Here is a 103,206-nt window from a genome sequence, read left to right as displayed (position 1 = left end):
ACAATAATCAGGACTTGACTTAAGGGAGTGCTGCTTTTGATTGAAAAAGAACGATTTGTACCCATCCGAATTCAGAAAAATCATGCCCTGCTGAAGAGAATCCCGAAGAATCATCCAAAAAGGACTGATATCGAGTCTGATCAAACCAAAAGATTAGCAGGTTACAAAGGAGAGCAAGCAATTGATTTCCACCTCAGCAAACTCCCGGAAAAAGAGTACGTAATCCTCCATGATCTCCGGCTCTCAAACGGAAAATACTACTTTCAAATTGACACCCTGCTCCTCAACTCCGCTTTCGCCTTGATTTTAGAAGTGAAAAACTACGGGGGAACGTTATATTTCGACTCTGACTTCAATCAATTAATTCAAACGAATAGCAAGGGTGAAGTCAAAGGATATCCCAATCCGATGGAACAGGCCAGCCAACAGTGTGCTGAACTGAAAAAGTGGCTCCAGAAACGCCATTTCAACATTCCGGTCGAATTTCTTATCATAATCAGCAAACCCTCAACCATCCTCAAATCCGCTCCAGGCTATGCCAAAATGCTGCAAAAAGTCATGCATGTCCAATTCCTCCTGAAAAATATTGAAAAAATCGAAGCTGCATACAAAAATGAGGTCATAACATTAAAAGACTTAAAGAAGGTTTCACGTGCCCTGATTAAAGAGCATACACCCAGCCCTTTTAATATCTTAAAACACTATGAAATACAATTATGCGATATTCAAACAGGTGTCATATGCAAAGCTTGTTCATACAAACCAATGAAGCGCCACTTTGGAACATGGTATTGCCCGCAATGTAAATCCAAAGATAAGAATGCTCATATCCAAGCCCTCATAGACCTTTTTCTCCTTAACAGCCATTCCCCCTTAACCAATCAGGGAATTTGCCGCTTTCTGCAGATTCCGTCCGGAGAAATAGCCAGGAAACTTATCTCATCGATGCAGCTGCCTTATTCCGGTACTAAAAAAGGCAGAGTATATTTCCCGCCGCCAAACTATCAGCAAATTAAGAACCTAGATTAAGCTGACATGTGGCATAAGTTGTCACCCCCCTCCCAAAGTGGTAATATTAATAAGAAATAATGTGAATTTTCATGGGAGGATTCCGCCGGTAAAAAGCGAATCTTTTTTAATTACTACCTTTTTTCCAGAAAAGGGCGGATCAGCAAATGACTCTCATATCCACTATAAAGGAGCGTTTTTAATGCTTGGGATTTTAAATAAAGTGTTTGATCAAAATAAACGCGAAATAAAACGCCTCACCAAAATGGCAGAACAAATTGATGGACTTGCATCTGATACCGAAAAATTATCGGACGAGCAGCTGCGCGCAAAAACGGAAGAATTCAAGGCACGCTACCAAAAGGGTGAATCCGTTGATGATATGCTGATCGAAGCATTTGCGGTTGTCCGCGAAGCAGCGAAGCGCGTTCTTGGCTTATATCCTTATCCTGTACAGTTAATGGGGGGAATCTCCCTTCACGAAGGCAATATTTCCGAGATGAAAACCGGTGAAGGTAAAACCCTGACTGCGACTATGCCGGTTTATTTGAACGCACTAACTGGCAAAGGCGTTCACGTTGTAACGGTCAACGAATACCTTGCCAGCCGTGACGCCACTGAAATGGGTCAGCTTTACGAATTCCTTGGCCTGACTGTTGGCCTTAACCTGAATGGACTTTCCAAGGAAGAAAAACAGGCTGCCTATGCTGCCGACATCACATACGGCACCAATAATGAGCTTGGCTTTGACTACCTTCGCGATAACATGGTTCTTTACAAAGAGCAGAAGGTTCAGCGCCCGCTTCATTATGCCGTTATCGATGAAGTTGACTCCATCCTGATTGATGAAGCGCGTACACCGCTGATCATTTCAGGCTCTGCCCAAAAATCAACTCAGCTTTATATCCAGGCGAATGCGTTTGTCAGCCGCCTGAAAAAAGACGAGGATTACACGTATGATGAAAAAACAAAGGGTGTTCAGCTGACAGAAGAAGGAATGACAAAAGCAGAGAAGGCTTTTGGAATCGAGAACCTTTTCGACATTTCACATGTTGCCCTTAACCACCATATTACACAGGCGTTAAAGGCACACTCAAGCATGCATCTTGACGTTGACTATGTCGTCCAGGAAGGCGAAATCGTCATCGTTGACCAATTTACTGGCCGTCTGATGAAAGGCCGCCGCTACAGCGATGGACTTCACCAGGCAATTGAAGCAAAAGAAGGCCTTGAAATCCAAAACGAAAGCATGACACTTGCGACGATCACATTCCAGAACTACTTCCGTATGTACGAAAAGCTTGCCGGTATGACGGGTACGGCGAAAACGGAAGAAGAGGAATTCCGTAATATTTACAATATGAATGTTGTGGTCATCCCGACAAACCGTCCGATTGCCCGTGACGACCGTCCGGATTTAATTTACGCAACAATGGACGGCAAGTTCCGCGCCGTTGTGGAAGATATTGCAGAGCGCTACAAAAATGGACAGCCTGTTCTTGTCGGTACAGTAGCAATCGAAACATCTGAAATTATCTCTAAATACCTCTCCAAAAAAGGTGTTCCGCATAATGTCCTGAACGCGAAAAATCACGGCCGTGAAGCTGAAATTATCGCGGACGCAGGTAAACAAGGTGCCGTTACTATCGCGACAAACATGGCGGGCCGCGGTACTGACATAAAGCTCGGCGAAGGTGTAAAGGAACGTGGCGGACTTGCCGTTATCGGTACAGAGCGTCACGAAAGCAGACGTATCGATAACCAGCTCCGCGGACGTTCCGGCCGTCAGGGAGACCCGGGTGTAACACAGTTCTACCTTTCTATGGAGGATGAACTGATGCGCCGCTTCGGCTCCGACAATATGAAATCGATGATGGAGCGCCTCGGCATGGATGACACCCAGCCGATCCAGAGTAAAATGGTTTCAAGAGCGGTTGAATCTGCGCAAAAACGCGTTGAGGGCAATAACTTTGATGCGCGTAAGCAGCTTCTTTCCTACGACGATGTTCTTCGCCAGCAGCGTGAAATCCTATACGGTCAGCGTAACGAAGTTCTTGAGTCCGAGAACCTGAGAGACATTGTTGAAAAAATGATCATGACCAGCATACAGCGCAATGTCGAAGCCTATGCGCCAGGCCATGAAGACGAAGAAAACTGGAACCTCCAAGGCATCATTGACTATGTAAACGGGAACCTTCTCCATGAAGGTGACCTGACAGTGGACGATATCCGCGGCAAAGATACAGAAGAAATCGCTGAAACGATTTTTGCCAAGGTGAAAGAACGCTACGACGAAAAAGAGCAAATGCTCCAGCCTGAGCAAATGCGCGAATTCGAGAAAGTTATCGTGCTGCGTGCCGTTGACTCCAAGTGGATGGACCATATCGACGCCATGGACCAGCTTCGCCAGGGTATCCACCTGCGCGCATACGGCCAGACAGATCCGCTGCGCGAGTACCAGGCAGAAGGCTTTGCCATGTTCGAAAATATGGTTGCTTCCATCGAAGAAGACGTGGCCAAGTACATCATGAAAGCCGAAATCCGCAACAACCTCGAGCGTCAGGAAGTTGCCAAAGGCCAGGCCGTCAACCCGAAAGAAGACGGAGAAAAAGTCAAGAAAAAGCCAGTCGTTAAGCAAATGGACGTTGGGCGCAACGACCCGTGCATCTGCGGCAGCGGCAAAAAATATAAAAACTGCTGTGGTGCAGAAAAATAAACAACCGAGCCGGCAACAGCTTTGCCGGCTTCTCTCTTTGGAAAAAAGGGGAGTGCTCCGCGTAATGCAGGTGGCAGAGGAATTTGAGCGGCGCCTAAAATTCAGGTTTCCTTCGTAGGGGAACGGGTGAAGGCTCCTCCCTTTGGACTTCGGACTCTTTTAAATCCGGTGTTGAAGCTCTATGTTGATTTAACACTGTGTTGATCGGAGCGGAGGTGCGAGATCCTCGAAAATGCATCCGCATTTTCTTCGTGCGGTGAGTAGTCGAGGGAGCTTATTCAAAGTCCTGCGGGAGAAGCGGGACAGGTGAGACCCCGCAGGTGCAGAGCGCCGAGGAGGCTCACAGCCCGCCCAGCGGTTCGCTGAGTGCCTGCAGCGGAAATCAACACTCAAAGTTAAGAGAGCCTTTATAATATTTAATCAAATATGCCTTTTCAACATAATAACTCGATAATGAGTAAAAATAATTTTTGAGGTGACAGGAATGGAATTAGCAGATATTCGCAATGAACTTGAAAAAACAGCTAAGATTTTAGCGGACTTTAGGGGGTCTCTTTGACTTAGAAAACAAAGAGGCGCGTATTGCCGAGCTTGATGATGTTATGCTGCAGCCGGGTTTCTGGGACGACCAGCAGGCTGCGCAAGGTGTCATCAATGAGTCAAATGCCCTGAAGGACCAGGTAAATGAATTTCACGATTTATACGAAACCTTCGAGAACCTGGAATTAACGTATGAGCTAGTCAAAGAGGAAAGCGATGAGGAATTGCAGGCAGAGCTTGTTGATGAGCTTAAGGATTTAGTACAGCGCCTGAAAGACTTCGAATTGCAGCTTCTTTTAAGCGAGGAATACGATAAAAACAATGCCATCCTTGAACTGCATCCAGGTGCAGGCGGAACTGAGTCACAGGATTGGGGCTCCATGCTTCTGCGCATGTATACAAGATGGGCAGAGAAGAAAGGCTTTAAAGTCGAAACGCTTGATTACCTTCCGGGGGATGAAGCGGGCATCAAGAGTGTTACGCTTAGCATCAAGGGCCACAATGCTTACGGCTACTTAAAAGCAGAAAAAGGCGTACACCGCCTTGTACGGATTTCACCATTTGATTCATCTGGACGCCGCCATACTTCATTCGTTTCCTGTGAAGTGATGCCGGAATTCAACGATGAAATCGAAATCGACATTCGCACAGAAGACCTGAAAATTGACACATATCGTGCAAGCGGCGCCGGCGGCCAGCACATCAACACGACTGACTCTGCCGTTCGTATCACGCATTTGCCAACAAATGTCGTGGTAACGTGTCAAACAGAACGCTCCCAGATTAAAAACCGTGAGCGTGCAATGAAAATGCTCCAGGCTAAGCTCTACCAAAAGAAAATTGAAGAGCAGGAGCAGGAACTGCTTGAAATCCGAGGCGAACAAAAGGAAATCGGCTGGGGAAGCCAAATCCGCTCCTACGTTTTCCACCCATACTCCATGGTAAAAGACCACCGTACGAATACGGAAGTCGGAAACGTCCAGGGAGTCATGGACGGCGACCTTGATCTCTTTATTAATGCCTACCTGCGTTCAAGATTAAGCTTGTCTCAGGACTAAAACACCTAAGGCCTGTGCCGGCAAATCACAAATTCAAAGAATTGCCGCCACCTAATAACCCAAAGCCTTTGCCAGCGAATGATTGGCAAAGGCTTATTTCGTTTATAAAAGAAATTTTTTTCCTTCAAAATTATTTTACTAACATACTATTAAAATCTCTTTTTATTAAGTAATTTGCAATCTATATAACGAAGTAATTTTTCTGAAATAACATTAATTTAAATGTTCATTTTGAATATAAAAAATAGTTTGACAATAAAACCGACTGAAGTTACAATACAATTAGTTCATGAATACAGAACAGAGTTTTATAATGTAAAACAGGAAACGGAAGGGTGATCTACATATCAAATTTTTTTAGTCGGTAATGAAAGCGTTTTATTTATCGGAAAGAATTTTAGAACTTCCAATGATAGCGCAAAAAAATAGAGCACACTATCATTTTTTTAAAATAGTTGAGGGGGAAAATTAATGAAAAAACTGTCCATTTTATTTCTTAGTATCTTAATGATCAGCACAATGGTGTTAGCAGCCTGCGGAGGAAACTCAAGCTCGACCGGCGCTTCTGAAAAAGGGTCATCAGATAGTGAAAGCGGAGAAGGCGGAAAGCGTACGCTAAAAGTTAGTATTGGAGTAAATGACAAGCATCCGGAATATGAAGCTTCGTTGAAATTCAAAGAGCTTGTTGAAGCAGAATCAGATGATTTAACAGTTGAAGTTTATCATTCCGGGCAAATTGCTGATGACCGCTCAGCGATTGAAATGCTTCAGTTCGGTACCCTTGATATTACGATTCCTTCAACGTCGCCGCTTGTAAACTTTATTCCTGAGTTTGGCGTATTTGATCTTCCATTCACTGTTCCAAATGAAGAAGTGGCAGACAAGGTATTAGATGGCGCGTTTGGAGACAAGATGCTTGAGATGGTTGACCAGCAGGGACTAGTTGGTTTAGCTTGGTGGGAAAATGGTTTCCGTAACTTAACGAACGATGTAAAGCCTGTTGCAAAGATGGAAGATGTTAAGGGTTTGAAGATCCGTACAATGGAAAACGAAATTCACTTAGACGCTTGGAAGGCGCTTGGTGCGAATCCGACTCCTATGGCTTTTACAGAGTTATTCACAGCTTTGCAGCAAGGTACAATTGATGGACAGGAAAATCCATATCCAACCATTCTTTTAAGTAAATACCCTGAGGTTCAGAAGCATGTTTCGAATACAAATCACGTATACACACCGTTTATCTTCTTATTCAGTAAGAAAATTTGGGAAGAGCTTTCAGCTGAACAGCAGGAAGTGGTTTCTAAAGCAGCAGTAGAAGCAGGTAAATTTAACAGAGAGCGTACACGTGAAGTAGCGGACGAGTCACTTGAAACATTGAAAACGGAAATGACATTTACTGAGGTACCGGAGGAAGAATTCGCAAAATTCCAAGAAGCAGTAAAGCCAGTCATTGAAAAATATAAAGATAAAATCGGTGCTGAAATTGTAGACGAATTCCTTGCTGAGATTGATAAGGCGAAATAATTTTGAAAAGAGCAGCCGGTTGTCGCCTGATGGCCGGTCTCTTTTTTAAAGAAAAGAGGCGATCCAGTTGCTGAAATCATTGAAATGGCTTGATGAAAACCTCGAAAAGTACATATTATTCCTTTTATCGGCTGTCATGGTTGTCGTTATATTTGTACAGGTCTTTATGCGTTATGTGATGTCAAACTCCCTTTCCTGGTCAGAAGAGCTTGCACGGTACTGCTTTATCTGGCTCATTTATATCGGGATCAGCTATGCGGTCAAGCATCACCGCCATATTAAAGTAGACGCGGCCCTATTGCTATTTAAAGATAAAACAAAAATCTATTTCTCACTCATTTCTAATATCCTCTTTCTCGTTTTCTGTGTGTATGTTGTGATCTATGGTTATGGAATTGCATCCCAGCTGCTATTATTTGGACAAACAACACCAGCCCTTCAGATCCCAACAGGTATCGTATACCTGGCTCCGCCCGTTGGCATGGGGCTTGCAGGAATCCGATTAATTCAAAACATTATCGGTAATTTTATAGCGATTAAGAATTACGATAATAACCAGGAACTTCCGAAAGATGTAGAGCAGAACATTAACGCGATCTAGAAGATTTTGTGAAGGAGGTAAGTTCTGAATGGCAGGGGTATTATTCGGTTCATTTGCAGTTTTTCTATTTTTCACCGTTCCTATAGGAATCGCAATCGGGTTAGCCGTATTATTCACGATTTTATATACCGGCGGAATGCCAGTTGAATTCCTGATGAAAGAATTAACAAACTCTGTTGACTCATTTCCTCTTTTAGCTGTTCCTTACTTTATTATCGCTGGTGAAATTATGGGGAAAGGCGGAATATCCAAGCGCCTATTCAATGTAGCAGATTCAATGGTCGGAAATAAAACAGGCGGGATCGCCATGGCGACCATCATCACCTGTATGTTTTTCGCAGCCATTTCCGGTTCAGGACCTGCAACTGTGGCGGCAATCGGCGGGATTATGATTCCAGCCATGGTGCAAAAAGGGTATGATAAGCGTTTTGCGACTGCCGTCGTTGCTGCAGCAGGTTCAATTGGGGTCATTATTCCTCCAAGTATTCCGATGGTTATCTACGGCGTATCTGGCAGTGTTTCAATCGGGGATATGTTTATTGCCGGGATTATCCCAGGAATTATGGTTGGTGTTGGCCTGATGATTTATTCTTACATCCATTCGAAAAAAATGGGTTATACAGGAACTGATCAGGCTACAACTATTAAAGGTGTGTTAACGGCACTTTGGGAGGCCAAATGGGCACTTCTCATTCCTGTCGTTATTTTAGGCGGGATTTACGGAGGCATTTTCACCCCGACAGAAGCAGCGGTTGTCGCTGTAGTATTCGGATTAATCGTCAGTGTTTTCGTTTACAAAGAATTGAAATTCAAGGATCTGCCGCAGATATTTGTTGATTCTGCTTTAACGACGGCCACAGTCCTTGTAATCGTTGGAGCTGCAACTGCGTTTGGGCGGTTATTAACAATCGAACAAATACCGAACCAGATTGCTGAAGCGATGATGTCGATTTCAAGCGAACCGCTCATTATTATGCTGCTCATTACATTATTGCTGCTCATAGTAGGCTGTTTTATGGATACAATTGCGGCGATTATTATCTTAACGCCAATCCTGCTTCCAGTTGCACTTCAAATTGGCTACGATCCGATTCATTTTGGGATTATTATGATTGTAAATCTATCGATTGGGTTCATCACACCGCCTCTTGGTGTAAACCTGTTTGTAGGAGCGGGGATATCCGGTTTATCACTGGAGGAGTTATCAAAAGCGATTGTGCCGTTTTTCTTTGCGATGTTAATCACATTGCTGATTATCGTTGTCGCTCCGCAGCTTTCGCTTCTGTTCTTATAAACTGTTTTAATAGGAAAATGCACGCTGCAAATCTATTCTGCTAAACAGCATTTTATAGGTCATCAAAAAAATGCTGTTCTCTTTTTGCGGATATTACAAAACACAGTTTTATATTGTAGAACAAAAACCAACTTAAGATTTACTGCAGCAAATTATGAAGGGGAGATGAAGATGAAAAAGAAAAAGTTAATTGGCTTGACTGCAACTGTATTAGCAAGCTTTTTATTCCTTGCCGGCTGCGGCGGGGAAGAAGCAGGAGGAGAGAATGGGGGAGGAAAGAAAAAGGTTATCAAAGTAGCTCACTACTTTGCTGAGGACCATCCCCAGAATGTTGCCTTAAAAGAAAAGTTTAAAACGATGGTTGAAGAAGAAAGCAATGGGGAGCTTGAAGTGCAGCTTTTCCCGAACAGTACGCTTGGTGCAGAGAAGGAATTCTATGATGGCGTGCGTAATGGAACCATTGAGATGGGAATTCCGGGCTTAATCATGCAGGCGGATATTCCGAAAATGGCAGCACCAGAATGGCCGTTTTTATTTAAAGATTTTGAACATGCCAAAACCGTATTGAACGGTCCGATTGGGGAAGAACTGACGGAAGATCTTGAATCCGAGCATGGCGTAAAGCCGCTTGCCTGGAGTGCGAATGGTTTCCGGATGTTTTCTTCCAATCAGACAATTGAAAGTTTAGAAGACTTTAACGGCCTTCGTCTAAGAATGCCGAACATTCCAAACTATATCGAACTTGGAAAACTGCTTGGTGCCAATGTAACGCCGCTTCCGATTTCCGAAGTTTTTACCGCAATGGAGCAAAACGTTGTGGATGGACAGGATAACCCGATTGCCACTGTCCGGGCATCAGGCTGGTATGAAGTGCAAAGCGATATTCTAGAATCGAAGCATATGTTTAGCCCGAACTTGTATATTATCAACAGCAATTTTTGGAATGGTTTGACAGAAGAGCAGCAGAAGATTATTGAAAAGGCTTCAAAGGAAGCCGCGAATTATGAATTTGAACTGCTTGAAAAGAGTTATGAAGAAGACAAGAAGTTTCTTCAGGACAACGGCTTAAAGTTTACAGAACCATCAGAGGAATTTTCAGCTGAAATGGAAGAAGCAGCGCAGCCTCTGTACGAAGATATTTACAGCGAATTTGATTGGGCAAAGGATCTGGCAGACCGCATCCGCGCAGAAGCAAAGTAATACTGCAATAAACGGCTTGGAGGGATAAACCCTTTTATCTCTCCAAGCTTTCATTAGCAGGGAGGAGAAAGCCGTGTTTAGTAAAATCAGCTCTTTTTCAAATAAAGTTTTAAACATTGCGATTGCCTTTTCACTGGCAGCCATGTCCCTCTCCGTCTTTGGAAATGTAGTTCTGAGGTATGTATTCAATTCCGGTCTTACTTGGTCAGAAGAAATGTCCCGCTACTTTTTCGTCTGGCTGGTTTTCCTGGGGGCGATTGCCGCATTGAAGGATAAAATGCACCTTGGTGTGGACATTGTCGTCAATGCATTGCCGAAGGGGCTTCAAAAAGTGGTCTTCATTATCAGCAATGCCATTGTCCTTTACCTGCTTTGGCTTGTATTGGAAGGAAGCTGGAAAATGACCCTGCTCAATATGAACAGTACAGGTCCGGCAACGGGAATGCCGCTTTCCTATTTATATGGCATTGGGATTGTATCAAGCATTTGGATGATGGTTCTTATTATTGCCAGTCTATTTAAAGCAATCAAAGGAACGTCAGAGCGGTTTACGATCATTCAATCCTCAGATGACGTGTTATCAGAGGTAAACCCTAATCAGGAAGATAAGATGATAGCAAAATAGCGGCGGCAAGAAAGGAGGGCATTACTCGCCATGATAGGAGTATTTTTAGGATCACTATTTGGATCACTGGCATTAGGAGTGCCGATTGCATTTGCGCTGCTGGCCAGCGGTGTCATGCTGATGGTTGTCATGGGTACTTTTGATAGCCAAATCGTTGCTCAAAACCTGATTAATGGCGCCAATAACTTTTCATTGATGGCCATTCCGTTCTTTGTATTAGCTGGTGAATTGATGAATGCGGGCGGAATTTCCAAGCGTATCGTCGATTTTTCCATGGCACTTGTGGGCCATATTAGAGGAGGCCTTGGGTTTGTAGCCATTATTGCCAGTATTTTATTTGCGGGATTATCGGGTTCCGCTGTTGCGGATACAGCAGCACTTGGAGCGATTTTAATTCCCATGATGATTGCCAAAGGTTATAACGTCAACACCTCTACAGGCATCATCTGTGCATCGGGTATTATTGCTCCCGTTATTCCGCCAAGCATTCCGATGATTCTATTCGGAGTAACCGCGGGTGTATCGATTACAGATTTATTCATGGGCGGCATCATTCCCGGAGTGATGATGGGAGTCGGACTCATGATCGGCTGGTTCTTTATGTCACGAAAAGATACAAGTGAACTGCCTCCGCGAAAATCTGCCAAAGAAATTTGGAAGGCAGTTCAGCATGCGAGTTTTGCTTTGATGCTACCGGTCATCATTATTGGCGGTCTGCGAGGCGGCGTGTTTACACCAACTGAAGCTGCCGTTGTTGCTGCATTTTATGCCTTGTTTGTTGGTCTATTCATTTACCGGGAGCTGAAGCTTGATGAGCTGTACCAGGTTTTAATTGCTTCAGCAAAGACGACGAGTGTTGTTATGTTTGTGGCAGCTGCCGCGATGGTATCGGCATGGCTCATTACCGTAGCGAATGTTCCTGCAGAAATTGCAGGTTATATGGGTTCACTTGTTAATAGCCCGCTGCTTTTAATGGTTGTGATTATGATTTTTCTATTATTGATTGGCCTTGTGATGGACCTGACACCAGCCATCCTGATTTTTACGCCAGTACTGCTGCCTCTTGTTAAAATGGCTGGAATCGATCCTGTCTATTTCGGAATTGTAATGGTTATCAATCTGTGTATTGGATTGATCACTCCACCGGTTGGCACGGTATTATATGTTGGCTGCGGAATAAGTAAAATCAGCCTGGCGGATTTAACGAAAGGCATCTGGCCTTTTCTGCTCGTTCACGCAATCGTGCTGGCACTTTTAATATTATTCCCGGAAATCATTACGGTGCCGCTTGCATGGCTTAATTAATTGAAGCTGTCAGAGTGATCATGATGAAGGAGATAAGGATATGGACATCATTAAAGAAATCTTGAAGGATATTCCCATTCCCAAAATGGTTAAAGTGAAGCAGAAATTTCATGCGCCCCAGCTTGAAGATGTAGGAGCTGAGGTTCGGAAAACACTAAATGAAACCAATGTGCTTACGAAAATAAAAGAAGGTGATTCTGTTGCGGTTGCGGTTGGAAGCAGAGGCCTGGCTGATTTGCCTGTGCTTGTGCGCGAGACAGTAAGCGAAATCAAACGTGTTGGCGGCCAGCCGTTTATCGTTCCGGCAATGGGAAGCCATGGCGGGGCGACAGACGAAGGCCAGATTGATGTGCTTCAGCAATTGGGTGTGACGGAAGAAGCTGTCGGGGCACCGATTAAATCTTCCATGGAAGTGGTCAAAATTGGCGAACTTCCAAATGGACTCCCGGTCTACATTGATCAAAACGCCTATGAAGCAGATAAAATTGTCGTCATTAACCGGATTAAGCCCCATACAGCTTTCCGGGGTCCCATTGAAAGCGGGCTAATGAAAATGATTACGATCGGGCTTGGCAAGCAAAAAGGGGCAGAAGCCGCGCATGCCTATAGCTTTAAATATATGGCAGAGCATGTGCCTGAAATGGCCAAAATCTCCTTATCGAAAGCGCCGATCATTTTCGGCCTTGCTTCTCTTGAAAATGCATATGACAAGGTGGCAAAAGTCATCGCGGTCCCGGCAGAAGATCTGGAAAAAGCCGAGCCCGAATTATTAGAAGAAGCGAAATCCTTAATGCCCAAAATTCATTTTGATGAGTTTGATGTTCTGATAGTAGATGAGCTTGGCAAGGATATTTCAGGGGATGGGATGGATCCGAATATAACAGGGAATTTTGCTACACCTTACGCCACTGGCGGACCCGATATTAAAAGAACAGTTGTGCTCGGCCTCACAGAAAAAACGCATGGCAATGCAAATGGCATTGGCATGGCGGACATGACAACCAAGGCGGTTGTGGATGAGATTATCTGGGAAAAAGGCTATGCGAACGCATTGACAAGCACCGTTATTGAAGTCATTAAACTGCCGATGGTGCTTGAAACAAAAGAGCTTGCGGTCAAGGCTGCTATTAAAACCTGCAATGCCTTTGATTTAAACAAGGTAAGAGCCGTTAGAATCAAGAATACATTAGACATCGGAGAGATTTGGATCTCGGAAAGCCTGATTGACGAAGCCAAACAAAATAGCAATCTGGACATTATTTCAGAGCTGGAAGAATTGGTGCTCGATTAATTCGAAAAATAGCTGCAAAATGATTTGCTATTTTTGCAGATTGATAGATAAGGAGTGTTGACATGAAACATTTATATCCACTTATTGATAATCCTGTAAACCCTTACCGTGATAACGTGCAGGGGAAAGCCAATGAACCAATTACGGTAGCGGGTCTGCTTGACCGTGCAAAATTGACACTTGGTTCCTCATATGAAGGCGGAAAGCCGGATTGGACACTCGAAGAAATCTATAACCGCCTGGAGGTTAATGCCCCTCGTATTGCTATTATCGGCGGTTCATCGGATCACCCGGCTCACATAATGGATTATCAAACTTCCGCTCGGGCGGCAATCCGCATTTGGCAAAACGGAGGCGTTCCCTTTTACTTTTCTACTCCGGTAATGTGCGACGGTACAGCTCAAAGCAATCAGGGCATGAGCTATTCCCTGCAAAGCCGAAACGCTGTTGCCCAAATGGTTGTCAACCAGCTTGAAGCACATAGTTATCACGGTGCATTTGTCATTCAAGGGTGCGATAAACAGCCTCTTGGTGTTGTAAGCGCATTGGCACATGTAGACCGTGTAAGGCGCGACCGCGGTGAGGCTCCGTTTTTTGCAACATTTGCACCAGCACATGTTTTGGAAGGCGGTTCGATTCCGGATGATGTCATCGCCGAGCTGGAAGAGCTGGCGAAAAAAGCAGAGGCGGAAGGTGCCTCAGATGTGGCGATTGATTTGCGCGACACAATGGCCTATATCCTGCAATGCTCATCCAATACAGCTTTCCAGGGAGTTTTCGAGCGTGCCTATGAACGGGGCATTATAACCAAAGAACAGCATAAGTATTTTGAAATGCGGCTGGCAGTTGCAACATGTGATGGCCAGGGCGGTGTGTGTGCTTTTAATGGAACGGGCAATAGTTCCCGCCATTTGGTTGCCGGAATGGGCTTAGTTCATCCAGCAGTTGAACTGCTGACAGATCCGCCAACACAAAGGCAGATCAATGCCGTTCTTGACAGTTTTGCCACCATGATCAATGAAGAAAAATATGGCGTCTCCAATATTGTTGCTGCAAACATTAAAAATGCCATTCGCATCCACAGCGCCTCTGGCGGATCCACTAACCTGATGATGCATATCGTTGCAGGCATGCTCTATGCAGGATACAAATTCAGCTTATGGGACTTGGATCGCATTCATCATGAGCACCCAATACCGGATCTGTTTGACTACAGCCTGACGGAAGGGCGCGATATTTACTCGCTCGCCATGCAGTGCTGCAGCGGTACGAGCAGAGGGATGGAAACACTCTTTTATGAACTGATTGAAAACGGGGTACCAATGGATCAGGATGCTCCGACTGTTGCAGCCAGAACATGGAGAGAAAGATTGGCTATTACACAAAGCTTGAAAGCTGTAAGTGTTAAAGAAAACCCAGTGATCCTATCAACGCCGCGCAGGACATTCAGCGGGGTAGATGTGCTGCAAGGAAACTTCTTTGAAAGCGCTGTTGTAAAAATAAGCGGCATGCCGACGCCTCAGCTTGACCAGTTCGATGACAAGCTTGCATTCGTCCTTTATTTCGAGAATGAAGATGATGCGAATAAAAGCCTGCTGGACTCAAATCTCTTGAACAGTATAAAAGAGAAAAAATTATTTGATCATAACCTGCTCCTTGAAACTCTTAAATATAACAATAAGGAAGAATGGGAACTGCTAAAAGAAGAAACATACGAAAAATTATTTGACGAAATGGCTGAAAAAGGCATTTTAAAAATTTCAGTTGTGATTGCCGGTCAGGGTCCTGTGGCATTCGGAATGCCTGAGATGTTCACGCCAATGCAGCATATTAATGCCAACCGCGTGATGAAAAAACTGGCAACCATCATTAGTGATGGACGCTATTCTGGTGTCACGTATGGTGCAGCAATCGGGCATATGACACCTGAAGCCTATGAAGATGGAGGAATTGGTTTCCTTCAGACTGGTGACGTTGTTCACCTTCAGCTTCGAGGACGCCGCATTGATTTTGTTGACAGAGCCCAGCTTTTCGCAGGAAACGTTGTTCACTTATTTTCAGACAGCGTAAAAGAAGATAGACGAACACTTGCAGAAGAGAGAAAAATGCGAATGAAAGCACGCCAGAAGCTGGTTGCAGCAAGCAATCGCATGTATGGCCATACCGATGCTGCAAATGGTGTTGTTCCATTGGCTGTTGTGGAAGATGCAGTGCTGGATTATGAGAAAGATATTATCATGCATGAAAAAAGCACGATTTCAAAATAAGGCATGCTCGTCAAATATCCTGTAAAATTAGGCTAAATAGAACTAGGAGAGTGAGCGGAAATGCCTATTATCCAATCAGTGGAACGCGCATTAAAAATAATGGATTTATTTGACGAGCGGGAGAGAGAATTATCCATTACTGAAATCAGCAAGCGAATGAACCTGCATAAAAGCACCGTTCATTCGCTCTTAAAAACCTTACAGGAACAGCGGTATATCTCGCAAAATGAGGAGAATGGAAAGTATCGGCTTGGCCTGAAGCTTTTTGAACGGGGCAATATGGTTCTAAGCAATCTCGATTTGCGCAAAGTGGCCAGACAGCATCTTGAAAGGCTATCAGCGACAACGAACTTGACGGTCCATCTGGTCATCTTGGACGGTCAGGAAGGCGTTTACATCGATAAGGTTGAAGGAAGCGGTGTTACCGTCCTTTATTCCCGCATTGGCCGCCGTGTTCCCGTTCATACAAGCGCGGTGGGCAAATCGCTAATTTCGACGAAAACAGATGCCGAACTGGACCAGTTTCTTAAAAACTATCAATACACAAAGCAAACACCAAAGTCGATATCTTCAAAGGAAGAATTACTTTCGGAGATCGACCATGTCCGGATGGCCGGATATTCAGTGGATAATGAAGAAAACGAACCAGGCATTGTCTGCTTCGCTGTTCCGATCAAGGATTATTCAGGCAAGGTTATAGCAGGCATAAGCATGTCCATGCCGGCTACAAAAGTTACAGATGAAACCCGCGAGCATTACGTAGGCATATTAAAAGATTGCAGCACGAGCATTTCACAGGATCTCGGTTATGAGTATCAAAAAATATAAAAAATGACAATCGGTCATTCAGGAGGAATAAACAATGAGAATTATTCGCTACCTAAAAGAAAATGAAAAACAACTTGCAGCTGTGACAAATGAAAATGAAGTAGCAGACCTTCCATTCAGCGATTTTATGTCGTTGATTGCCAAAGCACGAGAAGATAATAGAACGGCATTTGATATTGTAAAACAAATTGCGGCTGAAGCAGAAAAGCAGCCATTGGAAGGCCTTCAGCTAACAACTCCGATTGATGCTCCAGAAGTTTGGGCATCAGGCGTGACATACAAAAAAAGCAGAGAAGCGCGAAACTATGAAGCAACTCAAGGCAAGCTTGACCGTGAGACGTTTTATGACAAAGTCTATGATGCCGTACGACCGGAAATTTTCTTTAAATCAACGGCTGCAAGAACGGTAGGACCGAATGATCCTGTTTATCTCCGTTCAGATTCCAACTGGCAAATTCCGGAGCCTGAGCTGGGCCTGGTTATTGATAAAGAGGGAAATGTCCTTGGCTACACGGCTGGTAACGACATGAGCTGCCGTGACATTGAAGGTGAAAACCCGCTTTACCTGCCGCAGGCAAAGGTTTGGAAAAACTCTTGCTCCATTGGGCCGGCTATTGTATTGGCAGAAGCTGTTTCAGACCCTTATGAATTCCAAATTATTTGCCGCATTTACCGCGATGAAGAGCTTGTCTTTTACGGGGATGCGAAGGTCAATCAGCTGAAGCGCACGCTGGATGAGCTTGTCCATTACTTAGTGCTTGATAATGATATTTTTGACGGAACGGTACTCCTAACAGGAACGTGTGTTGTACCGCCAAATGAATTTACATTAGCCGAAAATGACCGGATTGAAATTGAAATCCCTGGAATCGGCGTTCTGAATAACCCGGTTGTCCAAAGCGAAAAAGCGAGGCAAGCCGCTAAGGGGTGAGGAAATGAGTGAGTATAAAACACTTTATTTAAACGAGAAAGATAGTGTAGCTGTCGCTCTTTCAGATATACCTGCAGAAGCTGAAGTGATTGTCAAAGCAGAGGGCATCGAAAAAACAGTCAGGATTCTTGAGCCTATCCGCTTTGGCCATAAATTCGCTGTCAGAGCCATTCCCCAGGGGGATGACATTATTAAATATGGTGAAGTGATCGGGGCGGCAGTCGTCCCGATCGATGCCGGGGAACATGTGCATGTTCATAATCTGGAAGGCAAAAGAGGAAGAGGTGACAAAGTTGTTCAATGAGAAACTTCAATTTTGGGGTTACCGCCGTCCTGATGGCCGCGTTGGGGTAAGAAATCATGTGCTTATACTGCCAACAATTACATGTGCAACGCAAACTGCCCAGCGGGTGACAGAGCTTGTCAGCGGAACGGTTACATTCATACACCAGCATGGCTGTGCACAGGTTGGAACGGACTATGACCAGACGGCCAGAACATATGCCGGAATGGGGATGAACCCAAATGTTTACGGTGTGATCGTTCTCGGCCTTGGCTGTGAAACCCATCAGGCACACCGCATTGGGGATGAAATCGCCAAATGCGGAAAGCCTGTGGAAACAGTATCGATCCAGGAACATGGAGGAACGCTTCAAACGATTGCCGAGGTGGCAAAAATAGCGGTAAAAATGGTTCAGGATGCCTCTATGGTACAGCGGGAGCTATGCGATTTCAGCGAATTAATCGTCGGTACAGAATGCGGGGGATCTGATGCATGCTCCGGCCTTTCGGCAAATCCAGCTGTTGGGCGCACAAGCGACATGATCGTTGAACAGGGCGGCACCGCGATTTTAGCCGAAACGACCGAATTAATCGGTGCAGAGCATTTACTTGCCAACCGTGCAGCGAATGACTCAGTCGCCAAAAAAGCGTATGCCGTCATTAAAATGATGGAAAATCGCTCGATCCAAATGGGCGTTGACATTCGTACCGGCAATCCGAGCCCTGGCAACATTGAAGGCGGGCTAAGCTCTCTCGAAGAAAAGTCGCTTGGGGCTGCAACCAAATCGGGTACAAGCCGATTGGAAGAAGTCATTGACTATGCACAGATTCCAACCAAAAAAGGGCTGGTCTGGATGGATACGCCGGGCCATGATATTGAACAGTTAACAGGTATGGTGGCTGGAGGCGCACAAATCGTCCTATTTACGAGCGGGCGCGGCACACCGACCGGGTCACCGATCGCTCCAGTTATTAAAATTTCAACAAATACACCGATGTTCGAACGCATGAACGAAAACATGGATCTTGATGCAGGACCTATCGTTGACGGCAAAGAAACAGTAGGAGAAGTCGGCGGACGCATCATGAAAGAAATCCAGGCTGTAGCAAATGGAAAATTGACAAAAGCAGAAATATTGAAGCAGCACGACTTCGGAATTTGGCGTATTGGTCCAACATTTTAATAAAAGGCTTGGCATTTACCGGCTGGAATTAGAAAAAAACGGCTAAATAACCTAAATTAGAAGATTTTCAGACTCGGATAGCGGGCCGGATAACATTTACCGGCCATTTTTAGGAAAATACCGGCCAAACCACCGGATATACCGGCCAAAAGGTATTTTGCAGCAAGTCAAATAGTAGTTTAACGGCCAAATTCATGAATTTATCGGCCAAAAACGGCCATTTAACGGCCAAATTCATGATTTTATCGGCCGAAACTGGCCAGTTATCGGCCAAATGCTTGTTTTGCAGAATTACTCATCAGCCGCGCCAAGGATTCTCTGACCGCCCGCGGGTGACTGAGTCCGTTAAGCATAAATTAACTAAAAGGAGAGGTAATAACATGAAAACTACAATCGAAACAAAAACGTACAGCAATTTTATTAATAATGAATGGAAAGAATCAGCATCCGGCAAAGTTATTGAAAGCATTAACCCGGCTACAAAGGAAGCAGTGGGCTATGTGCAAAAATCTACTGAGGAAGAGCTGAACCAGGCTGTAGAGGCGGCATTCAATGCGAAAAAAGCATGGCGCAAGCTTGGCCAGTCGGCAAGAGGCCAGCTATTGTTCCAGACAGCAAACATCCTTGAATCAAGACTGGATGAAATTGCGGAAAGCATGACAAGAGAAATGGGAAAGACCCTTCCTGAAGCAAAAGGAGAAACAGCCCGAGGCATCGCGATTCTTCGTTATTATGCAGGAGAAGGTATGCGCAAAGAGGGGGATGTGATTCCATCAACCGATAAAGATGCCCTTATGTTCACAAAGCGTGCGCCGCTTGGAGTTGTAGGTGTGATCACTCCTTGGAACTTCCCGGTTGCGATTCCGATCTGGAAAATTGCGCCTGCCCTTGTATACGGAAATACAGTGGTATTCAAGCCTGCCAGTGAAGCGGCTGTTACAGCTGCTAAGGTGGTCGAGTGCTTTGCAGAGGCCGGCTTTCCTGAAGGTGTCTTAAACTTTGTAACGGGCTCAGGCTCTGAGATCGGCCAGGGATTGATCGATCATCCTAAATTGAATGCCATTACTTTTACAGGATCAGAAAGTGTCGGACAAAGCGTAGCGAAAGCAGCTGCTGCTCGCGGCATCAAGTTCCAGCTTGAAATGGGCGGAAAGAACCCTGTCATTGTTGCGAAAAATGCTAATCTTGACCAGGCTGTTGAAGCGGTCATCAGCGGCGGATTCCGCTCATCAGGACAAAAATGTACGGCTTCAAGCCGCGTCATCGTAGAAGCCGATGTTTATAACGAATTCAAGCAAAAGCTTATCGAAGCTTCCGAAAAAATCACAGTCGGAAATGGCCTTGAAGAGGGCATCTGGATGGGGCCTTGTGCAAGCGAAAGCCAATTCAACACGTTCAATAAGTACATCGAGATTGGGAAAAATGAAGGTGCGAGACTGGTCCATGGCGGCGAAGTGCTGACAGGCGGAGAATATGATAAAGGCTTCTTCGTTAAACCAGCGATTTTTGAAGAAGTGACACCAGATATGGCGATTGCACAGGAAGAGATTTTCGGGCCAGTGATCGCTCTTATTCGAGCAGTTGACCTGGAAGAAGCCATTGACCTAGCAAACAATACAAAATACGGATTGAGCGCATCCATCTTTACTTCCGATATCAGCTCCATTCTGGAATTCATTGATGAAATCGAAGCAGGTCTTGTCCGTATTAATGCGGAAAGTGCAGGAGTAGAACTGCAGGCGCCATTCGGCGGCATGAAAGCCTCAAGCACAGGCTCACGCGAACAGGGTGAAGCTGCGAAAGAGTTTTATACAGCTATTAAAACGGTCTTCATCAAAGGTTCTTAATGGATCGGAAAAATTAATAAATTCATATTTTCAACTCGATTAAACAAGTAAAGCAAAAAAACGATTACCACCATAAAAAGGAGATTTCCCGAAATAGAAATCTCCTTTTTATAAAAATGTTGCGAGGTGCCCATATGAAAATTACGAAACTTTCATTATATAAAGTTCCGCCGCGCTGGCTGTTTTTAAAGATTGAAACGGATGAAGGCATTTCCGGGTGGGGAGAGCCGGTGGTTGAAGGTCGCGCCGAAACCGTGAAGGCGGCAGTCAATGAACTATCAGACTATATCATTGGCCGCAACCCCAATGACATCGAAGACATATGGCAAACACTGTACAGGGGCGGTTTTTACCGGGGCGGACCGATTCTTATGAGCGCGATCTCCGGCATTGAGCAGGCTCTCTGGGATATTAAAGGCAAGTATTACAATATACCTGTCTATGAAATGCTCGGCGGCAAAGCGCGTCAGAAAATTAAAGTGTATTCCTGGATCGGGGGCGACCGGCCAGCTGATGTGGCTGCGGCAGCTAAAGAAAAACAGGAACAAGGCTTTCAAGCGATTAAAATGAATGCCTCGGAAGAAATGAACTACATAGACAGTTTTTCAAAAGTGGATGCAGTCATTGAACGCGTTGCATCCATTCGCGAGGCGCTCGGAAAAGACTTTGGCATCGGGGTTGATTTCCACGGCCGCATCCATAAAACAATGGCCAAAACACTTGTGAAAGAGCTTGAACCGTACCGCCCTATGTTCATTGAAGAACCGGTGCTGCCGGAAAATAATGAAGCTCTTCGTGAAATAGCGCTTCATACGACCTGTCCGATTGCAACCGGAGAAAGAATGTATACGCGCTGGGGATTTAAGCAGCTTCTGCAGGACGGATATGTGGATATTATCCAGCCAGATCTTTCCCACACAGGCGGTATTCTGGAAGGAAAGAAAATTGCCGCGATGGCTGAAGCCTATGATGTGTCCATTGCACCGCATTGTCCATTGGGGCCAATGACGCTTGCTTCATCTGTTCATCTGGATGCCTCTACTCCGAATTTCATCATTCAGGAGCAAAGCCTTGGCATTCACTATAACCAGGGAATGGACATTTTGGATTATATCAATAACCCTGAAGTATTTGCCTATAAAGATGGCTATGTAAACATCCCGGATCAGCCTGGCCTTGGTATTGATATTAACGAAGAAAAAGTTAAACAGGCAGCGGAAGTCGGACATGACTGGAAAAATCCTATTTGGCGTCATGAAGATGGCAGCATTGCCGAATGGTAAGGAAAAGGAGGAGAACATAATGGGCTTTCATGGAATTATTCCACCGGTCGTCACCTTATTTGACGAAGCGGGAAATCTGGATCTGGAGCTAAACAGACGCTATCTTGATAAGTTAATTTCGCAGAATATTCATGGTATTTTGTTGATGGGCAGCTCCGGCGAGTTTTCTTCTCTTTCAATGGAAGAGCGGAAGCTTTATGTAAGGGAAATGATTAAACACATCCATGGACGTGTAAAAGTGATGGTTGGTGTAGGCCATACTGCGCTCAAGGAAGTTCTTGAATTGACTTCTTATGCAGAAGATTTGGGAGCAGATGGTGTACTGGCTGTCAGCCCATACTACTGGAAGCTTTCCGATGAGCAGCTTTACCGCTTTTATTCAACTGTTGCCAGCCATACTGAGCTGCCAGTGTTTATTTATAATATCCCGCAATTAACCGGCCAAAATTTGCCTGTTGAGCTAATCGTTAAATTGGCCAAAGATCATTCGAATATTGCAGGCATTAAAGAAACTGTCGGTGATTTTGGCCACATTCGCCAAGTGATCACAGAGGTGAAAAAAGTTCGCCCAGATTTCCTTGTTTTCTCCGCTTTTGATGAGCATATGCTCCCGGCGCAAATGATCGGTGCAGATGGCAGCATTAATGGCAGCGCCGTTTTTGCTCCGGAAATATCAGTGGATTTATATGAATCTTATCAAAGAGGAGATTTTGCTGAAGCGCAGAGGAACCATCAGCTGATTTCAAAGCTTATGGATGTTTACACCTATTGCCCGACGTTTTTTACCTCGATGAAAGAAGCTGTTCACCAGCGCTGGTTTGATACAGCAGCGGGGCACCGTGTTCCGTTTGATGTATACCCTGCCGATCTGCGTGAAAATGTTCGTAATCTATTAAAAACTATTGAAACGAAAGAAGGCGTCCAATCATGAAAGAATCCCGCGAATTGCTTGAACAATTAGGCTATCCATCCAGTGATTTCCAAGAGTTGCCGACTTCGACGAAAAGATTCCCGGACGGTGCACAATACCGGGTTGAAATTCCGAGCGTTGAAGGTCCTGAAGCGTTAAAAGCCACGCTTGAAGAAATCGATCGCCTCGGCTTGACGATTCACCGCGTCTCCCAGGGAAGCGGCATTATGCTTCAAACAGATGAAGAAATCAAAGAAATGTGTGATCTGACAGCAGAACGCGGAATGGAATTAAGCTTATTCGTAGGTCCGCGAGGCACATGGGATATCAGTGCAGCTCCGTTTACATCGGGCGGCAAATCTCAGGCGCTTCGCCACGAAGGAGCCGATCAGCTCGTCTATGCAATGGAAGATTTAAAGCGTGGTGCCGCACTTGGTTTAAGGGGCGCACTTGTGGCTGATGAAGGACTCCTTCTTTTAACAAAAGAAATGAAAAAGAAGGGACAGCTGCCGGAGGACTTTGTTGTGAAGGTTTCCGTTCAAATGGGCTCGGCTAATCCAGTATCCGTAAAATTAATGCAGGATATCGGGGCAGATACCTACAATGTACCTTCTGCATTGCCGCTGGCTAAACTGGCTGCGATCCGACAGGCCATTGATATTCCGATCGATTTGTATGTAGAGGTTCCGGATAATTTCGGCGGATTTCTGCGCTACTATGAGATCCCGGAAATCATTCGGGTGCTGGCTCCCGTTTATATTAAATTCGGCCTTCGTAATCATCCGGATGTTTACCCTTCAGGAAAGCAATGGGAAAGCACGAATATTTCATTAGTAAAAGAACGTGTCCGCCGTGCATCCATTGGCGTTCAAATGATTGAGCGCTATTATCCGGAAGCAAAAACCTCAGAGCTTGGTGCAGAGGGGCTTGGAATTCCGAAGGTTGAAAAAACGTTAGCTAAATAACAATCGATCCCTGAAGCGGCCCCATGCTGTTCCAGGGATTTCTTACTATATCTATTAGGAGTGAAATAGGATGGCTTTTAAAGTACTGTTAACAGACTATGAATTTGAGAATTTGAAATATGAAGAAGATGTATTTGCGGAAAGCGGCCTTGAAATTGAATTCGTCAAAGCGCAATGCAAAACAGAAGCTGAGGTTATCGAGCAGGCAAAACATGCCGATGCGATTTTAAATCAATATGCGCCAATATCGCGCTCTGTAATCGAATCGCTTGAAAATGCCAAGGTTATTTCCCGCTATGGCGTGGGTGTCAATACGATTGATCTGGATGCTGCGAATGAAAAAGGCATCACAGTTGCAAACGTTCCGGATTACGGGATGGAAGAGGTTTCGAACCATGCACTGGCTCTTTTATTATCATGGGCGCGCAAAGTGACTCTATTAAATAATGAAGTGAAAAAAGGCAACTGGGACTTCAAAGCCTGTGTACCGATTCATCGCTTTAACGAGCAGACAGTAGGGGTTCTTGGCTTTGGCCGCATTCCGCGCCGGTTTATTGAAAAGGTGAAGCCTCTTGGTTTTAAAACGGCTGCATACGACCCGTTTGTTTCCACAGAAGATATGGCTGCCGTGGGGGTTCAAAAAATGGAGCTTGATGAAATCATCCGGGAAGCCGACTATTTATCGGTGCATGTACCGCTTATCAAGGATACCTTCCATCTGCTAAATGCAGAACGCTTCAGCCAAATGAAGAAAAATGCCGTCATCATTAATACTGCCCGCGGTCCGATTATCGATGAAACGGCTCTTATAGAAGCGCTTGAAAAAGGAATAATTGCCGGTGCCGCCCTTGATGTTACCGAAGAAGAGCCGGTTAGCCTAGATAGTCCGCTTCTCAATATGGACAATGTACTCATCACTCCGCATAGTGCCTGGTATTCCGAGGAAGCAATGGTTGAGCTTCGTCAAAAGGCTGCGAAAAATATCGTTCAGGTTTTAAAAGGTGAAAAAACACCTTATGCCCTAACGTAAGAAAGGATAGGTGCTGAATATGAAACTAGCTGCTTTCACCATTCATTTACAACAGCATATTGGCGTGGTTCAGGGAGAGAAAGCCATCAGCTTAACCTTGCTGGGAGGAGACCGATTTCCGAAGTGTCTGAAAACCTTTATAGAAAAAAGCGAAGAGCTGCTGCCGCTTGCTGAAAACCTGATTAATCAGCGTGACAGTGATGCTGCTGTTTTTCCAATCTCTGATGTGAAGATTCTTCCGCCGATTCCAGCCCCGGAAAAAATCATTTGTGTGGGCCTTAATTATATTGATCATTGCAGGGAAACCGGGATGGAGCCGCCCGCCTCGCCGGTGATCTTTTCTAAATATGCTAATGCCATTGCCGGCCATAATGATGCTGTAGAGATTCCCATTAATTCAAGTGAAGTCGATTTTGAAGCCGAGCTGGCCATTGTCATAGGGAAAGAAGCAAAGCGGGTATCGGAAGAAGAGGCAAACGATTACGTATTTGGCTATACCATCATGAATGACATTAGCGCCCGTGATTTGCAATTTAAAGACGGACAATGGTCCCGCGGGAAAACAGCTGACACCTTTGCTCCAACAGGGCCTGTGATCGTGACAAACGAGGAAGCTGGAGATCCTCACAACCTGGCAATCTCACTCGAACTCAATGGGGAAATCATGCAGGACTCCAATACAAGCAACTTAATCTTTACCATTCCTCAGATCATTTCATTCCTATCACAGTCGATGACACTTAGACCAGGCGATTTAATTGCAACTGGAACACCGCCTGGAGTCGGAATGGGCCGGAATCCCAAGGTGTGGCTTAAAGACGGTGACAGAATGAGTATTACCATTGAAAATATCGGAACCTTATCCAATTACGTAAAAGGTGATTCACAGAAGAAAGAGGGCTGATAGACATGGATGTTGTAACAATCGGGGAAACGATGGCTCTATTTACACCGAATGAAGAGGGCATGCTTCGCCATGCCCATTCTTTTTCAATGAAATTCGGCGGGGCAGAGTCCAATGTTGCCATCGGATTGAGCCGTCTCGGCCATCGATCAAGATGGATCAGCCGTCTTGGGGAGGATGAATTCGGTGATGCCATGCTGTCATTCATCCGCGGTGAAGGAGTGGATGTGTCTTATGTGACACGCGATCCAAGTGCACCGACCGGTGTGTTTTTTAAAGAATTCAGGCGCTTGAACGACACGCGTGTTTATTACTACAGAAAAAATTCCGCCGCCAGCAAAATGAGTTCTGAATGGCTGCAGGAGGACTCCATATCTGATTCTGAATATCTTCATATTACAGGCATAACGCCAGGGCTCAGTGTATCGTGCCGTGAGATGCTGGAAAAAGCCATCGGTACCGCGAAAGAAAATGGCACGAAAATTGTGTTTGATCCAAATCTCCGTTTGAAAATTTGGCGAGATGAAGAAGAAGCGCGCCAGTTTTTGAAAAAATATGCCTCTGAAAGCGATATTGTCCTTCCAGGCATTTCGGAAGCGGAATTCTTATTCGGCACCGGCACACCGGAGGAGTATGTTGAACAATTTCACGCTCTTGGCATTGAAACAGTCATTATGAAGCTGGGCAAGGAAGGGGCGCTGCTATCTTCCTCATCTCTTCCAATGACAAGAATTCCGGGGTTTACGGTAGAGCGGGTAGTAGATCCGGTTGGAGCAGGCGATGCATTTGCAGCGGGTGTGCTGTCAGGACTGCTGGACGGAATAGCGCTGGAAGAAGCAGTGCGGCGGGGCAATGCGATGGGAGCAATGGTAACCATGGTGAATGGCGATGCAGAAGGATTGCCCAATCGATCTGATCTTGCGTCTTTTATGAATGGCGGCCTGGACGATGTTACGAGATAAAAAAGGAGGAAAATCAGTGAACAAGTTAGAAGAATTAAAGAAGCGCAAAATTGTTGCCGTTATTCGCGGTGCACGGCCAGATCAGATTTTGCCCATTGCCCATGCGCTGCAGGCTGGCGGTGTCAGCACATTTGAAATTACAGTCGAAACACCCAAGGTTTGCACGTTAATTGAAAAAGTAAAAGAAGAGTTTGGAAATGAGGTCATCGTCGGGGCAGGGACGGTGCTGGATCCGGAAACAGCGCGCGCAGTGATTATGTCGGGGGCAGAATTCATTTTTTCGCCAACCGTTAATGCCGAAACCATTAAAATGGCAAAACGCTATGGTGTCCTCAGTATTCCAGGTGCCCTAACGCCGACCGAAATTCTGACGGCTTATGAAAATGGCGGGGATCTGATCAAAGTGTTTCCAGCGGATGTAATGGGTGTCTCCTATTTTAAAAGCCTGCAGGGACCGCTTCCCCATATCCCATTAATGCCAACAGGGGGCATAGGCGTTGAAAATATCCAGGACTATTTGAACGCAGGGGCGGTGGCTGCAGGAGTGGGCAGTTCGCTGGTAAATGCAAAGAAGCTACATTCGGATGAGGATTATTTGGCCCTCACAGAAAAGGCAAAGCAATTTTCTGCATTGGCGGGAGGCTGGGTCACGAGTAAATAATGCCTCATAGCCATTTAATAAAGGAGGATACAACCTATGGATATACACCTCAGTTTAGAAAAAGAGCAGCACCTGAAAAAGATTTTATCAGATATGGAAAGCATCATCATCGCTTTTTCCGGTGGTGTGGACAGTACCTATTTATTAAAAGTGGCATTGGATACATTAGGAAAAGAAAATGTTTTGGCTATTACGGCCGATTCTGAATCGTTCCCTCGCTCTGAGCTGGAGGAAACGATACGAATAGCAAAGGCATTAAATGCCCCGCACCAAGTCATACAGATGTCGGAGCTTTCCATCCCTGGCTATGCAGAGAATGATTTGAACAGATGCTACTACTGTAAAAAAGGGCTGTTCGATGAGCTTTATCCTATTATGATCGAGCAAGGCTACAAAAACTTGACATTTGGACTTATTAAAGATGATTTAGGTGAACATCGTCCAGGCGTGAAAGCTGCTATGGAAAGAAATGTGAGAGGGCCGCTGGCGGAAGCGGATATAACAAAAGAGGATATTCGCATCCGATCCAAGGAGCTTGGCCTAGATAATTGGGACAAACCTTCGCTTGCCTGTTTATCCTCCAGAATAGCCTATGGTGAAAAAATTACGATTGAAAAGCTAAAGAAGGTGGATCAGGCTGAGCAATTTATTAAAAGCTTTGGCATTAAGCAGGTCAGAGTACGGGTTCACAATGAAATTGCCAGAATAGAAGTAGAACCGCAGGATATGGCAAACCTCCTTACCTACCATGAGCAAGTTTCTGTAGAGCTGAAACAGCTTGGCTTTAAATATGTGGCTATGGACTTAACAGGGTATAAGAGCGGCAGCATGAATCAAATGCTGCAATCCTCGGCAGCGAAATAAAGCTTCTTTGTTCTATATCTCTCACATGAACCTGGTTGACGATAAAACGGGCGAGTTGCCGATATATCAAGGAAGTTGATGATAAAATGATCAAAGTTGAAGATAATTAAGAAATTAGCAATGAAAATAGATGCGGTGGGCTCATGCCAGCTTGTTAAAATAACCCGGCTGATAAATTATTGAAGAAAATGAAGTTTTTTAAAAGAAAAAATGGAATTTATAAAAGAAATATTGTCTTATTTCATTAAAAAAAGCATTTACTGACCTAGAGTCGGCAAATGCTTTTTCTTTTTTATGGAATTAAGCTATCTGCCAGAGTGGAATGCTGCTAGGAGTGAATTCGCTTCTTGAGCTGATTAATTTCTGTTTCATGCAATCCGCTCTTTTTGCTGAGGTGTTCAATATCGATTTGCGTACCTATTAAAGTATCAGAAATTAGATGAAAGGTTTCTTCATGCTGTTCTAGCTTTGTTTCAATGTGCTTAAAATGGCTTCTAAATTCGGTTGCATTGTTGTCGATTTGTTCAGAAAGGGTCTGTAATCTATCATCAACACTGCCTAATCTGCCATCAACACTGACTAATTTGTCGTCAACACTGTCTAATCTGCCATCAACACTGGTTAATCGGTCCTCAACACTGTCTAATCTGCCATCAACACTGATTATTTTGTCCTCAACACTGCCAAGCCGTATTTTTACATCAGCTAGATCTCCGCCTATAGAATTAAAACTTTCATCGATTGAAACGAGTTTTGCATCGATTGAAACGAATCTTTCGTCAATAGAATCGAATTTTTCATCGATTGAATCAAATCTTTTAGAATGATCTTTTAAAGTACTTAAAATTTCATTAAGAATTTTCTCCATTTTTTCACCTCCTTTTTCGACATTATACCACATTAACTGAGAGATCATGCTTACATCCGCGGCTGGAAAAACAAAAAGCTGGCCGCAATTCTGGCCAGCTTCCTGATCCATTATTTATACCCCGACAGGCACTTGCTGTCCCTTCTTGATAAACGCTTTAAAAACCTTTTCTTCAAAATCTGTACGAATTAGTGTGTTGCCGGTTTTTGCACACCATGAGGTCAGGTCTTTGGTGAACCCTGGATCAGTAGCATGCACTTCAACAATGTCTCCGTCACTCATTTCTTTCAATTGTTTGTGTACCTTCATGATCGGTCCAGGGCAGGATAGGCCGCATGTATTCAGGACAGTTACAGGGGAAGCTTCTTTTTCTGCAGCTTCAGGCTTGGCAGCTTCTGCTTTTTTAGATTCCGTAGTGCTGCAGCTTTTCGCACCTGGATCGTACACACAGGAATAGGTCTTATAGCCGCCATCAAGGTTCTTCACGTTAAAGCCATTTTGCACTAAAATTCGCGTTGCCAGATATCCGCGCAGGCCGACCTGGCAGTAGATATAAATTTCCTCATCCTGCGGTAATTCAGCAAGGCGTTCACGCAGCTCGCCTAAAGGAATATTGGTGGATCCCTCAATAAAGCCCATATCGCGCTCGATCTCTTCACGTACATCGATCACCGTTTTGCCTTGTTCAATCAGGTCATTTATTTCATGCCACTGAATGGTTTCTACAAGACCTTCCGCAATATTCTTGGCTGCGTAACCTGCCATATTAACAGGGTCTTTGGCAGAAGAGAATGGCGGTGCATAAGCAAGTTCAAGATCTGGCAGATCAAAGATGGTTAGTCCGCCTTTTATGGCTGTTGCCAAAACGTCTATGCGCTTATCTGCTCCATCATAAGAAACAGCCTGGGCCCCAAAAATTTTGCCTGTCTCACGGTCAAAGATCAGTTTAAGCGCGATTGGGAATGCGCCAGGGTAGTAGCCTGCGTGAGAGCTTGGGTGCACATGAACCACGTCATAAGAAATGCCTAGGCGTTTCAATGTTTTTTCATTATTTCCTGTAGCGGCAACGGTCATATCGAATACTTTTGCGATAGATGTACCAAGAGTTCCAGGGTATTTTGCGTCAATACCGTTCATGACGTCTGCTACAATCCGGCCCTGGCGGTTTGCCGGCCAAGCAAGCGGAATTTGCGTTGGTTTGCTATTGATGTAGTCTGTCACTTCAATGGCGTCCCCAATTGCAAAAATGCTTGAATCAGCTGTCTGCATACGTTCATTTACTTTAATTCCGCCGCGTTCGCCAATTTCGAGGCCTGCTTCCTTAGCAAGCTTGCTTTCAGGTTTTACACCGATTGCTAAAATGATCATATCTGTATCAATAGCAATCCCGCTGTTTAGCATAATACGCTTTCCATTATTTTCAAAAGACTTCACGCCATCTTCCAATATCAGCTTTACCCCTTTTTCACGGAGATGCTGATGAAGGATTGCCGCCATTTCAAAGTCGATCGGAGCCATGATTTGGTTTGCCATTTCGACTAATGTTACTTCAATTCCGCGCTCCCAAAGATTTTCAGCCATTTCGATTCCGATAAAACCACCGCCAATAACGGCAGCTTTTTTCGGCTGTTTCTCGTCGACATAAGCTTTAATTTTATCCGTATCAGGAATATTCCTTAACGTGAACAAATCTTCGGCTTCTTCAATGCCGGGGATAGGAGGCTTAATTGGGCTTGCACCGGGTGATAAAACCAGATAGTCGAAAGTTTCTTCATATAATAAGCCCGTTTTCAAGTTTTTGACTTCAACTGTTTTCTTCTCACGGTTTATCTTCGTTACTTCACTTAAGTTCCGAATGTCCAAATTAAATTTTTTTGACATGCCTTCAACGGTTTGCACTAAGAGGCTATCTCTTTCGGGAATTGCACCGCCAATATAATAAGGAAGACCGCAGTTAGCAAAAGAGATATACTCTCCGCGTTCGAACATAATAATTTCCGCTTGCTCATCCAATCTTCTTAAACGTGCCGCTGTAGTAGCTCCGCCTGCAACTCCGCCTACAATAATGATTTTCTTCGCCATGATTCATTCCTTCTTTCGAATGTATTTTTAGTTATTGGTTTGTTTGAATTCGTAATGTTTTTGTCTGCATGTGAAATATATCACAATTAAAATATACCGGTAAAGGTATTTTGGAGATCTGTCATATAATGTTCATAATTTCACAAAAACACGAAGAAGCCCTTTTAATAAAAGGCTCTGTTCAAGAGTGCCTGAAGCGGAAAATCAACAGGCAAATTTAACAGAGCCTAATAAAAAGATAAATCCTTTCACATCCTAAAATAAGCAAGAGAGACAGCTTGCCTTAATCCTTTAATACGGCAGTTCATTGGCATTTACACAGCAAAAACTCCGTGCTATACTCACTGACGGTAAAATTGGAAGCAATACCTTGAAAAGGGAGTCCATGGACGTAAAAACAGGACGAGCGATTAGATGATCATCGCTTGCCTTTCATAATTTCAATAAGATTGAGACACCGGAGGGAGAAGAGGATGGGAAAGAAAAGAAGAGATTATACATATAGTACAAAGGCGGAAAGGGCGCTGGAGTATTTATACGTTTTAATAGGATCAGGAATCGTGGCGGTAGCCTTTAATGTTTTCTTGCTGCCAAACCGGATTGCGTCTGGGGGAGTAAGCGGGATCAGTACGATTCTAGATGCGGTTGCTGGCTGGGAACCGGCTTACGTGCAGTGGGCTTTTAATATACCGCTTTTTATAGCCGGAGTTATTTTACTCGGTAAGCAATTTGGTGCCAAAACGCTTGCCGGTACCATTTTTCTGCCGTTTGTCGTTTTTTTAACAAAGGACTTTGAAGCCTGGACTCTGGATCCATTATTGGCTTCCCTTTTTGGCGGAATCGGTGTAGGCCTTGGTTTAGGAATTGTCTTCAGGGGTAAAGCATCAACAGGCGGGACAGACCTTGCCGCCCAGATTATTAATAAATATACTGGCTTATCTCTCGGAACCTGTGTAGCGCTTATAGATGGACTGATTGTGCTGTCGGCAGCGATTATTTTTGACATTGAACAAGGGCTTTATGCATTGATCGCCTTGTATGTCACTAGTAAAACCATTGATTTAGTACAGCTGGGATTCAGCCGGACGAAGATGGCTATGATTATTACGGAAAAACAATCTGAAGTTCGTGAAGGAATTTTGAATAAAATTGACCGAGGTGTGACAAAACTATCAGCATACGGCGGATATACCGATCATGAACGCCCTGTCCTGATGTGTGTTGTGGATCAGACAGAGTTCACAAAATTGAAACAACTGGTTCAAAGCATTGATCATACTGCATTTATCATTGTAACGGATGCTTCCGAGGTGCTGGGCGAGGGTTTCAAAAGAGCATAGTGTTGGTATAATATAGCTGTATTTAGTATTTTTTCCTGAGGGGGAATTATTGGTGAAAAAGAAGCTACTAGCATTACTAATGGGTACTTCACTAGTACTTGCTGCGTGCGGCGGCGGTGGAGACGAAGCAACTGAAGAGAAGGATACTGCAACAAATGGCGGCGGAGAAACAACAACTGCTGACGCCGGAGATGCACAAAAGCTTTATGACCAAAAATGTTCAAGCTGCCATGGTGCCAATCTTGAAGGCGGTGTAGGGCCTGCACTTGACAAAATTGGTGCAAACCTTTCCCAAGAGGACATTGAGAACACGATTGCCAACGGTAAAGGAGCTATGCCTGCAGGCTTGCTTCAAGGTGAGGAAGCTTCACAAGTAGCTGCTTGGCTGGCAGGCAAGAAATAATTAGAATAAAGGACGACAGCAAGTCCGGCATGAAAACGTTCTGAAACAATCAGGACGTTTTTTATTTTCCCCTATATTACAAGGATTTTAAATTTCAAGTGAAAAAAATCTGCAAAAAACGACTTTTCCACACCTTAAAAACAGGAAAACATCGTCGAATGGGTGAATAAATAACTAGAATTAAAATGAAACACAGGTAAAAAGTAACAAAAAATTACAGGTTTGAAAAGAAACTGTAATAATTTTTTCCGTTATTTTGACAAACTATGATGTTATAATGGGTTGTGTGAGAATTTTAGATGGCTAAAAAGGGAGTATTTACAAATATTGTGTCATCCTCTATGTCGAAAGGATGTCGTTTTTTAGCGAAAAGAGCAAAATCTCTTTAATTCTTAATACACACTAGATACTAGGTGATATATATGATCGAAATGAAAGACGTATATAAGAGGTACCCGAATGGCGTGACCGCAGCCAGCGGAATTGACGTCCATATCAAACGGGGTGAGTTTGTGTACGTTGTAGGTCCAAGCGGAGCCGGTAAATCAACCTTTATCAAGATGATGTACCGGGAAGAGAAGCCCTCCAGCGGGATGATAACGATAGATGGAGTGAACCTTGCTACTTTGAGAAGTACAAAAGTTCCACTTTTAAGAAGAAAAATCGGCGTAGTCTTCCAGGACTTTAAACTGTTGCCTACATTAACTGTATATGAAAATGTAGCTTTTGCCCTTGAAGTAATAGAAGAACATCCTAAAACGATAAAAAAGCAAGTTATGGAAACACTGGAGCTTGTAAATCTTAAGCATAAAGCACGGATGCTTCCGACTGAATTATCAGGCGGAGAGCAGCAGCGTGTTTCCATCGCCAGATCGATTGTCAATTCTCCGAAGGTCGTGATAGCGGACGAGCCTACAGGTAACCTTGACCCGGATACATCATGGGAAATCATGAACATCTTCGAGGAAATCAACACGAGAGGAACGACTGTGGTCATGGCAACTCATAATAAAGAAATTGTTAATACGATTAAAAACCGTGTTATTGCCATTGAAGGCGGCCGGATCGTACGTGACGAGCAAAGAGGTGATTACGGCTATGAAAGCTAGAACATTAAGCCGGCACTTCCGTGAAAGTTTTAAAAGCCTCGGCCGTAATGGATGGATGACATTCGCTTCGGCAAGTGCGGTAACAGTAACCCTTATTTTGGTTGGCGTATTTTTCGTCATTATGATGAATCTCAACAAGGTGGCGACTACCATTGAAGAGGACGTGGAAATCCGCGTTCACATCGATGTTGCTGCAAATGAGCAGGATCAGCAAGTTTTACGGCAAAAAATCGAAGGAATACCCGAAGTCAAAACAGTCGAATACTCAACTAAGGAAAAAGAGCTTGATAATTTGATAGACAGCCTTGGTGAAGAAGGGGAAGCCTTCAAACTGTTCGAACAGGATAATCCGTTGAACGATGTATTTATCGTAAAGACGAAAAAACCGACAGATACAATGACAGCAGCAAAGCAAATTGAAAAAATGGAATATATATCAAAAGTAAAATACGGGCAGGGACAAGTTGAAAAGCTTTTCAAGTTTATTAATGCCAGCCGGAACGTAGGTCTGGTATTGATTGTCGGCCTCCTATTTACAGCCATGTTCCTGATTTCAAACACGATTAAAATTACCATCATGTCGCGAAGAAGAGAAATCGAGATTATGAGATTAGTAGGAGCAACCAATGCCTTTATCAGATGGCCATTCTTCCTGGAAGGCTTATGGCTTGGATTGCTTGGAGCCATTATTCCAATCGGGCTTGTTGCAACAGCCTATTATTATGCATATGACTACCTGGCTCCAAAGCTTGAGGGTCATTTTATCAGGCTGCTGGAATTCAGCCCGTTCATTTACCAGGTTTCCGGCCTTCTTATTCTAATGGGTGCGCTCATTGGTGTATGGGGAAGCTTAATGTCAGTGAGAAAGTTCCTTAAAGTGTAACCAGCTTTGAAGGGCCTGCGGGGGGAAACCTTTTCAGGCACCTTCAAGCCTCATATAATAGACGATTTAATAGAGAGAAATGTTTCAAAATAACGGTTAAAATTGAACGATTGACCTGTACATATGGTGTTCATTGAAAGGAGAAATCGGAAAATTGAAGAAATCCATTATAACCTTATCATTAGCTGCCATTTTGGGGTTTGGCAGCATAACAGTCGGACTGCCTGCTGACACGGCGGTTGCGGCCAATAAATTAAATGAGTTAAACAGCCAAAAAAATAAGATCAACCAAGAGCGCTCTGGAGTAGAATCAAAGATTAATACGACAGATCAACAGATTAATAAGATCCAAGGCGAGCAAAAGTCAGTAGAAAGCGAAATTCAGCGCCTTGATAAGGCCATCAGCGATGCTTTGGCGAAAATTGAAGAAAAAAACAAACAAATCACGGCTACAAAACAGGAAATTAAAAAGCTTGAAGGCGAAATTAAAGTTTTGGTAGAACGCATCGAAAAGCGCAATGAGCTTTTGAAAGACCGTGCCCGCAACTATCAGGAAACGGGCGGAATGGTAAGCTATATCGATGTATTAATGGGAGCACAGAGCTTCGGAGATTTCATTGAGCGTGTGGGTGCAGTTGCTACAATTGTGGAAGCTGACCAGGGGATTCTAAAAGAGCATCAGGCTGATAAAGATGCATTGGAACAAAAACAGGCTCAGGTTAAAGAAGAGCTTGCTTCTTTAGAAACAATGCGCGCCGAGCTTGAAAATATGAAAAAGAGCTTAAACGCACAAAAAGCTGAAAAAGATAAGTTATTGGCTTCCTTAAAGAAAGAGGAAGAGCATATGCATGCTGCGAAAATGGAACTTGCGGAAGAAAAAGAAATTCTTGCAGCCCAGGAAGCAGCGCTTCAAAAAGCTATTCAGCTTGAGCAGGCAAGACAGGCTGAAGCAGCTAGACAAGCAGAACTTGCAAGACAGCGTGCAGCCCAAGAAGCAGCTAAAAAGAAGAGTTCTTCTTCTGCAAAAAGCAGTTCAAGCAATAGCACTCCACAGGTTTCTTCTCCAGCCCCAGCGCCAGCAGTATCAGGCGGAGCCTGGACAAGACCAGCTTCTGGACGACTTTCTTCAGGGTTTGGCAGCCGTTCATTAGGTGACCACTTTGGTGTGGATATTGCTGCAGGCGGAACGGTTCCAATCGTAGCAGCTGCTGACGGTGTTGTAATCCGTTCTTATTACTCCAGCAGCTACGGGAATGCTATCTTTATTGCCCACTCAGTTGGCGGACAAACTTACACGACTGTTTATGCACATATGAGAAGCCGCTCTGTCGGTTCTGGTGCGACAGTGTCAAAAGGCCAGCAAATCGGGATCATGGGTAACACTGGACAATCCTATGGCCAGCATTTACACTTTGAGCTTCACAGAGGTTCTTGGAATGCAGGCAAAACAAATGCGATTAATCCAGTTGGCATCGTGCCTCTATAAAAATACTGAGTGGAAGGAGCTTAGCTTCTTCCACTTTTCTTTTACCCGTATAGAGGGACTTTAATCCTATTTATGCCCCGTCATTATATTATTTTACATTTGGCGGCGTATCATGAATATATGGAGGAGCAGGTTTTAATTTAGGTGCAGATGCAAACGGCGGGACTTCCTGCAGGTATTTAAATGTTCCCTGGCCGTCCATGCTGCGGCCGGAAGCCCAGCGGCCCTGGCTGCTTTCATCCCCTCTTGACAGATTCATAAACACATAGGAAAATTCCTCTTTCTCAAGCTCTTTTGGGAATGTGCTTGGCACGGTTTTTCCTTCCTGTGCTTCGAGTTCTTTAATGGCTGCAAGCCACTGGTTTTGGTGCATGCGATCACGGGCAATTAAGTATGAAAGCATGTCTTTTACTCCGCGGTCATCAGTCATTTCGTATAAACGAACTGCCTGAAGCCTTCCCTGGGATTCAGCGTTTAAGTTGGCGCGGAAATCAGCAAGCAGGTTTCCGCTGGCAATAATATAGCCCCCTTGCCATGGGACGCCGACACTATTGACTGGCATTGCACCAAGTCCGGATACAATCGCATGCTGGGGATTCATTCCGCCCAAAATGGCAGCCAGAACCGGAACCTGTGCCGCTTTCTCCTGTTCTTTTACAGGAGCTCCGTCCAGCAGCCGGGCTATCATGGTGGCGAGCATCTCAATATGGGCGAGCTCTTCAGTTCCTGTATCCATCAACAAGTCCCGGTACTTATCATGCTTTCTGGCTCCCCAGCCTTGAAAAAGATACTGCATAGCCACAGACATTTCCCCAAATTGGCCGCCAATCAGCTCCTGCAGCTTTTTTGCATAGACCCAATCTGGCCGTTCAGGCTTGGCGTTGTATTGCAATTCCTTCACATGGTAAAACATTGGCACACATCCCTCTCTTTATTTTTCATCCAACCCATATTATTCGTTTCTGGAAATAAAGTGCTTTTACTAAACTGTTAAAAGAAATCATAACTCGTCCAATCCCAACATAGGATGGAATGAGCAAAGACATCCCGCTTTCCTTTGCAGGGTGTTTTTTCGTTGGAAGCTGACCAGTGTTCTGCCTGCACGATTGCCTTGAGATCAAGGAGTAACGCATAAAATGAAAAAGTGGCGCATATTCGATTGTAAGTGATGCATAAAAACAAAAAGTGAAGCAGAAAGGTGCAAAAGTGGTGCATAAAATGAATATTTTTATAAAATCCATGAAAAGAAGCTGTCATGAGTTCGAAAGATGCAGATCTTCTTTTCATATATAAGAAAATTTGCATGAAGAACAGAAGAAATAATTCTCTGAGGCTCAAAATATATACAAAATGCAGCCGGAAAGGAAGATGGAGATGAGCAGAAAATGGATAGTCCTGCTAATGACAAGTTCATTGCTGACAGGAGCGGGCGGTACATATGCGGGCATGCAGTGGCTGACAAAGGAAAACCCAAATGCAGGAGCCGAAAACCAGTTAATAGATTCAGCTGAAAATAATACTCCGATAGATGAAGAGAAAATAGAGAAGGTAGAGACGGCCTACCAGCTGATTTTAAAAAGCTATGTAGAAAAGGTGGAAGAGAAGCAGCTTGTAGAGGGTGCCATTCAAGGAATGCTCGCAACACTAAAGGATCCTTATTCGGTTTATATGAATGAAGAAACGGCGAAGCAATTTAGCGATACGCTTGAATCCTCCTTTGAAGGTATTGGGGCGGAAGTTAGCATGGTGGAGGGAAAAATCATCATTGTTTCTCCTTTCAAAGACTCGCCTGCTGAAAAAGCCGGTTTAAAGCCCAAAGATGAAATTTTGAAAGTGGACGGAGAAAGTATTGAGGGATTGGACTTATATAAAGCTACGATGAAAATCCGAGGGGAAAAAGGAACGAAAGTAAAGCTCGAAATTGCCCGGCAAGGGTTAAGGGAGCCATTAACTGTCGAGGTCAAAAGGGACAAGATACCGCAAATCACGGTATTTTCAGACGTTAAAAACCAGGGTGGCAAAAAGGTTGGCTACACGGAAATCACCTCTTTTTCAGAAGACACCTCTAAGGAGTTTGCGAAGCAGTTGAAGGAAATGGAGAAGGATGGGATTGAGGGGCTTGTCATTGATGTACGTGGAAATCCGGGCGGCCTGCTCTCCTCTGTGCAGGAAATCCTCAAGGAACTCGTGACGTCCGAAAAACCTTATCTGCAGATTGAAAAACGAAACGGAGAGAAGCTGAGATATTTCTCTACGCTGGAAAAGGCTAAAGACTATCCAATTGCTGTATTAGTCGACAAAGGCAGTGCATCAGCATCGGAAATTCTTGCCGGTGCTTTGAAGGAAGCTCAAGGATATACCTTAATCGGGGAAAATACCTTTGGAAAAGGAACCGTCCAGCAGCCTGTGGCAATGGGCGATGGAAGCAATATAAAGCTTACATTATTTAAATGGCTGACACCGGATGGAAATTGGATCCATAAAGAAGGCATTAAACCAACTCTGGAGGTCAAACAGCCTGACATCTATCACACACACCCTCTGCAGGTGGAAAAGCCTTTAGTGGTAGATATGAACAACGAAATGGTGAAAAACGCGCAAGAAATCCTGGAGGGGCTGGGATACGAACCGGGCCGCAAAGATGGCTATTACAGTGAATCCACAGCCATTGCCGTCAAAGCCTTCCAACAGCAAAAAGAACTGGAACCAACCGGCCAAATCGACAAAGAAACAGCATCTGCTCTCGAACAAACAGCCATCGAAGAAATGAAAAAAGAACAAAACGACCTCCAGCTGCAAACAGCCCTGAGGTACATCGCGCAATAGGAGGTACCAGGTACCACCCGAATTTTGTCGAATCTCCATCATAATTTTTTAGGAATTGCATAGGTACCTGGTACCCATTTTCAAGCAGGAGGATTTTTCCTTCTGCTATTTTTGTTTTTGGGTGAGTTTGTGATAGGTTTTGAGTGGGGGGTTTGGTAGAATATAGAGTAATAGATCTTTCTGGCAGATACATAATTTCTTGTGAAATTCTTTATAGAGGCTGGTGGCAAGTTTGGTTGAGGAGTGGATTTTTGAGTTTTTGAAAGGGACGGGTAAGCTGTTATTAAATCCTGTATTTTATTTTCTCATTTTTGTGGCCGCATACCTGGGTGTTTCCCGTGTAAAGCGTGAGCGTAAAGACTTTTCGGTCCGTGCGGAGAATGCCTATTATGAACTGAGGCAGCTCATCCCGCTTGGTCTGCTGGCCGGTATGGCGGTATCCATCGTTGTGGTTGGAGCTGGACTCGTTATCCCAATGGAAACAGTTGTCTTTACTGCTGCCCTTACATTCCTGTGGAGCTTCACGACACAAGTAAGATGGATGGCGCCGGTTTATACGCTGGGGTTCGCCTTTTTTGTGACGATGTTTGCGGTTGAGCAGCAATGGCCATTGCCGTCTTTCGCAAAATCAGTGATATCTGCAGAGGATTCGATCTTTCCAGCCATCGCAGTGCTGCTTGCCATGCTCGTAATAGTGGAGGGCTTCCTTATCTCTAAAAATGGACGGAAGGACACATCTCCTAAACTTGTAAAAAGCAAGCGCGGGCAAACAATCGGCATCCATGAGGCAAAAAGGCTTTGGATGGTGCCCGTTTTTCTGCTCATTCCAGGACAAGCCCTCCAAATGCCGTTCGAGTGGTGGCCGGTTTTCGAGATGGGCGGTAATTCCTATTCGCTAATCCTGGTGCCGTTCGCGATCGGCTTCTATCAGCGGGTCCAGGGAACACTTCCTAAGGAAGCAGTCAAGCTTCTTGGCCAAAGGATCATTGCGTTTGGCTCGCTGCTTTTGCTGCTGTCAGCGGCCGGTTACTGGTATCCGCTTGCAGCTGTAGGGGTTGTAGCGCTTGCGATTATCGGAAGAGAATTTATATCCCTTCGCCAGCGTATGTCAGAGGACCATGCCCCATTTTATTTTTCCAAGCGTAATCAGGGTATTATGGTTCTTGGGGTCGTGCCGGAATCGCCAGCAGATAAAATGGCCCTTCAGGTTGGTGAAGTTGTCACGAAAGTAAACGGCGTGAAGATTCATGATGAAAAAGGATTTTATGAAGCTTTGCAAAAGAACGGGGCGCACTGCAAGCTTGAAGTGATTGATGCAAATGGCCAGATTCGCTTCGTCCAGCGTGCTCTTTACGAAGGTGACCACCACGAGCTGGGGCTGCTGCTCGTGCAGGATGAGAAGAAGTGGGATAGTGAAGCGGTTTGATTATGATACGATTCTTAGGCACTCCTTTTAAAAGGGGTGCTTTTTTCGTGCTCCTGATATCCACCTCACTGGCCTAATGACTATATCGGAAACCCTTATAACTCATACAATATCAAAAAGGGGGTTCTCTTAATAAGGGGATATAGGGAATTGGGGTTCACTGACCGAGCAGCTTGGGGAGAATGTGATTGCAGAATCCTGGGAAGAAGCGGTGAGGCTCTGTAAATAAAAGGGGGATTTTCATGGTCTCTATCATTTGCTGTTCGATGAGGCAGGAGTTTATCGAAAATGTTTTTCGCAACTATGAAAGTCAGATCTGTCCTCAAAAGGAACTGATTGTGATACTAAACAATGATCAGATTGACATTGAAAAATGGAGGTTAAGGGCTAAACAAACCGAGAATGTCTCCATTTTTCAAGTCCACTCAGATAGGACTCTGGGTGAATGCCTCAATCTTGGAATTGGAAAAGCGAGGTATAACACCATTGCGAAGTTTGATGATGACGATTACTATGCCCCAGCTTATCTGGTAAATTCAATCCATGCCCTTGAAAGATCCAAGGCTGATATCATCGGAAAAAGAACCATTTTTATGTACTTTGAAAATGAAAAGGTGCTGGCTGTCCATAAACCCGGCAAAGAGAATATTTTTGTAAAACAGGGGATAAAGGGAGCTACTCTTGTTTTTAAAAAAGAGGTTTGGGAACATACCAGATTTCCAGCCTTAAACCTTGGCGAAGATACTTTTTTTCTAAGTGAGTGTGCAAAAAAACAGTGTAAGATATTTTCAGGAGATAAGTACCATTACGTTTGCTTGCGTTTTTCACAGCCGGGACATCATACGTGGAATATTGGGAATCACATTCTGCTAAGAAAGTCTTCAATGGTATGTGAAACAGAGGATTTCAGGCCTTTTGCAGAAGGTTAATCAATGTGTCTGGAGTTGAATATCATGAGCGATTATCAGGTTGTCTGGAGGGGGCCGGTTCTGGATGCTACCGGTTATGGAACAGCAAGCAGAGAGTATGCACTGGCCTTGGACCGGCAAGGCGCAGATATCAAAATAGAGCCCTACACCTGGAACTTTCCTTATAAGTTCAGTGACCAGAAGAAAAGGGAGCGGCTGGCACAACTGATTGAAAAACCTTATGCAGCTCATAAATCGAAAATACTCATTTATCATTCTCCTCCTAGCAACATCACACTGGGAGAGGAGAAGAAAGATTTCGACCATATGATCCTGAATACGGTTTGGGAAACAAATAAAATACCAAGCCAATGGATCCCGATGATTCATTTATTTGATGCTGTCTGTGTTCCCAGTACGGCAAACATCAAGGCCATCCAGGACAGTGGTGTGTCTGTTCCCGCGTTCCACATTCCCCATGGAGCAGATACGGAAGCTTTTCATCCTAACATTCCAAAACTGTCTATTAAGGAAGCGGAAGACAGGTTTGTTTTCCTATCTGTATTTGATTTTCAGCACCGTAAAAACCCTGAAGGCCTTTTAAAAGCCTATTGGGAGGAGTTCAGCCAGAAGGAGAAGGTCTTGCTGATCATTAAAACATATGGGGCTTCGCGCAAATGGATTTTAAGTGCTATTTCTGAATACAAAAGAAATAACGGTTTTGGCGAAGACACAGCCCCTGTTTATATCATGACCGGGGTTTTTCCTGAAGAGGAATTAAAGGGTTTATATACACTTGGCGATGTTTTTGTTCTTCCTTCAAGAGGAGAGGGCGTGGGACTCCCGTATTTGGAGTCACTTTCCAGCGGAACTCCGGCAATGGCAGTAAGCTGGGGAGGGCATATGGATTTTCTGAACAAAGAAAATTCGTTTTTAGTAGATTATAAGCTTAGTCATCCCGGGAAAGGCAAAGAAAACGCCATCTCTAAATTGTATTCGGACTTATTTGAAGGAGAAGGGCAGTTATGGGCAGAAGCGGATATCGGAGATTTAAAAAAGAAATTGAGAACTGCATTCGAAAATCCGCATCTTTGCCAGAAAAAAGGAGCTAAGGGCAGAATCGATATGCTCTCGCGCTCCTGGGATGATGCTGGTGTCTTATTAAAAGCAGCGATTAAAAAGACCCTTGCTAAAAATTAAGGGTTTTCGCCATATCATTCTGCATTTTTTTGGCGATCGACTGCCACGAATAATTTTTATTAATGTATTGCTGACCCGATAAGGCAATTTGGCTTAAACGCTTTTCATTGTGAACAGATTGGTTTAGCTTTTCGGCAAAATCATTTTTTTGGGCAGGAATATAATGCTTTTCGGCAACAGCGTTTAACCCGCGCATTCCGTAAGCGGTCGAGAAGAGAGGCAGGCCGGCTGATAGAAACTCAAGCGTTTTTATGTTAATGCCAGCCCCTGTAAACATGGGGTTAAGCGCAAAGTTCGATGAAGCTATGAGTCTTAATTTGCTTTGGTGGGGGATTCTGCCCAACAATTGGACATTTGCCCTGCTAATCTTTGAAAAGGGATTGCTGCATCCCCCGGCAATGACAAAATCAAGCTTCGGACACTTATTGGCAAGTTCATTTACAATAAATCCGGCAGCATCAATATTAGGCGGATACTCCGAGCCGATGAAAAGCCCGACTGGTTTTTCATTGGCATTTTTTTCAGGGGGAAGCCATTCACCTGGATGGATTCCATTAGGAGCCAGCTTTACTTTAGCTGGCGCAGCTTTATAGACTTTAATAAAGCTATTTCGTTCCGTTTCGGATGTAGTAAAAATCAAATCGGCTTCTGCCCCCAGCTTCTGTTCCAGCTTAAAAACATCAGGCAGATAGGCTTTTGAATTTTCATCTTTCCAAAGCTGACTTGCCAAATGGTATTCATGATTATGGCTATTGTAGATTCTGGGTTTGCCATCAATGCCCAGGAACCGATCGTACCCCAGCAAAAAAGGGGATTCATGGATAATGAGATCGCTGGTTTCATAGAAGCGTTCGAACTGTTTTTTAAACGTGGTGTCATGCTTTGCCAGCTCCATATTCACAATCAATCCGAGTTCGTAAAGTGGGATGCTGCTTGGGAGTTTCCTTCTGACCTCATCAAATAATGAGTCTTTCCTGACCTTATATTCCCTGAACGAGGGCGTGTAATGAAAGAGACCTTCCTTCCTGCCCTTGGTTTGGGATAGAAGAGTAATGTCATAGTAACGGCTAAGCTCTTTATAAAGGTGAAAGTATCTCAAGGTACCTCCGCTGATGGGCGGATTTACGACAGGAAAATGGTTTACTACCAGAATTCTCTTCATGAGGACCTCTCCTGTGACAAAACGCTGCGGAAGACGGCTAAGGTATCTTGGGCACTCTTTTTCCATGAAAAGGTTTTGGCCCTTTCTGCCCCTTTTTTAATCAGTTCCTGCTTCTTATCATGGACCTGCAGCATTTGCAAAGCCATTTCCTCAGGATCTTCTGGATTAAACATGAGTGCAGCTCCTCCGGTAATCTCCGGGATGCTGCCTCGGTCCGAGCAAACAATAGGAGTGCCGGTTTTCATCGCCTCCACAAGCGGTATGCCAAATCCCTCATAAAGAGAAGGAAAAACAATAAAGCTTGAATTGTAATAAAGGTATGGCATCTCTTTGGCAGGAATATAACCAAGAAGTTTAACAAAAGCTTCTAGCTTATTTTTCTTAATGAATTGCAGTACTTCCTCATAAACCTTATTTCCTTTATAAAAATATCCTGTGAGAACAACAGAGAGCGGCATATTGTATTTTTCCTTTAGAAGAAGGAAGGCATTTAATAGGCTGTGATGGTTTTTATGAGGGTTATAGCTAGCTGGATAAAATGCATAGGCATCGGGTAATCTGTATTTTTCACGTACTGCTTCCTTCGTCTTCAGATCAGGCGGTGAACTAAAAACGGACGGTGCATCTTCATAAATCACATGTATCTTTTCTTCAGGAATTCCCAGGTTCCGGACAATGGCCTCCTTTGAAAAAGATGAAACAGTAATCATTGCATCAAAGTTTGGGGTGAATTTCTGATAATATTGATTATTCCATTCCAGATCGCCTGAGACAAAATCGGGATAGGATGTATGGAGGACATCATGGATGACAGCCACAACTGGAATCCTGATATTAGAAAGATAGGATTTATGCAAAGGACAGAACCAAACATCCAATTGATTTTCATGGATCGCTTTATGAATGTCGGATACATCTCTTAATCTTTTAAATAACACCTTTTTTATCCTGGCGTTGGAATCAGGAAATAGATCTCTAAAGGGATTTCTTAGAAATAAAAATAGCCTTATTTCTTCCTCGCTTTCCGCCAGACATCTTACTAAATTAGATATATATTGCTCGACTCCCCCAAACCGCTCCTGCGAAAGGTTCAGAAGATTGATTCCGATTCTCATAAATGCTCCTTTCACCTAACTTTTTTCTGAAAAATAATGAAATAGACTATTATATCGCCTGCTCATTTAGCGCTTATGAAGCATTAAATATAACAAGGACATGTTTATCCGAAATAGATTCTCCATTGTTAATTTAATGTATGTCTCTTACGGCAAAAAGTTAAAGGAGCGATTTAAAATGCTGAGCAATAAAAAACATAATGATTTTCAGATGCCGGAAATCACAACGGGTCCGTTTCTTATTCCCTTGGAAACAGATTGTGAGTATCAGGTTGGAAGGGATAATGACAGGATCATCATTATTTTAAAAAACCCAACGTCTAAAAGATTACGTGCGTCAGTGAAACTGGGAGTCTGTCTCCAGCCGCAGGCACCCATGATCCAACAGGATGGTCTAAGGGTATTTAAGAACATACCTGAAAAGGATTACAATCTTGGCACATTTGAGCTAAAGCCACATACATGCACAAGAATTGAAAGAGATATTCCGGAAGCCTGCCTTTTGGGAAAAGATGAGAGAAATGCTGTTTATCGTATTTCTGCAAAAGGTGACTTTAAGATTAGTGACCGCACAGGTGAACCGGTTTGCGGACTCCTCGAAATCTCCGTTGTGGGGGGAAGTATCTTTAACCCAAGTGAACCAGGCTTGGAACAGGCAGACTCGGCTACTTTGTTCCGGTACAAAGATTTCACAGTATGCGAGGGCGAGGATTGCTGGTGTTAGGATAGGTCATTAAATTCCTGCAAAAATACAGGAAGGAGAACAAAAAGCCGCAGTGGCGCCTCTTTATGTGTTTTAGCCTAATTTACTCTTATAAAAGGTATGCTCAAAAACAATCTCCCAATTTCGCATTGGGAGATATTTTTATGATTTTGTCAGGTGAAAAGTGGACATGTTTATGGGATATTATGCCGGGTATGGGATAAATGTAGCGATAAAAAAGGCTAAAAGATAATTGAGGTTGAAAAATAGTACACAAATAAGGAGGATTTTAAAATGGAAAAAACAATGGTTGGTGGAGTATTTAGAAACTCGGAAGAAGCAGTTGCTGCAATTGAAAGACTAAAAGAGTCGGGTTTTAATACCGAACATATTTCAGTTCTTGCCAAAAATGATGATGAAATTAATGAAATTGAGGAAAGAACAGATGTAGATGTTTTGGATGAAAGTTCGGGCCGAGGAAAAAATGCCGGCAAGGGTGCTGGAATCGGCGCCGGAACTGGCGGGGTACTAGGTGGAATCGTTGGCTTGATTGCCGAAGTCGGCCTTCTAACAATCCCGGGAATTGGAGTACTTGCCGCAGCTGGTCCGTTGGCGACAACATTAAGCGGTGCAGCAATTGGAGCTACTGGCGGCGGAATTGTCGGTGCGCTGACAGGTGCAGGAATACCGGAAGAGGATGCAAAAGAGTACGAAAGATATGTGAAGGATGGCAATATCCTTTTAATGGTTGAAGTAGACGAAGAGCAAAGATCAGAAATCGAACGAAACTTTACCGAGTCTCATTCATTAAACACTGATATGTATGTAGTGAGATAAAATTGTTCAGGCAGCAAAACCAATATAGCCACAACACTAACGAAGGAGAGGATATGAGATGAAAAAGAAAAATTTCCTTCTGGCACTTCCGTTAGGAGCAGGCTTAATATTGGGCGGCTGTGCGGAAGGTGCCCAAGAGGATACGGAAGAGCCAGCAACTGAAGAAATTGAGGTAGAAAACCAAAATAAAGAGGAAACCAACACTAACACAGAAAAAACCAACTCTGAAGACTCTACAGATAATGTTGGAGACTTAGATCAGGAAGAAGACAAGGACATGAATGCCGATTCAGTTGAGGAAGCGGAAGTCGAGAAAGATGGATCAGAAGTTGAAGAGGAAAACCTGAATCTTGAAGAAGATAATTCAAGTGAGGAAGAAGGACAATAATTAGCTGGAGGCCAGCGTCTGCGACAAGCAGGCGCTGTTTTTTATGGGAAGTGACTGGTGTTTTTTAGTCTATTTCTGAAACCTTTTAGAAATGCTGTTCGTATAGAACATATAGAAACCAACTTCATAATAGTAGAATTTAACCTCAATATGGTATTCTTTACTTATCCAAACAAGGAAAAAAGGTGACATTGTGGCAAAGAAAAAACTGCAGTACTGGACTTTGCAATTGCTTATTATTTTAACAATCATCTATGTATCAACAAAAATTTCCTTCCTGTTTGAACCGGTCGGCATTTTTGTATCCACATTATTTTTTCCGATCATTATTTCAGGATTTTTGTATTTCTTATTAAATCCGCTTGTAAAATTGCTTCAGCGGTACAAGGTTCCAAGGACGGCTGCCATTTTGATCATATATGCAGCGGTAATTGGGCTTGTCGTTCTCGTAATTGGTAACCTGGCTCCGCTTATTAGCAGGCAGGTGACCGAATTATTCAATGATCTGCCAGGATATGCCAGTACAACCCGTGAATTTATTAATTCGATGGCTGATTCTGATCAGTTTAAGTGGTTTATGGCACAGGATTACATATCGATTCAAGAAATTGAAGCACGGATTATGGATTATGCCAATACGCTGCCAAGCCGTGTAACGGAAGGGGTTGCCGGAATTGTCAGCTTGGTTACAAATATTGCAATCACCATTGTAACCGTGCCGTTCCTGCTGTTTTACATGTTTAAAGACGGCGATAAGTTCCCTGCGGCTGTTTCGAAATTTATCCCCACTTCTTATCGGGCAGAAGGTGTTAAGACTTTAAAGGAAACAGCTGAGACCCTATCTTCCTACATCCAGGGACAGATTACAGTCGCCTTGTTTGTCGGAACATTATCTTTCATCGGCTACTTAATCATTGATCTGCCGTATGCACTCGTTATGGCGCTCATAGTGGCCATAACGAATATCATCCCGTATGTCGGGCCGTTTCTTGGCGGAGCACCTGCGGTTATCGTTGCCCTTTTCGACTCCCCGACAAAAGCCTTGCTCGTTGTGGTGGTCATTGTGATTGCACAGCAGATTGAAGGGAACGTGCTTTCCCCGCTTATTCTGGGAAAAACCTTGAACACACATCCAGCCACTATTATTATTCTATTGCTGGTCGCGGGCAATCTGGCCGGCATTCTCGGCATGATCTTAGCGATCCCTACCTATGCTGTTACCAAAACGATTGTTCTAAACACAGTCCGGTTTTTAAGAGCCAGGAAAACGGCTAAGGAAGTGGCTGTAACATAAAGAAATTTTGGAAGCTCCTTTTTGATTTCTGAAAAGGGGCTTTTTTCATGAAGAGAAATTTATGCTTTGTACGGGTCCCTTTATCAACCCCGCTTTTTACTCTTCCCTTCCCAAAAGGTACAATAAAACAAAAACGAAAGCAGTGATCGTTCATGTGTTTAATTCTATTTGCATACAAGGTGCATCCAAAGTATAAGCTTGTGGTTGCAGCTAATCGGGATGAGTTCTACGAGCGGCCGACTGCCCCGGCACATTTCTGGGAAGATCATCCGAATATCCTGGCCGGACGGGACTTAAAGAAAATGGGCACATGGATGGGTGTGGCGAAGGATGGAAGGTTCGCTGCCTTGACTAATTACCGTGATCCAAACGAAGTAACAGATGGGAAGCGGTCAAGAGGAGAGCTCGTGGCCGGCTTTTTAAAAGGCAATGGCAAGCCTGAGGAATTTATGAAAAAAGCAGCAGGTAACCGCGAGCAGTACCCCAGCTATAATCTGCTTGCCGGCAACGCGGATGAGCTTTACTATTACTCAAATGTTGAAAACAAAATGGAGAAGCTGGAGCCGGGGATATACGGAGTCAGCAATCATGTGCTAAATACCGAGTGGCCAAAGGTGAAAAGAGGGAAGGAGGGTCTTGCTGAACGAATGGAAACCTCCGATAACAGCTTAACTGAAGAACTATTCACTCTTCTGCAACATGCTGATCCTGCACCCGACGAATTTCTTCCCAAAACAGGCGTTTCCCTTGAGTGGGAACGCATCCTGTCGCCGATGTTTATTAAAAGTGAAGGGTATGGAACAAGAAGCTCAACGGTCATGCTGATGTCAGATGCCGAAATTTTCTACAAGGAACGGGTTTATGCTGGCGGCAGTCAGGAAGAGCAGGAATTTACGATCCAATACTAAGAAGCCAGAAAAACTCTGGCTTCTATTTTTCATCCCTATTATACAAGCGGAAGCGTAATCCTCACCGTTGTGCCTTCATTTTCCTTGCTGTGAATATAAAGGTTTCCGCCATGGTTTTTTATAATCTTTTTACAGATCATAATGCCAAGGCCTGTCCCTTTTTCCTTCGTGCTGTAGAATGGCTCCCCCAATTTGGCGAGGCGATCTTCAGGAATTCCGATGCCTTCATCTTCAACGCTGATGATGACAAAGTTGTTGTCCTGCCGGATATCAACGTTAATTTTTCCGCCCATAGGCATCGCTTCAATCGAGTTCTTAATCACATTTATAAGAACCTGTTTGATTTTATCCTTCTCGCATTTCACATTAAAGCTGCACTGTGCTTGCGTGAATTCTATCATAATGTTTCCCATAACCGCCTGGCTATTTAGAAGCGTAATGACACTTTTCACAACCGTAATCAGGTTCGTTTCTTCCATTTCGGTAATTTGCGGTTTGGCGAGAACAAGCAAATCATTTACGATATCTTCAATTCGTTCCAGTTCATTGAGGATGACATCTGCAAAATCGCCTTGCCTTTCTTCATTTAAAAGCTGTGTAAATCCCTTTATCGCTGTGAGCGGATTACGGATTTCATGAGCGATACCAGCTGCCAGCTGGCCTACAACCGAAAGCTTTTCTGCATTTTGCAGTTTTTCTTCTGTCTTCTTCTGGCCTGTCACGTCCTTAATAATAATCTGGTAAACCTTTCTATTTTTAAAAGTGGTCGGAATCAGCTGGACTTCAGCCTTTCTCGTTTGACTATCTGTCCGGATCAAGTTCAGCTCGAAATTCACACTTTGTTTTGTCAGTAAAAAGTCATCAAGGGTGGAATGTTCGGAAGGGGGAGTGTAGTCGTGGAGGGAGGTGCCGATCATTTCTTTGATGCTGGTGAATCCAAAGAGCTTCTTGCCTTCATTATTGATATAAGTCCAAATGCCCTTTTGCGTCACCATTCCGATCGTATCTTTAGAATACTCAACAAGAAAACGGTACTTTTCCTGTGTTTCAAGAATCTCCTCTTCCATGATAATCCGCTGTGTCATATCTCTGATAATGCACATCATTTCCTTATCTTCATTAATAACGGAAAAATTCGCTTCCAGCCATAAATAATGGCCCTCATGATGCCTGAAGCGAAAGGTTACCCGTTTATTGGGAAGCAAATCGAGCTCAGCAAAAGCCTCCCGCAAAAGGTCCCGGTCACTTGGGTGGCAATATGTATAAAGGCTGCTTTTATAAAACTCCTGCTGCGTATAGCCAAGCATCAGCAAACAGGAGGGAGAGACATATAAAGCAATTCCCTCTTTTGTGACTCGCGAAATAATATCGCTTGAGTGCTGAATGGCCAGCTGTAAATTCCTCGCTTCTACCTTATCGGCAAACAGATCAGCGTGGTTTTGGGTCATGATCATTTTTTCATCCCTCCTTTTTGAAAATTGGCACTTTTCCATTATTATACATGACTTATTCTGTTTGACATATAGGATAAATTTCACCTTATTAGCTCGTAAAAATAAAAAAAGATACCGGATTAGGTACCTTTTTCATAGAAATTTTCTAATCTGCTCTCCTAATATACGAATGCCTTCTTTCAGTTCCTCCAAAGGAGCATACGCAAAAGAAATCCGTATGTAGCGGTTAGGTCCATCACTGTATATGCTTCCAGGATTAATCAGTACTTTTTTGGAAAAAGTCTTTCCGTACAATGTTCGGATCGGAATATCCGACGGAACCTTGAGCCAGATGAAAAAACCGCCTTCAGGACAGTTCCATTCCGCCAGACCGGATAAGTGAGTGTCCATTGCTTGCAGGGCTGCCCCGCGCCGGTTTCTCAACTGCTCTCGGACTGCCTCCATATGCCTCTGATACAGACCGCTCGACAGCCATTTGGCAGCCACCCTTTGCGAAAGAGAACTCGATCCGTAGTCGGTTTGCATTTTTAAATCGGCTAAACGGTCAATAACGGGTTCAGGTGCCGCCACCCAACCGATCCGCAGTCCTGGGCTTAAAGTTTTCGATAAGCTCCCCATATAAAGCACCTGACCATTTTTGTCCATTGCTTTCAGAGGGGGAGGAGGCGGCTCATCAAGCCAAAGCTCGCGATATATATCATCCTCAACGATGGGAAGCTGCTCACTCCCGCAGGCTTGAAGCAGTTCCTGCCGCCTTTTCTCAGACATTAGAATCCCGGTAGGATTGTGATAGCAGGGAATCGTATAAAGAATGGATTTCCCTTTTTCATATTTCTTAAGGGAAATACTCTCCGGCAAAACGCCCTCATGATCCATTGGCAGCCCTTTTAAGTCCATGCCGGCTGAACGGAAAAGCTGAAGAGAGTATAAGTAGGAGGGCTTTTCGAGAAAAACAGGCGAGCCTCTTTGCAAAAGGCCTAACGAGACAAGCTGCAGGGCCTGCAAGCCTCCGGAAACAATGAGAATGGAAGAAGGGGAAATACTGATTCCCGCTGTTGCCAAATAATCACTGACGGCCTGCCGCAATGGCAGATATCCCTTTGGTTCCTCATAGCCCAGCACACCCAATTCTTCTGCAGTTTCATTAAGTACCTTTTTCATGGTTTCAACCGGAAAGATCTCCGGTGACAATTCCCCTTTGCTCAGCTGGATAAAGCTAAGGTCAGATTCAGTGTCGTTAATTTCCTGGACGATTTGCTCACTTGGCTTATGAACACCAGTGTGAACATACTCATTCCAATTGGTCGGCTGTCTGGCGGCAAGCAGCGTCCAGGTATTATTGATGACTCTTGTGCCAACGCCAGTTTTCCCTTCTATTAACCCGTCTGCAGCAAGTTCTTCAAGCGCTGTAATAATGGTACTTCTATTTACACCAAACTCTTCTGCAAGCTTCCGCTGGCTCGGAATTTTGCTTCCAATTGGCCACTCGCCGTTGGAAATCTTGTCTTTAATACTTTCGACAATTTGCTGGTATTTAGGCATACGCTCTGCATTCATCACTATAACCGCCTTTATTAAAATTGGCTGGTAAAATTCATTCCTTATTGGTTGAAGACATTGTAGCAGTTATTGACTATCATGAAAAGCAACACAATCAATGGCTGGTGATTTAGGAAGGGGGAATGGACGTGAATGCTAAAAAGCTAATGATTATCGGGGCACACTGTTCCATTATATTGCTTTGGGCTTCTGCGTTCCCGGGGATCCGGGCAGGGATGCAATCATACTCGCCGGAGCATCTTGCCCTGTTAAGGCTCCTGATTGGCTCGGCAGCTTTGGCAGTGTTTGCTTTTGTGACAAGAATGCGCCTTCCTGATGTTAGAGATCTTCCTGCTATTTTCATACTCGGATTTCTTGGTTTTACTGTTTACCATACAGCTCTTAATATCGGGGAACAAACAGTCAGCGCCGGACCGGCCAGTCTAATCGTATCGTTGACTCCGGTCTTTTCGGCCGCATTGGCGGCGCTATTTTTAGGTGAGCGTTTTGGATGGGTCCGGTGGCTGGGGTCCGCCATCAGCTTTGCTGGCGTGGCCCTTATTTCAATGGGCACAGGGGATGGTTTTGAAATTCAAACAGGAATACTGTTCGTCTTGCTTGCTTCCGTTTCAGAAAGTGTCTATTTCGTATTGCAGACGAAATACTTCAACAAATACGGATTCCTAGCCTTTACAGCTTATACCATTTGGGCAGGAACAATCCTAATGCTGATTTATCTTCCGGGACTGGGAGGGGAAATTCTCCAGGCTTCAGCTGAATCTACTCTCAGTGCCGTCTATCTGGGGCTTTTTCCAACGGTCATTCCTTATATTGCTCTGGCATTTCTCGCTTCAAAGGGAGGGGCTTCCGAAGCGACAAGCTCATTGTATCTCACACCAGCTCTGGCATTTGTCATCGCTTGGATTTGGCTTGGGGAAATCCCGGCTGTACTATCAATTGCTGGCGGTGTGGTCGCACTGATAGGGGTACTGGTTATTCATGTAAAAGACAGCCATGCTGAACATGGGGCAGTCGCTGCGAAATAGTAGAGCTATCCAGGAGGGGGGATAGCTCTTCTATTTAACGTATATTAATCCTGGTTTCATTTTAATAAGGAATCTTTTCTAATGGCTCTTTTCGTATAGATTGTTGTTTTTGGACTATAAACTTGCCCGTTGATTTCCGCTCCAGTCACGCAACGAACCCGCGGGGAGGAACAGNNTTTGTAAGCAACAAACTTTGCAAAAACAGCATTAATAAAAAATTTCCACAAGTTCTTATTTTTCCTTCATCCGCTCCTGCGCCAAGCGTACAAGCTCCTTCACCATGTTACCGCCAATTTTTCCGCCAACTGTTCCAGCCTGTTTGGAAGTCAAACGGCCATTATATCCATGCTGCATAGGGACTCCAACTTCTTCAGCTACTTCATATTTCACACCATCGGGATTATCCCGGTCAACCTGGTATCCCTGGTTTGCCATTACTTGATTTTTCAGCTGGTACAGTGCTGCCCTGGACTCCGGTACAAGGGGCCGGCGCTTTCTTCTTGCCATGCTTTATTCCTCCTTCAGAAATTCTTTTTCCTTATTATGTGCTGGTTTGCCGGATTTACCCCTTATGATGAAAACACATATTAATAAGAAAAGACTTGTACATAACGGATTGAAAAGCTATTCTATTGTTATGACAATGACCTTGACCGTTTTGTGAACAAATCTGAAAAGAAGGTGTAATCAATTGGCATTAAAATACCTGTTAGCCCTGTTGCTTCCCGGTCTGCTTGTATTGCTTTTTACAAGAGTGAGCTACAATCGTGTAGTTGGCCTTGTATTGACAGTGGGACTTATTGCAGCTTCCGTTTATAAAGGTTATACGGATACACTAGGACTTATTGTGGCAGATGCGTTTTCACTTACAGTAGGTTTCTGGTACGCCCAAAAAATGAGGCCAAGTTCTAGAAAAAGTGTTTGGAAATAAGTGAATAGATTTTTTAAAGACATTCTCTTTAGAGACATTTCTCGTATTACCATCGGGAATAGAGACACTCAAATAATCAGGTAATAATTTTGGACATAATCTTCAATCAAACGATTGATTGATAAGATGATGGCTGGATGTCTGCTTCCTGAGGAGCAGCTATTTGCGTTGTGATGTATTTACAAAAGTAATAAAATGAGTTTATATAATTTCGTTTTGAGTGGTGAAAAGATGAAAATTGATCAGGTTGATAAAACAATTCTTGAGCTGCTTTCCGATAATGGAAGAATGTCTTATGTAGACATTGGAAAAGAACTGGGGATTTCCCGTGTTGCTGTCAGGGAGCGCGTGAATCAAATGATTCAAAAAGGAATCATTGAAAAATTTAGTGTTGTCATAAACTCTGATTCAGTAGGTAAAAGTGTTTCTGCGTTTTTCGAGGTAGATTGTGAGCCTGCACATTTAGTTAAAGTCGCCGAGACATTAGCGAATAATCCACAAGTTGCCAGCTGTTATCAAATGACAGGACCGAGTACCCTGCATATGCATGTTCTGGTAAATGATTTTCCAAGCCTGGAATCCTTTATTAATAAAGAGTTATATGGGTTAGAAGGGATTACCAGAGTAGAGAGCCATATTTTATTAAGGCGCTTTAAGAGCAGAACCGGTTTAAAATTATAAGAATAAGAACTCAGATTCTATATACCGGGGCGGCTGCTTCCGCCTCGGTCAATATTTATCTTTCATCCTGGTGAAAAAATATTTACACCACCTTCCTTTATAACAGATTAACCTCTGCCCCGAATCACATCTTGCTTTCTTCAGTGTCCTTTTTATTGAAATTCTTGAATGCGCCCCATACTGCTCAAATTGAAGTGCTTAAGGTTTTAAAGCAAAACTATCCTTATACCTAGTGTAAAAAATAACCCAAAAATTGAAAAATAACATTTTTATTCGGAAGAAGTCATACAAATAAGACGATAAGTTGCTTGTACCTAATGTAATAGAATGGGGGTTAGATATTTATTAGTTTAATTACTGAATCGAAAAAGTGTGTTAATTACAAGAAATCTTATTTATCTGGCGATATATCTGCAGGTATTATTGTAGCGGTTTTATTTATCCCTCAAAGTATGGCTTACGCAATTATTGCAGGTGTACCGGTTCAATTAGGATTGTATGCCGGGACTCTTCCGCTTATAGTATATACACTATTTGGAAGTTCTAAGTTTTTATCGGTTGGACCTGTTTCTATTGTTTCCCTTATAGCTTTTTCTGGTATTTCCGGTATCGCTGAGCCGGGCTCTGCTCATTTTGTAGAACTGATTATACTGCTTGGATTAATGGTTGGATTTATTCATTTAATAATGAGTTTTTTTAAAGTGGGGGACTTTTTTGATTTTATATCACCTAGCGTTATTAATGGATTTATATCTGCTGCAGCCATTATTATAATTGTAAATCAACTTAAGTCATTACTGGGAATTTCGCTGCCTGAGTATCGAAATTTTTTCCAATATGTCATGGATGTGATAGTTAAACTTCCGCAAGTAAACCCTTACACCCTGACAATAGGTTTAGTAAGTGTTTTTATATTAGTCCTTTTAAAGAAGTGTACCCCCCGATCACCTGGCCCACTACTTGTTGTTCTTGTTTCTATTTTTTTAGTCGGTGTTTTTGATTTGCACAAAATGGGTGTGGACATCGTTGGTGAAATACCAAAAGGGTTACCCAAACTAAAGATTAACTTACCGTCACTTTATACTATTCAGTTATTGTTTCCTACTGCACTTATCATCGCATTCATTTCCTTTCTCGAATCCTATGCAGTGGTTAAATCATTTAATAATAGAGAAAAAGAACCGATTAACACAAACAAAGAGTTACTTGGATTGGGACTCGCAAACATTGCTAGTTCATTTACTGGATCAATACCAGTAGCGGGAGCTCTTTCAAGAACAGCGGTTAATTATCAGTCAGGCGCAAAAAGCAGGCTTGCACTCCTTCTGACTGCTTCTTTTATTGTAATTTCACTTCTCTATTTGACACCACTTTTTTATTTTTTACCGAAGGCATCGCTGGCTGCTATTATTATGGTTGCTGTTTCAAGCCTTGTGAAATTCAAGCAAAATTCCCTTAATCATGCACCTGGTGAGCTGTTTATTTTTCTCGCAACGTTTATATCAACATTAATGCTGGATATTTTTTGGGGGTTATTAATAGGGATTATATTCTCGATCCTTCTTTCCCAGATCAGAAAAGCACTTTATTATACTGCATATAAGAGTAGTAAATAATGAATTTAAAGGCCTCTCCAAATTGGATTGAGGTCTTTTTTTATTTTTTTTGCAGGTAATAAAGGTCAAATAAGTAATTAAATAAATGTAAGTATAATTATAGAATTTTGTAAAAAAATTATGTAAGGTAATATAACATTAATATGAGAGGTTTTATATCAAATAGTAATGTAATATTTAAAATTTTCAGAATTATAATTGATAATATAACCAAGCTTTGTTACACTTGTTAAGTGAATGGTACAAAGTTTAATATTTAGTGAATGCAAAAATGACTTTTGGTTAACAAGTGTAAGTTGATTACAGTAATTTTTAACAGAAATACAGGGGGTGATTTACACATGTGAATATTGAGATCTTCCATTTGAAGACATATTCTTTTAGTTCATAAGCAATTTTTTTAGATTATTTATAAAAGAGGGGGCTTTTTAAGTGAAAAAATTTTTAGTGTTAATAGTCGCAATATTCTTTGTTTTTAGTTTGGCAGCTTGTGGATCATCGAATAGCACTTCAACTAAAGCGGATTCGAATACTGGTGAAAAACCAACTGAATCGGCCAAGTCTGATTTTCCTAAAAAGCCAATTAAACTTATTATTCCATATGGACCGGGAGGGGCAACAGATGTCATTTTCCGTTTAGTTGCTAAAGAAGCTGAAAAGCATCTTGGGCAGCCTGTTGTTCCGGTTAATATGGAAGGGGCAGGGGCGACGCTCGGAGCTCGTCATGTGAAAGATGCTAAACCGGATGGATATACAATCTTAGGAAGTCACGACACTATTGCCACGTCCCACTTATCTGGCTCTTCTGATTTTTCCTTTGACGCCTTTGAGCCGATTTCATTATTGACAAAGACGATTAACATCCCTTCTACCAATTCAAAGTCGGGTATCAAAACCGCAGCAGAGTTTGTTGAATATGTGAAAGCAAACCCGGGAAAAGCGAAGATAAGTATGATTCCAGGTTCAACCAGTCACTTTTTTATGGCGCAATTTTTGGCTGAAACCGGAATTTCTACTGATGAGATCCGCTTTGTCGGTTATCCGGGAACAGGAGATGAAGTTGCAGCTTTATATGCAAACGAAGTAGATTTCTCTATGTTAAATATCCCGTCCGGAAAAGGATTCTATGAAGATGGGTCCCTTATTCCTGCTGGTATAGCACATAATGAAAGACTGGATTTATTGCCTGATACCCCTACTCTTATCGAACAGGGAATTAACATTGAAAATGCTACAAACCGTGGAATCTTTGCACCGAAAGGAACTCCAGAAGAGCATATTGTCATCATTGAGGAAGCTTTTAAAAAGGCCCTTGAAAGTGATGAAGTCAAAAATAAAATCAACAATGAATTAGGATCTGTTACAAGTTTTATTCCTCATACAGAATACAAGGATTTTCTTGATAAGCAAGAAGCTATACTAAAAGAAATTGCAGAAGGACTCGATTTTAAAAAGTAATAGATATATTTAATCATTTTGCGAGATGGGAGTAATGATGAGTTCAAATAAATATAATGAATTAAATCTTGAACTCATCTTAGTTCCATATCGTACACAGTAACCGTACGACATTGAATGAGGGGTGATAGAAATGACAAAGGATCGTTCACTTGCTTTAGCAGTAGGGATTTTTATCGTCATAATGTATGTAGAATCAATGCAGATTGCGGAAAAGTCTAGCTGGCAAGTATACGGCTCTGCTTTTTATCCTAGAATTTTGCTTGCAATAATGGGTGCTCTAGCTGTACTGCTATTTATTAATTCATTTAGAAATAAAAAACCAAGTACCTCGGAAAAAAATATAAAAGATCTTAAATCTTTTTGGAACGAATACAATAAAATTATTTTTTTGTTTATCGCATTTTTTGTTTACGTTTTTATTCTTCCTATAGCTGGTTTCATTATTGCTACCGCTCTTTATCTATTTATCTCGCAGGCTATTCTAATGGGTGTTAAAAGGAAAAAGAAATTACTATTAAATGTTTCGGTGACTGTCATAACAACAATGTCGGTATTTATCATCTTTAATTATGGATTAAATGTTTGGTTGCCATAAATGAGGAAGGGGGTAAATTATGGGAGAGTTTTTTATTCAAGCGCTAGGTGAAGTATTAAATATTTGGACCTTGGTTCTAATTACAATCGGTGTCATTTTTGGAATTGTCGGAGGCTGCATCCCTGGATTTACTATCACGATGGCCATTTTGGTTGCTTTTCCATTTACGTTTGCGATGGATCCTATTAATGGCTTATCCCTTATGGTCGGTATCTTTGTTGGGGGTTACTCGGGGGGCTTGATCTCAGGTGTCATGCTTGGAATTCCGGGAACGCCTTCCTCCATTACAACGGTTTATGATGGCTATCCAATGGCTCAAAAAGGAGAACCTGGACGGGCTTTGGGGGTTGGTGTGGTTGCATCTTTTATTGGAACCATCATTAGTGTAGGTGTACTGGTTATATTCGGTCCTTTAATCGCAAAGTTTAGTCTTAACTTTCGCCCTTGGGAAATTACAGCAATGATCGTTTTTACCCTTACACTGGTTGCCAGTCTTTCAAACGGAGCTATGATCAAAGGGTTAATTGCGGCAGGATTCGGGTTATTTATTGCAACCATTGGACTTGATCGCAGCGGGAATTTGCGTTTCGACTTTGGGATCAATGAGTTTTCAGCAGGTTTTGAAATGCTTCCCGTTATGATTGGGATTTTTGCATTTGCGCAGCTGATGGATAATGTTCAGAAACTAAATAAAGAAAAAGAAAAGAATACAAAAGAACCAGATATGAATGTTCATATTCCATACCGTCAAATTGGAAAAGATTTATGGTCGCAAAAAATGAACACTTTCCGTTCAGCTATGATCGGAAGTATTATTGGAGCTCTTCCAGGAACAGGCGGATCTGTTGCTAATTTTGTGAGCTATGATCAATCCAAAAAGTTTTCAAAACATCCTGAGAAGTATGGGAAGGGTATTCCAGATGGAATTATTGCATCTGAAACTGCCAATAATGCCGTAGCGGGCGGTGCCTTTATCCCAACTCTTGCCTTGGGGATTCCTGGTGATCTGGTTATGGCTATTATGATGGGTGTGTTAATTTTACACGGTATCACACCTGGTCCGTTAATGTTTTCAGAGCATCCAGTACTTATAGGGGCTATTTATGTAGGTCTCCTTGTAAGTGCGGTTATCATGCTTGCGGCGCAGTTCTTATTAATCAGGGTGTTTGCCAAAATATCATTGGTGCCACAAGCTATATTGGTTCCGATAGTACTGATGCTTTGTGCAGTCGGTGCGTTTGCGTTAAATAATACTGTTTTTGATATTTGGGTCCTTTTTGGATTCGGGCTTATTGGCTATTTTCTATCGAAAGCTAAAGTGCCTTTAACCCCTTTGATTTTAGGGGTAGTACTTGGACATAACCTTGAGAATCAAATATTCCGGGCCTTGGAATTAGACTCAAGCTGGTTAACATTTTTTACAAGACCGCTATCTTTGTTATTTTTTGTTTTTGCATTACTCTCCATTATTGTTTCCATAAAGCAAAATAAAAGGGTTGCACAAACAGAGGGTGGGGGCATAGTCGGAGATGAGACAGATCAAAAGATATCTTAAACAAGTCTAGCTCGCAATATCTCTGCGTGAACTGAAAGCGAAAAAAATAAAAAGAGGAAGGAACCTAGAGCTTCCGTATTATTATTTTTATTATTTACAAATCAGTGTTAAGTATTCTTTCATTGTGCAATTAAAAGGTTGCGATAAAAGATTAATTCACTCAATAGGAACTATATCTATATAAATTAATAAATAAGGAGAATTATAAAATGCTAAATTTTGATTCTTTATATAATCCTTCCTCATCTAAAAGAATGACTGTTTTTGGCAGCAGGGGTATGGTAGCTGCCTCACAGCCATTGGCTTCTCAAGCAGGCCTTGACATTCTTAAGCAAGGGGGAAATGCCATTGATGCTGCTATTGCAACAGCGGCGGCCTTAACCGTAGTAGAACCAACTTCGAACGGAATTGGCGGAGATGCTTTTGCTATTGTCTGGGTGAAAGGGGAACTTCATGGATTAAACGCCAGCGGACCTTCACCGAAAAGTATTTCAATTGAGGAAGTTAAAAAACTAGGATATGAAGAGATGCCGCAGCACGGTATGATTCCTGTTACAGTCCCGGGTGCACCGTCAGCTTGGGCAGCATTATCTGAACGTTTTGGCAAACTTTCATTAAAGGAAACCCTGCAGCCTGCCATTGAGTATGCGGAAAAGGGGTATCCGATATCACCCGTTATTAGTCAGTTATGGGAGGAGGCTTATGCAACCTATTCTAAGGAAGAAGGTGAAGAATTCAAACATTGGTTTGAGGCGTTTGCACCAGAAGGGAGATCCCCTAAACCGGGAGAAATATGGAATTCCCCGCATCATGCAAGCACATTAAGATCCATTGCGGAAACAAATGCAGAATCCTTTTATAGAGGTGAATTAGCTGAAAAGATTGATCAATTTTCTAGACAGAATGGAGGATTCATAAGGAAGGAAGATCTTAATTCCTATAGCCCAGAATGGGTTAATCCAATAAATGTAAACTATAGAGGGTATGATGTGTGGGAAATTCCCCCAAATGGTTCTGGGATGATTGCGCTAATGGCTTTAAATATATTAAATGGCTTTGAAATCGGTGAAGGCGGTTCGGTTGACGCTTATCATAAACAAGTTGAAGCAATGAAACTAGCCTATGTGGATGGTTTTAAATATATTACTGAAAAAGACAAAATGGGTGTTTCTGTTAAGCAGTTATTATCCGAATCTTATGCTGAGGTACGTAGAAGTCTAATCACTGAAGAGGCCATGTTTCCAGAGCCGGGGGATCCTCTAGCTGGCGGAACAGTTTATTTAGCTGCAGCTGATGAGGATGGTAATATGATTTCATATATTCAGAGTAATTTTAAAGGGTTTGGATCAGGGATGGTTGTTCCTGAAACGGGCATTAGCCTGCAAAACCGTGGATTGTCTTTTAAGCTGGAAGATGACCATTATAATTGTCTGGAGCCAGGGAAAAAGACATATCACACAATTATTCCTGGCTTTTTGACAAAAGATGGTCAGCCAGTTGGCCCTTTTGGTGTAATGGGAGGTTTTATGCAGCCCCAAGGTCATGTGCAGGTTATCATGAATATGATCGATTTTCATTTGAACCCGCAAGCAGCTTTAGATGCTCCGCGATGGAAATGGGTGAATGGCAAAACAGTAGAGGTTGAACCTCATTTCCCTGATCATATTGCTCAGGCACTAGTTCGCAAAGGACATCAAATCGTAAAAAGAGTAGACAGTCTTAGTTTTGGAAGAGGACAGATAATAGTAAGAAATCCTAAGACAGGAGTATTGTCAGGAGGTTCAGAATCTCGCACAGATGGTACAGTTCTTGGCTGGTAAAAAAGCAATTCACCTTTGTTTAACCACTAAAACACCGGAAATAACAGGGGGAGATTCATTTTTTCTGTCTAAAGAATGTTCAAGGTGGTGGCTATCGCGCTTTTACTCCTGATACAGTAATAGGTTAACCAATAGAAGGAAATGAAATAAAGTCAGGCCAGGAACACTTTTTATTCGATGAAAAAGCGGTGCATACAGTGAGATGGGATCAACTTTATTTTCTTTCCGCTTTAAGGCTATTAACGGCATCTACTGCCCTTAATAGCTTGGCAAAAAATAAAATGTGGCCGGGGGAGGTGCGTATGGTAAGGGGGAAAGGTTCTGAAGCCAGAAAAGAGTCACCAGAAATAGCTTCGGTTAAAGAATCAGACGGAAAAACAGCTTTACATAATCAATTTAAACTGGCATGGGCTTTTTTAAAAGTAGGGATGTTAGGGTATGGTGGGGGTCCTTCCTCTATTCCACTTGTTCATAAGGAAGTTGTTGAACGATATAAATGGATGTCAGATGATGAGTTTGGAGATACGCTTGCCCTTGGCAATACTTTGCCGGGTCCAATTGCTACGAAAATGGCGGGTTATATTGGATATAAAGTAGGGGGAATAACAGGACTGATAATGGCGGTCTTAGCTACTGTTGTTCCAACTATAATATTAATGATCATTTTGCTCACCTCTTTGTCTGCTTTTAAGGACCAGCCTTGGGTGGCTGGAATGACACAAGCAGTAGTACCGATTGTTGGTGTTATGCTTGCTGTATTAACTTGGGAGTTTTTTAAAAAATCAAAAGAAGGAATCGGTTGGGGAGGAAGTATAGGACTTGCCGGGATGAGCGTTGTCTTAATTGAATTACTAAACATTCATCCGGGAATTTTAATATTTGTTTTATTGGTTTCCGCCCTTTTAAAAAAAGATAAAGATGATGAAATAAAGGTTGAGGAAAGGCAGGGGGTTTCTTGATCTATTGGAATATTTTTACTGCATTTTTCATACCTGGTATCCTTGGGTATGGTGGCGGCCCTGCATCAATTCCGCTTGTAGAAAATGAAGTAGTTAACCGTTATGGATGGATGTCGATTTACGAATTTAGTGAACTTCTTGCAATGGGAAATGCGTTACCAGGTCCGATAGCAACTAAAATGGCCGGATATATCGGCTTTCAACAGGCTGGAATATTAGGAGCCTTTGTAGGTGTCTTCGCAACAGTAGCTCCATCGCTCATTTTAATGATTGTGCTATTAAGTATTCTTTTCAAGTTCAAAGATTCACCAAAGGTACAACGAATGACGAAGCTAGTCCGTCCGACAATTGCAGTGCTGCTTGGTGTTATGGCCTACGAGTTTTTTGTAAATTCTTATACAGGGGCAGGGCTTTTTCAGACCTTTTTTTTAATAACCGTCGGCTATTTATTGCTTGAAAAGTTAAAAGTCCACCCGGCCTTAGTTATAGTAGGTGCCTTAGGTTATGGAGCAGTCTTTTTAGGCGGAATGATATAGGATAAAGGTTTCCTTAAAAGAGCATTCAGCTTGGGACAGCGTAATTATAAGGAAATACAATTATATTGTTGTGGAGGGAAACTATGGAAACAATTACAAATGCAAGTAGTAAGACCCTTTCAGAGAAGGATAGAAAATATTTGTGGCACCATATTTCACCGTATAACTCAAAAGCTAATCCGATGGTTGTTTCTAAGGCCAATGGTGCCTGGATAACAGACAATAAAGGAAACAAATATCTGGATGCTATGTCGGGCTTATGGTGTGTGAATGCTGGCTATGGAAGAGAAGAGATGGCACTGGCTGCGTATGAACAGATAAAAAAGCTGTCCTTCTACCCCTTAACCCAAAGTCATGAACCAGCCATCCTCCTGGCTGAAAAATTAAATGACTGGCTTGGCGATGATTATGTCATCTTCTTCTCAAACAGCGGGTCTGATGCGAATGAAGTCGCCTTTAAAATAACCCGCCAGTACCATGCACAGAATGGAGAGCCGGACAGATATAAATTTATTTCCCGTTATCGCGCGTATCATGGCAGTTCGATGGGAGCCTTGTCCGCAACCGGCCAGTCTCAGAGAAAGTATAAATATGAACCCCTCGTATCGGGCTTCCTCCATGTCCAGCCACCCGACAGCTACCGCCGTCCTAATGGCCAATCAATTGAAGAATTTAATCTGCATTGTGCACAGGATATAGAACAAAAGATTATCTGGGAAGGAAAGGAAACCATTGCCGGAGTTATAATGGAACCTGTTATTACTGGTGGCGGAATTATCATCCCGCATCCACTCTATATGAAAAAAGTTGAAGAAATCTGCAATAAATACGGCGTTTTGCTTATTATCGATGAAGTTATTTGCGGATTCGGACGGACAGGGAAAAAGTTTGGTTTCCAAAACTTTGAAATCAAACCTGATATTGTTACAATGGCAAAAGGAATCACCAGTGGGTACATGCCACTTTCTGCAACAGCAGTTAAGAAAAACATCTATGAAAAATTTAAAACCTCATCAGAATACGATCATTTCCGCCATGTTAATACATTTGGCGGAAACCCTGTATCCTGCGCGGTTGCGTTAGCTAATCTTGAATTAATGGAAAAAGAGAACTTGACTGAACGTTCAAGAACGCTAGGAGAAAGGCTTGCGGAGGAAATGGAAGAGCTTAATAGCCATCCAAACGTAGGAGATATTCGTTCAATTGGCTTCTTAATGGGCATTGAACTAGTGAAGGATAAAGATTCCAAAGAACCTGCTCCACCTTCATATCTTGGATCAATAATCAGTGAGTGTAAGGCCAACGGGCTGATTATCGGCAAAAACGGAGACACGGTTGACGGGCATAATAATATTTTAACGCTGTCACCTCCTTTATCCTGTACAGATGAGGATTTTACATTTATTGTTTCAGTACTTAAGAAAGTACTTAAAGCGCATCACTTATAAAAGTTTTCAATTATCGTATGATTAACTAAAAGATTAAAAAGAATAGAAGTTTTGATTAATCTCTCAGCTTGTAGATAAGTCTATGGTTTAGACTTCATCTACGGGCTTTTTGTTTATCAGAAGTTAGGCTAAAGGGATTTGCATTCAGAGTAGAGTGGAAGGGGAAAATTGATAAATTACCTTCCAAAGGGCATTTTGTACAGCTCTTTTAATTTAAGCCGATTAATGTTCATTGATCAGCTAAATAAGCGGATTTAAATATATACAAAAAGTTAATCAAACGTTTGATTAACTATTCTTCGACACCCCCCAGCCTTTTTCGGCATATTTCCCAAGCAATACTTTATTAATAAGGCAATTTTCGCAAATTGTGTTGCTTTTTAATCAAGTAGTGAGGAGAGGTTGATTTCCGCTATAGGATGCTCAGCGAACGCGGGGCGGGCGGTAAGCTTCCTCGGAGCGCAGCGCCTGTGGGGTCTCACCTGTCCCACTCCTCCCGCTGGACGTTGAATAAGGATCCTCGAATCATCACCGCACGAAGGAAATGCGAATGCATTTTCGCGGGATTAGCGTTCTAATCAACCTTATTTTTCAATGTTTCTATTCACAAATCTATTCAAAAACAACAATCTTTTAGAAAACATCCATTAATAAAATAAAAAAACGAATACCCGTTCGCATATTGTTGGTTTGTTTTACACTCTTTGTGGTAGAATGATGATATAAGTTTTGAGTAAAAAACTGACAAATCAGCAGCATCCCGGCCCTCAGTCATTTAACAGGCTGATTTGTGTTTATAAATAGATAGAAGTTAATTTTTGAACGGGAGGCTTTTAGGTGAAGGATCAATTCGAATTAGTCTCAAAGTATTCCCCTCAAGGCGACCAGCCGGGGGCCATTAAAAAGATCGTTGAAGGTATAAATTCCGGCAAAAAGCACCAGACCCTTCTGGGAGCGACAGGTACAGGAAAAACCTTCACGATTTCGAATGTGATTAAAGAAGTAAACAAGCCGACGCTTGTGATTGCCCACAATAAGACGCTGGCCGGCCAGCTTTACAGCGAGTTTAAAGACTTTTTTCCAAACAATGCTGTAGAGTATTTTGTCAGCTACTATGACTATTATCAGCCGGAGGCGTATGTGCCTTCAACAGACACCTTTATTGAAAAAGACGCGAGCATAAATGATGAAATTGATAAGCTTCGCCACTCGGCCACTTCCTCCTTATTTGAGAGGAACGATGTCATCATCATTGCAAGTGTTTCCTGTATATATGGTTTGGGTTCTCCTGAAGAATACCGAGAGATGGTACTATCTCTAAGAACGGGTATGGAGATAGAAAGGAATCAGCTCCTGCATAGGCTTGTAGATATCCAATATGAGCGCAACGATATTGATTTCCAGCGCGGAACCTTCCGGGTGCGCGGGGATGTTGTTGAAATTTTCCCTGCATCACGAGATGAGCATTGTATTCGTGTAGAGTTTTTCGGAGATGAAATTGACCGGATCCGTGAAGTGGATGCCCTGACAGGCGAGATCATCGGAGAACGCGATCATGTCGCGATTTTTCCTGCATCCCACTTCGTAACACGTGAAGAAAAAATGCGGATTGCGATTCAAAATATTGAAAAAGAACTGGAAGAACGCCTAGACGAATTAAGAGAAAATGATAAGCTGCTTGAAGCACAGCGTCTGGAGCAGCGGACCCGTTATGATCTTGAAATGATGAGGGAAATGGGCTTCTGTTCAGGTATTGAGAACTACTCGCGCCACCTGACGTTAAGACCTCCTGGATCAACACCCTACACCCTTCTGGATTATTTTCCGGAGGATTTCCTAATTGTGATTGATGAGTCACATGTGACGCTTCCGCAAATCAGAGGAATGTTTAATGGGGACCAGGCAAGAAAATCAGTGCTTGTGGATCATGGCTTCCGTTTGCCATCTGCCATGGATAACCGCCCGCTTACTTTTACAGAGTTTGAAAAGCATGTGAACCAGGCTGTCTTTGTTTCTGCGACGCCAGGCCCGTATGAGCTTGAGCATACTCCGGAAATGATTGAGCAGATCATCCGCCCAACCGGACTGCTTGATCCAACCATTGATGTCCGCCCGATTGAAGGGCAAATCGATGATCTAATTGGCGAAATTCAGGATCGTGTCCAGAAAAACGAACGCGTACTGGTTACAACCTTGACGAAGAAGATGTCAGAGGACTTAACCGATTATTTGAAGGAAATCGGCATTAAGGTCCAATATCTGCACTCAGAGGTTAAAACGCTTGAGCGGATTGAGATTATTCGCGAGCTGCGGCTTGGAAAATACGATGTTCTCGTCGGAATCAACCTTCTAAGAGAAGGGCTGGATATACCGGAAGTTTCTCTTGTTACCATTTTGGATGCTGATAAAGAAGGCTTTCTCCGTTCGGAGCGTTCTCTCATCCAGACGATGGGACGGGCTGCGCGTAATGCAAATGGCCATGTCATTATGTATGCCGACCGGATCACTGATAGCATGGAAAAAGCAATCAGCGAAACAAAGCGACGCCGTACCATTCAGGAAGAATACAATGAAAAGCACGGCATAACGCCAATGACGATTCAAAAGGATATTCGCGATTCAATCCGTGCCACCCATGCGGCAGAAGAGCAGGAAGAATATCAGCCTTCAGCCAAGCTCGGCAAGCTGAACAAGAAAGAGCGCGATAAGCTGATTGGCGATATGGAAAAGGAAATGAAGGAAGCGGCAAAAGCCCTCAATTTCGAAAGGGCTGCCGAGCTTCGTGATTTACTATTAGAGTTAAAAGCGGAAGGATGACGTACAAATGGCGATGGATAAGCTGATTGTAAAGGGTGCCAGAGCCCATAATTTGAAAAATATCGATGTCACCATTCCGAGAGATAAGCTTGTCGTACTGACAGGGCTGTCCGGTTCCGGAAAGTCTTCACTGGCTTTTGATACAATTTATGCAGAAGGGCAGCGCCGCTATGTGGAATCATTATCAGCATATGCACGGCAATTCCTTGGACAAATGGATAAGCCTGACGTTGATGCCATTGAGGGGCTGTCTCCCGCCATTTCAATTGACCAGAAAACAACAAGCCGAAATCCGCGTTCCACAGTTGGAACGGTGACGGAAATCTATGATTATCTGCGATTGTTATTCGCTAGGGTCGGGCGCCCAACATGCCCGATTCATGATATCGAAATCTCCTCGCAGACCATTGAACAAATGGTGGACAGGATTATGGAATACCCCGAAAGAACAAAGCTCCAGGTAATGGCTCCGCTGGTATCCGGCAGAAAAGGCACACATGTAAAGGTGCTTGAGGACATTAAAAAACAGGGCTTTGTCCGAGTCCGTGTTGATGGAGAAATGATGGATCTTGGAGAAGAGATAGAACTAGAAAAGAATAAAAAGCACTCGATTGAAGTAGTAATAGACCGAATTGTGGTAAAAGAAGGTGTGGCTCCGCGTCTGGCAGATTCAATGGAAACAGCACTAAACCTAGGAAATGGCAAGGTGCTTGTCGATGTGATCGGCGAAGAAGAACTGTTATTCAGCGCAAATCATGCCTGTCCGCACTGCGGCTTTTCAATCGGCGAACTGGAGCCAAGAATGTTCTCGTTCAATAGCCCGTTCGGCGCTTGTCCTGAATGTGATGGTCTCGGTTCGAAGCTCGAAGTCGATGTAGATCTTGTTATCCCCAATAAGGAGCTATCCTTGAAGCAGCATGCCATTGCGCCTTGGGAACCGACAAGCTCGCAGTACTATCCTCAGCTTTTAGAGGCAGTCTGCAATCACTATGGAATTGATATGGATATTCCCGTTAAGGATATTCCTGAACACTTACTTGAGAAGGTTTTATACGGATCAAGCAAAGACAATATCTATTTCCGTTATGAAAACGATTTTGGCCAGGTGCGGGAGAACTATATCCGGTTTGAAGGTGTAATCCGGAATGTGGAGCGCCGCTATAAGGAAACAAGCTCAGACTATATCCGGGAGCAGATGGAAAAATATATGGCGCAGCATCCGTGTCCTTCATGTAAAGGTTACCGATTGAAGCCGGAAACCCTTGCAGTGCTGGTGTCCGGAAAGCATATCGGCCATGTGACGGCTTTTTCAATTGAAGAAGCGTTTAGCTTTTTCGAAGATCTGACACTTTCTGAAAAAGAAATGAAGATTGCCAATCTCATTTTCCGTGAGATTAAAGAACGACTTGGCTTCCTGATTAATGTAGGGCTGGATTATCTCACATTGAGCCGTGCCGCCGGAACTTTATCCGGTGGAGAGGCACAGCGTATTCGCCTGGCAACACAAATTGGGTCACGGCTGACAGGTGTTCTTTATATTCTGGACGAGCCTTCCATTGGCTTGCATCAGCGTGATAATGACCGTTTGATCGATACGCTGAAAAATATGCGAGATATCGGCAATACATTGATTGTGGTTGAGCATGATGAGGACACCATGGTTGCTGCCGACTATTTGATCGATGTTGGCCCTGGAGCAGGTGTTCATGGCGGGCAAATCGTTTCTGCGGGGACGCCTCAGGATGTTATGGATGATCCAAATTCTCTGACAGGACAATATCTATCCGGGAAAAAATTCATTCCGCTGCCGATTGAGCGCCGTAAGAATGACGGCCGCTTTATAGAAATTAAAGGAGCTAAAGAAAATAACCTTAAGAATGTGAACGCAAAGTTCCCGCTTGGTTCCTTTATTTCTGTAACAGGCGTTTCCGGTTCCGGAAAAAGTACCTTAATTAATGAAATTCTTCATAAAGGGCTTGCCCAAAAGCTTCATAGAGCAAAGGCGAAGCCTGGTGAGCATAGGGAAATTAAAGGTGTAGAACATTTAGATAAGGTCATTGATATTGACCAATCGCCAATCGGAAGGACACCGCGATCCAATCCTGCAACCTACACGGGCGTGTTCGATGATATCCGTGATGTATTTGCAACAACGAATGAAGCGAAAGTGCGCGGCTATAAAAAGGGCCGTTTCAGCTTTAACGTAAAAGGCGGACGCTGTGAAGCCTGCCGCGGCGATGGGATTATTAAAATTGAAATGCACTTCCTGCCTGATGTGTATGTACCATGTGAAGTCTGCCATGGCAAACGCTACAACAGGGAGACGCTTGAAGTTAAATATAAAGGGAAGAACATCTCTGAAATTCTCGAAATGACTGTTGAAGATGCATTGGGATTTTTCGAGAACATTCCGAAAATTCGCCGTAAGCTGCAGACCATTTTTGATGTGGGCCTTGGCTACATTACATTGGGACAGCCGGCGACAACCTTATCCGGAGGGGAAGCGCAGCGTGTCAAACTCGCTTCCGAGCTGCATCGCCGCTCAACCGGCCGTTCACTTTATATACTCGATGAACCGACAACCGGCCTTCATGTAGATGATATCTCTAGATTGCTGGTCGTTCTTCAGCGTCTTGTTGAAAATGGTGACACTGTATTGGTTATCGAGCATAATCTCGATGTGATCAAGGCGGCTGACTATATCGTAGACCTCGGACCGGAAGGCGGAGATAAAGGCGGTACTATTTTAGCCGCCGGAACGCCTGAAAAAATTGCTGAAGTTCCGGAATCCTATACAGGCAAATACCTCAAACCAATACTGGAGAGAGACCGTCTCAGAATGAAACAGCAAATTGAAGAAAAAGAAGGCGTGACCAACGCTTGATAAATGGAAGCAGCAGCCGATGAGGCGCTGCTTCTTTTTTATGGAAGAAAGATTACTTTCATTCAAATCGGGTAAAGAAAATCAGGCTGCAGCCATCATTGATTTGACTTCAGTTGTGAACTTTACGAATAAATTAAATTTCAGCGAAGAAACGATCTGAGCTTGCGAATAAAGCTCTGGATTTCGCGAATAAATCCAGAAAACTCACGAACCAATTCTTGAATTCAGCGAATAAGTTAGTTTTATAAATAGATGAAGTTCTACCTGAAGGGAAAATGTCTGCCGGGCGCCATTCAACTTTATGAAAACTGGGTCCAGGGGTTACCGTTTCGCAGTTTATCGGCCAGATATAAATTATAACGGTCACTTTCTCGATTTATCGGTCAGAATCTAATTTTATCGGTCACTTTACACAATATATCGGTCAGAATTTCAATATATCGGTCTCTTCGCGTCCTATCAATATTTCAATACTACCAATATGAAAACAAGGAAAACTGGCGGGTAACGAATATCATCGAATACCAGTCACTTACTGATGCAAGGCACAACCAAGAAAGGAACACACATATATGAAAAAAGGAATCTTTCTATTAGCGGGAGCTCTCCTCATTGGGCTGGCACTTTATCTTTCCATTACCTATTTAGGAGAAGAGAAAAAAGCGGATGGCGGCAAGAGGATTGTGGCATTTGGCGATTCGCTTACCTATGGGTACGGAGATGAAACGAAGGAGGGCTATATCGGCAGGCTGCAGACAAAGCTGCATCGTGCTTATCCGGAGAGGAATTACCAAATAAAAAATTATGGTGTGTACGGCTATAAATCATCCGATGTATTGAAGCAAATGCTCAAGCCGAAAGTGGCGCAGGATCTTAAAGAAGCGGATATGTTCATTGTTTATATTGGGACGAATGATTTGCTGAAGAGCAATGGCGGTGATTTGTATCCACTCCACCATGAAAAACTCGTCGAAGCGAAGAATGTGTATGAAGAGAAACTAAACGGAATTCTTGAAACGCTGGAAACGGCCGATAATGAAGCTCCTATTATTCTGCTGGGGCTTTATAATCCATATCCGGATGGCGATAAAATTGAAAAATACATTGATCATTGGAACCAGTCAATTCAGAAAACAGCAGAGCAAGATGAAAACATCACCTATATTTCTACCAATGAGTTATTCAAAGGGAAAAACAAGAAGCAATATTTCTCTGATTCTCTGCATCCGAACGGAAAAGGCTATGAATTAATCGCTGACAAGATCCTGAACGAGTACTTTTTTAAATAATTATCCTTCAAGAATGACCTTCTCCATTTCTCCTTTGATAAGACAATGTAATGTTCTAGCAAAAAGCATGTAAACATACTGCGTTATAATTGTAACAAGGGTAATTTTAGACAAAATGGGGAGGTCATTTTATGGAGGACTATTTAGCGAAGTCTTTAGATGAATGGAAAGAAGATATTTCAGAGGTTTTGGATCAAATCAATAATGAGTACGAAGATGTGAAAAAAGAGCTGAAGGTTTATTCCTATAAATATGGAATCACGAAGCAGGTTATTCAATCGACAGTGAACGAAGAGATTATTGATAATATTCGCGAAATGTATCATAAGCCTTTTGAAGAAAAGTATAATGAACTGAAAGAGTACATACGTGATTTGGATGAAAAAAGAAAAGTGTTCCAAATGTTTGTGAACAAGATTGATGAAGTGAAACGAAAGGAAGCGCCGAGAACCGACCTGGCGGCTGCCTACAAATAAGCTTCAATGAAGGAAACCGTCTTTGCAGAAAGGCGGTTTTTGTCGTTGGCCAAAAGCTCTACGCCTTTTGGCCATTGAAGCCTAAGCCTGCAGATGTATTTTTGCAAAAACAGAGGTAAATACTCCTGCGGTTTCCTATAATGAAAGGGAGAAGAGGAAACGCTATTTGGTTTTACAAAAACGAAACCTTACCTGCTCCACATTCGTATTAGAGTAAAAGGAGCTGAAAACAATGGAAACGAGAAAGGTGCTATCCGCGTTAAGCTATTTCAGCATTATGTTCGCAGGATTTATATTTCCGCTAATTGTGTTTTTTGCAACTGGAGATCCGGAAGTGAAGCGGCATGCGAAGAGCGCATTCTTATCGCATTTAATTCCGCTGGTTCCTGTTCCCTTTATTATTTTTGCAGCAGTAACCCAGTTTACGGTTACCGGCCAGGATATTCCGGTATTTTTTCTGGCGGCTGTCGTCATCACGATCATTCTAAGTTTAATCGTACTAATCTGGAATATTATTAAAGGGGTAAAAGTCCTTATAGAAGAGTAGCAAATAGAGTTTGAGGAGGAGCCAAAATGAAAGAGGAACGGAAACGCATACTAAAAATGGTGGAGGAAGGCAAGCTGACAGTTGATGAAGCTTTAACGCTATTAGAGCAGCTTGAAAAATCACACCAGACAATGGAACAAAAGCAGGAAGATCTGATTAAGGAACTCTCCGCAGATGTGAAGTTTGAAGAATCCAAGAAGGAAGATCCCTACAGCTCAAAACATCAAAGTGCAAAAGAAAAGATTATTGATTTCGTAGACTCTGCATTAAAGAAAGTGAAGGACTTTGACCTTGATTTCAATTTTGGCAAAAACGTTGAGATCTCGCATATTTTCCAGCATGCAGACACATACTTGAAGGATCTGGATTTAGATGTTGCGAACGGAACAATCAGGGTTGTACCGTGGGAGCAAAGCGATGTCCGTGTTGAATGCCATGCGAAGGTTTACCGGGTGGATAACCAGGAGGAAGCACGCAAGAATTTCCTTAAGGATGTTATTTTTGCCATTGAAGGACAAAAGCTCCGTTTCTCCACCCAGCAAAAGTGGATGAAGCTTGATGCTGTCATCTATATTCCGAAGGCAGAATATGAAAATGTTAAAATTCGCATGTTTAATGGACCCATTGAAAGTCAAAACTTATCAGTGGAAAACTTTAAAGCCAAAACCGCCAACGGAAAAATTACAATCAGGGATTTGAGCAGCAAATATGTTGAGGCGGAAACAGCAAATGGGCAGATTTCTGTTCAAAGAAGCCGGATCGATAGTCTTGAGGCTGAAACGCTTAATGGCGCCATTTTAGCGGAGGGGGACTTTGTAAAGGCGGAGCTGCAATCTTTTAATGGCAACGTGACCTGCAAGGCTGAAAATGAACGCTGTGAAAGGATAGAAGCAAAGGCGGCAACCGGCAGCATTGATTTGTTTGTACCCGATTTTGCGGCTGTCAGCGGAGAGCTGAGAACCAATCTGGGCGGTTTTCATGTAGATATTGAGGGAATAGAAGTAGTAGAGGAAAAGAGCGAAGTGATACAAAAAATGATGCGCTTTAAGTCTGTAAAAGAAGCGGATAGCGGACTTAAGCTATTGGCTGATTCGAAAACCGGGACGATTACGTTAAAAAGATCATCAGCCTGGTAATGGTCATAGCCGCTTTATGATAGGAGGGAAGCTTTATGAATAAGCTTGTACGCTCACGTAATAATAGGAAAGTGGCAGGTGTATTAGGCGGTCTGTCTAAATCGATCGGGATTGACCCGACCATAACGAGGGTCATATTTATTGTCCTCTTATTTACAACAGGGGTATTTCCAATGGCTTTAATTTATGCACTATTAGTGTTCGTGCTGCCTAACGAAGAGGTGCTGTAATCGATGAGATGGATAATTGGCATATTAATTAACGCCATCCTCTTTGTCGCCATTGCTGGCTTCTTTGAGGATTCCTTTTACCTGTCTGGGTTTGGCGCTGCCATCGGGGCCAGCTTCATGCTTTCAATTTTAAATATCCTTGTGAAGCCCATCCTGATTATATTGACATTGCCGGTCACAGTATTAACGCTCGGCTTGTTCCTGTTTGTCATTAATGCCGTCACATTAATGATCACAGACGGTTTCATGGGTGATTCCTTTGAAATTGCCGGTTTTGGAACGGCAATCATCGTTTCGATCATTATGTCGATCGTCAACCTGGTTATCCAAAAAGCAGTATTAGAACCTGCGAAGGAAAAATGAAAATCTGCGCCAGAATAGGAAGTTGCGTGTTAAGTTCAATTGATTTTAGCACCCTGTTGATTGGAGATAATAACCGAAACAAACGCGGGACATGATGTTCCCATCCGAAAAAAGCCAGCACCCTTTCACGTGCTGGCTTTTTCCTATTCAATGATCATCGCATTATAGCCATCGTTCAGTAAATTCCCTGCAAGTTTTTCAGCTTCTTGCCTTTCCTCAAAAGTAACCTGCACTTTATATTGTTTGGGTCCTTCCGATTTTCTTTTTAAGCCATATTGTTCAGCTATAGCTTTTACAATGGCTTGGGCACATCGTTTGCGGTAGACAGGTGTGCGGAGCAGTGCGGCTTCTTCTTTGTTTGTCATAAAACCGCATTCCACAAGGACGGCGGTCATTTTTGTTTCCCGTAGGACATGGAAGTCGGCCGTTTTTATTCCGCGGTCACGCAAGCCGGTTGTGTGAATTAAATTCCGCTGAATCTTTTGTGCAAGTTCAAGCGCTTCCTGAGGTCTGGATGGATAGACGAATGTCTCAATTCCGCCGACCTCGTTCCAGCCGCCGGTTCCATATGCATTAGCATGAATGGACACATAGCAGTCTGCATGAAGCCTGTTTGCAAGCTCAGCCCTCTCAGAGAGAGGTACATCCTGCTCATCCGAATGGGCAAAATAAACAGTCACATTTTGATAGTTTTCCAGCAGACCCTTTGCAAGGTTTGCTACAGCTCGGTTGAATTCATATTCCCGTATGCCATCGGGACTTCTTTTTCCGGAAGTATCGTATCCATGGCCGGCATCCAGCATAATCTTCATTTTTATCTCCCCTTTCTGAGTCATTTTTTTATAAAAATATTCTCACTTATATAATATGGACAAACCCTGTAAAAGGACATGGCAAAATAAAAAAAGGAGAAAACCCCCATGGGCTTTCTCCTATTTAGTGGCTCGCTGCATCGAATGGACAAATTTATAGCGGTCTGCCCGGTATGCTGATTTTACTAACTCAAAAGGCGTGCCATCCTGCAAGAATGAAGTTCTGACAATCAGAAGAACAGGGGAGCCTGTGTCGACTTGCAAATGCTTTACCTCTGTTTCTTTTGCAATGGAAGCTTCAATTTGCTGGGTCGCTTCACTGATTGTGAGCGCCAGTTTTTCCTCAATATATTGATATAATGATTGGTTGATGATTTCTTCCGTCAACCCTTTTACCAGATTGGCAGGAAGGTAGGTCGTTTCTAGTGCCATTGGCAGGTTATCGGCCATGCGCACCCGCTTAATTTCATAAACAGGCGTATTTTCTTTTATGCCAAGCTTACGGGCAAGCTGCGGTTCAGCCGGGATAATTTCAAAGGAGATCAGGCGGCTGCTTGGCACCATGCCCCGTTCCTTCATATCCTCTGTAAAACTTGTCAGACCCTGCAGCTTCTGCTCAACCTTCTGCTTATTGACGAAGGTTCCGCGGCCTTTTTGCCTGTACAAAAATCCATCGTTCACCAGGTTGTTCAAGGCCTGCCTGACCGTCATGCGGCTGATCTGGTATTGCTCGGAATATTCGCGTTCAGACGGAATCGCTTCATCAGGCTTTAAAATTCCGTTCTCAATTAAGTGTTTAATATATTCCTCTAATTGATGATAAATCGGAATAGGTGATTGTTTATCGATCATTGGAAATTCTCCTATCACTTTGTCTTAATAATCCTGCACTAAACGTAGCGCCTCTTCATCGGCAATGATCGTCACATTGGGATGAAGCTTTAGAGCAGAGGCTGGAAACTGCTCATCAGGTTCTCCATTTACCAGGCGTCTGATTGCTTCTGCCTTAGCTGAGCCTGATGCGAGCAGCACGATTTCTCTGCTATCAAGGATGGAGGCAATGCCCATTGTAATCGCATGGGCAGGAACTTCATCGATGGATTCGAAAAATCTCGCATTTGCTTTCCGTGTGCTTTCCGCAAGCTTGACGACATGCGTCCGGCTTTTAAAAGAAGTGCCTGGCTCATTGAAGCCGATATGCCCGTTGCGGCCAATGCCCAGCAGCTGCAGATCAATATCCGCAAGGTCTTTAATCAGCTGTTCATAACGCTGGCATTCCTGGTTAATATCTTCCGCCGTCCCATTAGGGAGATGCGTGTTTTCGAGCGGGAGATTAAGATGTTTAAAAAGCTCGCTGTTCATAAAATATCGGTAGCTGTTAGGGTCAGAAGAAGGCAGGCCGATATATTCATCCAAATTAATCGTTGTGATGTTTTCATAGGAGGTGCCGTTTTCAAGATGATCTTTGATCAGCTCAGCGTACACTCCCTTTGGCGTACTGCCGGTTGCCAGCCCTAAAGTCATATCTGGATTGGAACGTATTTTTTCGATCATCAGCAGTGCCGCTTTATGGCTCATATCCTCATAATGGGCTGCTCGGATAATCTTCAAGAAGACTTCACCTCGCGTTCAAAAGCCTTTATACCTCTGCAAAAGGTCATGGCCACCTCGAGATTTTCATCCAGGATCACCAGGTCAGCATCCTTTCCTTCCGAGATGCTGCCTTTCCGGTCGTAGATGTTCATCTGTTTGGCGGGATTGCTGCTGGCAAGGCGGACGGCTTCCAATAAAGTGATATCCGTAAACTCAATCATATTCTTAATCGAATCTTTCATCTTTAAAATGCTGCCAGCCAATGTTCCATCGGCGAGCAAGGCCTGTCCGTTTTCAACGGTGACATCCTGTCCTCCGAGATCATAATGGCCGTTCTTCAGGCATTTGGCTCTCATCGAATCAGTAATCAGAATCATTCCATCCTGGCCTTTGGCATTGAGAGCAAGCTTAATCATTTCCGGCCGGACGTGAATGCCGTCTGCGATCATTTCAACAATGAGTTCTTTGAATAAAAGAGCAGCCCCGGCAACGCCTGGCTCCCGGTGATGCAAGCCTCTCATACCGTTAAAAAGGTGGGTCACATGCGTGGCGCCTGCTTTAACGGCTTCCTCCATTTCGGTAAAAACAGCATCACTATGGCCGATCGAGGCAACTACGCCATTTTCCCTTAAAAAGCGGATAAACTCGTAGCCGTTCGCTTTTTCAGGCGCCAGCGTAATAAGTTTGATTGTCTGGTTTGCAGCTTCCTGCCAGCGTTTAAAAAGCTCGATATCTGGTTCGAGAATATGGTTCCTCGGCTGGGCTCCGCCTCTTTTTTCATTAATAAACGGTCCTTCAAGATGGATACCGATGATCTCCGCTTTGCCTGGCGTGTTTTGCTCATTCTGATAGAGGGCTGCATTAGACAGCGCCGCCTCTATCTTTTCTTTTTCCTGGGTGATGGTGGTAGCCAGAAAGCTGGTTGTTCCTTCTGCCGGGAGTACGCTGGCCATTGTGTTGAGAGCTTCCTGCGTTGCATCCATCGTATCCGCTCCGCCTGCCCCGTGAATATGGACATCAATAAATCCCGGGCTGATCGTCTGTTCCGGGGAAAGTTCCATGATTTCTGTATCCTGATCAATAGCAGTAATCTCATCCATGCTTCCCACTTTTAAGATCTTTTCATTTTCTATAAAAATAAAACCGTTAGTTAAAAGGTCGTGTTCTCGAATAATTTTTGCATTTTTTATAAGAAGACGGCTCATTTTGCTTCATCTCCGTTCAAGTCTTAGTATAGGGTTAAGAGTATACTTCTATTATAAAAGGTTTGTGAATAGATGTCTATACCAGTTGATGTAAATATACAGTTGTTTATATTTGGTCTATACAACTAAAATGAAAAAGGATAGGGAGCAACAAATGAACGTGGCTTTCTATCCTTTTTATTGGGTTCGCTGATAAATCCAAAATCCCGATTCTATCCTAGTTTGAATGAAATTCTGCTATTGCTTGACGCAAATAGCCGTTATGCTTTTCCAAAAGCTCTGCCGCTGCTTCGCCTTTTAATCCGGTTAAGATTTGCAGGATGGCAGCCTTCGTATTATGCTTTTGCTCCAGCAGAGCGGCTTTGGCTTCCTCATCAGATGCGCCTGTTGCCATTTTGACGATATTTTCAGCCCGTTTGAACAGCTTTTCATTGGTCATTTGCACGTCTACCATCAGATTCCCGTACACTTTTCCGAGCTTGACCATAGACGCCGTCGTAAGCATGTTCAATACCAGCTTTTGCGCAGTTCCTGCTTTCATGCGTGTGGAGCCGGTCACCACTTCCGGACCCGTGATCGGCGCAATTGTATATCTTGAGATTTTCTCCATCTCGGAATCCTTTGTACAGGCGACCGAAACGGTAACAGCTCCGACTTCGTTTCCGTATTGAAGCGCTCCGATTGTGTATGGAGTGCGTCCGCTTGCTGCGATTCCGACAAGCACATCATTCTCAGTCAGGCTGATATCCATCACATCCTGGCGTCCTTGCGCACTGTCATCTTCAGCGCCTTCAATCGCTTCGGTCATCGCTTCTTTACCGCCGGCGATAATGCCGACAACCATTTCAGGATCGGTTCCATAGGTTGGGGGACATTCGGAAGCATCAATAATGCCAAGCCTTCCGGAAGTGCCGGCACCCACATAAATGAGACGGCCGCCTTTTTTAAAACTATCCACAATTTCATCCACCACTTTTACAATATGGGGAATTTCCCGTGCGATGGCATTGGGAACAATTGTATCCTCCTGATTGATGATTGTAATAATTTCTTCCGTTGTCATTAAATCAATTTCCATTGTTTTTGGATTTCGCTGCTCGGTATTAAGCTTCGTAATATTCATCATGAATCCCTCACTATTAATTGAAATTTTGTTCCCGCTTTGATTTCAGCCAAAAGAGGAAGGTCTTCCTCTATGACTCCGGCAACCACATTGACGCGTTCATCCCGCGGCAGGTCTGCCAGAGCAATTTGCAATTCGCCAGCATAGCGGCCGTATAGAACATTATCCACCGTCACCATGCCTTTATTACGATCCAACTGGTTAGCAGGTTCCAGTTTTGTTTGTCCCTGCTGGGCATATGATCTTGATTCCACTGATCGGACCACATCCCTGGCAGGGTCCATGCGGTTTGTATGGATTTGTTTAAAAAGGTCTTCATGGTGCTGCCCGCCAAGAGTCTCGATGCGAAGAGGAATCACACCCTCTGCGATATTGGCTAATTGCATCAATGTCTCATCATTTACCGAATGGTCACCGATTAATACTTTATTCGTATAACAGCTGTTCATTAATTCAGCAGCTGCCGCAGCAGGGGAGAAGCCCCGATGTTTTTCCAAAGTCGGCAGTCCTGAGAAAACAGGTCCGCGCCGTTCGCCGTCACCGGCAACAAACGCCATCGTTTTGATGCCCATTCCTTTTAAAAACTGATTTCTTTTGATTAAAAAATCTCTATCCAGACCTGTTTCAGGACGCGGGTAAAAGTTATGCCATGCCTCTACATTGCTTGCGTTTAAGCCAAGATCGAGCCACTCTTGCAGCTCCTCTGCCGAAATGGTGCTCGCATTTAGTCCAAGTTTCATTTTTTTCGAGAGTTCAACCATTTGAGCAGAAGAAAAGCCGTAATCAGCCCGAATGCCAGCCAGGCCCCAGTCAAGAAGGGTATCAATCGATTTCCAATTTAAGCCCAAGTGGCCTAATGATTGCGGAGAAACATCCGCCAGCAGCTCCATATCATGCTGTTTGGCCAAAGCACCAAGCTCCTGCAGCAAATCCTTATATGTACTGTGGTCGTCTTCAGGAATATGGAGGGAAGTGAAGATGGATTTTAACCCAAAAGAAGCTGCTTTCCCAATCCATTCCGCATTTTGTCCCTGCCGTTTATCAGATAAATAGACTGATATTCCAAGCATCGTGCTCACCCCAATATAAGTTTGAATTTTTAAAAAATATGCCCTCATAAGTAAAGAAGGAGGAATCGCTCCTCCTTCTTAATTTGTTTTGGCTCTGTTAAATTTGCCTGTTGATTTCAGCACGAGGCACTCGCTTTCCGCGGGCAGTCCGACGCTCCAATCAACAGGGTGCTAAAAAACTAAGCTATAACAGAGCCTTTGTTTTAAATATTTTTCGCCATTTCTTCCTTGAATCCGAACATCCATGTGAACAGGAAGCCGAATGCATAGGCGATTAGTAAACCGATTAGGTACAATACTATTTGATGTGTGTGAACGAGGAAGGCAAGCGGTATGCCTGAAACCCCGATTGCAATCGTGGCAATTTTAAAGAACGCCTGGAAGGCCCCGCCGACAGCAGCTCCTAGACATGCTGTTAAGAATGGGCGTCCCAATGGAAGGGTTACCCCGAAAATCAGCGGTTCGCCGATGCCGAGAATTCCAACTGGAAGACCGCCTTTGATAACTTTTTTCAGACGGGCATTCTTTGTTTTGAAATAGATGGCAAATGCAGCACCGACCTGGCCTGCGCCGCCCATTGCCAGGATTGGCAGAAGCGGGTCGTCGCCGATTGTATTGATTAACTCCATATGAACCGGTGTTAAACCTTGGTGCAAGCCGGTTACAACAAGCGGAAGGAATGTTCCGGCAAGTACTAATCCGGCTAGGACGCCGCCAATATCCAAAATGCCAAGCAACCCTTTTGTAATGATATCTGACAGGAATCCGCCAACAGGCTGCAGAATGAAAAACGTAGCAAATCCTGTAATTAATAAAGCAAGAGTAGGTGTTACAATAATATCAACAGCTGATGGGACCACTTTGCGGATTCTTTTTTCTAAAAAGGCGATCAGAGCAGCAGCCAGCATGACGCCGATTAATCCGCCTCGCCCAGGAACAAGCGCTTCACCGAAAAGAGTAATATTCGCAAGGCCCGGGTTGATTAACAGGATACCGGCCGCACCACCAAGAGCAGGCGATCCGCCAAACTCCTTCGCTGTATTAATACCAACGAACACGCCCAGGTAACTGAATAATCCCCAGCCAATTAAGCTCAGCATCTGTACTAGAGTTGATTCCGGATCTGCACCGGAGCGGATCACTACGTTTGTAATCCCCGCGACCAAACCGGATGCAACAATCGCCGGAATCAGCGGGATAAAGATACTGGCAATCTTTCTTAAAAATAATTTGAATGGAGTGGCATTTTTCTCATTGAGTCCGGCTTTTGTACGGGCAGCCAGACCTTCCAATGAAGTATCAATCTCTTCGTCATCATCCACAGACGCCACATTCATGCCCGTCATTTTTGATACCTCGTCAGCCACCTTTGTGACAATTCCCGGTCCCAGAATGATTTGCAGTGTTTCTGCTTCAACAACGCCCATAACTCCGTCAATATCCTTGATGCCTTCGAGGCTGACCTTGCTTGCATCAACCGGTTTCACACGAAGACGGGTCATGCAGGAAGCCAGTTCCGCGATATTTCCGGTGCCGCCCAACTGATCCGTAATCTCTTTCGCCAAGCGCTCTTCTTTACGCATGAGCTTTTCCCCCTCTTTTTAAAATAGAATACAAGTGCAAGAAACAAATATAAAAAGACAATGAATCCGCTTACATAATAATATTACCAACTAACAGTATAGTTGTCTATACCATTTATGTATATTTTTATATTGTTAAAGATTTCGAGGCTGTCTTACCATAACTATACGCTGTCCCATGTGAAAAATTGTCCATTCCGTTGCCGATTAAGCAAAAGGGCCTATAACATCCTTAAACTTTTGTAAAATTCGCTATCAGAAATTTGGTTCTGCGTTAAAAAGTGCTAAAATAAAGTGAAACTTCCGACAGCCTGTTTTAGCCTGAGTTCTATTCCGGGCCTTTACGGACAGGACAGTTAATTCATAGAAAAGGATAAATTGTTCTCTTCTATTAAAAAATGTGAATTTTACTGTCCGTTAATCAGCGATAAGAGGAACTATTATAGGACATAAAACTATTTTCATCCGAGAAGTGCCAGCATAAAGGAGGAGCTTAACTTGGTAAAAGTTCGCACAAAAGATATTATAGAAAAATTCGGTCTTGAGCTGATTGCCGGGGAGGAAGGCATTAACCGGCCGATTACGACGAGTGATATCTCTCGGCCAGGCCTTGAGATGGCGGGCTATTTTGATTACTACCCGGGAGAAAGGGTTCAGCTGCTGGGGAAAACGGAGCTAACCTTTGCGGAAAAATTAAACGATACAGACCGGGAAAGCCGACTGGAACGTTTATGTACGGATATTACGCCGGGCATCATTATCACAAGGTCGCTTGAAATTCCGGAAGAGCTGATCGAAGCTGCTGAACGCGAGTCTGTACCTCTTCTTCGCACAAAGCAGAAAACAACCCGTTTTTCCAGCTTGCTGACCAACTTTCTTGAAAGCAAGCTTGCTCCTACGACTGCAGTCCATGGCGTTCTAGTCGATATATATGGTGTAGGGGTGCTGATTACTGGTAAAAGCGGTGTCGGTAAAAGTGAAACAGCTCTTGAGCTTGTAAAACGGGGCCATCGTCTTGTTGCAGATGACTGTGTGGAGATTAGACAGGAGGATGAAGATTATTTAGTCGGAAACTCGCCGGAACTTATTGAGCATTTGCTTGAAATCCGCGGCCTTGGCATCATTAATGTTATGACATTGTTTGGAGCAGGGGCAGTCCGCAGCTATAAGAAAATCTCCGTTGTGATGAATCTGGAGCTGTGGGATCCGAAAAAGCAATACGACCGCCTCGGCCTTGATGAAGAAAAAATGAAAATCATCGACACGGAAATCACAAAGCTGACGATTCCAGTCCGACCTGGGCGTAACCTTGCTGTTATCATTGAAGTTGCGGCCATGAACTTCCGCCTAAAACGTATGGGCATGAATGCAGCCGAACAATTTACCAGCCGCTTGTCTGATGTCATTGAAGACGGCGATCATGAGGACCGTTAAGTTTGCTCTTCATTTTAATCAAACGTTTGATTGAAGTCTGATAAACGGCTTCATGAAAGGAATTAAGTGCTATAAATAGAGGAAGCAAAACTTAGATAACTGTCTAGCTCCAGGCGCCATCGGCTCGAGGGCATAAGCGGGCGCCTTGCGCTTTTTAGAGAAGGAGAAGTGATCATGGAAAACAATATACAGCCGCTTGATCCGATTGCCATTTCCCTTGGACCGATCCAAGTACATTGGTATGGCCTTATTATCGGGATCGGCATTGCGTTGGCTCTCATCATTGCAATGAGGGAAGGGGAGAGAAGGGGACTCCCTAAGGATATTTTTGCAGATTTAATGCTTTGGGCCATTCCCATTGCTATTATTTCAGCACGGATTTATTATGTTATCTTTCAATGGGACTTTTACTCGCAGAACCCGGGCGAGATTATAAAAATATGGAATGGCGGAATTGCCATTCATGGAGCTCTAATTGGTTCCGTCATCACCGCTTATATTTTTGCGAAAAACAAAAAGATTTCCTTCTGGCAGCTTGCTGATGTTGCAGCGCCAAGTATTATTTTAGGTCAGGCAATTGGACGCTGGGGCAACTTTATGAACCAGGAAGCACACGGCGGGGAAGTCAGCCGCGCCTTTTTGGAAAATATGCACCTGCCTGAATTTATTATTAACCAAATGTATATCAATGATGCTTATTATCATCCAACGTTTTTATATGAATCAATTTGGAATATAATTGGGTTTGTTATTCTTATATTATTAAGAAGAGCGAATCTGCGCCGCGGAGAGCTTTTCCTTACGTATGTGATCTGGTATTCAATCGGCCGTTTCTTCGTGGAAGGATTGCGGACTGACAGCCTGATGCTTACAGACACATTAAGAATTGCGCAGACGATTTCAATTGCTCTTATTATCGGCGCGCTTGCTCTCATTTTCTATAGAAGAAAAACAGGGTTGGCAGACGCCCGCTATTTGGATAAAGCATAGAAAATATAAACGAACAAGGGAGAAAAGAAATGCTGGTTGAATCATCGAAACGGGGGCTCATGGTTGGCTTAAAGACAACATGGACGCTTGGGAAAGTCATTTTTCCGGTCACGCTGATCGTGGCAATGCTGCAGCATACGCCAGTGCTTCCATGGGTTATCAAGCTGATCACACCCCTTATGAATCTGATTGGGCTGTCAGGGGATGCAGCCATACCGCTTGTATTGGGGAATTTTTTGAATTTGTATGCCGGGATCGGGGCGATTTTAACGCTTGATCTCACGGTAAAAGAAGTTTTTATTATCGCAGTCATGCTGTCTTTTTCGCATAATATGCTGATTGAAACGGGAGTAGCCCTAAAAGTCGGCGTCAAGCTTTGGGTTGTTTTAGCGGTAAGATTCGGTCTTGCGTTCATAAGTGCGGCAGTCATTCATTTAACCTGGCAGGGAGGTTCGGAAACGGCCAAGTACGGATTCATCCCTGCAAAAGAAGAGCAGGTATCCGGATTAGTCCCAATCATGATGGATGCACTGCAAACAGCACTACTTGGGATTTTCCAGCTTGCCATAATTGTTATACCGCTTATGGTGGCTATTCAAATTTTAAAAGACAAACAATGGCTCGCTGTTTTTTCAAAATGGATGGCGCCTGTCACTAGGGCGCTGGGTATGAAAGAAAATACGTCGACCACTTTGGCGGCTGGCTTGCTGATTGGTCTCGCCTACGGGGCGGGCGTCATGATCCAGGCTGTCAAGGAGGATGGTGTCAGCAAAAAAGATGTTACGATCGCATTTATATTCCTCGTAGCCTGCCACGCTGTTGTGGAGGATACGCTGATCTTTGTTCCTCTGGGCATTCCAATCCTGCCGCTCCTGCTCATCCGCCTGGGGGTAGCAATTGTGCTGACACTGGTTGTCGCAATAATTTGGAACCGTGCTGATCTGGCAAAAAGAAAGGAAGCAACATATGAGTATTAACACGATTTTATTTGATTTAGACGGAACATTAATCGATACAAATGAATTAATTATTTCATCATTTTTGCATACGCTGGGGCAATATTACCCGGACAGCTATCAGCGTGAGGATGTTCTCCCGTTTATGGGGCCAACGCTTCATGAGACATTTGAATCGATCAACCCGGAGAAAGTGGAGGAAATGATCGCTGTTTACCGGGAGTACAATATTAAAAATCACGATGTCCTTGTGAAGGAGTTTGAAGGCGTATTCGAAACAGTACGGACTTTAAAGGAATCCGGCTACAAGCTGGGCATCGTAACGACCAAGGTTTCCAATGTAGTAGAAAAGGGCTTAAAGCTGACGAATCTTGATCAATTTTTTGATGTGGTTGTGACGCTTGATCATGTCGAAAATCCGAAGCCGGATCCGGAGCCCATTATAAAAGCGTTGAATTTATTGGAGGCAAAGCCGGAAGAGGCGATCATGGTGGGCGATAACTCACACGATATTGAAGGCGGGAAAAACGCCGGCACGAAAACGGCCGGAGTAGCCTGGACGGCAAAAGGACGCGAGTTTCTGGCCCGCTTTGAACCTGATTATATGCTCGACAACATGGCTGACCTGCTTGATATCCTTGAGGCAGAAAAGCAATGAGAAAAACGGAACGTTACCCAGTCGAGGGCGGCAATTCTCTCTGGCATGTGTATAAAACCGTTCCGTTCTGGAAGGTCGTCAAAAACTTTGCCGTCATCCAGCTGGCGCGCTATACACCGTTTCTCGGCATGAAGAACTGGCTCTACAGGACCTTTTTACGAATGAAGGTCGGGGACCAAACGTCATTCGCACTCATGGTCATGCTGGATGTCATGTTTCCGGAAAAAATCAGCGTCGGCCGCAACACGGTTATCGGCTATAACACAACGATTCTGGCACATGAGTACCTGATCAAAGAGTATCGTCTCGGCCCAGTTGAAATTGGCAGCGAAGTCATGATCGGCGCCAATTCGACAATCCTTCCGGGTATCACGATCGGTGACGGAGCCATCGTATCCGCGGGAACGCTCGTCCACAAGGATGTTCTTGCCGGCGCCTTCGTCGGCGGCAACCCGATGCGGGTTATCTACACAAAAGAAGAACTCGCCGCTCGCTGGGCGGACGATCCGATATATGGCATGACTGAGGAGAAAGCTCCGCTGGCATAGGCTGGCGGAGTTTTTTTATATGCTTGAAACAGAAAAGTTCCAAAACCGCCTCAGATTAAGGGGTGGCGCATAAATTCGAAAAGTGACGCAAAAAACACGGAAAGTGATTCATATATTTTAAAAGTTGCACGTAAATTCGATGAACCGGTTCATATCTGTAAAAAGTGACGCATATCGGTCTTCAGAAGCATTAGATTGGAAGCAAAATTAGATGAATTTATAAGGCTGTTTTAGTAAAGTTTGCTGTTTTTTTAGGCTATATATTTTAACAACTGAGTTGATTGTAGCGGAGGGCGCTTGACTCCTGCGGGAAGTGAGGGAAGTGTGAGACCCCACAGGCGAAGCCGAGGAGGCTCGCACCCTCCCCGCGGAAAGCAAGTGCCCGCAGCGGAAATCAACGGGCAGGATTTATAAATAAAAACTATGAGGAAAGAGCCATTTATAAAGCTGCCATGTAAGCTTGTTAAAAACCGAGACAAGTCGCCAAACATACTTAATAAACCAGCAGAACCAATCAGCAAGATTGATCTCAGCATCAAGCTCCATATTCAAACCGAAGAAAAAACGCTATCGGCTCAAATAACCTCTCCTATAAAAGCGCAAACTAAAGCAAAAGCTCCTTTTTCGAACCAAAAAGGAGCCTTTTTTATGCAGGATCATCATTTTCTCCAACCTATTGGTTGACGTCACAAACGAACCGCGTTACACTACATATAACTTCAATTTGTTACCATATTAGCGAACTAAAGGATTCGGAATTTTTTAGTCATAGAGGTGAATACTTTTGAGCCGATTATTTATGTTTGAAAAACCATTAGGCATGAGAGATACATTACCTGATTTGTATGAAAGAAAAGCTGCAGTCAGGTCATCCATTCAGGAAGAAATGAAGCGCTGGGGCTACCAGTTTATTGAAACGCCTGCGCTTGAATATTACGAAACAGTGGGAGCGGCTTCTGCTATTCTTGATCAGCAGCTGTTCAAGCTCCTTGACCAGCAGGGGCATACACTTGTACTGCGCCCGGACATGACCGCTCCAATCGCGAGGGTGGCGGCTTCACGCCTGTTAAAAGATGAGCTGCCGATCCGGCTGGCTTATTCCGCAAATGTTTACCGCGCTCAGCAGCGGGAGGGCGGACGCCCGGCCGAGTTTGAGCAGATCGGCGTTGAGTGTATTGGCGACCATACGATAAGCGCAGATGGAGAAGGAATGGCCCTGATGATTTCTTCCTTAAAAGAAGCAGGACTCCAGAACTTCCAGCTGTCTGTCGGCCATATCGGTTTTGTGCGCGAATTCTTCCAGCAGATTCTTGGGACGGAAGAAAGAGTTGAAAACTTAACCAGATTTTTATATGAGAAGAATTATGTGGGGTATAGGGAGCATGTAAAAAGCCTCGCCCTTTCATCCATCGATAAACAAAGGCTTCTCGACTTCCTTAAATTAAGAGGCGGAGAAGAAGTGATTGAAATGGCTTATGGCCTTCTCGAAAACGGTACAGGCAAAAAGGCCCTAGCCGAGCTGCAGCAGCTATGGGGAATCATGCTTGATTACGGTCAGGAGGACACGGTTAAATTTGATTTAACGCTTGTTAGCCATATGAGTTATTATACGGGCATCCTGTTTGAAGTTTATGCCGGAAATGTCGGTTTTTCGATTGGAAACGGCGGCCGCTATGACCTTCTGCTACAAAAATTCGGAAAAGACACTGGAGCTACCGGATTTGCGATCAGGCTGGACCGCCTGCTTGAAGCGCTTGAAGATAACAAAGCAGCTGAACCGGTTTACTGCATTTTATATAGCCCGGAGCGCCGAAAAGAAGCATTCCAGCTTGCGAGTGAACAGCGATCCGCTGGAAAGAAAGTCGTCCTCCAGGATATCAGCGGCGTGAAGGATCTTGATGCCTGTACGAACCAGTATGAGGATATTACCTTTTTAGTCGGAAAAGCTGGAAAGGAGAGCGTAAAATGAGTGACGTTTTAACGATTGCAATGCCGAAGGGCCGCATTTTCGAAGAAGCTGCCGAATTGCTGCGCCAGGCGGGCTTCCAACTGCCTCCTGAATTTGATGATTCGCGCAAGCTGATTATAGATGTGCCGGAAGAAAAATTCCGGTTTATCCTTGCAAAGCCGATGGATGTGCCAACCTATGTGGAGCATGGCGTTGCAGATCTTGGAATTGCCGGGAAGGATGTTATGCTCGAGGAAGAACGTGATGTGTATGAGCTGCTTGATTTAAAAATCAGCGCCTGTTATCTTGCGGTTGCTGGCCTGCCAAACACAAAGCTTAACGATGTTGCTCCTAAAATCGCAACAAAGTATCCGCATATCGCGGCTGCCTATTTCCGCGAGCAGGGAGAGCAGGTTGAAATCATTAAGCTGAACGGATCCATCGAGCTGGCTCCCATGATCGGGCTTGCAGATCGAATCGTTGATATCGTTTCAACCGGCCGTACTTTAAAAGAGAACGGACTCGTTGAATACGAAACGATCGTGGGAATCACCTCAAGGCTGATTGTTAATCCTGTCAGCTACCGCATGAAGGACGAACGAATCAGCGAGCTGGTTAGCCGGCTGACAGAAGTTATTTCAGGAGAAGAAATAAGCTCTTAAAAGGATGTAGAACCCTATGAAAATTTTAAAAGTAAATGAGCAGGTTTCGATTAAACGGTCTGTTGATAATGGTACAGAGGATCAGCGGGCAATTGTTAAAGGTATCATTGAAGCGGTCCGCCAAAATGGAGACCAGGCTTTGAAAGAATACACGGAAAAATTTGATGGCATCTCCCTTGATGCTTTTGCGGTGACACAGGCTGAGATGGAAGAAGCCTACAGCCAGGTGGATGAAGAAATCCTAGAGATCATTAAGGAAGCTACTGATAACATCAAGTCCTTCCATGAAAAACAGCTGCGTCCATCCTGGATGACAACCGAGGAAAATGGCACAGTCCTGGGGCAAAAGATTACACCGCTTGATTCCGTTGGGTTGTATGTTCCAGGCGGAACGGCGGCATATCCTTCATCCGTACTCATGAATGTCATTCCTGCAAAGGTGGCGGGCGTCAAGCGGATTGTGATTACTTCGCCCCCTGATAAAAAGACCGGCAAGCTGCCTCCAGCGGTTCTGGCAGCCGCACATATCGCAGGTGCGGAAGAAATCTATAAAGTTGGCGGAGCCCAGGCGATTGCCGCCCTTGCATATGGTACTGAAACGATTGCTTCAGTCGATAAAATCACTGGACCAGGAAATATTTTCGTAGCCCTCGCCAAGCGTGAAGTTTTTGGCGATGTGGATATCGATATGATCGCAGGCCCAAGTGAAATTGCGATCCTTGCAGATGAGACGGCACACCCTGATGAGGCTGCAGCTGATCTTTTATCACAGGCCGAGCATGATCCTATGGCGAGTGCGGTGCTCGTTACACCATCGCCTGCTTTGGCAGAAGCGGTTTCAGCAGAAGTTGAACGCCAGCTTGCTGAGCTGCCGCGCCAGGAAATTGCCGCTCAGTCCATCGGGAATTATAGCGCTATTTATGTGACGGAAAGTATGGATGAAGCGGTTGAAACGGTTAACAGTCTCGCTCCGGAACACCTTGAAATTTTAACAGAGAACCCGATGGAGCTTCTCGGACAAATCCGGCACGCAGGCGCTATTTTCCTGGGAAGATTCAGTCCGGAACCGGTCGGCGATTATTTTGCTGGCCCGAACCACGTCCTGCCGACGAACGGAACCGCTCGTTTTTCAAGTCCGCTAAACGTGGAGGATTTTCAAAAGAAATCAAGTATTCTTTTATATAGTGAAAAAGCTTTAAGAAGCAATGGCGAAAAAATTGCGGCATTTGCACGACTCGAAGGGCTTGAAGCCCATGCCCGCTCCATTGAAACAAGACTAAGAAAATAAGCTGGAGGAATAATCATGGCCAGAACTGCAGAAATTTCCCGTAAAACAAACGAAACAAATATCTCACTTTCCTTAAATATAGATGGGGAAGGCAAAAGCGACCTGGAAACAGGTGTACCTTTTATGACGCATATGCTTGACCTGTTCGCCAAGCATGGGCAATTTGATTTGAACATTGTTGCCAATGGGGATACGGACGTTGATGACCACCATACGACAGAGGATATCGGCATTTGCCTTGGACAAGTGCTGAAGGATGCTTTAGGTGATAAAAAAGGCATCAAGCGCTATGGCAACGCTTTTGTTCCAATGGATGAAGCTTTGGCTCAAGTTGTGGTTGACCTCAGCAATCGCCCGCACCTGGAAATGCGCGCTGAGTTTCCAAGCCAAAAGGTTGGCACGTTTGATACGGAGCTAGTGCATGAATTCCTCTGGAAGCTTGCACTAGAAGCAAGAATGAACCTGCATGTGATCGTTCACTACGGACAAAATACACACCATATTATTGAAGCGATTTTTAAAGCGCTCGCTCGTGCTCTTGATGAAGCAACGACTATTGACCCGAAGATTAAGGGAGTTCCATCAACGAAAGGGATGTTGTAAATGATCGGCATCATTGATTACGGAATGGGGAATCTCTTTAGCGTCAGCAAAGCGCTTGAACGCTTGGAAGTGCCTTATTTTCTATCTGAAAATAAAGATGAGCTGATGAAGGCAGATGGATTGATTTTGCCTGGAGTCGGCTCCTTTAAAGATGCAATGTCCATCTTACATTCAACAGGCCTTGCTGATCTTGTAAAAGAATATGCAGAAACAGGGAAGCCGCTGCTTGGTATTTGCCTCGGGATGCAGCTTTTGTTTGATGATAGCGAAGAGAATGGGCTGACAGAGGGTTTGCAGCTCTTGCCCGGCCATGTAAGACGTTTTCCAGGCGCAACAGCTGCAGGCGAAACGTATAAAGTGCCTCATATGGGCTGGAATCGCCTTGAATTCTTACATAGCTCTCCCATTTTAAATGGGCTTGAAGAAAATTATGTTTATTTCGTCCACTCTTATTTTGTGGATACAAATGATAAAGAAGTTGTCATCAGCAGAAGCTTGTATGATGTCGAAGTGCCGGCAGTTGTCGGCAGGGGTAATGTGTTTGGCATGCAATTCCACCCTGAAAAAAGCAGTACGCTCGGAATGGCGCTGCTGCGCAACTTTACCAAGCTGGCTGAAGAAAGGATGTCTGTGAAATGAGTTTTACCATTTATCCGGCAATCGATATGAGAGGCGGCAAGTGCGTCCGGCTGCTGCAGGGTGATTACGATAAGGAAACCGTGTATGGCGACTCTCCGTTTGATATGGCAAAGAAGTTTGCTGAGGAGGGTGCGGACTGGATTCATATGGTAGACCTTGATGGAGCAAAGGACGGGAAGCGAGTAAATGATGAGTATGTAATCCAGGCTGCCCGCGAGCTTGGCGTTTCTGTCCAAATCGGCGGCGGAATCCGTACGGAACAGGACATCCTGCATTATCTCGAAAATGGCGTTACCCGTGTGATTATCGGAAGCATCGCTGTTTCCAGCCCTGAGTTTGCAATCGAAATGATTAAGAAGTACGGAAAGTCCATTGCTGTCGGGCTTGATGCGAAAAATGGCTATGTTGCGACACATGGCTGGCTTGAAACCTCTGAAGTAAAGGCAGTTGACCTTGGAAAAAGATTTGCAGGCGCGGGAGCGGAAACGTTTATTTTTACGGATATCGCAACGGACGGCATGCTATCAGGACCAAACATGGAAGCGGTTCGCCAGCTTGCAAAAGAAACAGGTAAAAACGTCATCGCATCCGGCGGTGTCAGCCAGCTGGCTGATTTGGCTCAATTAAAAGATTTCGTTTCTGAAGGTGTTACCGGGGCAATCGTTGGAAAGGCCATTTACGAAGGGCGCTTTACGGTGGCGGAAGCACTGAAAGAGGTGAAGGAATCATGCTGACAAAACGCATTGTTCCTTGCCTGGATGTTAAAGACGGCCGTGTTGTAAAAGGAATTCAGTTTGTTCAGCTGCGTGATGCCGGAGATCCGGTTGAGCTTGCCCGATTTTATGATGAACAGGGTGCTGATGAACTGGTATTTCTCGATATTTCAGCGTCTCATGAAGGCCGGAAAACGATGGTGGAAGTCGTTAAGGCGGTTGCTTCTGAGCTGGCCATCCCCTTTACAGTCGGTGGCGGCATTAATGCGCTCGAAGATATGAAGCGGATTTTGCGCGCGGGGGCCGACAAGGTTTCTCTTAATACAGCTGCTGTAAATAACCCTGATTTAATTACAGAAGGTGCGAACTTTTTCGGATCTCAGTGCATTGTTGTAGCGATTGACGCGAAATATGATGAAGAGCTGGGTTCCTGGCGCGTGTACACACATGGCGGCCGGACACCAACTAAACTTGAAGTCATTGCCTGGGCGCGCGAAGCTGCTGAACGCGGCGCCGGCGAAATTTTACTGACAAGCATGGATTCAGACGGCGAGAAAAAAGGCTTCGATCTTAAGCTTACGAAAGCAGTCAGTGAAGCTGTTTCGATTCCGGTAATCGCATCCGGCGGCGCCGGCAATGCCGATCACTTTGCCGAAGCATTTATCGATGGAAAAGCAGATGCCGCCCTGGCAGCATCGATTTTTCACTATAAAGAAACATCTGTTGCAGAAGTGAAAGCTTATATAAAGGAAAAAGGGGTGGTTGTCCGATGAATATGGAGAGCGTGAAGTTTGACGAAAAGGGACTAATCCCTGCTGTAGTACAAAATGCGAAGACTAAAGAAGTTTTAACACTCGCTTATATGAACCAGGAGTCTTTATTGAAATCAGCGGAAACAGGCGAAACCTGGTTCTTCAGCCGTTCCCGCAATGAGCTTTGGCACAAGGGGGCAACAAGTGGAAACACGCAGAAAATCGTTGAAATGAAGCTTGATTGCGACCAGGACGCCATTGTGGTATTGGTTGAGCCAGCAGGGCCTGCCTGCCATAAAGGAACAGAAAGCTGCTTTGAGGAAAGAGTATACGGGGAAGAAGCTAGCGGACCTGCATCTGATTTATCTTCATACGAAATTCTCTACACACTTGAAAAAGTCATCGCAGAACGCGAAAAGACACGTCCTGAAGGAGCTTATACGACCTACCTCTTTGAAAAAGGCGTCGATAAAATCCTGAAAAAAGTCGGCGAAGAATCGGCGGAAGTTATTATCGCTGCGAAAAACCGCGATAAGGAAGAACTAAAATGGGAATCAGCCGACTTGATCTATCACTTAATGGTACTCCTGCGTGAACAGGACCTGCCTTTTAATGAAGTTTTGAAAGTATTAAATAAGCGGCACGATAAGAAAAGTGAACCGGCCTCCGAATAAGGGAGGGCGGTTTTTTTGTATCTCCGGCTGCAAACTTGTTACATCAAGGAGTGACGCATATTTTTAAAAAGTGAAGCATATTTGCCACAAAGTGACGCATATATCCACAAAACTGATTCATAAATCGTGAAAGTGATGCATAAACCATTTTTCATACGATAATTAGTCCGAATTAGTCCGTAAAAAAGGTATTAATCCTTTTTTTATAGAATTACTAAACGACATTATATAAAGGAGTGATAATTTGATAGTAAAAAAACGAACAATTCCAATAAAAATCTTAAAGAATAATGCGCTGCTCCGGCGTCTCCCAAACAACAGTTCAAAAATCCCGGAAATTATGAGTGACCTGGCAAAGCGCATGGCCGGTTACAGAGGCGAACAGGCTTTGGACTTCCACTTAAGTAAGCTTCCAGAAAAAGACTATCATATTTTTCATGGTCTTCGTCTTACAAATGGCATTTATTTTTTTCAGATTGATACCCTTATTCTTACGACACGCTATGCTCTCATTCTTGAAATAAAAAATTATGCAGGTGTTCTTTACTTTGACCCTGTATGCAACCAGTTAATTCAAACGAATCCTGCCGGTGAGGAAAAAGGTTATGCCAACCCGATTGAACAGGCAAACCAGCAGCTGCAAGAGCTGAAAAAATGGGTAAACAAAAGAAATATTCCACTTCCAATAGAATTCCTCGTTGTTATAAGCAAGCCGTCCACCATCATTAAAACAACTCCCAATTACACTCGTATTCTCCAAAGAGTTAAACATGTCCAATACTTGAACAGTGAAATAGAGAAGATCAATCAATCTTATAAAGAGCTGATTGATACCAAAGAAATAAAAAGAATCTCCCACCAGCTTAACAAAGAACATCAGCCTGAGACATTTGATGTCCTTAACTATTATAAAATTCCCTTTAATGAAGTTAAAACGGGAGTCATTTGTCCTTCCTGCCATTCCCTGTCCATGAAACGCCAATATGCCACTTGGTATTGCCAGACATGCAAAATAGCTAATAGAGATGCCCACTATCAAGCAGTCATCGATTTATTCCTTTTAAACAATGACCAGCCAGTATCTAACCATGAGATCCGCCAATTTCTTGGGCTGGCCTCACGCACTACTTCATTAAAAATCCTCCTGTCCCTCAACCTCCCCCATACCGGCACAGGCAAAGGCCGCCGCTATCTTCCGCCGCCCCGCTATCAGGACATTCCCCATATAGATATCCAGCTGTATTAAACTGCTGCAATAACCCTTTAAAACATAACAGCGGTAAGATTTCCAATAAAAAAATCCTGCTGGAAACACTAATGTGATTTCATCCCTTCTCCGCAGGCTTGTTCATATGATATACTACTTTAGTTACTAACATTAATGGAGGATTTCATGAGCAAAGACTCTAAGGCTAGACACCAAAAAGGAAAGTTACTGTCATTTATCCCGACAGGTGAGTACTATTTTTCCAAAGGAATTAAGGCGTACCACCGCAGGGATTTTCATAAAGCGAAGAAATACTTAATGCGTGCGATGCAGCTAGAGCCGGGTGAACCGATGATTGTTTGTCAGCTGGCGATTGTCCATTCCGAGATGGGCGAGTATCAGGAATCAAATCGATTGCTTCATATGATACTGGAGGAGCTTGATGAGGATATGGTGGAGTGCCATTATTTCCTCGCAAACAATTATGCTCATTTGGGTCTTTTTAAGGATGCTTATCAGCATGCAAATACGTATCTTGATTTGGATCGGGACGGAGAGTTCACGGAAGATACAGAGGATCTATTGGATTTACTGACGCTTGAGGCGGATGATTTGGATGAGGATCTTTACGAGCAGGATGATCTAATTACGAAGCAGGAGCACGCACGAGAATTGCTTGAGTCCGGGCATTTTCCGAAAGCGGTGGAGATCCTGAATTCGGTAATTGATGAATATCCGGAGTATTGGTCCGCATACAACAACCTGGCATTGGCGTATTTTTACCTGGGTGAGGTCCAAAAGGCCTCCGATATTCTGGAGAAAGTTCTTGAGGAAAATCCGGGAAATCTTCATGCTCTTTGCAACAAGCTTGTTTTTGCCTTTTATGAGCGTGATTTCAGGCAGGTGCGTTTATTAAAAGAGGCCCTGAAAAAAATAAAGCCGCTTTCGGTTGAACATCAGTTTAAACTGGGTGCGACTTTTGCGTTAACAGGTGAATACGATGCTGCTTTTTCATGGCTGCGCAAGCTTCAGAAAAAGGGCTTTGAAGGGGACGGTCCCTTCTATTACTGGCTGTCTTACTCAGCTTATTTTACCGGCAGGGAAGAACTGGCGAAATCTGCATGGAAGAAAGCAATCGAAATCAATCCGGAGAAGGTTGGCTTTGAACCTTGGAATGATGAAAAAGTAACGAACAGCGGTTTTGAAGACCACTATTCGTCCATTCTGAAAAAGCTGGAAAGCGATTATATTGAAGAGCGCTTATTTGGACTTTTCCTAACGTCCGTTTCCAGCAGAAAAAATGACATTTTGGCATCAGACGCAATGGTCGAAAATGGCAGGTTCACACAAATGGAAAAGGATTATCTTTCATTTGTTAAGAACGAGCAGGAAACGCCGAACGGCGTACAGGATGCGCATAAAACGGCCGAGCTGCTTTATGAAAACCATCATCCAATCGGTACAGTGGAAGCCGGGTTATATTTAATGTGGTTTACCATTTTTGTTGAAATGACAAATAACCAGCAGAACGTTAAAAATAAAGAAGCCTGGGCCGCTGCCATTGAATATGTGTGGCATAAGCTCCGCAACGAAAAGGTTTCACAATCAAAAATAGCCGGCAGGTACGGAATTTCCGCTTCAACGATGGGCAAATATGTGAAATCTGTGAACGACCGTCTTCAGTGAGCAGATTTTTGGACGAAACACTCTTGGATTTTATAGGATAGCAGTAAGAAGGTCATACTATAATATGCGTAATAAAGGACTATTTAATAATAAACCTTGCGGATATTACAGGAGAGCAGATTACTGAAGGAGTGAATCGTTGTGAGTGAAGAAAAAATTTATGATGTCATTATCGCTGGAGCAGGTCCGGCCGGAATGACAGCTGCTGTCTATACATCCCGTGCCAATCTGTCTACATTAATGCTTGAACGCGGTGTTCCAGGCGGACAAATGGCGAACACAGAAGAAGTTGAAAACTATCCTGGTTTTGATCATATTTTAGGGCCGGATTTATCTACAAAAATGTTTGACCATGCGAAAAAATTCGGCGCTGAATACGCTTATGGTGATATTAAAGAAGTGATTGACGGCGAAGAGTATAAAACAATTGTTGCCGGATCCAAGCAATACAAAGCGCGTTCCGTCATTATTTCAACTGGTGCGGAGTACAAGAAGCTTGGCATTCCTGGAGAAAAAGAACTGGGCGGACGCGGTGTGTCATATTGCGCGGTCTGTGATGGTGCTTTCTTTAAAGGCAAAGAGCTTGTTGTTGTCGGCGGCGGTGACTCCGCTGTTGAGGAAGGTGTTTATTTAACTCGCTTCGCATCCAAGGTGACAATCGTACACAGACGTGACGAACTTCGCGCGCAGGCCATACTGCAGCAGCGTGCTTTTGATAATGAAAAAGTTGACTTCATCTGGAATACAACTGTTAAAGAAGTCAATGAAAAGGACGGCAAAGTGGGCAGCGTAACACTTGTGTCTACTGAAACCGGTGAAGAAAGGGAATTTAAGGCAGACGGTATTTTCATTTATGTCGGCATGGTTCCTCTATCCAAGCCGTTTGCAAGCCTTGGCATTACAAACAGCAATGGCTACATTGAAACAAATGAGCGTATGGAAACGAAAGCGGAAGGCATCTTTGCTGCCGGCGACATTCGAGAAAAATCCCTGCGCCAAATCGTAACGGCTACTGGCGATGGAAGTATCGCTGCTCAAAGTGCCCAGCACTATGTTGAAGAACTAAAAGAAAGCCTTAAAGCGAAAAATTAATCTCAAAAAGCTGCACATCGCCCAAAAGGGGTACGTGCAGCTTTTTTTATTAGAAAATTTAGCCACCTCGTGCAAAGATTAACAAAAAGTCATGTTGTTTTAATTCTCCTGTAACCTGTGTGAAATAAATATCGGGTAATATAGGAATAGAAATTGACCCCCTTTTAAAGATATAATCCTTTGTAAAGCACAGGCACTTGGCCTGTGCTCTTTTTTTTGCATTGGGAAGTTTATATGGAGAGAGGCTTACGGAATCAAGTCTTGCCAGCGGTTTGCGAAGTACTCAACAGGCCCCTCCGGTATTCTTTTTAACTTTCTTTATTGGAAATCTGTATTCATTGTGGCTGTAAGACAAAAATAGTATAATGAAAGGAATAAAGAAAAGCGTTAGCCGGCTTTTACATAAAGCGATTCCGTGCAAAAGCAGGTAACGGAATGATTCGGATAAATTAGAGGTGAATAGTGTTGCAGCGAGTCACGAATTGTGTGTTATTAAAAGATGATCAAGTATTGCTTTTGCAAAAGCCCAGACGAGGCTGGTGGGTGGCGCCGGGCGGAAAAATGGAGCCGGGCGAATCAGTAAGGGACTCGTGCATCCGTGAGTTCAGGGAAGAAACCGGGATCTATCTCCGCAATCCCAATATAAAAGGGATTTTTACCTTTATCATGAAGGATGGCGATAAGGTTGTACAGGAGTGGATGATGTTCACGTTCCTGGCCACAGCCTCCGATGGTTTAAATGTGGATGAGTCCGAGGAAGGCAAGCTTCGCTGGCATCCGTTTTCGGAGATAAAAAATCTGCCGATGGCTGCTGGTGATTCACATATATTGGAATATATGATTCACGGCCAGGGCATGATTTATGGAACGTTTACGTACACGCCAGACTTTGAATTGATCAGTTACAGGCTGGATCCTAGCTGAATTTTGACATAAACAGGGGGAAATAGAATGAGTACGGGTGCTGTGAATGATACTCAAATGGTCATTATTACGGGAATGTCGGGGGCCGGCAAGACGGTAGCCATTCAAAGCTTTGAAGACCTTGGCTTCTTCTGTGTCGATAATTTGCCGCCGACACTGCTGCCGAAGTTTCTTGAACTGATGAAGGAATCAGGTAATAAGATGAATAAGGTAGCATTAGTGATGGATTTGCGCGGGCGTGAATTTTTCGATCATTTGTTTAAGGCTTTGGATGAGTTATCGGAGACCTCATGGGTTACCCCGCAAATTCTTTTCCTGGACGCGGATGATTCGACATTGGTTAGAAGATATAAGGAAACCAGACGATCACATCCCCTTGCTCCATCCGGATTGCCCCTGGAAGGAATTAAGCTTGAGCGGGAGCTGCTGGAGGAGTTAAAAGGAAGGGCCCAGCTTATTTATAACACTTCCCAAATGAAACCAAGAGAATTGCGTGAAAAAATTCTTACGGAATTTTCATTAAATAAAAAGACAATCTTTACTGTCAATGTGATGTCCTTTGGCTTTAAGCATGGAATACCGATTGACGCAGATCTTGTATTCGATGTGCGTTTCCTGCCAAATCCTCATTATATCGAGCATATGAGGCCGAAAACTGGTTTGGATGAAGATGTTTCCAGCTATGTGCTGAAATGGACGGAAACAAGTAAATTCCTCGAGAAGGTTACGGAGCTGCTGAGCTTTATGCTTCCTCACTATAAAAGGGAAGGAAAGGCCCAGCTCGTTGTGGCGATTGGCTGTACTGGAGGCCAGCACCGTTCGGTAGCATTGGCAGAATATATAGCCAATTATTTTAAAAAGGACTACCACACGGCTATCACTCATCGTGACATCGAGAGGAGAAAGGAAAACACCAAATGAACAGACAGCCTAGAATTGTCATCATCGGAGGCGGAACAGGATTGCCCGTTCTCCTGCGGGGATTAAAGAAGCATCCTGTTGATATTACTGCGATTGTGACAGTAGCCGATGATGGCGGGAGCTCAGGAAGATTACGAACGGACCTTCGCATCCCTCCGCCTGGGGATATCCGTAATGTACTGGCAGCTCTATCAGATGTGGAGCCGCTGATTGAAGAGATGTTCCAGCATCGCTTTGCGACATCCAATGAGTTATCCGGCCATTCACTCGGTAACCTGATTCTTGCAGCCATGACCTCGATTACAGGCAATTTTGTCCATGCCATTCAGGAAATGAGCAAGGTTTTAAATGTACGGGGAAAGGTTCTGCCGGCTGCCAATCAAAGTGTTGTGCTGCATGCGGAAATGGAAGACGGGACAATCGTTTCAGGTGAATCGAAGATCCCTTACTCCGGCAAAAAAATTAAACGGGTATTCTTAACGCCTAAAAATATTAAAGCCCTGCCTGAAACACTGCAGGCAATCAGACAGGCAGATATGATTATTATTGGGCCTGGCAGCTTATACACAAGCATACTTCCAAACCTGCTAGTGCCTAAGCTTGGCAGCGAGGTTTGCCATTCGAAAGCCAAAAAAGTGTATATATGCAATTTAATGACACAAGCAGGAGAAACGCTTGACTATACAGCCAGTGACCATGTGAAGGCGTTATATGACCATATGAGCTGTGCGTTTATCAACACGATTCTTGTCAATAATGAAGAAATTCCTCAGCATATCCAGGAACGGTATAGCGAGGAAATGGCTAAGCCTGTTGTTTATGATACAGGTGCACTGACCGAACTGGGCCTTGAGATTATGCATGGCGAGATTGTCAGCCACGAAAATGGGATGATTCGCCATGATACAAAAGAAGTTGCCCAAATGCTCTATAATTTGCTTTTAGATGAAACCAATAAGCGTTTTAACGCGTAATATATATGTGTGCAAAGGCTAAGCCGATGATATTTAAATGGTGCATACGCTTGCACTGGAAAGAATATTATTTCTAAAGAATAGTTTTTATCCTGGCTTCAGTTTTTGCAGATAGGGGGTGAAGGGATGTCTTTCGCTTCGGAAACGAAAAAGGAATTGACGAACCTGGAAATAAAAGATTGCTGTGGAAAAGCGGAATTATCCGCACTCATCAGGATGAATGGATCACTTTCTTTTTCAAATAAAAAATTGATCGTGGATATTCAGACGGAAAATGCGGCAATCGCAAGAAGGATTTACACACTGATAAAAAAGAACTATCAAGTTCAGGTTGAGCTGCTTGTCCGCAAGAAAATGAGATTGAAAAAGAACAATGTTTATATTGTCAGATTGAACGAACAGGCAAGCATGATACTTGATGACCTGAAAATTTTAAGCGAGGGATTCGTTTTTACACACGATATTTCGGGTGAGCTTATTAAAAAGAAATGTTGTAAGCGTTCTTACCTGCGCGGCGCATTCCTTGCCGGGGGGTCAGTTAATAACCCGGAAACCTCATCCTATCATCTTGAAATTGCTTCGCTTTATAAGGAGCATAACGACGCTCTGTGTGAATTAATGAATACGTTCGGACTGAACAGCAAAACACTCGAACGGAAAAAAGGATATATCACGTACTTAAAGGAAGCTGAAAAGATAACCGAATTCCTGAACATTATCGGTGCCCACTCTGCATTGCTGCGCTTTGAAGATATCCGGATTGTGCGGGATATGCGAAATTCGGTTAACCGTCTCGTAAATTGTGAAACAGCGAACTTGAACAAAACCATCGGTGCAGCGCTGCGACAGGTTGAAAACATTCGGTTCATCGACCAGACAGTCGGCCTGCAGATTCTGCCTGACAAGCTAAGGGAGATCGCCGAATTGCGTGTGGCGTATCAGGATGTCACATTGAAAGAGCTTGGGGAAATGGTCTCAGGCAGCAATATTAGTAAATCGGGCATCAATCACAGATTAAGAAAAATAGATGAAATAGCTGATAAACTCCGAACAGGAGAAACGATATCACATCATTAACAAGGAGTCAGCAGGGAGGAGATAAACATGGCGGAAAAACAGGTTGAAGTTAAGCTTAAAACAGGATTGCAGGCACGTCCGGCAGCATTATTTGTTCAGGAGGCAAATCGGTTCTCATCCGATATCTTCCTTGAAAAGGACGGCAAAAAGGTAAATGCGAAAAGTATTATGGGGCTTATGAGCCTCGCAGTCAGTTCCGGGTCTGTGGTTACCTTAAAAGCAGAAGGAAACGACGAAAACGAAGCGATCGAAGAACTGGCAAAATACATTCAGAAGGAAAATTAAAACAACTCGCATCGGGAAGATGCGAGTTGTTTTTTATCTTATTTATCTTTCTTTTCTTCCAGGGAATTGCGGGTAATAATCTGATCAACCAGACCGTATTCAAGCGCTCTTTCAGCTGTCATGAAGTTGTCGCGGTCAGTGTCTCTTGCAATCACTTCAAGCGGCTGTCCTGTGCGCTCTGAAAGGATCGTATTCAGCTTTTCGCGAAGGAATAGAATGCGCTTTGCAGCAATTTCAATTTCTGTCGCCTGGCCCTGTGCACCGCCAAGTGGCTGGTGAATCATAACTTCACTGTTTGGAAGGGCAAAACGCTTGCCTTTTTCACCTGCAGCAAGCAAGAAAGCACCCATTGATGCAGCCATACCGATACAAATCGTCTGTACCTTTGGCCTGATAAATTGCATAGTATCATAAATAGCCATACCAGCTGTGATGCTTCCGCCAGGGCTATTTATGTAAATAGAAATGTCTTTCTCAGGGTTTTCAGCTTCAAGGAATAACAACTGGGCAACAATAGAGTTAGCCACATTATCGTCGATTCCGCTTCCCAGCATAATAATGCGGTCTTTTAAAAGGCGGGAGTAAATATCATAAGCGCGCTCCCCGCGGTTTGTTTGTTCAATAACTGTAGGGATTAAGTTCATTTTCAAATTCCTCCTTTAAAATAAGGGTTCAACATACAATGTGAACAAGCATGTTCTTCCAAGTGAAGAAAATTTTAAGCTGTCTAGCTTCAGCGCCTAGCTCCTCGAGTCATAAGCCAAATCACTCCAGAAATCAGGATTTCCTGCGTGATTCGTCTTATGCTTGTCGGACTTGCACAGGATGGGCTGGCTTCAACGTTCGCCACAGGACGTGGCGGTCTTTAGTTGAAGTTCATCTAGAAGGCGCTTCCGCATTTCGTTCTGTATGTACTATCATGATACACTCATGGTCAATTAAGGTCAAACAAATCGCATGGAAAGCCAGGCATATTCGTTCGACATCATTTTCTTTGTTGTCCTTTTCCATTCCATGATACCCATTGCTCCAATTTTTAAACAAAAGTATGCTTGCAAAGTTAAGGAACATATCATATAATTAGTAATCGTAACGGCTGAGCGCTTGGTCAGCCTGTGATTAACATATCTGCCCTCGTGGTGCAACGGATAGCACGTAAGATTCCGGTTCTTGAGATGTGGGTTCGATTCCTGCCGAGGGCGCTGCCAAAACTCCTTGTCTGATATGGACAGGGGGTTTTTATTTTGTCCGTTTTCCCCAATTGAACATAAAAAATTTATCCACACATAAATCGGTGATATCCACACAGAAAAACTTTTATCCGCACATAAATTCTCTTATCCCTTCTAATACCGCTTAATACTAAAGCTCTGTTAAATTTGCCTGTT

Annotated in this window: 94 protein-coding genes and 1 tRNA gene; 79 read left to right on the top strand and 16 right to left on the bottom strand. The window is 43.7% G+C overall.

Going from position 1 to position 103,206, the window contains the following annotated elements:
* The first annotated feature begins 36 nt into the window (after positions 1 to 36).
* From J7I93_RS13250 to larE, 24 genes are all read left to right on the top strand, one after another.
* On the top strand, positions 37 to 1,029 hold the full coding sequence (locus tag J7I93_RS13250; RefSeq protein WP_214726332.1) for a nuclease-related domain-containing protein: 993 nt from the start codon (positions 37 to 39) through the stop codon (positions 1,027 to 1,029).
* Positions 1,030 to 1,210: 181 nt separating this feature from the next.
* Positions 1,211 to 3,724, top strand: a complete 2,514-nt coding sequence (gene secA, locus J7I93_RS13245) for a preprotein translocase subunit SecA (protein ID WP_214726331.1) — start codon at positions 1,211 to 1,213, stop codon at positions 3,722 to 3,724.
* A 484-nt stretch (positions 3,725 to 4,208) separates the two neighbouring features.
* Positions 4,209 to 5,322, top strand: a protein-coding gene (gene prfB, locus J7I93_RS13240) for a peptide chain release factor 2 (protein WP_214726330.1) whose coding sequence is annotated in 2 segments (ribosomal slippage) — positions 4,209 to 4,280 and positions 4,282 to 5,322 — 1,113 coding nt in all. Because the reading frame shifts where the segments join, the coding sequence is not laid out codon by codon here.
* A gap of 471 nt (positions 5,323 to 5,793) precedes the next feature.
* The gene (locus J7I93_RS13235) at positions 5,794 to 6,846 is read left to right on the top strand and encodes a TRAP transporter substrate-binding protein (RefSeq protein WP_214726329.1); all 1,053 of its coding nucleotides are present in this window, start codon (positions 5,794 to 5,796) and stop codon (positions 6,844 to 6,846) included.
* 67 nt (positions 6,847 to 6,913) lie between these two features.
* Positions 6,914 to 7,447, top strand: a complete 534-nt coding sequence (locus tag J7I93_RS13230; protein WP_214988051.1) for a TRAP transporter small permease — start codon at positions 6,914 to 6,916, stop codon at positions 7,445 to 7,447.
* Between the two features lie 28 nt (positions 7,448 to 7,475).
* Entirely contained in the window at positions 7,476 to 8,741 is a 1,266-nt protein-coding gene (locus tag J7I93_RS13225; RefSeq protein WP_214726328.1) for a TRAP transporter large permease, read from the top strand.
* Positions 8,742 to 8,912: 171 nt separating this feature from the next.
* Positions 8,913 to 9,941, top strand: coding sequence for a TRAP transporter substrate-binding protein (locus J7I93_RS13220; protein ID WP_214726327.1), 1,029 nt, complete (start codon positions 8,913 to 8,915; stop codon positions 9,939 to 9,941).
* Positions 9,942 to 10,014: 73 nt separating this feature from the next.
* Positions 10,015 to 10,566 carry a TRAP transporter small permease gene (locus tag J7I93_RS13215; protein ID WP_214726326.1) on the top strand — a complete coding sequence of 184 codons (552 nt, stop codon included), beginning with the start codon at positions 10,015 to 10,017 and terminating at the stop codon, positions 10,564 to 10,566.
* 30 nt (positions 10,567 to 10,596) lie between these two features.
* Complete coding sequence (locus tag J7I93_RS13210) at positions 10,597 to 11,871, top strand: TRAP transporter large permease (protein ID WP_214726325.1); 1,275 nt, start codon at positions 10,597 to 10,599, stop codon at positions 11,869 to 11,871.
* A 40-nt stretch (positions 11,872 to 11,911) separates the two neighbouring features.
* Entirely contained in the window at positions 11,912 to 13,162 is a 1,251-nt protein-coding gene (locus tag J7I93_RS13205; RefSeq protein WP_214726324.1) for a nickel pincer cofactor-dependent isomerase, group 22, read from the top strand.
* 62 nt (positions 13,163 to 13,224) lie between these two features.
* Entirely contained in the window at positions 13,225 to 15,429 is a 2,205-nt protein-coding gene (locus J7I93_RS13200) for a dihydroxy-acid dehydratase domain-containing protein (RefSeq protein WP_214726323.1), read from the top strand.
* Positions 15,430 to 15,489: 60 nt separating this feature from the next.
* On the top strand, positions 15,490 to 16,257 hold the full coding sequence (locus J7I93_RS13195) for an IclR family transcriptional regulator (RefSeq protein WP_214726322.1): 768 nt from the start codon (positions 15,490 to 15,492) through the stop codon (positions 16,255 to 16,257).
* 34 nt (positions 16,258 to 16,291) lie between these two features.
* Entirely contained in the window at positions 16,292 to 17,188 is an 897-nt protein-coding gene (locus J7I93_RS13190; RefSeq protein ID WP_214726321.1) for a fumarylacetoacetate hydrolase family protein, read from the top strand.
* A gap of 4 nt (positions 17,189 to 17,192) precedes the next feature.
* Positions 17,193 to 17,492, top strand: coding sequence for a UxaA family hydrolase (locus tag J7I93_RS13185; RefSeq protein WP_214726320.1), 300 nt, complete (start codon positions 17,193 to 17,195; stop codon positions 17,490 to 17,492).
* Positions 17,440 to 18,654: a UxaA family hydrolase gene (locus J7I93_RS13180; protein ID WP_214988049.1), complete on the top strand. Its 1,215-nt coding sequence runs from the start codon at positions 17,440 to 17,442 to the stop codon at positions 18,652 to 18,654. Before J7I93_RS13185 ends, J7I93_RS13180 begins: the two co-directional genes overlap by 53 nt.
* Before the next feature lie 380 nt (positions 18,655 to 19,034).
* The gene (gene gucD / locus J7I93_RS13175) at positions 19,035 to 20,501 is read left to right on the top strand and encodes an alpha-ketoglutaric semialdehyde dehydrogenase GucD (protein ID WP_214726319.1); all 1,467 of its coding nucleotides are present in this window, start codon (positions 19,035 to 19,037) and stop codon (positions 20,499 to 20,501) included.
* 134 nt (positions 20,502 to 20,635) lie between these two features.
* Positions 20,636 to 21,784, top strand: a complete 1,149-nt coding sequence (dgoD, locus tag J7I93_RS13170) for a galactonate dehydratase (RefSeq protein ID WP_214726318.1) — start codon at positions 20,636 to 20,638, stop codon at positions 21,782 to 21,784.
* Positions 21,729 to 22,715, top strand: coding sequence for a dihydrodipicolinate synthase family protein (locus J7I93_RS13165; protein ID WP_214988047.1), 987 nt, complete (start codon positions 21,729 to 21,731; stop codon positions 22,713 to 22,715). Before dgoD ends, J7I93_RS13165 begins: the two co-directional genes overlap by 56 nt.
* Complete coding sequence (locus J7I93_RS13160) at positions 22,712 to 23,659, top strand: U32 family peptidase (RefSeq protein ID WP_214726317.1); 948 nt, start codon at positions 22,712 to 22,714, stop codon at positions 23,657 to 23,659. Before J7I93_RS13165 ends, J7I93_RS13160 begins: the two co-directional genes overlap by 4 nt.
* 70 nt (positions 23,660 to 23,729) lie before the next feature.
* Entirely contained in the window at positions 23,730 to 24,689 is a 960-nt protein-coding gene (locus J7I93_RS13155) for a C-terminal binding protein (protein ID WP_214726316.1), read from the top strand.
* A 19-nt stretch (positions 24,690 to 24,708) separates the two neighbouring features.
* Complete coding sequence (locus tag J7I93_RS13150; RefSeq protein WP_214726315.1) at positions 24,709 to 25,593, top strand: fumarylacetoacetate hydrolase family protein; 885 nt, start codon at positions 24,709 to 24,711, stop codon at positions 25,591 to 25,593.
* A gap of 5 nt (positions 25,594 to 25,598) precedes the next feature.
* The gene (locus J7I93_RS13145) at positions 25,599 to 26,555 is read left to right on the top strand and encodes a sugar kinase (protein WP_214726314.1); all 957 of its coding nucleotides are present in this window, start codon (positions 25,599 to 25,601) and stop codon (positions 26,553 to 26,555) included.
* A 16-nt stretch (positions 26,556 to 26,571) separates the two neighbouring features.
* Positions 26,572 to 27,216 (top strand): bifunctional 4-hydroxy-2-oxoglutarate aldolase/2-dehydro-3-deoxy-phosphogluconate aldolase, encoded by a 645-nt coding sequence (locus J7I93_RS13140; protein ID WP_214726313.1) that lies wholly within the window; start codon positions 26,572 to 26,574, stop codon positions 27,214 to 27,216.
* Between the two features lie 36 nt (positions 27,217 to 27,252).
* Entirely contained in the window at positions 27,253 to 28,080 is an 828-nt protein-coding gene (gene larE / locus J7I93_RS13135; RefSeq protein ID WP_214726312.1) for an ATP-dependent sacrificial sulfur transferase LarE, read from the top strand.
* 328 nt (positions 28,081 to 28,408) lie between these two features.
* On the opposite strand, the gene J7I93_RS13130 is transcribed toward larE, so the two are convergent.
* Complete coding sequence (locus J7I93_RS13130; protein WP_214726311.1) at positions 28,409 to 29,059, bottom strand: hypothetical protein; 651 nt, start codon at positions 29,057 to 29,059, stop codon at positions 28,409 to 28,411.
* 3 nt (positions 29,060 to 29,062) lie between these two features.
* Positions 29,063 to 31,030: a CoA-disulfide reductase gene (locus tag J7I93_RS13125; protein WP_214726310.1), complete on the bottom strand. Its 1,968-nt coding sequence runs from the start codon at positions 31,028 to 31,030 to the stop codon at positions 29,063 to 29,065.
* A 473-nt stretch (positions 31,031 to 31,503) separates the two neighbouring features.
* On the opposite strand from J7I93_RS13125, the gene J7I93_RS13120 reads away from it, so the two are divergent.
* The 5 genes from J7I93_RS13120 to J7I93_RS13100 all read left to right on the top strand — a co-directional run bounded on the left by J7I93_RS13120 (position 31,504) and on the right by J7I93_RS13100 (position 36,251).
* Positions 31,504 to 32,370 (top strand): YitT family protein, encoded by an 867-nt coding sequence (locus tag J7I93_RS13120; protein WP_214726309.1) that lies wholly within the window; start codon positions 31,504 to 31,506, stop codon positions 32,368 to 32,370.
* A 52-nt stretch (positions 32,371 to 32,422) separates the two neighbouring features.
* Complete coding sequence (gene cccB / locus J7I93_RS13115) at positions 32,423 to 32,773, top strand: cytochrome c551 (RefSeq protein WP_214726308.1); 351 nt, start codon at positions 32,423 to 32,425, stop codon at positions 32,771 to 32,773.
* A 422-nt stretch (positions 32,774 to 33,195) separates the two neighbouring features.
* Positions 33,196 to 33,882 carry a cell division ATP-binding protein FtsE gene (gene ftsE, locus J7I93_RS13110; protein ID WP_214726307.1) on the top strand — a complete coding sequence of 229 codons (687 nt, stop codon included), beginning with the start codon at positions 33,196 to 33,198 and terminating at the stop codon, positions 33,880 to 33,882.
* Entirely contained in the window at positions 33,872 to 34,765 is an 894-nt protein-coding gene (ftsX, locus tag J7I93_RS13105) for a permease-like cell division protein FtsX (RefSeq protein WP_214726306.1), read from the top strand. Before ftsE ends, ftsX begins: the two co-directional genes overlap by 11 nt.
* 154 nt (positions 34,766 to 34,919) lie before the next feature.
* A complete protein-coding gene (locus J7I93_RS13100) occupies positions 34,920 to 36,251 on the top strand; it encodes a murein hydrolase activator EnvC family protein (RefSeq protein WP_214726305.1) in 1,332 nt (443 codons plus the stop codon).
* 88 nt (positions 36,252 to 36,339) lie between these two features.
* On the opposite strand, the gene J7I93_RS13095 is transcribed toward J7I93_RS13100, so the two are convergent.
* The gene (locus J7I93_RS13095) at positions 36,340 to 37,164 is read right to left on the bottom strand and encodes a manganese catalase (RefSeq protein WP_214726304.1); all 825 of its coding nucleotides are present in this window, start codon (positions 37,162 to 37,164) and stop codon (positions 36,340 to 36,342) included.
* A 461-nt stretch (positions 37,165 to 37,625) separates the two neighbouring features.
* Here J7I93_RS13095 and J7I93_RS13090 point away from each other — a divergent pair, with 461 nt between their 5' ends.
* From J7I93_RS13090 to J7I93_RS13075, 4 genes are all read left to right on the top strand, one after another.
* Positions 37,626 to 39,077: a S41 family peptidase gene (locus J7I93_RS13090; RefSeq protein ID WP_214726303.1), complete on the top strand. Its 1,452-nt coding sequence runs from the start codon at positions 37,626 to 37,628 to the stop codon at positions 39,075 to 39,077.
* Positions 39,078 to 39,309: 232 nt separating this feature from the next.
* Complete coding sequence (locus tag J7I93_RS13085; RefSeq protein WP_214726302.1) at positions 39,310 to 40,503, top strand: PDZ domain-containing protein; 1,194 nt, start codon at positions 39,310 to 39,312, stop codon at positions 40,501 to 40,503.
* Between the two features lie 242 nt (positions 40,504 to 40,745).
* On the top strand, positions 40,746 to 41,432 hold the full coding sequence (locus J7I93_RS13080) for a glycosyltransferase family 2 protein (RefSeq protein WP_214726301.1): 687 nt from the start codon (positions 40,746 to 40,748) through the stop codon (positions 41,430 to 41,432).
* A gap of 24 nt (positions 41,433 to 41,456) precedes the next feature.
* Entirely contained in the window at positions 41,457 to 42,611 is a 1,155-nt protein-coding gene (locus J7I93_RS13075; protein ID WP_214726300.1) for a glycosyltransferase, read from the top strand.
* Here J7I93_RS13075 and J7I93_RS13070 read toward each other — a convergent pair.
* Both J7I93_RS13070 and J7I93_RS13065 read right to left on the bottom strand, forming a co-directional pair.
* Entirely contained in the window at positions 42,601 to 43,773 is a 1,173-nt protein-coding gene (locus tag J7I93_RS13070) for a glycosyltransferase family 4 protein (RefSeq protein ID WP_214726299.1), read from the bottom strand. The two genes, J7I93_RS13075 and J7I93_RS13070, sit on opposite strands and share 11 nt — an antisense overlap.
* The gene (locus J7I93_RS13065) at positions 43,770 to 44,888 is read right to left on the bottom strand and encodes a glycosyltransferase family 4 protein (RefSeq protein ID WP_214726298.1); all 1,119 of its coding nucleotides are present in this window, start codon (positions 44,886 to 44,888) and stop codon (positions 43,770 to 43,772) included. The genes J7I93_RS13070 and J7I93_RS13065 overlap by 4 nt, the downstream gene beginning before the upstream one ends.
* 178 nt (positions 44,889 to 45,066) lie before the next feature.
* Between J7I93_RS13065 and J7I93_RS13060 the strand changes: the two genes are divergently transcribed.
* The 5 genes from J7I93_RS13060 (at position 45,067) to J7I93_RS13040 (ending at position 49,018) form a co-directional block, all read left to right on the top strand.
* Complete coding sequence (locus tag J7I93_RS13060) at positions 45,067 to 45,612, top strand: hypothetical protein (RefSeq protein WP_214726297.1); 546 nt, start codon at positions 45,067 to 45,069, stop codon at positions 45,610 to 45,612.
* Between the two features lie 273 nt (positions 45,613 to 45,885).
* Complete coding sequence (locus tag J7I93_RS13055; protein ID WP_214726296.1) at positions 45,886 to 46,428, top strand: general stress protein; 543 nt, start codon at positions 45,886 to 45,888, stop codon at positions 46,426 to 46,428.
* Positions 46,429 to 46,486: 58 nt separating this feature from the next.
* The gene (locus tag J7I93_RS13050) at positions 46,487 to 46,816 is read left to right on the top strand and encodes a hypothetical protein (RefSeq protein WP_214726295.1); all 330 of its coding nucleotides are present in this window, start codon (positions 46,487 to 46,489) and stop codon (positions 46,814 to 46,816) included.
* Positions 46,817 to 47,009: 193 nt separating this feature from the next.
* Positions 47,010 to 48,110, top strand: coding sequence for an AI-2E family transporter (locus tag J7I93_RS13045; protein ID WP_214726294.1), 1,101 nt, complete (start codon positions 47,010 to 47,012; stop codon positions 48,108 to 48,110).
* A gap of 152 nt (positions 48,111 to 48,262) precedes the next feature.
* A complete protein-coding gene (locus tag J7I93_RS13040; RefSeq protein WP_214726293.1) occupies positions 48,263 to 49,018 on the top strand; it encodes an NRDE family protein in 756 nt (251 codons plus the stop codon).
* A 38-nt stretch (positions 49,019 to 49,056) separates the two neighbouring features.
* On the opposite strand, the gene J7I93_RS13035 is transcribed toward J7I93_RS13040, so the two are convergent.
* Together J7I93_RS13035 and pdxR are read right to left on the bottom strand one after the other, a co-directional pair.
* Positions 49,057 to 50,472: a PAS domain S-box protein gene (locus J7I93_RS13035; protein ID WP_214726292.1), complete on the bottom strand. Its 1,416-nt coding sequence runs from the start codon at positions 50,470 to 50,472 to the stop codon at positions 49,057 to 49,059.
* Positions 50,473 to 50,604: 132 nt separating this feature from the next.
* Entirely contained in the window at positions 50,605 to 52,029 is a 1,425-nt protein-coding gene (pdxR, locus tag J7I93_RS13030; protein ID WP_214726291.1) for a MocR-like pyridoxine biosynthesis transcription factor PdxR, read from the bottom strand.
* Between the two features lie 131 nt (positions 52,030 to 52,160).
* Between pdxR and J7I93_RS13025 the strand changes: the two genes are divergently transcribed.
* Positions 52,161 to 53,057 (top strand): DMT family transporter, encoded by an 897-nt coding sequence (locus tag J7I93_RS13025; RefSeq protein WP_214726290.1) that lies wholly within the window; start codon positions 52,161 to 52,163, stop codon positions 53,055 to 53,057.
* A gap of 231 nt (positions 53,058 to 53,288) precedes the next feature.
* On the opposite strand, the gene J7I93_RS13020 is transcribed toward J7I93_RS13025, so the two are convergent.
* On the bottom strand, positions 53,289 to 53,564 hold the full coding sequence (locus tag J7I93_RS13020) for an alpha/beta-type small acid-soluble spore protein (RefSeq protein ID WP_214726289.1): 276 nt from the start codon (positions 53,562 to 53,564) through the stop codon (positions 53,289 to 53,291).
* A 184-nt stretch (positions 53,565 to 53,748) separates the two neighbouring features.
* Here J7I93_RS13020 and J7I93_RS13015 point away from each other — a divergent pair, with 184 nt between their 5' ends.
* From J7I93_RS13015 to J7I93_RS12930, 18 genes are all read left to right on the top strand, one after another.
* Positions 53,749 to 53,988, top strand: coding sequence for a CsbA family protein (locus J7I93_RS13015; RefSeq protein WP_214726288.1), 240 nt, complete (start codon positions 53,749 to 53,751; stop codon positions 53,986 to 53,988).
* 231 nt (positions 53,989 to 54,219) lie between these two features.
* Positions 54,220 to 54,669, top strand: coding sequence for an Lrp/AsnC family transcriptional regulator (locus J7I93_RS13010; protein WP_144540678.1), 450 nt, complete (start codon positions 54,220 to 54,222; stop codon positions 54,667 to 54,669).
* Between the two features lie 338 nt (positions 54,670 to 55,007).
* Positions 55,008 to 56,285: a SulP family inorganic anion transporter gene (locus J7I93_RS13005; RefSeq protein WP_214726334.1), complete on the top strand. Its 1,278-nt coding sequence runs from the start codon at positions 55,008 to 55,010 to the stop codon at positions 56,283 to 56,285.
* A 432-nt stretch (positions 56,286 to 56,717) separates the two neighbouring features.
* Positions 56,718 to 57,743: a Bug family tripartite tricarboxylate transporter substrate binding protein gene (locus tag J7I93_RS13000; RefSeq protein WP_214726287.1), complete on the top strand. Its 1,026-nt coding sequence runs from the start codon at positions 56,718 to 56,720 to the stop codon at positions 57,741 to 57,743.
* A 133-nt stretch (positions 57,744 to 57,876) separates the two neighbouring features.
* Positions 57,877 to 58,341 (top strand): tripartite tricarboxylate transporter TctB family protein, encoded by a 465-nt coding sequence (locus tag J7I93_RS12995; RefSeq protein WP_214726286.1) that lies wholly within the window; start codon positions 57,877 to 57,879, stop codon positions 58,339 to 58,341.
* Positions 58,342 to 58,360: 19 nt separating this feature from the next.
* Positions 58,361 to 59,896, top strand: coding sequence for a tripartite tricarboxylate transporter permease (locus J7I93_RS12990; protein ID WP_214726285.1), 1,536 nt, complete (start codon positions 58,361 to 58,363; stop codon positions 59,894 to 59,896).
* Positions 59,897 to 60,105: 209 nt separating this feature from the next.
* Positions 60,106 to 61,716: a gamma-glutamyltransferase family protein gene (locus J7I93_RS12985; protein WP_214726284.1), complete on the top strand. Its 1,611-nt coding sequence runs from the start codon at positions 60,106 to 60,108 to the stop codon at positions 61,714 to 61,716.
* Between the two features lie 302 nt (positions 61,717 to 62,018).
* Positions 62,019 to 62,675 carry a chromate transporter gene (locus J7I93_RS12980; RefSeq protein ID WP_214726283.1) on the top strand — a complete coding sequence of 219 codons (657 nt, stop codon included), beginning with the start codon at positions 62,019 to 62,021 and terminating at the stop codon, positions 62,673 to 62,675.
* The gene (locus J7I93_RS12975) at positions 62,672 to 63,211 is read left to right on the top strand and encodes a chromate transporter (RefSeq protein WP_214726282.1); all 540 of its coding nucleotides are present in this window, start codon (positions 62,672 to 62,674) and stop codon (positions 63,209 to 63,211) included. Before J7I93_RS12980 ends, J7I93_RS12975 begins: the two co-directional genes overlap by 4 nt.
* An 83-nt stretch (positions 63,212 to 63,294) precedes the next feature.
* Positions 63,295 to 64,659 carry an aspartate aminotransferase family protein gene (locus J7I93_RS12970; RefSeq protein ID WP_214726281.1) on the top strand — a complete coding sequence of 455 codons (1,365 nt, stop codon included), beginning with the start codon at positions 63,295 to 63,297 and terminating at the stop codon, positions 64,657 to 64,659.
* Positions 64,660 to 65,496: 837 nt separating this feature from the next.
* On the top strand, positions 65,497 to 67,476 hold the full coding sequence (gene uvrB / locus J7I93_RS12965) for an excinuclease ABC subunit UvrB (RefSeq protein ID WP_214726280.1): 1,980 nt from the start codon (positions 65,497 to 65,499) through the stop codon (positions 67,474 to 67,476).
* A gap of 7 nt (positions 67,477 to 67,483) precedes the next feature.
* On the top strand, positions 67,484 to 70,360 hold the full coding sequence (gene uvrA / locus J7I93_RS12960; RefSeq protein WP_214726279.1) for an excinuclease ABC subunit UvrA: 2,877 nt from the start codon (positions 67,484 to 67,486) through the stop codon (positions 70,358 to 70,360).
* Positions 70,361 to 70,932: 572 nt separating this feature from the next.
* Entirely contained in the window at positions 70,933 to 71,649 is a 717-nt protein-coding gene (locus J7I93_RS12955) for a DUF459 domain-containing protein (RefSeq protein WP_214726278.1), read from the top strand.
* Positions 71,650 to 71,780: 131 nt separating this feature from the next.
* Positions 71,781 to 72,125, top strand: a complete 345-nt coding sequence (locus J7I93_RS12950) for a hypothetical protein (RefSeq protein WP_110064589.1) — start codon at positions 71,781 to 71,783, stop codon at positions 72,123 to 72,125.
* Between the two features lie 232 nt (positions 72,126 to 72,357).
* Positions 72,358 to 72,672 carry a magnetosome magnetite crystal formation protein family gene (locus J7I93_RS12945; RefSeq protein WP_214726277.1) on the top strand — a complete coding sequence of 105 codons (315 nt, stop codon included), beginning with the start codon at positions 72,358 to 72,360 and terminating at the stop codon, positions 72,670 to 72,672.
* A 26-nt stretch (positions 72,673 to 72,698) separates the two neighbouring features.
* Positions 72,699 to 73,808: a DUF4097 family beta strand repeat-containing protein gene (locus J7I93_RS12940; RefSeq protein ID WP_214726276.1), complete on the top strand. Its 1,110-nt coding sequence runs from the start codon at positions 72,699 to 72,701 to the stop codon at positions 73,806 to 73,808.
* 35 nt (positions 73,809 to 73,843) lie between these two features.
* Entirely contained in the window at positions 73,844 to 74,038 is a 195-nt protein-coding gene (locus J7I93_RS12935; RefSeq protein ID WP_214726275.1) for a PspC domain-containing protein, read from the top strand.
* A gap of 3 nt (positions 74,039 to 74,041) precedes the next feature.
* The gene (locus J7I93_RS12930) at positions 74,042 to 74,401 is read left to right on the top strand and encodes a phage holin family protein (protein ID WP_214726274.1); all 360 of its coding nucleotides are present in this window, start codon (positions 74,042 to 74,044) and stop codon (positions 74,399 to 74,401) included.
* Between the two features lie 143 nt (positions 74,402 to 74,544).
* Here J7I93_RS12930 and J7I93_RS12925 read toward each other — a convergent pair whose 3' ends face one another.
* From J7I93_RS12925 to J7I93_RS12895, 7 genes are all read right to left on the bottom strand, one after another.
* Positions 74,545 to 75,213, bottom strand: coding sequence for an N-acetylmuramoyl-L-alanine amidase (locus J7I93_RS12925; protein WP_214726273.1), 669 nt, complete (start codon positions 75,211 to 75,213; stop codon positions 74,545 to 74,547).
* 120 nt (positions 75,214 to 75,333) lie between these two features.
* Positions 75,334 to 76,065, bottom strand: coding sequence for a GntR family transcriptional regulator (locus J7I93_RS12920; RefSeq protein WP_214726272.1), 732 nt, complete (start codon positions 76,063 to 76,065; stop codon positions 75,334 to 75,336).
* Between the two features lie 24 nt (positions 76,066 to 76,089).
* Entirely contained in the window at positions 76,090 to 76,824 is a 735-nt protein-coding gene (nagB, locus tag J7I93_RS12915) for a glucosamine-6-phosphate deaminase (protein ID WP_214726271.1), read from the bottom strand.
* The gene (gene nagA, locus J7I93_RS12910; protein ID WP_214726270.1) at positions 76,821 to 78,011 is read right to left on the bottom strand and encodes an N-acetylglucosamine-6-phosphate deacetylase; all 1,191 of its coding nucleotides are present in this window, start codon (positions 78,009 to 78,011) and stop codon (positions 76,821 to 76,823) included. Before nagA ends, nagB begins: the two co-directional genes overlap by 4 nt.
* Positions 78,012 to 78,228: 217 nt before the next feature.
* Positions 78,229 to 79,134, bottom strand: coding sequence for an N-acetylmuramic acid 6-phosphate etherase (gene murQ / locus J7I93_RS12905; RefSeq protein WP_214726333.1), 906 nt, complete (start codon positions 79,132 to 79,134; stop codon positions 78,229 to 78,231).
* Positions 79,134 to 80,204: a DUF871 domain-containing protein gene (locus J7I93_RS12900; protein ID WP_214726269.1), complete on the bottom strand. Its 1,071-nt coding sequence runs from the start codon at positions 80,202 to 80,204 to the stop codon at positions 79,134 to 79,136. The genes murQ and J7I93_RS12900 overlap by 1 nt, the downstream gene beginning before the upstream one ends.
* A 203-nt stretch (positions 80,205 to 80,407) precedes the next feature.
* Positions 80,408 to 81,787: a PTS transporter subunit EIIC gene (locus J7I93_RS12895; protein WP_144540736.1), complete on the bottom strand. Its 1,380-nt coding sequence runs from the start codon at positions 81,785 to 81,787 to the stop codon at positions 80,408 to 80,410.
* Between the two features lie 498 nt (positions 81,788 to 82,285).
* Between J7I93_RS12895 and hprK the strand changes: the two genes are divergently transcribed.
* From hprK to J7I93_RS12790, 21 genes are all read left to right on the top strand, one after another.
* A complete protein-coding gene (gene hprK, locus J7I93_RS12890) occupies positions 82,286 to 83,221 on the top strand; it encodes an HPr(Ser) kinase/phosphatase (protein ID WP_214726268.1) in 936 nt (311 codons plus the stop codon).
* Positions 83,222 to 83,395: 174 nt separating this feature from the next.
* Positions 83,396 to 84,211: a prolipoprotein diacylglyceryl transferase gene (lgt, locus tag J7I93_RS12885; protein ID WP_214726267.1), complete on the top strand. Its 816-nt coding sequence runs from the start codon at positions 83,396 to 83,398 to the stop codon at positions 84,209 to 84,211.
* Positions 84,212 to 84,240: 29 nt separating this feature from the next.
* Positions 84,241 to 85,188, top strand: a complete 948-nt coding sequence (locus J7I93_RS12880) for a nucleoside recognition domain-containing protein (RefSeq protein ID WP_214726266.1) — start codon at positions 84,241 to 84,243, stop codon at positions 85,186 to 85,188.
* Positions 85,178 to 85,825 (top strand): pyrophosphatase PpaX, encoded by a 648-nt coding sequence (gene ppaX, locus J7I93_RS12875; RefSeq protein ID WP_214726265.1) that lies wholly within the window; start codon positions 85,178 to 85,180, stop codon positions 85,823 to 85,825. Before J7I93_RS12880 ends, ppaX begins: the two co-directional genes overlap by 11 nt.
* Positions 85,822 to 86,373 carry an acyltransferase gene (locus J7I93_RS12870; protein WP_214726264.1) on the top strand — a complete coding sequence of 184 codons (552 nt, stop codon included), beginning with the start codon at positions 85,822 to 85,824 and terminating at the stop codon, positions 86,371 to 86,373. Before ppaX ends, J7I93_RS12870 begins: the two co-directional genes overlap by 4 nt.
* A gap of 784 nt (positions 86,374 to 87,157) precedes the next feature.
* A complete protein-coding gene (locus J7I93_RS12865) occupies positions 87,158 to 88,342 on the top strand; it encodes an ATP phosphoribosyltransferase regulatory subunit (RefSeq protein ID WP_214726263.1) in 1,185 nt (394 codons plus the stop codon).
* Positions 88,339 to 88,983 (top strand): ATP phosphoribosyltransferase, encoded by a 645-nt coding sequence (gene hisG / locus J7I93_RS12860; RefSeq protein WP_214726262.1) that lies wholly within the window; start codon positions 88,339 to 88,341, stop codon positions 88,981 to 88,983. Before J7I93_RS12865 ends, hisG begins: the two co-directional genes overlap by 4 nt.
* Positions 88,984 to 88,999: 16 nt before the next feature.
* Positions 89,000 to 90,271 carry a histidinol dehydrogenase gene (gene hisD, locus J7I93_RS12855; protein WP_214726261.1) on the top strand — a complete coding sequence of 424 codons (1,272 nt, stop codon included), beginning with the start codon at positions 89,000 to 89,002 and terminating at the stop codon, positions 90,269 to 90,271.
* A 15-nt stretch (positions 90,272 to 90,286) separates the two neighbouring features.
* Positions 90,287 to 90,874: an imidazoleglycerol-phosphate dehydratase HisB gene (gene hisB / locus J7I93_RS12850; RefSeq protein WP_214726260.1), complete on the top strand. Its 588-nt coding sequence runs from the start codon at positions 90,287 to 90,289 to the stop codon at positions 90,872 to 90,874.
* Positions 90,875 to 91,513, top strand: coding sequence for an imidazole glycerol phosphate synthase subunit HisH (hisH, locus tag J7I93_RS12845; RefSeq protein WP_214726259.1), 639 nt, complete (start codon positions 90,875 to 90,877; stop codon positions 91,511 to 91,513). It begins immediately after the preceding gene.
* Positions 91,510 to 92,247 (top strand): 1-(5-phosphoribosyl)-5-[(5-phosphoribosylamino)methylideneamino]imidazole-4-carboxamide isomerase, encoded by a 738-nt coding sequence (hisA, locus tag J7I93_RS12840; RefSeq protein ID WP_214726258.1) that lies wholly within the window; start codon positions 91,510 to 91,512, stop codon positions 92,245 to 92,247. Before hisH ends, hisA begins: the two co-directional genes overlap by 4 nt.
* On the top strand, positions 92,241 to 92,999 hold the full coding sequence (gene hisF, locus J7I93_RS12835) for an imidazole glycerol phosphate synthase subunit HisF (RefSeq protein WP_214726257.1): 759 nt from the start codon (positions 92,241 to 92,243) through the stop codon (positions 92,997 to 92,999). The genes hisA and hisF overlap by 7 nt, the downstream gene beginning before the upstream one ends.
* Complete coding sequence (gene hisIE, locus J7I93_RS12830) at positions 92,996 to 93,652, top strand: bifunctional phosphoribosyl-AMP cyclohydrolase/phosphoribosyl-ATP diphosphatase HisIE (protein ID WP_214726256.1); 657 nt, start codon at positions 92,996 to 92,998, stop codon at positions 93,650 to 93,652. The genes hisF and hisIE overlap by 4 nt, the downstream gene beginning before the upstream one ends.
* A gap of 244 nt (positions 93,653 to 93,896) precedes the next feature.
* Entirely contained in the window at positions 93,897 to 94,898 is a 1,002-nt protein-coding gene (locus J7I93_RS12825) for a nuclease-related domain-containing protein (protein ID WP_214726255.1), read from the top strand.
* A 147-nt stretch (positions 94,899 to 95,045) separates the two neighbouring features.
* Entirely contained in the window at positions 95,046 to 96,545 is a 1,500-nt protein-coding gene (locus tag J7I93_RS12820; RefSeq protein ID WP_214726254.1) for a tetratricopeptide repeat protein, read from the top strand.
* A gap of 141 nt (positions 96,546 to 96,686) precedes the next feature.
* The gene (gene trxB / locus J7I93_RS12815) at positions 96,687 to 97,637 is read left to right on the top strand and encodes a thioredoxin-disulfide reductase (RefSeq protein ID WP_214726253.1); all 951 of its coding nucleotides are present in this window, start codon (positions 96,687 to 96,689) and stop codon (positions 97,635 to 97,637) included.
* Between the two features lie 465 nt (positions 97,638 to 98,102).
* The gene (locus J7I93_RS12810) at positions 98,103 to 98,561 is read left to right on the top strand and encodes an NUDIX hydrolase (protein WP_026582041.1); all 459 of its coding nucleotides are present in this window, start codon (positions 98,103 to 98,105) and stop codon (positions 98,559 to 98,561) included.
* 27 nt (positions 98,562 to 98,588) lie between these two features.
* A complete protein-coding gene (rapZ, locus tag J7I93_RS12805) occupies positions 98,589 to 99,482 on the top strand; it encodes an RNase adapter RapZ (protein WP_214726252.1) in 894 nt (297 codons plus the stop codon).
* The gene (locus J7I93_RS12800) at positions 99,479 to 100,456 is read left to right on the top strand and encodes a gluconeogenesis factor YvcK family protein (RefSeq protein WP_214726251.1); all 978 of its coding nucleotides are present in this window, start codon (positions 99,479 to 99,481) and stop codon (positions 100,454 to 100,456) included. The genes rapZ and J7I93_RS12800 overlap by 4 nt, the downstream gene beginning before the upstream one ends.
* A gap of 126 nt (positions 100,457 to 100,582) precedes the next feature.
* On the top strand, positions 100,583 to 101,533 hold the full coding sequence (gene whiA / locus J7I93_RS12795) for a DNA-binding protein WhiA (RefSeq protein WP_214726250.1): 951 nt from the start codon (positions 100,583 to 100,585) through the stop codon (positions 101,531 to 101,533).
* A 27-nt stretch (positions 101,534 to 101,560) separates the two neighbouring features.
* Positions 101,561 to 101,818 carry an HPr family phosphocarrier protein gene (locus J7I93_RS12790; RefSeq protein ID WP_214726249.1) on the top strand — a complete coding sequence of 86 codons (258 nt, stop codon included), beginning with the start codon at positions 101,561 to 101,563 and terminating at the stop codon, positions 101,816 to 101,818.
* Positions 101,819 to 101,856: 38 nt separating this feature from the next.
* Here the strand turns inward: J7I93_RS12790 and clpP are convergent, their stop codons facing one another.
* Entirely contained in the window at positions 101,857 to 102,462 is a 606-nt protein-coding gene (gene clpP / locus J7I93_RS12785; RefSeq protein ID WP_214726248.1) for an ATP-dependent Clp endopeptidase proteolytic subunit ClpP, read from the bottom strand.
* Positions 102,463 to 102,948: 486 nt separating this feature from the next.
* Here clpP and J7I93_RS12780 point away from each other — a divergent pair.
* Positions 102,949 to 103,020: transfer RNA gene (locus tag J7I93_RS12780), tRNA-Arg, on the top strand.
* Positions 103,021 to 103,206: the final 186 nt, after the last annotated feature.

Origin of the sequence: Bacillus sp. ISL-47 (assembly GCF_018613175.1) — a bacterium.
In the GTDB taxonomy this organism is placed as follows: Bacteria; Bacillota; Bacilli; order Bacillales; family Cytobacillaceae; genus Cytobacillus.
Note: the sequence above shows the minus strand (reverse complement) of the source record. Positions and strands in the feature narration are given on the sequence as shown.

Bases quoted from the DNA above. Each gene is read 5' to 3' on its own strand.
- hisD (WP_214726261.1), top strand. From the start codon at position 89,000: ATGAAAATTTTAAAAGTAAATGAGCAGGTTTCGATTAAACGGTCTGTT.
- clpP (WP_214726248.1), bottom strand. From the start codon at position 102,462: ATGAACTTAATCCCTACAGTTATTGAACAAACAAACCGCGGGGAGCGC.
- J7I93_RS12935 (WP_214726275.1), top strand. From the start codon at position 73,844: ATGAATAAGCTTGTACGCTCACGTAATAATAGGAAAGTGGCAGGTGTA.
- ftsX (WP_214726306.1), top strand. From the start codon at position 33,872: ATGAAAGCTAGAACATTAAGCCGGCACTTCCGTGAAAGTTTTAAAAGC.
- lgt (WP_214726267.1), top strand. From the start codon at position 83,396: ATGGAAAACAATATACAGCCGCTTGATCCGATTGCCATTTCCCTTGGA.
- J7I93_RS12870 (WP_214726264.1), top strand. From the start codon at position 85,822: ATGAGAAAAACGGAACGTTACCCAGTCGAGGGCGGCAATTCTCTCTGG.
- J7I93_RS13235 (WP_214726329.1), top strand. From the start codon at position 5,794: ATGAAAAAACTGTCCATTTTATTTCTTAGTATCTTAATGATCAGCACA.
- J7I93_RS13165 (WP_214988047.1), top strand. From the start codon at position 21,729: ATGACTGGAAAAATCCTATTTGGCGTCATGAAGATGGCAGCATTGCCG.
- J7I93_RS13130 (WP_214726311.1), bottom strand. From the start codon at position 29,059: ATGGATCAGGAAGCTGGCCAGAATTGCGGCCAGCTTTTTGTTTTTCCA.
- J7I93_RS13125 (WP_214726310.1), bottom strand. From the start codon at position 31,030: ATGGCGAAGAAAATCATTATTGTAGGCGGAGTTGCAGGCGGAGCTACT.
- J7I93_RS13180 (WP_214988049.1), top strand. From the start codon at position 17,440: ATGTTCATAATCTGGAAGGCAAAAGAGGAAGAGGTGACAAAGTTGTTC.
- J7I93_RS13150 (WP_214726315.1), top strand. From the start codon at position 24,709: ATGAAACTAGCTGCTTTCACCATTCATTTACAACAGCATATTGGCGTG.
- J7I93_RS13155 (WP_214726316.1), top strand. From the start codon at position 23,730: ATGGCTTTTAAAGTACTGTTAACAGACTATGAATTTGAGAATTTGAAA.
- dgoD (WP_214726318.1), top strand. From the start codon at position 20,636: ATGAAAATTACGAAACTTTCATTATATAAAGTTCCGCCGCGCTGGCTG.
- J7I93_RS13190 (WP_214726321.1), top strand. From the start codon at position 16,292: ATGAGAATTATTCGCTACCTAAAAGAAAATGAAAAACAACTTGCAGCT.
- J7I93_RS13225 (WP_214726328.1), top strand. From the start codon at position 7,476: ATGGCAGGGGTATTATTCGGTTCATTTGCAGTTTTTCTATTTTTCACC.
- J7I93_RS13145 (WP_214726314.1), top strand. From the start codon at position 25,599: ATGGATGTTGTAACAATCGGGGAAACGATGGCTCTATTTACACCGAAT.
- J7I93_RS12990 (WP_214726285.1), top strand. From the start codon at position 58,361: ATGGGAGAGTTTTTTATTCAAGCGCTAGGTGAAGTATTAAATATTTGG.
- J7I93_RS12940 (WP_214726276.1), top strand. From the start codon at position 72,699: ATGAAAGAGGAACGGAAACGCATACTAAAAATGGTGGAGGAAGGCAAG.
- secA (WP_214726331.1), top strand. From the start codon at position 1,211: ATGCTTGGGATTTTAAATAAAGTGTTTGATCAAAATAAACGCGAAATA.
- J7I93_RS13200 (WP_214726323.1), top strand. From the start codon at position 13,225: ATGAAACATTTATATCCACTTATTGATAATCCTGTAAACCCTTACCGT.
- uvrA (WP_214726279.1), top strand. From the start codon at position 67,484: ATGGCGATGGATAAGCTGATTGTAAAGGGTGCCAGAGCCCATAATTTG.
- J7I93_RS13120 (WP_214726309.1), top strand. From the start codon at position 31,504: ATGGGAAAGAAAAGAAGAGATTATACATATAGTACAAAGGCGGAAAGG.
- J7I93_RS13075 (WP_214726300.1), top strand. From the start codon at position 41,457: ATGAGCGATTATCAGGTTGTCTGGAGGGGGCCGGTTCTGGATGCTACC.
- J7I93_RS13065 (WP_214726298.1), bottom strand. From the start codon at position 44,888: ATGAGAATCGGAATCAATCTTCTGAACCTTTCGCAGGAGCGGTTTGGG.
- J7I93_RS12880 (WP_214726266.1), top strand. From the start codon at position 84,241: ATGCTGGTTGAATCATCGAAACGGGGGCTCATGGTTGGCTTAAAGACA.
- J7I93_RS12980 (WP_214726283.1), top strand. From the start codon at position 62,019: ATGGTAAGGGGGAAAGGTTCTGAAGCCAGAAAAGAGTCACCAGAAATA.
- J7I93_RS13195 (WP_214726322.1), top strand. From the start codon at position 15,490: ATGCCTATTATCCAATCAGTGGAACGCGCATTAAAAATAATGGATTTA.
- J7I93_RS13070 (WP_214726299.1), bottom strand. From the start codon at position 43,773: ATGAAGAGAATTCTGGTAGTAAACCATTTTCCTGTCGTAAATCCGCCC.
- J7I93_RS13090 (WP_214726303.1), top strand. From the start codon at position 37,626: ATGAGCAGAAAATGGATAGTCCTGCTAATGACAAGTTCATTGCTGACA.
- J7I93_RS13020 (WP_214726289.1), bottom strand. From the start codon at position 53,564: ATGGCAAGAAGAAAGCGCCGGCCCCTTGTACCGGAGTCCAGGGCAGCA.
- J7I93_RS12970 (WP_214726281.1), top strand. From the start codon at position 63,295: ATGGAAACAATTACAAATGCAAGTAGTAAGACCCTTTCAGAGAAGGAT.
- J7I93_RS13060 (WP_214726297.1), top strand. From the start codon at position 45,067: ATGCTGAGCAATAAAAAACATAATGATTTTCAGATGCCGGAAATCACA.
- pdxR (WP_214726291.1), bottom strand. From the start codon at position 52,029: ATGAATGCAGAGCGTATGCCTAAATACCAGCAAATTGTCGAAAGTATT.
- J7I93_RS12930 (WP_214726274.1), top strand. From the start codon at position 74,042: ATGAGATGGATAATTGGCATATTAATTAACGCCATCCTCTTTGTCGCC.
- J7I93_RS12945 (WP_214726277.1), top strand. From the start codon at position 72,358: ATGGAAACGAGAAAGGTGCTATCCGCGTTAAGCTATTTCAGCATTATG.
- hisH (WP_214726259.1), top strand. From the start codon at position 90,875: ATGATCGGCATCATTGATTACGGAATGGGGAATCTCTTTAGCGTCAGC.
- J7I93_RS12920 (WP_214726272.1), bottom strand. From the start codon at position 76,065: ATGATCGATAAACAATCACCTATTCCGATTTATCATCAATTAGAGGAA.
- J7I93_RS13185 (WP_214726320.1), top strand. From the start codon at position 17,193: ATGAGTGAGTATAAAACACTTTATTTAAACGAGAAAGATAGTGTAGCT.
- J7I93_RS13080 (WP_214726301.1), top strand. From the start codon at position 40,746: ATGGTCTCTATCATTTGCTGTTCGATGAGGCAGGAGTTTATCGAAAAT.
- J7I93_RS12820 (WP_214726254.1), top strand. From the start codon at position 95,046: ATGAGCAAAGACTCTAAGGCTAGACACCAAAAAGGAAAGTTACTGTCA.
- J7I93_RS12800 (WP_214726251.1), top strand. From the start codon at position 99,479: ATGAACAGACAGCCTAGAATTGTCATCATCGGAGGCGGAACAGGATTG.
- hisF (WP_214726257.1), top strand. From the start codon at position 92,241: ATGCTGACAAAACGCATTGTTCCTTGCCTGGATGTTAAAGACGGCCGT.
- J7I93_RS13010 (WP_144540678.1), top strand. From the start codon at position 54,220: ATGAAAATTGATCAGGTTGATAAAACAATTCTTGAGCTGCTTTCCGAT.
- hisG (WP_214726262.1), top strand. From the start codon at position 88,339: ATGAGTGACGTTTTAACGATTGCAATGCCGAAGGGCCGCATTTTCGAA.
- larE (WP_214726312.1), top strand. From the start codon at position 27,253: ATGGATATACACCTCAGTTTAGAAAAAGAGCAGCACCTGAAAAAGATT.
- J7I93_RS12925 (WP_214726273.1), bottom strand. From the start codon at position 75,213: ATGAAGATTATGCTGGATGCCGGCCATGGATACGATACTTCCGGAAAA.
- J7I93_RS12985 (WP_214726284.1), top strand. From the start codon at position 60,106: ATGCTAAATTTTGATTCTTTATATAATCCTTCCTCATCTAAAAGAATG.
- gucD (WP_214726319.1), top strand. From the start codon at position 19,035: ATGAAAACTACAATCGAAACAAAAACGTACAGCAATTTTATTAATAAT.
- nagA (WP_214726270.1), bottom strand. From the start codon at position 78,011: ATGAGCCGTCTTCTTATAAAAAATGCAAAAATTATTCGAGAACACGAC.
- whiA (WP_214726250.1), top strand. From the start codon at position 100,583: ATGTCTTTCGCTTCGGAAACGAAAAAGGAATTGACGAACCTGGAAATA.
- murQ (WP_214726333.1), bottom strand. From the start codon at position 79,134: ATGAATATTACGAAGCTTAATACCGAGCAGCGAAATCCAAAAACAATG.
- J7I93_RS13050 (WP_214726295.1), top strand. From the start codon at position 46,487: ATGAAAAAGAAAAATTTCCTTCTGGCACTTCCGTTAGGAGCAGGCTTA.
- J7I93_RS12995 (WP_214726286.1), top strand. From the start codon at position 57,877: ATGACAAAGGATCGTTCACTTGCTTTAGCAGTAGGGATTTTTATCGTC.
- ftsE (WP_214726307.1), top strand. From the start codon at position 33,196: ATGATCGAAATGAAAGACGTATATAAGAGGTACCCGAATGGCGTGACC.
- J7I93_RS12950 (WP_110064589.1), top strand. From the start codon at position 71,781: ATGGAGGACTATTTAGCGAAGTCTTTAGATGAATGGAAAGAAGATATT.
- J7I93_RS13035 (WP_214726292.1), bottom strand. From the start codon at position 50,472: ATGATCATGACCCAAAACCACGCTGATCTGTTTGCCGATAAGGTAGAA.
- J7I93_RS12895 (WP_144540736.1), bottom strand. From the start codon at position 81,787: ATGCGTAAAGAAGAGCGCTTGGCGAAAGAGATTACGGATCAGTTGGGC.
- J7I93_RS13160 (WP_214726317.1), top strand. From the start codon at position 22,712: ATGAAAGAATCCCGCGAATTGCTTGAACAATTAGGCTATCCATCCAGT.
- J7I93_RS12900 (WP_214726269.1), bottom strand. From the start codon at position 80,204: ATGCTTGGAATATCAGTCTATTTATCTGATAAACGGCAGGGACAAAAT.
- J7I93_RS13210 (WP_214726325.1), top strand. From the start codon at position 10,597: ATGATAGGAGTATTTTTAGGATCACTATTTGGATCACTGGCATTAGGA.
- J7I93_RS12955 (WP_214726278.1), top strand. From the start codon at position 70,933: ATGAAAAAAGGAATCTTTCTATTAGCGGGAGCTCTCCTCATTGGGCTG.
- hisIE (WP_214726256.1), top strand. From the start codon at position 92,996: ATGAATATGGAGAGCGTGAAGTTTGACGAAAAGGGACTAATCCCTGCT.
- J7I93_RS13040 (WP_214726293.1), top strand. From the start codon at position 48,263: ATGTGTTTAATTCTATTTGCATACAAGGTGCATCCAAAGTATAAGCTT.
- J7I93_RS13095 (WP_214726304.1), bottom strand. From the start codon at position 37,164: ATGTTTTACCATGTGAAGGAATTGCAATACAACGCCAAGCCTGAACGG.
- J7I93_RS13205 (WP_214726324.1), top strand. From the start codon at position 11,912: ATGGACATCATTAAAGAAATCTTGAAGGATATTCCCATTCCCAAAATG.
- rapZ (WP_214726252.1), top strand. From the start codon at position 98,589: ATGAGTACGGGTGCTGTGAATGATACTCAAATGGTCATTATTACGGGA.
- ppaX (WP_214726265.1), top strand. From the start codon at position 85,178: ATGAGTATTAACACGATTTTATTTGATTTAGACGGAACATTAATCGAT.
- hisA (WP_214726258.1), top strand. From the start codon at position 91,510: ATGAGTTTTACCATTTATCCGGCAATCGATATGAGAGGCGGCAAGTGC.
- J7I93_RS13055 (WP_214726296.1), top strand. From the start codon at position 45,886: ATGGAAAAAACAATGGTTGGTGGAGTATTTAGAAACTCGGAAGAAGCA.
- J7I93_RS13220 (WP_214726327.1), top strand. From the start codon at position 8,913: ATGAAAAAGAAAAAGTTAATTGGCTTGACTGCAACTGTATTAGCAAGC.
- hisB (WP_214726260.1), top strand. From the start codon at position 90,287: ATGGCCAGAACTGCAGAAATTTCCCGTAAAACAAACGAAACAAATATC.
- J7I93_RS12790 (WP_214726249.1), top strand. From the start codon at position 101,561: ATGGCGGAAAAACAGGTTGAAGTTAAGCTTAAAACAGGATTGCAGGCA.